The 113263-nt window shown below is 69.8% G+C and carries 106 protein-coding genes, 1 tRNA gene and 1 riboswitch (1 of these 108 running past the window's edge); of the genes, 52 read left to right on the top strand and 55 right to left on the bottom strand.

The features are described from left to right. A protein-coding gene (locus tag H9633_RS02695) for a YihY/virulence factor BrkB family protein (protein WP_071643541.1) crosses the window boundary here: on the top strand, positions 1 to 123 show its end. 969 nt of this gene lie to the left of the window's left edge; the window shows 123 of its 1092 coding nt (coding positions 970-1092); the start codon falls outside the window, past its left edge; its stop codon occupies positions 121 to 123. Positions 124 to 147: 24 nt separating this feature from the next. Here H9633_RS02695 and H9633_RS02690 read toward each other — a convergent pair whose 3' ends face one another. Further along, positions 148 to 963, bottom strand: coding sequence for a class II glutamine amidotransferase (locus H9633_RS02690; RefSeq protein WP_191711998.1), 816 nt, complete (start codon positions 961 to 963; stop codon positions 148 to 150). Positions 964 to 1096: 133 nt separating this feature from the next. Here H9633_RS02690 and H9633_RS02685 point away from each other — a divergent pair, with 133 nt between their 5' ends. Next, positions 1097 to 1606, top strand: coding sequence for a phosphoribosyltransferase (locus H9633_RS02685; RefSeq protein WP_071643505.1), 510 nt, complete (start codon positions 1097 to 1099; stop codon positions 1604 to 1606). 110 nt (positions 1607 to 1716) lie between these two features. Here the strand turns inward: H9633_RS02685 and H9633_RS02680 are convergent, their stop codons facing one another. The 8 genes from H9633_RS02680 to H9633_RS02645 all read right to left on the bottom strand — a co-directional run bounded on the left by H9633_RS02680 (position 1717) and on the right by H9633_RS02645 (position 8351). After that, positions 1717 to 3240 carry an ATP-dependent DNA ligase gene (locus H9633_RS02680; RefSeq protein ID WP_191711997.1) on the bottom strand — a complete coding sequence of 508 codons (1524 nt, stop codon included), beginning with the start codon at positions 3238 to 3240 and terminating at the stop codon, positions 1717 to 1719. Positions 3241 to 3299: 59 nt separating this feature from the next. Further along, entirely contained in the window at positions 3300 to 4070 is a 771-nt protein-coding gene (locus H9633_RS02675; protein ID WP_191711996.1) for an enoyl-CoA hydratase/isomerase family protein, read from the bottom strand. Between the two features lie 24 nt (positions 4071 to 4094). Then, positions 4095 to 5258, bottom strand: a complete 1164-nt coding sequence (gene paaE / locus H9633_RS02670) for a 1,2-phenylacetyl-CoA epoxidase subunit PaaE (RefSeq protein WP_191711995.1) — start codon at positions 5256 to 5258, stop codon at positions 4095 to 4097. 13 nt (positions 5259 to 5271) lie between these two features. Next, entirely contained in the window at positions 5272 to 5769 is a 498-nt protein-coding gene (gene paaD / locus H9633_RS02665) for a 1,2-phenylacetyl-CoA epoxidase subunit PaaD (RefSeq protein WP_071643501.1), read from the bottom strand. Further along, a complete protein-coding gene (gene paaC, locus H9633_RS02660; RefSeq protein ID WP_191711994.1) occupies positions 5763 to 6578 on the bottom strand; it encodes a 1,2-phenylacetyl-CoA epoxidase subunit PaaC in 816 nt (271 codons plus the stop codon). Before paaC ends, paaD begins: the two co-directional genes overlap by 7 nt. Beyond that, entirely contained in the window at positions 6575 to 6865 is a 291-nt protein-coding gene (gene paaB, locus H9633_RS02655; protein ID WP_191711993.1) for a 1,2-phenylacetyl-CoA epoxidase subunit PaaB, read from the bottom strand. The genes paaC and paaB overlap by 4 nt, the downstream gene beginning before the upstream one ends. Further along, positions 6862 to 7857: a 1,2-phenylacetyl-CoA epoxidase subunit PaaA gene (gene paaA, locus H9633_RS02650; protein ID WP_191711992.1), complete on the bottom strand. Its 996-nt coding sequence runs from the start codon at positions 7855 to 7857 to the stop codon at positions 6862 to 6864. Before paaA ends, paaB begins: the two co-directional genes overlap by 4 nt. A gap of 74 nt (positions 7858 to 7931) precedes the next feature. Beyond that, positions 7932 to 8351, bottom strand: a complete 420-nt coding sequence (locus H9633_RS02645; RefSeq protein WP_191711991.1) for a pilus assembly protein CpaE — start codon at positions 8349 to 8351, stop codon at positions 7932 to 7934. 153 nt (positions 8352 to 8504) lie between these two features. On the opposite strand from H9633_RS02645, the gene H9633_RS02640 reads away from it, so the two are divergent. Together H9633_RS02640 and H9633_RS02635 are read left to right on the top strand one after the other, a co-directional pair. Next, the gene (locus H9633_RS02640; protein WP_191711990.1) at positions 8505 to 10607 is read left to right on the top strand and encodes a RecQ family ATP-dependent DNA helicase; all 2103 of its coding nucleotides are present in this window, start codon (positions 8505 to 8507) and stop codon (positions 10605 to 10607) included. Between the two features lie 226 nt (positions 10608 to 10833). Beyond that, positions 10834 to 12282, top strand: a complete 1449-nt coding sequence (locus tag H9633_RS02635; RefSeq protein ID WP_191711989.1) for an HNH endonuclease signature motif containing protein — start codon at positions 10834 to 10836, stop codon at positions 12280 to 12282. Positions 12283 to 12384: 102 nt separating this feature from the next. Here H9633_RS02635 and H9633_RS02630 read toward each other — a convergent pair whose 3' ends face one another. The 3 genes from H9633_RS02630 to H9633_RS02620 all read right to left on the bottom strand — a co-directional run bounded on the left by H9633_RS02630 (position 12385) and on the right by H9633_RS02620 (position 14265). After that, positions 12385 to 12819: a hypothetical protein gene (locus H9633_RS02630; protein WP_191711988.1), complete on the bottom strand. Its 435-nt coding sequence runs from the start codon at positions 12817 to 12819 to the stop codon at positions 12385 to 12387. Between the two features lie 157 nt (positions 12820 to 12976). After that, positions 12977 to 13597 carry a DUF4166 domain-containing protein gene (locus tag H9633_RS02625; RefSeq protein WP_225211033.1) on the bottom strand — a complete coding sequence of 207 codons (621 nt, stop codon included), beginning with the start codon at positions 13595 to 13597 and terminating at the stop codon, positions 12977 to 12979. A gap of 59 nt (positions 13598 to 13656) precedes the next feature. Next, positions 13657 to 14265: an SRPBCC family protein gene (locus H9633_RS02620; RefSeq protein ID WP_191711986.1), complete on the bottom strand. Its 609-nt coding sequence runs from the start codon at positions 14263 to 14265 to the stop codon at positions 13657 to 13659. Positions 14266 to 14812: 547 nt separating this feature from the next. Between H9633_RS02620 and H9633_RS02615 the strand changes: the two genes are divergently transcribed. Next, complete coding sequence (locus H9633_RS02615) at positions 14813 to 15019, top strand: hypothetical protein (protein WP_191711985.1); 207 nt, start codon at positions 14813 to 14815, stop codon at positions 15017 to 15019. Between the two features lie 101 nt (positions 15020 to 15120). Here H9633_RS02615 and H9633_RS02610 read toward each other — a convergent pair whose 3' ends face one another. The 3 genes from H9633_RS02610 to H9633_RS02600 all read right to left on the bottom strand — a co-directional run bounded on the left by H9633_RS02610 (position 15121) and on the right by H9633_RS02600 (position 18005). Beyond that, a complete protein-coding gene (locus H9633_RS02610; protein ID WP_191711984.1) occupies positions 15121 to 15441 on the bottom strand; it encodes a metal-sensitive transcriptional regulator in 321 nt (106 codons plus the stop codon). Between the two features lie 21 nt (positions 15442 to 15462). Continuing rightward, entirely contained in the window at positions 15463 to 17673 is a 2211-nt protein-coding gene (locus tag H9633_RS02605) for a heavy metal translocating P-type ATPase (RefSeq protein WP_225211032.1), read from the bottom strand. Between the two features lie 71 nt (positions 17674 to 17744). Further along, a complete protein-coding gene (locus H9633_RS02600) occupies positions 17745 to 18005 on the bottom strand; it encodes a YHS domain-containing protein (protein WP_191711983.1) in 261 nt (86 codons plus the stop codon). Between the two features lie 169 nt (positions 18006 to 18174). Here H9633_RS02600 and H9633_RS02595 point away from each other — a divergent pair, with 169 nt between their 5' ends. The 9 genes from H9633_RS02595 to H9633_RS02555 all read left to right on the top strand — a co-directional run bounded on the left by H9633_RS02595 (position 18175) and on the right by H9633_RS02555 (position 25714). Then, the gene (locus H9633_RS02595) at positions 18175 to 18618 is read left to right on the top strand and encodes a DUF6153 family protein (protein ID WP_029153946.1); all 444 of its coding nucleotides are present in this window, start codon (positions 18175 to 18177) and stop codon (positions 18616 to 18618) included. Between the two features lie 91 nt (positions 18619 to 18709). Next, positions 18710 to 19318 (top strand): DUF305 domain-containing protein, encoded by a 609-nt coding sequence (locus H9633_RS02590; RefSeq protein WP_191711982.1) that lies wholly within the window; start codon positions 18710 to 18712, stop codon positions 19316 to 19318. A gap of 144 nt (positions 19319 to 19462) precedes the next feature. After that, positions 19463 to 20302, top strand: coding sequence for a F510_1955 family glycosylhydrolase (locus H9633_RS02585; protein WP_071644249.1), 840 nt, complete (start codon positions 19463 to 19465; stop codon positions 20300 to 20302). 597 nt (positions 20303 to 20899) lie between these two features. After that, positions 20900 to 21301 carry a four-helix bundle copper-binding protein gene (locus H9633_RS02580; protein WP_191711981.1) on the top strand — a complete coding sequence of 134 codons (402 nt, stop codon included), beginning with the start codon at positions 20900 to 20902 and terminating at the stop codon, positions 21299 to 21301. Positions 21302 to 21455: 154 nt separating this feature from the next. Then, on the top strand, positions 21456 to 22052 hold the full coding sequence (locus H9633_RS02575; protein ID WP_225211031.1) for a DUF305 domain-containing protein: 597 nt from the start codon (positions 21456 to 21458) through the stop codon (positions 22050 to 22052). Between the two features lie 239 nt (positions 22053 to 22291). Continuing rightward, on the top strand, positions 22292 to 22651 hold the full coding sequence (cmtR, locus tag H9633_RS02570; RefSeq protein ID WP_029153952.1) for a Cd(II)/Pb(II)-sensing metalloregulatory transcriptional regulator CmtR: 360 nt from the start codon (positions 22292 to 22294) through the stop codon (positions 22649 to 22651). Continuing rightward, positions 22648 to 24573 (top strand): heavy metal translocating P-type ATPase, encoded by a 1926-nt coding sequence (locus tag H9633_RS02565; RefSeq protein ID WP_191712910.1) that lies wholly within the window; start codon positions 22648 to 22650, stop codon positions 24571 to 24573. The genes cmtR and H9633_RS02565 overlap by 4 nt, the downstream gene beginning before the upstream one ends. Next, positions 24573 to 25184 carry a cadmium resistance transporter gene (locus H9633_RS02560; RefSeq protein ID WP_191711980.1) on the top strand — a complete coding sequence of 204 codons (612 nt, stop codon included), beginning with the start codon at positions 24573 to 24575 and terminating at the stop codon, positions 25182 to 25184. Before H9633_RS02565 ends, H9633_RS02560 begins: the two co-directional genes overlap by 1 nt. Next, positions 25181 to 25714, top strand: coding sequence for a signal peptidase II (locus H9633_RS02555; protein WP_029153955.1), 534 nt, complete (start codon positions 25181 to 25183; stop codon positions 25712 to 25714). The genes H9633_RS02560 and H9633_RS02555 overlap by 4 nt, the downstream gene beginning before the upstream one ends. Before the next feature lie 228 nt (positions 25715 to 25942). Here H9633_RS02555 and H9633_RS02550 read toward each other — a convergent pair whose 3' ends face one another. From H9633_RS02550 to H9633_RS02530, 5 genes are all read right to left on the bottom strand, one after another. Further along, the gene (locus H9633_RS02550) at positions 25943 to 26254 is read right to left on the bottom strand and encodes a hypothetical protein (RefSeq protein WP_029153956.1); all 312 of its coding nucleotides are present in this window, start codon (positions 26252 to 26254) and stop codon (positions 25943 to 25945) included. 185 nt (positions 26255 to 26439) lie between these two features. Next, a complete protein-coding gene (paaZ, locus tag H9633_RS02545; protein WP_191711979.1) occupies positions 26440 to 28527 on the bottom strand; it encodes a phenylacetic acid degradation bifunctional protein PaaZ in 2088 nt (695 codons plus the stop codon). Then, on the bottom strand, positions 28524 to 29378 hold the full coding sequence (locus tag H9633_RS02540; RefSeq protein ID WP_191711978.1) for a 3-hydroxyacyl-CoA dehydrogenase family protein: 855 nt from the start codon (positions 29376 to 29378) through the stop codon (positions 28524 to 28526). The genes paaZ and H9633_RS02540 overlap by 4 nt, the downstream gene beginning before the upstream one ends. Further along, positions 29375 to 30151, bottom strand: coding sequence for an enoyl-CoA hydratase/isomerase family protein (locus H9633_RS02535; protein ID WP_191711977.1), 777 nt, complete (start codon positions 30149 to 30151; stop codon positions 29375 to 29377). Before H9633_RS02535 ends, H9633_RS02540 begins: the two co-directional genes overlap by 4 nt. After that, a complete protein-coding gene (locus tag H9633_RS02530) occupies positions 30144 to 31334 on the bottom strand; it encodes a thiolase family protein (RefSeq protein ID WP_191711976.1) in 1191 nt (396 codons plus the stop codon). Before H9633_RS02530 ends, H9633_RS02535 begins: the two co-directional genes overlap by 8 nt. 218 nt (positions 31335 to 31552) lie before the next feature. Here H9633_RS02530 and dhaK point away from each other — a divergent pair, with 218 nt between their 5' ends. The 3 genes from dhaK to ptsP are packed head-to-tail and all read left to right on the top strand — an operon-like array spanning position 31553 to position 35768. Next, entirely contained in the window at positions 31553 to 32545 is a 993-nt protein-coding gene (gene dhaK, locus H9633_RS02525; RefSeq protein ID WP_071640470.1) for a dihydroxyacetone kinase subunit DhaK, read from the top strand. 59 nt (positions 32546 to 32604) lie between these two features. After that, entirely contained in the window at positions 32605 to 33252 is a 648-nt protein-coding gene (gene dhaL / locus H9633_RS02520; protein ID WP_191711975.1) for a dihydroxyacetone kinase subunit DhaL, read from the top strand. Next, positions 33249 to 35768, top strand: coding sequence for a phosphoenolpyruvate--protein phosphotransferase (ptsP, locus tag H9633_RS02515; RefSeq protein ID WP_191711974.1), 2520 nt, complete (start codon positions 33249 to 33251; stop codon positions 35766 to 35768). Before dhaL ends, ptsP begins: the two co-directional genes overlap by 4 nt. Before the next feature lie 15 nt (positions 35769 to 35783). Here the strand turns inward: ptsP and H9633_RS02510 are convergent, their stop codons facing one another. Genes H9633_RS02510 through pdhA form a run of 3 tightly spaced genes read right to left on the bottom strand, consistent with a single transcriptional unit; the run spans position 35784 to position 39312 of the window. After that, positions 35784 to 37178, bottom strand: a complete 1395-nt coding sequence (locus H9633_RS02510) for a dihydrolipoamide acetyltransferase family protein (RefSeq protein ID WP_191711973.1) — start codon at positions 37176 to 37178, stop codon at positions 35784 to 35786. Continuing rightward, on the bottom strand, positions 37175 to 38212 hold the full coding sequence (locus H9633_RS02505; protein WP_071644551.1) for an alpha-ketoacid dehydrogenase subunit beta: 1038 nt from the start codon (positions 38210 to 38212) through the stop codon (positions 37175 to 37177). Before H9633_RS02505 ends, H9633_RS02510 begins: the two co-directional genes overlap by 4 nt. Next, positions 38209 to 39312, bottom strand: a complete 1104-nt coding sequence (pdhA, locus tag H9633_RS02500; RefSeq protein ID WP_218161818.1) for a pyruvate dehydrogenase (acetyl-transferring) E1 component subunit alpha — start codon at positions 39310 to 39312, stop codon at positions 38209 to 38211. Before pdhA ends, H9633_RS02505 begins: the two co-directional genes overlap by 4 nt. Before the next feature lie 153 nt (positions 39313 to 39465). Between pdhA and H9633_RS02495 the strand changes: the two genes are divergently transcribed. Continuing rightward, positions 39466 to 39903, top strand: a complete 438-nt coding sequence (locus H9633_RS02495) for an Lrp/AsnC family transcriptional regulator (protein ID WP_191711972.1) — start codon at positions 39466 to 39468, stop codon at positions 39901 to 39903. Between the two features lie 18 nt (positions 39904 to 39921). Here H9633_RS02495 and H9633_RS02490 read toward each other — a convergent pair whose 3' ends face one another. From H9633_RS02490 to H9633_RS02480, 3 genes are read right to left on the bottom strand one after another with little or no spacing between them, the layout of a single operon-like run. Next, the gene (locus H9633_RS02490) at positions 39922 to 40572 is read right to left on the bottom strand and encodes an HAD-IA family hydrolase (protein ID WP_191711971.1); all 651 of its coding nucleotides are present in this window, start codon (positions 40570 to 40572) and stop codon (positions 39922 to 39924) included. Positions 40573 to 40591: 19 nt separating this feature from the next. Then, positions 40592 to 41998 (bottom strand): amidase, encoded by a 1407-nt coding sequence (locus H9633_RS02485; protein WP_191711970.1) that lies wholly within the window; start codon positions 41996 to 41998, stop codon positions 40592 to 40594. A gap of 55 nt (positions 41999 to 42053) precedes the next feature. After that, a complete protein-coding gene (locus tag H9633_RS02480; protein ID WP_191711969.1) occupies positions 42054 to 42809 on the bottom strand; it encodes a sulfite exporter TauE/SafE family protein in 756 nt (251 codons plus the stop codon). Positions 42810 to 43001: 192 nt separating this feature from the next. On the opposite strand from H9633_RS02480, the gene H9633_RS02475 reads away from it, so the two are divergent. Beyond that, positions 43002 to 44450, top strand: a complete 1449-nt coding sequence (locus H9633_RS02475; protein ID WP_191711968.1) for a glyceraldehyde-3-phosphate dehydrogenase — start codon at positions 43002 to 43004, stop codon at positions 44448 to 44450. Positions 44451 to 44468: 18 nt separating this feature from the next. On the opposite strand, the gene H9633_RS02470 is transcribed toward H9633_RS02475, so the two are convergent. Beyond that, complete coding sequence (locus tag H9633_RS02470; protein ID WP_191711967.1) at positions 44469 to 45911, bottom strand: helix-turn-helix domain-containing protein; 1443 nt, start codon at positions 45909 to 45911, stop codon at positions 44469 to 44471. Positions 45912 to 46019: 108 nt separating this feature from the next. Here H9633_RS02470 and H9633_RS02465 point away from each other — a divergent pair, with 108 nt between their 5' ends. Genes H9633_RS02465 through H9633_RS13200 form a run of 3 tightly spaced genes read left to right on the top strand, consistent with a single transcriptional unit; the run spans position 46020 to position 50213 of the window. Further along, positions 46020 to 47891 carry a phosphoenolpyruvate carboxykinase (GTP) gene (locus H9633_RS02465; RefSeq protein ID WP_191711966.1) on the top strand — a complete coding sequence of 624 codons (1872 nt, stop codon included), beginning with the start codon at positions 46020 to 46022 and terminating at the stop codon, positions 47889 to 47891. Between the two features lie 52 nt (positions 47892 to 47943). Further along, entirely contained in the window at positions 47944 to 48792 is an 849-nt protein-coding gene (locus H9633_RS02460) for an alpha/beta fold hydrolase (protein ID WP_191711965.1), read from the top strand. Next, positions 48789 to 50213, top strand: a complete 1425-nt coding sequence (locus H9633_RS13200; protein WP_191711964.1) for a diguanylate cyclase domain-containing protein — start codon at positions 48789 to 48791, stop codon at positions 50211 to 50213. Before H9633_RS02460 ends, H9633_RS13200 begins: the two co-directional genes overlap by 4 nt. 122 nt (positions 50214 to 50335) lie before the next feature. On the opposite strand, the gene H9633_RS02450 is transcribed toward H9633_RS13200, so the two are convergent. Beyond that, complete coding sequence (locus H9633_RS02450; protein WP_191711963.1) at positions 50336 to 52210, bottom strand: ABC transporter ATP-binding protein; 1875 nt, start codon at positions 52208 to 52210, stop codon at positions 50336 to 50338. Positions 52211 to 52316: 106 nt separating this feature from the next. Here H9633_RS02450 and H9633_RS02445 point away from each other — a divergent pair, with 106 nt between their 5' ends. Next, the gene (locus H9633_RS02445) at positions 52317 to 53348 is read left to right on the top strand and encodes a S66 family peptidase (protein ID WP_191711962.1); all 1032 of its coding nucleotides are present in this window, start codon (positions 52317 to 52319) and stop codon (positions 53346 to 53348) included. An 11-nt stretch (positions 53349 to 53359) separates the two neighbouring features. On the opposite strand, the gene H9633_RS02440 is transcribed toward H9633_RS02445, so the two are convergent. The 8 genes from H9633_RS02440 to H9633_RS02405 all read right to left on the bottom strand — a co-directional run bounded on the left by H9633_RS02440 (position 53360) and on the right by H9633_RS02405 (position 60440). Beyond that, a complete protein-coding gene (locus H9633_RS02440; protein ID WP_191711961.1) occupies positions 53360 to 54814 on the bottom strand; it encodes an MFS transporter in 1455 nt (484 codons plus the stop codon). A 58-nt stretch (positions 54815 to 54872) separates the two neighbouring features. Further along, a complete protein-coding gene (locus H9633_RS02435; protein ID WP_191711960.1) occupies positions 54873 to 55229 on the bottom strand; it encodes a Fe-S protein in 357 nt (118 codons plus the stop codon). 31 nt (positions 55230 to 55260) lie between these two features. Further along, positions 55261 to 55737, bottom strand: coding sequence for a 6,7-dimethyl-8-ribityllumazine synthase (ribH, locus tag H9633_RS02430; RefSeq protein WP_191711959.1), 477 nt, complete (start codon positions 55735 to 55737; stop codon positions 55261 to 55263). Further along, entirely contained in the window at positions 55734 to 57002 is a 1269-nt protein-coding gene (locus H9633_RS02425; RefSeq protein WP_071644538.1) for a bifunctional 3,4-dihydroxy-2-butanone-4-phosphate synthase/GTP cyclohydrolase II, read from the bottom strand. Before H9633_RS02425 ends, ribH begins: the two co-directional genes overlap by 4 nt. Further along, positions 56999 to 57637 carry a riboflavin synthase gene (locus H9633_RS02420; RefSeq protein ID WP_071644537.1) on the bottom strand — a complete coding sequence of 213 codons (639 nt, stop codon included), beginning with the start codon at positions 57635 to 57637 and terminating at the stop codon, positions 56999 to 57001. Before H9633_RS02420 ends, H9633_RS02425 begins: the two co-directional genes overlap by 4 nt. After that, on the bottom strand, positions 57637 to 58728 hold the full coding sequence (gene ribD / locus H9633_RS02415) for a bifunctional diaminohydroxyphosphoribosylaminopyrimidine deaminase/5-amino-6-(5-phosphoribosylamino)uracil reductase RibD (RefSeq protein ID WP_191711958.1): 1092 nt from the start codon (positions 58726 to 58728) through the stop codon (positions 57637 to 57639). Before ribD ends, H9633_RS02420 begins: the two co-directional genes overlap by 1 nt. Positions 58729 to 58774: 46 nt before the next feature. Next, a riboswitch (FMN riboswitch) is annotated at positions 58775 to 58917 on the bottom strand. A gap of 56 nt (positions 58918 to 58973) precedes the next feature. Next, positions 58974 to 59837 carry an Fpg/Nei family DNA glycosylase gene (locus H9633_RS02410; protein ID WP_191711957.1) on the bottom strand — a complete coding sequence of 288 codons (864 nt, stop codon included), beginning with the start codon at positions 59835 to 59837 and terminating at the stop codon, positions 58974 to 58976. A 39-nt stretch (positions 59838 to 59876) separates the two neighbouring features. After that, positions 59877 to 60440: a GNAT family N-acetyltransferase gene (locus H9633_RS02405; RefSeq protein WP_191711956.1), complete on the bottom strand. Its 564-nt coding sequence runs from the start codon at positions 60438 to 60440 to the stop codon at positions 59877 to 59879. 82 nt (positions 60441 to 60522) lie between these two features. Between H9633_RS02405 and rarD the strand changes: the two genes are divergently transcribed. The 3 genes from rarD to cydC are packed head-to-tail and all read left to right on the top strand — an operon-like array spanning position 60523 to position 68473. Then, positions 60523 to 61473 (top strand): EamA family transporter RarD, encoded by a 951-nt coding sequence (rarD, locus tag H9633_RS02400; protein WP_191711955.1) that lies wholly within the window; start codon positions 60523 to 60525, stop codon positions 61471 to 61473. 49 nt (positions 61474 to 61522) lie between these two features. Continuing rightward, positions 61523 to 65059, top strand: a complete 3537-nt coding sequence (gene mfd, locus H9633_RS02395) for a transcription-repair coupling factor (protein ID WP_191711954.1) — start codon at positions 61523 to 61525, stop codon at positions 65057 to 65059. 51 nt (positions 65060 to 65110) lie between these two features. Next, positions 65111 to 68473, top strand: a complete 3363-nt coding sequence (gene cydC / locus H9633_RS02390) for a thiol reductant ABC exporter subunit CydC (protein ID WP_318247173.1) — start codon at positions 65111 to 65113, stop codon at positions 68471 to 68473. 14 nt (positions 68474 to 68487) lie between these two features. Here the strand turns inward: cydC and H9633_RS13110 are convergent, their stop codons facing one another. Together H9633_RS13110 and H9633_RS02380 are read right to left on the bottom strand one after the other, a co-directional pair. After that, entirely contained in the window at positions 68488 to 69297 is an 810-nt protein-coding gene (locus H9633_RS13110) for a M56 family metallopeptidase (RefSeq protein ID WP_191711953.1), read from the bottom strand. A gap of 44 nt (positions 69298 to 69341) precedes the next feature. Continuing rightward, positions 69342 to 69698 carry a BlaI/MecI/CopY family transcriptional regulator gene (locus tag H9633_RS02380; protein ID WP_071640522.1) on the bottom strand — a complete coding sequence of 119 codons (357 nt, stop codon included), beginning with the start codon at positions 69696 to 69698 and terminating at the stop codon, positions 69342 to 69344. A 148-nt stretch (positions 69699 to 69846) separates the two neighbouring features. Between H9633_RS02380 and H9633_RS02375 the strand changes: the two genes are divergently transcribed. From H9633_RS02375 to H9633_RS02365, 3 genes are read left to right on the top strand one after another with little or no spacing between them, the layout of a single operon-like run. Then, the gene (locus tag H9633_RS02375) at positions 69847 to 71439 is read left to right on the top strand and encodes a cytochrome ubiquinol oxidase subunit I (protein WP_191711952.1); all 1593 of its coding nucleotides are present in this window, start codon (positions 69847 to 69849) and stop codon (positions 71437 to 71439) included. A gap of 23 nt (positions 71440 to 71462) precedes the next feature. Further along, positions 71463 to 72500, top strand: a complete 1038-nt coding sequence (cydB, locus tag H9633_RS02370) for a cytochrome d ubiquinol oxidase subunit II (RefSeq protein ID WP_191711951.1) — start codon at positions 71463 to 71465, stop codon at positions 72498 to 72500. A 38-nt stretch (positions 72501 to 72538) separates the two neighbouring features. Beyond that, positions 72539 to 73135, top strand: coding sequence for a gamma carbonic anhydrase family protein (locus tag H9633_RS02365; protein ID WP_191711950.1), 597 nt, complete (start codon positions 72539 to 72541; stop codon positions 73133 to 73135). A gap of 115 nt (positions 73136 to 73250) precedes the next feature. Here H9633_RS02365 and gdhA read toward each other — a convergent pair whose 3' ends face one another. Continuing rightward, positions 73251 to 74555: an NADP-specific glutamate dehydrogenase gene (gene gdhA, locus H9633_RS02360; protein ID WP_404802963.1), complete on the bottom strand. Its 1305-nt coding sequence runs from the start codon at positions 74553 to 74555 to the stop codon at positions 73251 to 73253. Positions 74556 to 74747: 192 nt separating this feature from the next. Further along, the gene (locus H9633_RS02355; protein WP_191711948.1) at positions 74748 to 77411 is read right to left on the bottom strand and encodes a phosphoenolpyruvate carboxylase; all 2664 of its coding nucleotides are present in this window, start codon (positions 77409 to 77411) and stop codon (positions 74748 to 74750) included. A 57-nt stretch (positions 77412 to 77468) separates the two neighbouring features. Between H9633_RS02355 and H9633_RS02350 the strand changes: the two genes are divergently transcribed. From H9633_RS02350 to hisS, 3 genes are all read left to right on the top strand, one after another. After that, positions 77469 to 78644, top strand: coding sequence for a Na+/H+ antiporter NhaA (locus tag H9633_RS02350; protein ID WP_191711947.1), 1176 nt, complete (start codon positions 77469 to 77471; stop codon positions 78642 to 78644). 4 nt (positions 78645 to 78648) lie between these two features. After that, positions 78649 to 79308 (top strand): MazG family protein, encoded by a 660-nt coding sequence (locus H9633_RS02345; RefSeq protein WP_191711946.1) that lies wholly within the window; start codon positions 78649 to 78651, stop codon positions 79306 to 79308. A 120-nt stretch (positions 79309 to 79428) separates the two neighbouring features. Further along, on the top strand, positions 79429 to 80691 hold the full coding sequence (gene hisS / locus H9633_RS02340; protein ID WP_225211139.1) for a histidine--tRNA ligase: 1263 nt from the start codon (positions 79429 to 79431) through the stop codon (positions 80689 to 80691). 135 nt (positions 80692 to 80826) lie between these two features. On the opposite strand, the gene H9633_RS02335 is transcribed toward hisS, so the two are convergent. After that, the gene (locus H9633_RS02335) at positions 80827 to 82056 is read right to left on the bottom strand and encodes an APC family permease (RefSeq protein ID WP_191711944.1); all 1230 of its coding nucleotides are present in this window, start codon (positions 82054 to 82056) and stop codon (positions 80827 to 80829) included. Positions 82057 to 82187: 131 nt separating this feature from the next. On the opposite strand from H9633_RS02335, the gene H9633_RS02330 reads away from it, so the two are divergent. The 9 genes from H9633_RS02330 (at position 82188) to H9633_RS02290 (ending at position 90676) form a co-directional block, all read left to right on the top strand. After that, positions 82188 to 82538 (top strand): GntR family transcriptional regulator, encoded by a 351-nt coding sequence (locus H9633_RS02330; protein WP_071644572.1) that lies wholly within the window; start codon positions 82188 to 82190, stop codon positions 82536 to 82538. Next, positions 82535 to 83557, top strand: coding sequence for a DUF1648 domain-containing protein (locus H9633_RS02325; RefSeq protein WP_191711943.1), 1023 nt, complete (start codon positions 82535 to 82537; stop codon positions 83555 to 83557). Before H9633_RS02330 ends, H9633_RS02325 begins: the two co-directional genes overlap by 4 nt. 16 nt (positions 83558 to 83573) lie before the next feature. Next, entirely contained in the window at positions 83574 to 84539 is a 966-nt protein-coding gene (locus H9633_RS02320) for a CPBP family intramembrane glutamic endopeptidase (RefSeq protein ID WP_071644574.1), read from the top strand. A 32-nt stretch (positions 84540 to 84571) separates the two neighbouring features. After that, positions 84572 to 85234: an O-methyltransferase gene (locus H9633_RS02315; RefSeq protein WP_191711942.1), complete on the top strand. Its 663-nt coding sequence runs from the start codon at positions 84572 to 84574 to the stop codon at positions 85232 to 85234. Between the two features lie 97 nt (positions 85235 to 85331). Further along, complete coding sequence (gene eno, locus H9633_RS02310) at positions 85332 to 86612, top strand: phosphopyruvate hydratase (protein WP_071644576.1); 1281 nt, start codon at positions 85332 to 85334, stop codon at positions 86610 to 86612. Between the two features lie 42 nt (positions 86613 to 86654). Further along, positions 86655 to 87176 carry an FtsB family cell division protein gene (locus H9633_RS02305; RefSeq protein WP_191711941.1) on the top strand — a complete coding sequence of 174 codons (522 nt, stop codon included), beginning with the start codon at positions 86655 to 86657 and terminating at the stop codon, positions 87174 to 87176. A gap of 34 nt (positions 87177 to 87210) precedes the next feature. Next, on the top strand, positions 87211 to 87744 hold the full coding sequence (locus H9633_RS02300) for a DUF501 domain-containing protein (protein WP_071644578.1): 534 nt from the start codon (positions 87211 to 87213) through the stop codon (positions 87742 to 87744). Next, positions 87741 to 89111: a S8 family serine peptidase gene (locus H9633_RS02295; RefSeq protein WP_191711940.1), complete on the top strand. Its 1371-nt coding sequence runs from the start codon at positions 87741 to 87743 to the stop codon at positions 89109 to 89111. The genes H9633_RS02300 and H9633_RS02295 overlap by 4 nt, the downstream gene beginning before the upstream one ends. 20 nt (positions 89112 to 89131) lie before the next feature. Further along, positions 89132 to 90676, top strand: coding sequence for an NAD(P)/FAD-dependent oxidoreductase (locus H9633_RS02290; RefSeq protein WP_191711939.1), 1545 nt, complete (start codon positions 89132 to 89134; stop codon positions 90674 to 90676). Positions 90677 to 90729: 53 nt separating this feature from the next. On the opposite strand, the gene H9633_RS02285 is transcribed toward H9633_RS02290, so the two are convergent. Further along, positions 90730 to 90802: transfer RNA gene (locus tag H9633_RS02285), tRNA-Leu, on the bottom strand. 46 nt (positions 90803 to 90848) lie between these two features. Here H9633_RS02285 and H9633_RS02280 point away from each other — a divergent pair. The 3 genes from H9633_RS02280 (at position 90849) to H9633_RS02270 (ending at position 94037) form a co-directional block, all read left to right on the top strand. Further along, complete coding sequence (locus tag H9633_RS02280) at positions 90849 to 92087, top strand: type III PLP-dependent enzyme domain-containing protein (RefSeq protein ID WP_191711938.1); 1239 nt, start codon at positions 90849 to 90851, stop codon at positions 92085 to 92087. Beyond that, on the top strand, positions 92084 to 93397 hold the full coding sequence (locus H9633_RS02275; RefSeq protein ID WP_191711937.1) for a D-arabinono-1,4-lactone oxidase: 1314 nt from the start codon (positions 92084 to 92086) through the stop codon (positions 93395 to 93397). The genes H9633_RS02280 and H9633_RS02275 overlap by 4 nt, the downstream gene beginning before the upstream one ends. Positions 93398 to 93470: 73 nt before the next feature. Next, on the top strand, positions 93471 to 94037 hold the full coding sequence (locus H9633_RS02270; protein WP_071644583.1) for a LemA family protein: 567 nt from the start codon (positions 93471 to 93473) through the stop codon (positions 94035 to 94037). Between the two features lie 42 nt (positions 94038 to 94079). Here H9633_RS02270 and H9633_RS02265 read toward each other — a convergent pair whose 3' ends face one another. After that, the gene (locus tag H9633_RS02265) at positions 94080 to 95342 is read right to left on the bottom strand and encodes a winged helix-turn-helix domain-containing protein (RefSeq protein ID WP_313477631.1); all 1263 of its coding nucleotides are present in this window, start codon (positions 95340 to 95342) and stop codon (positions 94080 to 94082) included. A 69-nt stretch (positions 95343 to 95411) separates the two neighbouring features. On the opposite strand from H9633_RS02265, the gene H9633_RS02260 reads away from it, so the two are divergent. Both H9633_RS02260 and ilvA read left to right on the top strand, forming a co-directional pair. Continuing rightward, positions 95412 to 96611, top strand: coding sequence for an AI-2E family transporter (locus tag H9633_RS02260; protein WP_191711936.1), 1200 nt, complete (start codon positions 95412 to 95414; stop codon positions 96609 to 96611). Continuing rightward, entirely contained in the window at positions 96608 to 97855 is a 1248-nt protein-coding gene (gene ilvA, locus H9633_RS02255) for a threonine ammonia-lyase (protein ID WP_191711935.1), read from the top strand. Before H9633_RS02260 ends, ilvA begins: the two co-directional genes overlap by 4 nt. A gap of 62 nt (positions 97856 to 97917) precedes the next feature. Here the strand turns inward: ilvA and greA are convergent, their stop codons facing one another. Both greA and H9633_RS02245 read right to left on the bottom strand, forming a co-directional pair. After that, entirely contained in the window at positions 97918 to 98406 is a 489-nt protein-coding gene (gene greA / locus H9633_RS02250) for a transcription elongation factor GreA (RefSeq protein ID WP_071644622.1), read from the bottom strand. 122 nt (positions 98407 to 98528) lie between these two features. Then, complete coding sequence (locus tag H9633_RS02245; protein ID WP_191711934.1) at positions 98529 to 98915, bottom strand: DUF4307 domain-containing protein; 387 nt, start codon at positions 98913 to 98915, stop codon at positions 98529 to 98531. Between the two features lie 71 nt (positions 98916 to 98986). Here H9633_RS02245 and H9633_RS02240 point away from each other — a divergent pair, with 71 nt between their 5' ends. Then, a complete protein-coding gene (locus H9633_RS02240; RefSeq protein WP_071644588.1) occupies positions 98987 to 99232 on the top strand; it encodes a hypothetical protein in 246 nt (81 codons plus the stop codon). Between the two features lie 12 nt (positions 99233 to 99244). Here H9633_RS02240 and H9633_RS02235 read toward each other — a convergent pair whose 3' ends face one another. Then, on the bottom strand, positions 99245 to 99718 hold the full coding sequence (locus H9633_RS02235) for an S-ribosylhomocysteine lyase (RefSeq protein WP_191711933.1): 474 nt from the start codon (positions 99716 to 99718) through the stop codon (positions 99245 to 99247). Between the two features lie 43 nt (positions 99719 to 99761). Further along, positions 99762 to 100448, bottom strand: a complete 687-nt coding sequence (trhA, locus tag H9633_RS02230; RefSeq protein ID WP_191712907.1) for a PAQR family membrane homeostasis protein TrhA — start codon at positions 100446 to 100448, stop codon at positions 99762 to 99764. Between the two features lie 141 nt (positions 100449 to 100589). Here trhA and H9633_RS02225 point away from each other — a divergent pair, with 141 nt between their 5' ends. Further along, entirely contained in the window at positions 100590 to 101369 is a 780-nt protein-coding gene (locus tag H9633_RS02225) for an isoprenyl transferase (RefSeq protein WP_071644623.1), read from the top strand. Between the two features lie 229 nt (positions 101370 to 101598). Then, positions 101599 to 102954, top strand: coding sequence for a PhoH family protein (locus H9633_RS02220; protein WP_191711932.1), 1356 nt, complete (start codon positions 101599 to 101601; stop codon positions 102952 to 102954). Between the two features lie 347 nt (positions 102955 to 103301). On the opposite strand, the gene H9633_RS02215 is transcribed toward H9633_RS02220, so the two are convergent. From H9633_RS02215 to xseA, 8 genes are all read right to left on the bottom strand, one after another. Further along, entirely contained in the window at positions 103302 to 103733 is a 432-nt protein-coding gene (locus H9633_RS02215; RefSeq protein WP_191711931.1) for a PKD domain-containing protein, read from the bottom strand. Between the two features lie 380 nt (positions 103734 to 104113). Continuing rightward, positions 104114 to 104665, bottom strand: a complete 552-nt coding sequence (locus H9633_RS02210; protein WP_191711930.1) for a hypothetical protein — start codon at positions 104663 to 104665, stop codon at positions 104114 to 104116. Between the two features lie 55 nt (positions 104666 to 104720). Next, positions 104721 to 105560 (bottom strand): DUF559 domain-containing protein, encoded by an 840-nt coding sequence (locus H9633_RS02205; protein ID WP_191711929.1) that lies wholly within the window; start codon positions 105558 to 105560, stop codon positions 104721 to 104723. Between the two features lie 200 nt (positions 105561 to 105760). Next, positions 105761 to 107155 carry a class II fumarate hydratase gene (locus H9633_RS02200; RefSeq protein WP_191711928.1) on the bottom strand — a complete coding sequence of 465 codons (1395 nt, stop codon included), beginning with the start codon at positions 107153 to 107155 and terminating at the stop codon, positions 105761 to 105763. Next, the gene (locus tag H9633_RS02195; RefSeq protein WP_071644595.1) at positions 107152 to 107826 is read right to left on the bottom strand and encodes a carbonic anhydrase; all 675 of its coding nucleotides are present in this window, start codon (positions 107824 to 107826) and stop codon (positions 107152 to 107154) included. Before H9633_RS02195 ends, H9633_RS02200 begins: the two co-directional genes overlap by 4 nt. After that, positions 107823 to 108464 (bottom strand): DUF4245 family protein, encoded by a 642-nt coding sequence (locus H9633_RS02190; protein WP_191711927.1) that lies wholly within the window; start codon positions 108462 to 108464, stop codon positions 107823 to 107825. The genes H9633_RS02195 and H9633_RS02190 overlap by 4 nt, the downstream gene beginning before the upstream one ends. Further along, entirely contained in the window at positions 108461 to 108691 is a 231-nt protein-coding gene (locus H9633_RS02185; RefSeq protein ID WP_071644597.1) for an exodeoxyribonuclease VII small subunit, read from the bottom strand. The genes H9633_RS02190 and H9633_RS02185 overlap by 4 nt, the downstream gene beginning before the upstream one ends. A gap of 177 nt (positions 108692 to 108868) precedes the next feature. Next, the gene (gene xseA, locus H9633_RS02180) at positions 108869 to 110146 is read right to left on the bottom strand and encodes an exodeoxyribonuclease VII large subunit (protein WP_318247172.1); all 1278 of its coding nucleotides are present in this window, start codon (positions 110144 to 110146) and stop codon (positions 108869 to 108871) included. A 232-nt stretch (positions 110147 to 110378) separates the two neighbouring features. Here xseA and H9633_RS02175 point away from each other — a divergent pair, with 232 nt between their 5' ends. From H9633_RS02175 to H9633_RS02165, 3 genes are read left to right on the top strand one after another with little or no spacing between them, the layout of a single operon-like run. Further along, complete coding sequence (locus tag H9633_RS02175) at positions 110379 to 111422, top strand: 4-hydroxy-3-methylbut-2-enyl diphosphate reductase (RefSeq protein ID WP_404802962.1); 1044 nt, start codon at positions 110379 to 110381, stop codon at positions 111420 to 111422. Then, positions 111419 to 111943: a DUF6264 family protein gene (locus H9633_RS02170; protein WP_191711925.1), complete on the top strand. Its 525-nt coding sequence runs from the start codon at positions 111419 to 111421 to the stop codon at positions 111941 to 111943. The genes H9633_RS02175 and H9633_RS02170 overlap by 4 nt, the downstream gene beginning before the upstream one ends. Before the next feature lie 19 nt (positions 111944 to 111962). Beyond that, positions 111963 to 113213, top strand: coding sequence for a hypothetical protein (locus H9633_RS02165; protein ID WP_191711924.1), 1251 nt, complete (start codon positions 111963 to 111965; stop codon positions 113211 to 113213). Positions 113214 to 113263 lie beyond the last annotated feature (50 nt).

The following is a 113263-nucleotide window of genomic DNA, read 5'->3' as shown; positions in this document are numbered from 1 at the left end:
GAGGAGAGCATCCAGCTGCCGCCGCGCGACGACCGGCAGAGCAAGAAGATGCAGGAGAAGGAGCAGAAGACCATCGAGGAGGGCCGGGAGCTGCGCGAGCAGGCCGACAGGCACCGTCGCTGAGCCGGCCGGGCCGGCCGTCGCTCCTCAGCCGTGCAGGGCGTGAGCGGCGGCCAGCTCGAGGGTCGAGACCGAGCGATCCGCGAGCCGGATGGAGGTGACGGACTCGGACGGCAGGGCGGTCCACCCGGCGCCGGCGACACCCGTCGACCCGACCGCGATCGTGCCGTCGGCGCTCTGGCGCCACCGCAGCGCGAAGTAGTCCTCGTTGTGCTCGCTGGGCAGCACATCGGCCAGCGGGGCGAGGCGGGAGAGATCGTGGTCGGTGAGGATGCTGGTGGCGCTGGCATGCACGACGACGAGCTGCTCTTCATCGAGCACCAGCGCGTTCAGGCTGGCGAGCGGGAACAGCTCTCGCAGCATCGCGGCGACCCGTGTCGTCGCCTCGTGCAGGCCGAGGCCCTCGGCGACCTGCTCGCGGATGAGGGCGAAGTACATCTCGCTGTCGGTGGTGCCGGTGAGCGATGCGACGCTCTCGGGCGAGAGCAGCGACCTCAGCTGCTCGAGCGGCTTGATCGAGCCGTTGTGCGCGAAGGCGATGCCGTCGGCGGTGAAGGGATGCGCGTTGCAGTCGAGCACAGGCAGGCCGGCGGTGGCCCAGCGCAGGTGCACGACGGCCGCACGGCACTCGGCGTGCATCGCCTGCTCGAACGCCGCATCGCCGACGGCGGATCGCGCCGACCGGTGCGCCGCGGGCGGCTGCCCGGGGGCGCCGACGCCCGCCCAGCCCCAGCCGTCGCCGTGCAGGCGCGCCAACGAGAGCAGGCTCTCCATGCCGTCTCGGCCCAGCTCCCGGTGGGCAGTGGAGCGATCGGGCGAGACGAAGGCGAACAGGCGGCACATGGTGGAAAGACCTCGGAAATCGGGATGAGGGATGCGGCGGGCGACGCGATCCCTCCTTCGTTTCTACCTCATCCCGGCTGGACAGGCGCGGAATCCGTTCGCCGGTCCGTCATCGGTGTAACAGAATGGAGCGATGACTGAGGCAGCGATCGAGCGCGAGACGCTCACCTGGGACGGATTCGGCGATGCGACACGCGACCTGGCGCGTCGGATCATCGACAGCGGCTTCGTGCCGGAGGTGGTCGTCGCGATCGCTCGAGGCGGTCTGCTGCCTGCGGGGGCCATCGCGTACGGGCTGGGTGTGAAGAACTGCGGTGCGATCAACATGGAGTTCTACACCGGCATCGGCACCGTGCTCGACGCGCCGGAGGTGCTGCCGCCCGAGCTCGACATGGAGTACCTGAACGGACGGCGCGTGCTGCTCGTCGACGACGTCGCCGACTCGGGGCGCACGCTCGCGCTCGCCGTGCAGCTGCTGAAGGAGAAGGGCGCCGACGTGCGCTCGGTCACCATCTACACGAAGCCGTCGACGATCATCCAGCCGGACTTCGCCTGGAAGGACACCGATCTCTGGATCAACTTCCCGTGGTCGTTCAAGGGCACGGTCGTCGAGGAGGATCAGGGGCTGCCGGCGTCGGCGTGATGCGTTTCGACGCGCTGCGCTTGCTCAACGACCGGGAGTGGATGCTCAGGGGCACGGTCGTCGAGGAGGATCAGGGGCTGCCTGCGTCGGCGTGATGCGTTTCGACGCGGTCAGCCGCGCAGGAGCGACCTGAGCGACTGGATCGTGTCGGCCTCGCCGGCGCTCTTGTCAGGACGGTAGCCCTTGACTCGCGCGAAGCGCAGCGCGATGCCGCCCGGATAGCGGGGTGAGCGCTGCACACCGTCGATCGCGATCTCGACGACGGTCTCGGGCCGCAGGAAGAGCGTGCTCGCCGTGCGTCTGGTCTCGAGCGCGGGAAAGGTCTCGGTCTGCCAGCGCAGCAGCTCGTCGGTGAGCCCCTTGAAGGTCTTGCCGACCATGACGAACCCGCCCGGCTCGCCGAATTCGCCGTCGGGGTCCCGTGCGCCGAGGTGCAGGTTCGACAGCATCCCGGTGCGCCGACCCGAGCCCCATTCGACGCCGAGCACGACGAGGTCGTACGTGAGGACGGGCTTCACCTTCACCCAGGACTTCCCGCGGCGCCCGGCGGTGTAGGTCGATTCGACGGCTTTGACCAGCACGCCCTCGTGTCCGGCGGCGAGGGCATCGCGCGACAGCCGCTCGGCCTCGGCCGGATCGCCGGTGACGACGCCGGGCATCCGCCACTCGCCCGCGACGCGTTCGAGCTCGGCCAGTCGCACGCTGAGGGGCTCGTCGATGAGGTCGCGGCCGTCGACATGCAGGATGTCGAAGAACCACGGACGCAGCGCCAGCTCACGCGCGACGTCGGCGCCGAACCGCGACATCGTCTCCTGGAACGGCCGCGGACCGCCGTCTTCATCGAGCGACAGCGTCTCGCCGTCGAGGATCACATCGTGTGCGGGCAGTGAGCGAACAATGTCGACCAGCTCGGGCACGCGGTGCGTGACGTCGGCGAGACTGCGGGTGTAGACGCCGACCTCATCGCCGCGCCGGTGCACCTGGATGCGCGCCCCGTCGAGCTTGTACTCCACCGACGCCCGCCCGGTGATCTCCAACGCGGCGGTCGGCGTGGCGGCGGTGGAGGCGAGCATCGGCATGACGGGGCGTCCGACGGCCAGCCCGATCGCGTCGAGATCGCTCTCGTCTCCGGTGAGGGCGACGGCGGCCGTCTCGCCGAGGTCGCCCGACAGCATCGCCGCGCGACGCACGGTCGCCACCGGGCGATCCGACGCGCGGGCGATCGCGTCGATCAGCACGCCGCTGAGCGCGCCGGTGCGCAGCTCTCCCATCATCGCCCGCGAGAGCAGATCCCATTCCGCCGCGGTGCACCGCGCGGCCACCCTCTGCAGCACGCTCTGCCGTGCGGCCGTCGAGCCGGTTCCGGAGGTCTCGGCAAGGGCATCCAGCGCCTGATCGACCTCTGCGATCGTCAGGGTCGGCGCGTCCGCGTGCGCGACCTCGAGTCCGGCCAGCCTGCGCCACCCGACGCCGAGCCGGCCCTGGCGGGGTGCGGCGAGCAGCAGCCCGATCAGCGGACGCAGCTCGTCTGCGGGAGCGGCCGCCAGCAGTCGCGCGAGAGCGTCGATCTTGGCCAGGCGGGAGGACGTGGCGGCGACCTCGTCGGTCGCGGCGAGCAGCTCGGAGAGCATCATCCCGGCATCCTCGCACCGGCCGCCGATATGGATGCAGGGGGTTGCGCAGCGAGCCGGACTCAGCGCCCGCGGAACTCGGGCTCGCGCTTCTGCTGGAACGCGGCGAAGCCCTCGCGGTAGTCGTCGGTGTCGCAGAGCGCGGCCTGCGCGGCGTTCTCGATGTCGATCGACTCCCACAGCGCCAGCCGCTCGTCGCGGATGCGGGCGATCAGCCTCTTGCTGGCGAGGAACGCCGCGGTCGCGCCGTGGGCGGCGGCGCGGGCGGCGTCCTCGGCGGCCGTGTGCACCGCCTCGTCGGGGAAGACGCGGGAGAAGAGTCCGGATGCCACGGCCTCGGAGCCCGACATGAGCCGCCCCGTGTAGATGAGGTCGAGGGTCTTGTGCGCGCCGAGCCGCTCGGCGAACAGGGCGTGCCCACCGGAGTCGAGCGTCGCACCCAGCGCGGCGAACGGCGAGCCGATCTTCGCCGACTCGGCGACGTACACGACGTCGGTCGCGATGAGCAGGCCGAGCCCGACACCCAGACACGCACCGTGCGCGACCGCGAACGTGGGCGCGGGGAACTCCGCCATGCGCTTCAGCAGCGGGGTGACGATGCCACCGAGATAGCCGATGACGTCGTCGTCACGCGGGTCCACGGCGGAGATGTCGCGGCCGGCGCAGAACGATCGGCCTTCGGCGCGCAGGACGAGAGCGCGCACGCCGGCGCGTTCGGCCTCGTCGTACGCCGCCCGCAGCTGGTGCAGGGCCTGCTCGCCGAGCGCGTTGAGATGCTCCGGAGCGTTCAGCGTGATCCGGGCGACGTCGTCGGAGATGCGGATGTCGATCATGACGGCTCCTGGGGCGATGGGGGCTCAGACGTCGTAGTCCACGACGAGACGGTCGCTGGTGGGGTGGGACTGGCAGGTCAGCACGTATCCGCGCTCGATCTCGTCGGGTTCGAGAGCGTAGTTCTCGGTCATCGTCACGCTGCCCTCGAGCACCCGCGCCCGGCACGTGCCGCACACCCCTCCCGAGCAGGCGAACGGGGCATCCGGACGCACGCGCAGCGCCGCGTTCAGCACCGACTCGTGTGCGTCGACAGGACTCTCGACGGTCGATGAGACGCCGTCGAGGTTGACCTCGATGCGGTACGACTTCTCACCCGCCCGCACCTCGACCCGGCGCGGTCCGCGTTCGGCGGGGGCATCGCCGGTGGTGAACAGCTCGAACCGCACGTGCTCGTTCGGCACGCCCCGCTCGGCCAGCACCTCACGGCACAGGTCGACGAGCGCGAACGGCCCGCAGAGGAACCACTCGTCGACCGTCGACGGCAGGATGAGCGAATCGAGGATGGTGCGCAGCTTCTGCTCGTCGATGCGGCCCGAGAGCACCGGGGCGGTGCGCTGCTCACGGGAGAGCACGTGATGCAGCACGAGGCGGGTGGGGTAGCGGTCTTTGAGGTCGGCGAGGTCCTCGAGGAACATCACGTCGCTGGTCGACCGGTTCGTGTACAGCAGCGTGAAGCGCGTGCTGTCGGATGCCGCGAGCAGGGTGCGCGCGAGCGCCATCATCGGCGTGATGCCCGACCCTGCCGCGATGCCGACGACGTGCGCGCCGTCGAGATGCTCGAGCCCTGATGTGAACGTGCCCTGCGGGCTCATCACATCGATCCGGAATCCGGGGGTCAGCTCGGTCTGCGCCCAGGTGGAGAACAGCCCGCCCTCGTCGCGCTTGACCGCGACGCTGAGGCTGGTCGCGCCGTCGCGCACCGGTGCCGGCGGACGGCACAGCGAGTACGAGCGGCGCACCTCGGTGCCGTCCAGCTGCACGCGCAGCGCGACGTACTGCCCGGGCAGGTAGGCGTAGTCGTCGGCGAGATCGGCCGGCACGGCGAAGGTCACCTCGACCGCGTCATCGGTGAGCCGGCGCACGTCCGAGACGGTGAGGGTGCGGAACCGGGCGCGGTGGCGGTCACCCGCCCGGTGCGGGGCGCTCTCGTCGTCGACCGTGGCAGCGGGCATCCGGAACAGCGGCATCAGATCGCCTCCATCAGATCACCTTGAAGTGGTCGAAGGGCTCGAGGCACGCGCGGCACTCGAACAGCGCCTTGCACGACGTCGAGCCGAAGCGCGACACCTCGCGGGTGTCGAGGGAGCCGCACCGGGGGCACTTCACCGCAAGGGTCACGCGGATGGGACCCTCGCGATGGGCCGCGCGGCCGGACGGCGGGGCGATGCCGTACTCGACGAGCTTGCGCCTGCCGTCCTCGCTCATCCAATCGCTCGTCCAGGCGGGGGAGAGCACGAGACGCACCTCGACGTCGGCGAACCCGTCGGCGGTCAGCGCGAGGATGATGTCGTCGCGAATGGCGTCCATCGCCGGGCATCCGGAGTAGGTGGGGGTGATGTCGACCACGACGCGCTCGCCGTCGACCCGCACGTCGCGCAGCACCCCGAGGTCGGCGATGCTGAGCACAGGGATCTCGGGGTCGGCGACGGCGGCCGCGAGGGCGCGGGCGCGGCCGGTGCGTTCGGTGGTGGTCACCATGTCGCCCCCGGATGCCGTCGGGCGAGCACCTGCATCTCGGCGAGCAGGTGACCGAACGGGGTGGCGTGCGAGCCGTGGCGGCCGCCCGCGCGGGATGCCTTCGCGTCGGGCCTCACGAGCTCGGCCTCGGCGAAGACCGTGTCGATCACAGCGTCGAAGCCGGGGTGCAGGGTCGAGGGGCGCGCGGCGACGCCGTCGAGCCGGTCGATCAGCGGCTCGTCGCGGAACAGCTCGTCGACGTACGGCCACACATCCGCCAGCGCCCGGATCATCTTCTCGCGTGAGAGCACGGTGCCGCCGGCCAGGCGCAGCACCCACTGCACGGCGTGGTCGCGGTGGTAGTCGACCTCTTTCAGCGACTTCGCGGCGATCGCGGCGAAGGTCTCGTCGGTCGATCCGCGCAGCGCCGAATACAGCTCGTACATGTACGTCGACGCGACCAGCTGGCGTGCGATGGTCTGCGCGAAATCGCCGTTCGGCTGCTGCACGATCCACGCGCAGCGGAACTCCGGCTCGTCGCGGAAGTACGCCAGGTCGTCTTCGGTGCGTCCGTCCCACGATCCGGCGTAGCGCAGCAGCGAGCGCGCGTGGCCGAGCAGGTCGAGGGCGATGTTGCCGAGCGCGACGTCCTCCTCGAGCTCGGGGGCGCGCGAGATCCACGCGCCGAGCTGCTGCGAGAGGATCAGCGCGTCATCGCCCAGCCACAGGGCGTACTCGGCGATATCCGCCGAAGCGGCGCGAGTGTCGCCGCCGGCGAGTTCGGATGCCAGGTGCAGCTCCGCGACGGAGACATGGACGTCGTCGGTCACAGGTGCGGCACCCCCTCGGACGCCGTGTAGTACACGGCGTGCCGGTAGTTCTTGCCCTCGGAGGTCTCGAAGTAAGCGTCTTTGGCGTCCGGGTCGCTGGTGGTGATGGCATCCGCCGGAACCACCCAGATCGACACTCCCTCACCGCGGCGCGTGTAGAGGTCGCGGGCATTGCGGACGGCCATCTCGGCATCCGGAGCCACGAGCGATCCGACGTGCACGTGGCTGAGTCCCCGGTTGGCGCGCACGAACACCTCCCACAGGGGCCAGGCGGTCTGCTCGGTCATGATGCCATCCCGCTTCCGGTGGCCGAGCGAGCGGAGCGAGACGAAACCCGGGCGTACTCCGCCGCAGCCTCACGCACCCACGCGCCCTCCTCGTGCGCCGTCCGGCGACGTTCGAGGCGCTCGGCGTTGCACGGGCCGTTGCCCTTCAGCACCTCGAAGAACTCGTCCCAGTCGATCTCGCCCATGTCGTACTGCTGGGTCTCGTCGTTCCACTTCAGGTCGGGATCGGGCAGGGTGATCCCGAGGATCTCGGCCTGCGGCACGAGCATCCCGACGAAGCGCTGGCGCAGGTCGTCGTTCGAGAAGCGCTTGATCTTCCACTTCATCGACTGGGCGGAGTTCGGCGACTGGTCGTCGGGCGGGCCGAACATGGCCAGGCTCGGCCAGTACCACCGGTTCACGGCATCCTGCGCCATCTCGCGCTGCTCGTCAGTGCCCTGCATCAGCGTGAGCAGGATCTCGAAGCCCTGCCGCTGGTGGAACGACTCCTCTTTGCAGATCCGCACCATCGCCCGCGCGTACGGGCCGTACGAGGCGCGGCACAGCGGCACCTGGTTGACGATGGCGGCGCCGTCGACGAGCCACCCGATCGCTCCCATGTCGGCCCAGGTGGGGGTGGGGTAGTTGAAGATCGACGAGTACTTCGCCTTACCGTCGATGAGCTGGCGCATCATCTCCTCGCGCGTGGTGCCGAGGGTCTGCGCGGCGGAGTAGAGGTAGAGCCCGTGGCCGGCCTCGTCCTGCACCTTCGCCATCAGGATGGCCTTGCGCTTCAGGCTGGGTGCGCGGGTGATCCAGTTGCCCTCGGGCTGCATCCCGATGATCTCGGAGTGCGCGTGCTGCGAGATCTGCCGGATCAGGGTCTTGCGGTACGCGTCGGGCATCCAGTCGCGCGGCTCGATGCGCTGCTCGTTCGCCACGAGCTCGTCGAAGCTGTGCTCCTCGTCTGAGGGTGCGTCGTGCACGAGGGAGAGGTCTGCGGGGCTGGTCATCGTCGACTCCATCGGTTTACTGACCGTTCGTTTGGTAATTCTCGCACGCAGGAGTCGGGCGGGCAAGACGGGTGTCAGCGCGCGCGGCGCAGCAGGGCGAGCAGGGCTCGACCGTAGGCCTCGGCGGGTTCGGGATGCTCGAAGCGCATCCGCTCCCCAGTGATCTCGATCTCGACGACGAACGCGTCGGGCAGGCGCTGCAGCGTGCGGAAGGTGCCGCGCAGCAGCTCGCGCAGCTGGTCCTCGCGGGGAAGCCAGACGGCCTCCGACAGCTGCACGGAGTCGAGCGCCCACTCGGTGGTGCCATTGAAGGCCAGATCGGTGCCCGACGGGGTCGCGCGCGCCTCGATCGTCATCTCGCTGACGGTGAAGATGTCGGCCTCGGCCTCCAGCTCGATCTCATCGGGCAGATCGAGGGCGAAGCGATCGCCGCTGGCCGGATGCCAGATGAGACCCGTCTCGCGCAGGGCGACTGCCAGTTCGCGGCTGATCATGCCTCTACGGTAGGCGACCGCGGCGCGAGCGAGGCTGGTGTCGGCGGGTCTCGGCGCGTCTCGGCAGTGTTGGCGGGACCGCGGTGGTGTCGGTGGGGAGGGCACGTGTCGGTGGGGCGGCTCGTGTCGGTGGGGTGCGGCAGAGTGGAGGACATGACCTCTTCGACCTCGACCGAGATCCGCGATGCCGCGCTCGCCGCGCTGCGGGAGCTGGTCGGGCGCGCCGACGCGATCTTCCACGACGGGCAGTACGAGGCGATCGAGGCGCTGGTCGCCGGGCGCCGCCGTGCGCTGGTCGTGCAGCGCACCGGCTGGGGCAAATCAGCGGTGTACTTCGTCGCGACGCTGCTGCTGCGCAGGCAGGGGGCTGGCCCGACAGTGCTCGTCTCGCCGCTGCTAGCCCTCATGCGCGATCAGATCGCCGCTGCCGAGCGTGCCGGTGTGCGCGCCGTCGCGATCAACTCGACCAACGCGCACGAGTGGGCAGACGTCATCGGGCGACTCGACCGCGACGAGGTCGACGTGCTGCTCGTCTCACCGGAGCGGCTGAACAACCCGGCGTTCCGAGAGAACCAGCTGCCGGCGCTGATCCGTCGGATCGGGATGCTCGTCGTCGATGAGGCGCACTGCATCAGCGACTGGGGGCACGACTTCCGTCCCGACTATCGCCGATTGCGCGAGCTGATCGCCGAGATGCCAGCCGGGGTGCCGGTGCTCGCTACCACCGCGACCGCGAACAGCCGGGTGGTCGCGGATGTGGCGGAGCAGCTCGGCGGCGCGGACAGTGGCGTTCTGACCATCCGCGGGCCGCTGGCCCGGGCATCCCTCCGCCTCGGCGTGCTGCAGCTGCCTGGCTCGGCGCAGCGGCTGGCCTGGCTGCTCAGCCATCTGAACGATCTTCCCGGCTCGGGCATCATCTACGCGCTCACGGTGTCGGCGGCGGTCGACACCGCCCGGCTGCTGCGCGAGCAGGGCCACGAGGTGCGTGCGTACACGGGCCAGACGGATGCCGACGAGCGCGAGGAATCGGAGGGGATGCTCAAGCGCAACGAGGTCAAGGCGCTCGTCGCGACCAGCGCCCTGGGCATGGGGTTCGACAAGCCCGACCTCGGCTTCGTCGTGCACCTCGGCGCCCCGTCGTCACCGGTCGCGTACTACCAGCAGGTCGGCCGCGCCGGCCGCGCCAGCGACAGCGCAGACGTGCTGCTGCTGCCGGGGGTGGAGGATCGCGACATCTGGCACTACTTCGCCACCGCGTCGATGCCCGACCGCGAGCGCGCCGAGCGGGTCATCGCGGCGCTGGGGGATCAGCCGCTCTCGACGCCGGCGCTCGAGGCGATCGTCGACATCCGCCGCACGCCGCTCGAGCTGCTGCTGAAAGTGCTCGACGTCGACGGTGCGGTGCGTCGCGTGCAGGGCGGCTGGGTCGCCACCGGTCAGCCGTGGGTGTACGACGCCGAGCGCTACGAGCGCATCGCCGCCGAACGTCGGGCCGAGCAGCAGCACATGCTCGACTATCAGCAGACCGACGGATGCCGCATGGAGTTCCTGCAGCGCTCGCTCGACGACGCCACAGCAGCGCCCTGCGGTCGCTGCGACAACTGCGCGGGGCCGTGGTTTCCGACCGAGATCGGGTCGGATGCGGGAGCTGCCGCATCCGGAGCCCTCGATCGCGTCGGAGTGCCGATCGAGCCGCGCAAGCAGTGGCCCACCGGCGGCGACCGTGTCGGCGTGCCGGTGAAGGGGCGCATTCCCGCCGGCGAGCAGGCGGGGGAAGGGCGCGCCTTGGCGAGACTCACCGACCTCGGCTGGGGAGTAACGCTGCGGCAGATCTTCGCCGCCGGAGCCGCGGATGTCGAGGTGACCCCTCAGATTCTCGACGCGTGCGTACGGGTGCTGGCGGGGTGGGGCTGGGAGCGGCGACCTGTGGCCGTCGTCGCGATGCCGTCGCGATCGAAGCCGCGGCTCGTCGACTCACTGGCCAGGGGGATCGCCGACATCGGACGGCTGCCGTACATCGGAGTTCTCGACGTCGCGAACGGCGGGCCGAGCGGCGAGCCGGGCGGCAACAGCGTGTTCCGTCTCGCCGGTCTCTGGGAGCGCTTCAGCGCCGACGGCCTCGCCGTGCCCGACGGGCCGGTGCTGCTCGTCGACGACCAGGCCGACAGCCGCTGGACGCTCACGGTCGCGGCCCGTGAGCTGCGCCGGGCCGGTGCGAGCGAGGTGCTGCCGTTCGTGCTGGCGCTGCGCGGCTGAGCCCGCGGTGGTCCGCTGTCATGGACGAGCCGCGCGACGTCTTTCCGGGCGACCGGCGCTTTCGGGTGCGACGGGCCGTATGAGACAGCCCGCTCAGCGCGACGTCTCGTGTGCGAAAGCTCGTCTCAGGGAGTCTCCTCAGCTTCCGGAAAACTTTCTCGGAAAGTTTAACTGATCTGGGGAAAACGACGGGGTGAATGTCGGTGGCCCTCGTCAGAATGGAGGTATGAACAGCCCCGCCGATGCACTCGCCCAGGTCGCCGCAGACCTGCGCGATCTGCTGTCGGTCGACGCGCTTGCGGGACTGTCGGATGCGGAGCGCGCGGAAGCGCTCGCGGGCCTCGGGGAGATATCGCGGCTGGCTGATGCGGGCATCGTCGAGACGGTGGCGACTGCCGACACCGAATTCGGCCATCGATTCGGATGCCGGGGCATGAACGAGATGCTCCGTCGGGCGGTGCTGGTCGACGCGCCGTCCGCGGCGCGGATCATCCGGGCGGCGGAGGCGGTGCAGCGTGAGACGAATCTGGTGTCGGGGGAGCGGATGCCGGCCCGCTGGCCCGCTATGCGCGAGGCGCTGCTCGACGGTGCCGTCGGCGTCGCCGGTCTGCTGGCGTCTGTCGCGCCGCTGGAGAGCGGGCGGGATCGAATCACTGTCGAGCAGCGGATGTGGGCCGACGCCAACCTCGCGGCGTTCGCCCGCGGTGACGACCTCCCCGGCGACCACGACGATGCCGATCACGATGATCGCGGGCAGGCGCCGCGAGCATCGGCGGACGAGCTGAAGCAGTTCGCGTCCGCCCTCGCCATCGCCCTCGACCCTGACGGCGCCGAGCCGTCAGACCAGCGCGCGCAGGCGCGCCGAGGGTTCACGATCGGCCGGGTGCGCGACGGTCTCCACCCCGTGCGGGGAGGCCTCACCCCTGAGCTGGCTGCGCAGTTCCAGCTCATTGACGACGCCTACAACAACCCGAAGGTCGGCGGTGCTCCAGACACCGGGGTCCGCTTCACCTTCGACGACGACCCCTCCAGCGACGACGAGTTCAACACCGACCCCCGCAACGTGATCGATCCGCGCACCTCTGCGCAGAAGCGACACGACGCGCTCGCCGCCGCTCTCGGCATCGCCGCCCGACACAGCGAGATGCCTTCGCTCGGCGGTGCAGCCCCGACTCTGGTCGTGCACGTCGACGCCGCAGATCTGGCGGCAGGCACCGGCTGGGCAACCCTGCCCGGATCCGAGACCGCTGTTCCGCTGCACGTCGCGACCCACACCGCCTGCACCGGAGCCGTGCAGCGCGTGCTGTTCGACGAAGGCCGCATCGTGGGGATCACGACCACCGACCGCGTGTTCACCGTTCACCAGCGCCGGGCGATCGTCGCCAGAGATCAGGAATGCCTGATTCCCGGATGCCATGTCCCGGCGACCTGGTGCGAGATCCACCACGTGGTCGAGCACGCCCGGGGTGGCCCGACGCACACCGACAATGGCGTGCCGCTCTGCTGGTGGCATCACCGATCGCTCGGCCAGTCGGGCTGGGAGATCCGCATGAACGGCGGTCTCCCGCAGATCCGCGGACCGGCCTGGTGGGACGCCGAGCAGAAGTGGCGCACGCCGAGACTGTCCACCCTTCATGCGCGTCGCCGCCGCCGCGACGGCGTGCTGCGGATATGAGCCGACGTCAGTCCCGGTCGGAAGCGCTGCTGGCGGCGGTCGACTTCTCGACCGCCGCCAGGATGAACGATTCTTTGCCCGCGTTGTAGTCCGCCCGCCCTGTCACGGTGGCGGCTGCCCTTCCACCGTCCACCACGCGACAGCCACAAGACAGAGACCGTCGTCGGCGTCGCGGTAGAACACGTCGCCCGGGTATTCGACGCCCGGGGCCACGCGGTCTTCGGGCAGCGACAGGTTGATGCTCCACTGCGGATCGAGAGCTGCGAACTGTTCCCAGTACTCGGAGGCGAACCTTTCGGGTTCCTCAGCGGAGAGTCCTTCCCAGTCCGCGGGATCTCGGAGTTCGGGATCTGCTTCGTTGCACACGAAGCCCTTGGCGTCGCCCTCTGCGGCTGCTTCTATCAGCTGCTCTGTGGTCGAGATCGTGGCCGCCCCATCCTGTCCCCAGATGAGGCTGTCCATTCCCGCACACCCTGAGAGCGCGATCACCGAGGCAGTCCCGAGTGCGGCCGAAACAGTTCTCGTCGTTCGTCCCATGGGCTCAGAGTACCGATCTGGTATGCGGCGGCTGTCTTCGAAGCGCCCGCTCGTTCATCGCTCGGCGATCACGGCGCTGCAGCGATCGGCTTGAATCCGTTCACTTCGTAGGTCAATGTCATACCGCCGAATCCGTGACGACCGGCGTCTGAATGCGTCAGAGCCGACGCTCGTGTCGTCGTGGCTTCAGTCGGTCCGGGGCATCGGTCGCGGGCGGGAACTCGCACGTGAACCAGCCGTCGTAGCCGAAGAGGAAGCCGAAGATTCGGTTTCGCACCTCGAGCGAGATGTGGAAGGCGCCCTCAGCCTCGTCGTAGCGCTCGTGGAGTTCCGCGCGACCCGAGAACAGCATCGGGAACCGGAACGCGATGGGCCCCTCGTAGAAGCGCTGCTCATCCGATCGTAGAACGAGGCCACCGTTCTCGTCGACTTCGAGGTGCAGATCGACGGCGAGGTGCTGATGCGTGCCGAGGTAATCCACGATCGTCGTGCGGTCAGGGTCGAGCACCATCGTCGCGTCGAACCGCGCCGGCCGTCGTCGCGCGCGATACTCGCGAACGAACGTCACTGTCTCTCGACCGTACGGGTCGAGGTACGGGTAGTTCTCGATGACGAACGGCACGTTCGTGCCGGTGTCTGCGACGAGGATGTGACGCAGCCGACCGATCAGCAGAAACGGAACCGTCCACCATGGGCCTCTACGGATGCGGCTCATGGTCCCGCGTCCGACGCATCCGTAGCCGTTCGCCACCGAGACCCCGAATCGTCGCTGCATCATGGGATGCAGGCGTGCGAATGCTTCGTCTCCGAGCGCTGCCCGAAACATCGGGGTACCGTTCACGAGACGCTCACCCTCTGCAGCGTCTGCGGAGCATCAGCCATCGCGCCGTCACGTGGTGGGACGGTGCGACACCGCGAGGCGCGGGGTCTGTCCGAACGCCAGAACCGCACGACTGACAGCAGAGGCCACCGATTCGGTTCTTCGCCGCGCTCGGCCCAGATGCGCAGCCGGTCGAAGCTCCATGCGGTCATCCAGAGGATCACCGGCCGCATCACCAGATCGGCGAATCTGCCCCAGCCGGCCTGATAGTCGTATCCGGTGATGAATCGCACGCCCTCCGCCGTCGGCACGTAGCGCCAATACCCGCGACCGCAGCGCAACGGCGATAGGCGGTCGTCGGTCGAGAACGCGAGCGCTGACGTGCGGATGCCATCGCGGCGGGTCTTCTCTCCGAGGGAGATGCCCTCGCCCCGGATCACGTGCAGTGGCAGGGCCCGTTCGTACCGGAACCGCGACCGGCCCGCCGAATCGGAGCCGGTCGGCTCGATCCTGCTGAAGCGCAGGTCCCATCGCGGGTGGAGGTCGGGATCCTGCGTCAGCGCCCAGATCGTCTCAATATCGGCTCGGATGAGCACCTCGACATACAACGCCTGCGACCGACGCATACTCGACCCCCGACTGCTGTTCGCCGACACTCTGACACTCGACGCTACACGGGACGTCAGTCGAGGTCGGGCCGGATGCCGCGGAACTCCATGTGTTTGCACCTTCGGGCGAGTTCACGGCGCTCTACGACGACATCATCGAGCTCCTTGAAACAAAATATGGGCAAAGCACATGGGGGGTCACTCGCAGGACGACGTGACCGAGGACGCCGAGTACCGCGACACACTCGATCGGTTGCGCCAAGAGGCAGAGATCGCGAGGCGCTTTTTTGAGACCTCCGCCGCCTGGGCGGGCGTGGTTCGCGTCTCTTGAGCGGCCGCCGCAAACGATCGTTTTCGGCTATCTCGCTCCCGAAGCCGGGATTCGGTTTCCAGAAACGTGCGCCGCAACGAGCTTTCGGCAGGCGTATTCGGCGAGAGCCGGGGGGATTCGACCCTCGGCGTTAGCGGCCTGTCGCCTCATCGAGGCCGTCGGTCAGGTCGCTGAGCTGGGTGAGCTCGAGTAGTGGTTTCGCGGTGCCTGGACGCATGCGAGTACTCGAATGCCGTGGTCATCATCCTGGTCGCCAGTGACGCGGACGAGCCCGTATGGATTGGCGGTGCCAACGACGACGAGACGACGGCGGATATCGTCACGTGGTTCAGTGACGACACGAACCCTGTACGTCGGCCGGCGCTCGTCGACATCCGGCAGTTCTCGCCGACCCGACTAAACCGGCACGAGCTGGAAGAAGAGGTCGAGTGGGGGCGGTGACGCGTCGCATGCAGGCCGACACAGCCGGCGCGAGTACATGCGCACGAGGAATCGAACTGCTTGCGCTTCACCGGTCCGGGCACTTTCGAATCTGCCGCGACTCAGCGAACGAGGCGGGCGATCGCCTGAGACGCTTCCCGCACCTTCTCTTCGGCGATGTCGCTGCCGGCGCGAGCTGCATCTGCTACACAGTGGCGCAGGTGGTCTTCGAGGAGCCCGACGGCAACGCTCTGCAAGGCGCTGGTCAGTGCGGAGATCTGAGTGAGGATGTCAATGCAGTACTTCTCGTCCTCGACCATGCGGTGGATGCCGCGTGATTGTCCTTCGATGCGCTTGAGGCGAGCAAGGTAGCGGGCTTTGTCCGTGATGTACCCGTGCTCTGTCTGGTTGCAGGATGTTGTAGCGACGGTGGTATCAGTCATCTGGATCTCCGGCGGTTGTGGTCAGCGGTTCTGGATGACGCGGGTTGTGGTGTCGGGGCGGAGGTCGAGTCGGCGCAGCAGTTGAGCGTTGAGAGCGACGACGATGGTGGATAGTGACATGAGGATCGCTCCGACCGACATCGGGAGCACGAATCCGATGGGGGCGAGGACGCCGGCGGCGAGGGGGACGGAGATGATGTTGTATCCGGCAGCCCACCAGAGATTCTGCTTCATCTTCCGGTACGAAGCCCGTGACAGTTCGATCACGGAGAGTACCGAGCGGGGGTCGTCGCTTGCGAGGATGACACCAGCCGACGCGATCGCGACATCTGTGCCCGCACCGATCGCCAGCCCAACGTCGGCCTGCGCGAGGGCAGGAGCGTCGTTGACGCCGTCGCCGACCATTGCGACCTTAAGGCCCTCGTTCTGGAGTTGTTGGACCTTGGCGGCCTTGTCCTCCGGGCGTACTCCGGCGAAGACGCGGTCGATGCCGAGATCTTGCGCGACAGCCCGAGCCACGGCATCCGCATCGCCGGTGATCATCACGACCTGCACGCCGAGCGCGTGGAGGGCGTCGACGGCTTCCCGGGACTCCGAACGCACCTCGTCGGCGAGCTTCAGGGCTCCGACGACGCGGCCGTCCTGGATGACGTGCAGGATGATCGCGCCATCCGTCCGCCACTGATCGGCGACCGGGAGCTCGTCGGCGTTCTCCTCGGTGAGCAGGTGCGGTCCACCGACTCGGATGATCTTCCCGTCGACGGTCGCTGTGACGCCCACAGCGGGCGAGGAAGTGAAGTCGCCGTTGCGCGGGATGGTGAGCTGCTTGTCGGCGGCTGCGCGCACGATGGCCTTCGCGAGCGGGTGCTCACTATCAGTTTCTGCGGCGGCGGCCAGTGCGAGGATCTGGTCGGGGTCGGTGCCGTCGACGACGGAAATCTCGGAGACGACGGGCTCGCCCTTGGTGAGGGTGCCGGTCTTGTCGAACAGGACCGTGTCGATGGTGCGCATGCTTTCGAGCGCGAGCCGGTCTTTGACGAGAACGCCGCCCCGGGCGGCGCGTTCGGTGGCGATGGAGACGACCAGCGGGATGGCCAGGCCCAGCGCGTGCGGGCAGGCGATGACGAGGACGGTGATGGTGCGGATGACAGCCGCGTCAGGCAAGCCGACCAACGTCCAGACGATCGCGGTGATCGCCGCAGCACCCAGGGCGAACCAGAACAGCCATCCGGCGGCGGTGTCCGCGAGCCGCTGTGCGCGGGACGAGGAGCTTTGCGCTTGGGTGACGAGACGTTGGATGCCGGCGAGGGTCGTGTCGTCGCCGGTCGCGGTGATCTCGACGCGAAGCCCGGAATCGGTGGCAACGGTGCCGGCTGTGACGTGGTCGCCGCTGCCGCGTTCCACGGTGCGGGACTCGCCCGTGACCATGGACTCGTCCATCGAGGCCCGTCCGTCGACGATGCGCCCGTCGGCGGGGACGCTGCCACCCGGCCGTACGATGACGACGTCGCCGACGACGAGATCGGTCGGTGAGACCGTGACGACCTGGTCATTCTCGACGCGCTCTGCCTCATCGGGGAGAAGAGCGGCGAGTGAGTCCAGGGCGGAAGTCGTCTGGGCGAGGGAGCGCATCTCGATCCAGTGCCCGAGAAGCATGATGACGATGAGGAGGGCGAGCTCCCACCAGAAGTCGAGTTCGTGATGGAGCACGCCGAGCGTCGCGCCCCAGGAGGCGGCGAACGCGACGGTGATCGCGAGGCCAATGAGCAGCATCATGCCGGGCTTGCGAGCGCGGAGCTCGCTGACTGCACCGACGAGGAACGGCTTTCCACCCCACGCGTACATGACAGTGCCCAGCACCGGGGATACCCAGGACAGACCCGGAATATCGGGGAGGGTGTAGCCGAGGATCATCGAGAACATGCCCGACAACGCGACCGTGGGGACGGCGAGGACGAGCATGATCCAGAACAGGCGACGGAACTGCCCGACGTGGTCGCCATGGCCTGCATGACCGCCGTGTCCAGCGTGGGTGTTGTGACCGGAGGGCGCGTTGTCGCTTCCGTGGTCTCTGTGACTGTGCGCGGCCGCGTCTGACTGCGGTGCATGCGCCATTGCTTGATGTCCCGCGTGCGCATCGTGGTCAGTTTCGGTCGTCACTGCGGGGGTCGACGCCGCGTGGTCGTGGTGGGCGTGGGTGTGCTCCGCGCCGTCGTTACGCGAGTGGCTCATGGGCCTATCCTCCTCGGAATTGAGAACCGTGGGGCTGACTTGTCTGGCGTGCCCCGCACCGTGAAACGGTGTCAGGCACCAGCGGTGGCGTACTTAGCCGGGTCGGCGTCGAACGCGGGCCCGCATCCAGCGCAGCAGAAGTAGTACCGGGTGCCGTCGTAATCGCGGTACAGGCCAGCAGCTTCTGCATCCGCCTTGATGACGGTGCTGCCTACCATCACAGGACATTCGGCGAGATCTTCCGCGGGCGGGGTGAGGAGATCCTTGCGTCCTTCGGCGTCGACGGAACCGTGGCTGTTGCGGCTGCAGCAGGATCCAGTGGAGTCTGACATGTTTTGTTCCTCTTTCTCTCAAACACCGGAGTGCGGCGTCGGTATGCCTAACGATATACCCCCTGGGGGTATTCCGCACTAGGATATACATGGCGGCGCTGAAGGATCAGGGCGGGCGGCCGCATAGATCGTGGTGTTAGCATCCTGCACGGAATGGAGGAGGCCGAGTATGCACGTCGCAGTTCGTGGCGCACGTCCGCAGTTGTCGTTGCGCGCGTTGTTGATGCTCGGCGGGGCCACGCTGATGGTTATCGTCGGCTTGCTGGCGATGCACACCTTCACCTCCGAACCTGCGGGACACGGATCCGTCGGACTCACCCACTCCGCAGCCGGGGAGGAGCACGCCACCGTAGCGGCGTCAACCGTCGCGAGCGAGTCCACCGCGTGTGAGGGTGCGTGTCATGTGAACACCGGACATGGGCAGGGTCACAACGAGATGCTGATTGCGTGCGTGCTGGCGTTGCTTGCCGGTCTGCTTCTCCTCCTCCCTCCGATATTGATTCAGCGTCACCGGCTGCCCCCTCACCGTGCTGTAAGCCTGGTGAGGTGGGAAGCGATCGGGATCCTTCCCCGGGCACCCTCGCTGACGTTCCTTTCGATAAGTCGCACCTGAGTAGTCGCCGCCGACCCTGATGGGTCGGATTCCTGGCGCCGTCTGGCGCCATCATTTGCGAACCCTCACACGACGTATCGAAGGAACAACCATGAATAAGAAGATTCCCGTTGCTGTCAGTACGGGTGTACTGACCCTTGCACTGGTTCTCACCGGCTGCGCTGACAACAGCACGGCACCGTCCAGCGAATCCACCTCCCCGTCTCAGTCGTCGTCGACTTCGGCAGCGAACGAGGCTGACGAGATGTTCGTCACGATGATGATCCCTCATCACGAGCAGGCGATCGAGATGGCCGACATGCTGCTAGCTAAAGACGGTGCCGACGCACGCGTGGTGGAACTTGCCGAGCAGATCAAGGCGGCGCAGGGCCCCGAGATCGACAAGATGCTCGGATGGCTCGAAGACTGGGGTGTGGAGTACGACCCCGACTCCATGGGAGGCATGGATCACGGTTCGATGGGCGGTGACGACAGCATGATGTCCGAAGAGGACATGACCATGTTGGGGAGCGCGGATGCTGTCGAGGCGAACAGCCTGTTCCTGGAGCAGATGATCGTGCACCACGAAGGTGCCGTCGACATGGCGCAGACGGCGCTTGATGATGCGCAGAACCCGGACGTCCTCGAGCTCGCGCAACAGGTGATCGACGACCAGACGGCGGAGATCGCCACGATGCAGGAACTCCTCGGCCAGCTGTAGGAATCCTCCGGGCGGGCCGGTATCCGATCGTCCCGCCCGGACCTGTCATCCGTGCTGCCCCATTGCGGCAGCAGTCAGACGTCGGCGTGCTCTTGTTGCGCGTCGTGAAGCCAGGCCCGCTTGAGGCCACTAACGGAAACCATCATGAAACGCTCACTCCTTCTCGCAACCGTCACTGTGACCGTCCTGGCGGCTGTCGCCACCGGATGCACCGCGACACCGCTCGGCAACCCGGACTCAGCTCCCCGCATCGACCACATCCACGGCATCGCCCAAGATCCCCGGGGCGATGATCTGCTGGTGGCCACGCACAACGGAATCTTCACTCTCACACCAGATGGGGATATCTCCGGCCCGATCGGCGGTCACGCCTTCGACGCCATGGGATTCACGGTCTCGGGAGACGCGCTGTTCGCCTCCGGGCATCCCGGCGAAAAGACCCCGGCCGAACTCGGATCGCCCAACCTCGGCATCATCCGCAGCGACGACTACGGGAACACTTGGTCGCCTATTGCTCTCAACGGAACCACCGACTTCCACATCCTCACCGCGGCCCCGGACGGCACCCTCTACGGCGTCCCCTCTAGCCAAGTGAACCTGCTCACCAGCACAGACGAGGGAAACAACTGGACGGAGCGTGCGTCCCTCGGCGCCGCTGATCTCGCGGTCACCGAATCCGGTTTGTACGCTGCAGCCGAAGAAGGCGTTCTCTTCAGCAGCGACGGCGGTAACACATTCACTCCAGTCGACGGAACACCTGTGCTCTACGCGCTGGATGCTCGCACCGATGGCACTCTTCTCGGCGCAGGCACCGATGGCGTCCTGTGGACAGAGGATGAAAATGGAACCTGGCATCAGCTCGAATCCCTCCAAGGCGCCGTTCAAGCCCTCACGGTCATCGACGACCGCGTCATCCTCGTCGATGACCGGGGCATCGTTGAAGTCTCACCGGACAGCACCACTGTGCTGAGTCCCGCCCAATAACGCGGGCGCAAAGACCTGTGCCCAAGGATTCCTCGTGAAAGCGCCCAAGAACCCCTTTCGGAACCTCGTGTTGTTCGTCATCGTGGCGACGGTCGCCGTTGCTCTCCTCGCCGCTGCTAGTTTTCTCGCCATTGGAGCGATCTTCTGATGACCCCCACCGGCTCCAGATCCCCCTTCGACTCGATGCACCATCTGACGGCCGTGCACTCGTCCTCACCCGGCGCGCCTTCGCCTCGCAGTCCCGCGGAGCGGACGCATCGAAGGCTCGTGCGTCTTGGATATATGCTCTTGATCTGCGGTCCAGCCCTCGCGCTCGCGCATCTGATCAGTGATGCCCAATCGACCGACGTCGCTTGGTGGACGTACACGATCGCCAGCTTTGACATCGCCGTAATCATGGTCATTGTCGCCCTGGCTCTGATCCTTCGAGCTCCACCCAGTCACGCTGCAGAAACGGAATAATCGTCACCGCACAGTAATCGCTGCGACGATGATCTGCCGCTGAACTACCATGCCCTCCCGGGGGTATTCAACGGGGTCCTCGGGAGCGAGGTGCGGTCGTAGTTTGAAGACTCCACAATGACGAGAGGAGCCACTATGACTGTCGCGGCGGAAATGCTCCGCACCTACCCGAAGGACCTTGGGCAGGCTGACCGGAAGGTGCTGGTGGAGTGTATCGAGGCGTGCGTTGAGTGCGCGCAATCATGCACCGCATGCGCCGACGCGTGCCTGAGCGAGGAAATGGTTGCCGAGCTGACGAAGTGCATCCGCACGAACCTGGACTGCGCCGACCTCTGCGAAACCACCGGACGCATCCTGTCCAGGCACCCCGGGTACGACGCCAACCTCACCCGCGCAACCCTCGAAGCGTGCCGCACGGCATGCGCGAGCTGCGCCGACGAGTGCGAGAAGCACACGATGCACGAACACTGCACGGTGTGTGCTGCGGCCTGCCGGCGATGCGAAGATGCCTGCGCCGCGCTCCTCGCAACCCTCTGAATAGCCACCTCGACGGCGTCGTGCAGTTCTTCGCTACCCGCATCAATCCAGTGATGCCCGTTGACCAAGCCGAAGCAGACTAGCGAGCGCTCTTACCCCACACGTCGTCATCAATCGCGCTACCGCAACGAACCGAGACGAACAGGTGAGGCATATGTCGAAGGACACGCACGAAACAAATGGACGACAAGCAGGGGCGAAAAAACACGGATCGCTGACGATGTACTTGCGATTCGCGGCGATGATTCTCACCGGCATGGTCGTGATGTATTGGACGATGTTCGCTGGAGTGTGGGAATGGGGGCACATACGCTTCAGCGAAAGCCGCGTCTTCATGGCGCTCACTATGGGCGGCGCCATGGGGCTGGTCATGCTGGCCTGGATGCTCAACATGTACAAGCACAGGAAAGCGAACATTGCGGTCATCATCGTCAGCGTTCTCCTCCTCGGAGGAGGCATCGCCCTCGACCGCAGCCAGATCACCGTCGACGACACCGCGTACATGCGCGCAATGATTCCGCATCACTCGCTCGCGATCACCCGATCCGAGCGAGCACAGCTGCAGGATGTCCGCGTCTGCGAACTTGCGGTTGAAATCAGCGAAGCGCAGCGCCGGGAGATCCTCGAAATGGACTGGCTCATCGCCGACATCGAAAGCAACGGCCTCGCGCTGACGGCCGAGGACGCGCAAGACCGACCCGTTCCAGACTTCGAACGGGCAGCCGACCGCCAGTGCTCGGACGACGGATGACGATTGGTAGCGATAATCGATCGATCATGGCTTGTGCTCCGAGAGCCTGCCGGAAACGATCGTTTGCGGCGCGGCGAGTGAAGGCACACCAGATCGAATGCCAGAAATGTGCGCCGTAAACGGGTTTCGGTAGGCGTATTCGGTGGGGGTGGGCCGGATGTACTTACACCCACGCCCCAGAGATGTGGCCTGGGGTGAAGCCGTTCCGATAGGTCATCAATCACTGTATAGTTCAGTGTGTGCTGACTATTTCCTCACGCCTCGATGTCATGAACCGGCTCGGCCGGGCCATGGCCGATCCCACGCGTTCCCGAATCCTAATGTCTCTGCTCGGTGGACCGAGCTACCCGGCTGTGCTCTCTCGTGAGCTGGAGCTGACGCGTTCGAACGTGTCGAACCATCTCACCTGCCTGCGTGACTGCGGGATTGTCGTTGCCGAGCCGGAGGGTCGCCAGACCCGTTACGAGATCGCCGACCCGCATCTTGCGGCTGCGCTCGTCGCGCTCGTGGACGTGACGCTGGCGGTCGATGAGCACGCGCCGTGCGTGGACTCTGCGTGCACGGTGGCTGGCTGCTGTGGGACGGGGGCGGACGCGTGAGCGCGGCGTGTGGCTGCGAGCACGAGCCTGCCCAGCCTGCCACTGCGGCGGAGGATGAGACCGAAGAGGTGGAGCGGCCCTGGTGGAGGGACCGTGGGGTCATGGTGCCGGTCTTCTCCGGTGTCGCATTCCTGGCCGGTCTGATCCTTGAATGGTCCGGCCTCGAGATCCCGGCGCTGGTGTTGTTCTGGGCCGGTCTGCTCCTGGGCGCGTCGACGTTCACGCCCGGCGCGATCCGGAAACTGTTCAAGGGCAAGCTCGGTATCGGGCTGCTGATGACGATCAGCGCGATCGGTGCGGTCATCCTCGGCTACGTGGAGGAGGCTGCAGCTCTGGCGTTCTTGTACTCGATTGCTGAGGCGCTCGAGGACAAGGCGATGGACCGTGCCCGGGGCGGGCTGAGGGCGCTGCTGAAGCTCGTGCCGGAGACAGCGACCGTGCTGCAGGGCGGTGTCTCTGCGCAGGTGCCGGCGAGAGAGTTGACGGTCGGCCAGGTCATGGTGGTCCGCCCGGGTGAGCGGATCGCGACCGACGGGATCGTTCGTTCTGGTCGCTCCAGCCTGGACACCTCGGCGATCACCGGGGAGTCGATCCCGGTCGAGGTCGAGCCCGGCGATGCGGTGTCGGCCGGTGCGATCAACAGCGCCGGCGTGCTGGAGGTCGAGGCGACTGCTGCGGGCACCGATAACTCGCTCACGACGATCGTGGAGCTGGTGGAGAAGGCGCAGACCGAGAAGGGCGAGCGTGCGCGTCTCGCGGACAGGATCGCCCGCCCGCTCGTACCCGGCGTTCTGATCCTCGCAGCGCTCGTTGCGATCATCGGGTCGCTGCTGGGCGATCCAGAGGTGTGGATCACCCGCGCGCTTGTCGTGCTGGTCGCCGCTTCTCCGTGTGCGCTGGCGATCTCGGTGCCGCTGACGGTCGTCGCCGCGATCGGCGCAGCAAGCAAGTTCGGCGTGATCATCAAGTCCGGCGCCGTTTTCGAGCGCTTCGGCACGGTCCGCCACGTCGCGGTCGACAAGACCGGCACCCTCACCCGCAACGAACCTGCGGTCACCGCGGTGCTCACTGCGAACGGCGTGACCGAGACGCAGGCGCTGGCCTGGGCGGCCGCACTGGAGCAGCACAGCACGCATCCCCTTGCCTCTGCGATCACCGCCGCGGCCCCGGGCACACCGGCAGCTGCAGATGTGACCGAGCAGGCCGGGCACGGCATCGACGGCACTGTCGGCGGATCGAGAATCACCGTCGGCAGTCCTCGCTGGCTGGACGCGGGCGACCTCGGGAAGCAGGTCGCGGAGTTGGAGGAGCAGGGCATGACCGTCGTGATCGTCCACCGCGACGGAACCCCCGTCGCCGCTATCGGCGTCCGCGACGAACTGCGCCCTGAAGTCCCCGAGGTAGTCCGGACGCTCACCAACCAAGGCGTCGGCGTGACGATGCTCACCGGAGACAACGCCCGCACCGCTCGTGCACTGGCCGCGCAGGCCGGGATCAGCGACGTGCGCGCGGAACTGCGTCCCGAGGATAAGGCAACCGCGATCGGCGAGCTGTCAAAGGCGGGGCCGGTCGCGATGATCGGCGACGGAATCAACGACGCACCGGCCCTCGCTGGCGCAGACATCGGTATCGCGATGGGCGCCACCGGCTCCGACGCGGCAATCGAATCCGCCGACGTGGCCTTCACCGGCCATGATCTGCGCCTCATCTCGCGAGCGTTCGATCACGCCCGCCGCGGTCGACGGATCATCAACCAGAACATCATCCTGTCGCTGCTGATCATCACTGCACTGCTCCCGCTCGCGCTCTTCGGCGTCCTGGGGCTCGCGGCCGTCGTCCTGGTCCACGAGGTCGCGGAGGTCATCGTGATCCTCAACGGTCTGCGCGCCGCACGCACCCGCACGCCACGACTGGAAAGCTGATGCTCGCAACTATCGGTTCAGCGATCGGCCTGTTCGCGGCAACCAACAACGACGACATTGTCGTGCTCACCGTGCTGTTCCTGGCTTCCAGTCGAGGGAAGCCCCGGCCGTGGCAGATCGTCGCGGGCCAGTATCTCGGGTTCATCACCCTCGTCGTGATCAGCGTGATCGCCGCTCTCGGTCTCACCATCGTTCCGGACGAATGGGTCGGTTTCCTGGGTCTGATCCCGCTCGGCATCGGCATCTGGACGCTCATTCGCGGCCTGCGCCGTAACGGCGATGACGATGATGATGATGACTCCAAGATCACCGCGGTCGGACTATGGGGCGTCGCAGGGATCACGATCGCCAACGGGGCCGACAACATCTCCCTCTACACGCCGATCTTTCGCACCAGCGCCCCCAGCGACGTCGCGATCATGATCGTCGTGTTCCTGATCCTCGTCGCGGTCTGGTGCGCGGCCGGTCGGCTGATCGGTACCAACAAGGCTGTTACCGAGGGGCTGGAGCGCGTCGAGCACTGGCTCGTACCGGCCGTGTTCATCGGCCTTGGCCTGTTCATCCTGATCGAATCTGGGGTCATGGTCCGTCTGATCGAGGTGCTTGCATGACCTCCTCCCAGTCAGAGGCTCATCCGCCCGCTGCGCGCAAGCTGTCGTCGGCGCGGCGGCGGCAGCTCACTGGTGGAGCGCTCTTGATCGCCGTGGTCGTCGTGCTGATTGATCAGGGAACGAAGGTGTGGGCCGAAGCGACCCTCACCGAGCGTGAGCGCATCCCGCTGATCGGTGACCTGCTGGGTTTGCAGCTCGCCTATAACCCCGGAGCGGCATTCTCCTTCGGGGAAGGCTTCACCTGGGTGTTCGCGCTGCTCGCTGTCGCCGCCACGGTCACAGGGATTGTGTTCGCGTTCCGAGTGCAACGCGTGGGATGGGCGATCGTCATCGGCGCGCTCGGCGGCGCTGCCGCCTCACACGCAGGCGACCGCCTTTTCCGCGACCCCGGATTCGCCCGGGGTCACGTCGTGGACTTCCTCGCCTACGGAAACTGGTTCATCGGCAACATCGCCGACATCGTAATCTTCGCCGCAGCGATCACCGGAGCAGTTTTCATGATCCGCGCCGGGGATGAGAGCACCGAGTGAGATCCGTTGTGCGGTGGTGGGACACCCATCAACTCGCCCTCTACATCGGCGCGATCGCCGTGGGCAGCCGTTGAGTGAGTTCACGCTTAGGCAGGCGGGCGGTCGCGATGTAGGCGCAGAGCCACCCACCAGCCGCATCGTCGACAGATGAAAGCGCGATCGTCTCCGAGTGCGTGCAGCTTCTTGCGTGGCAGATGTCGCCCGCAGCACGTGCACGCAACGTCCTCGTCAGTCGCCATGAGCGGAGAGCGCCTCTCGAATCTGTTCAACCGTTGGCATCCCGGCCAGCCCAGCAGGGGTGCTGTAAATACGGCAGGCGAGGTCATTGCTTCGCCCCGACCCCGGAAAGAGATCGTTACCATCCAGGGTGATCGTGGGGGAGCCCGCGAACGAGACTGCGCCCGCGTCCTCCTCCGTCCGGATGAGTCGGTAGTGAACCTCCGATTCGTCGTGGCCTGTTTCTCGTAGCGCCTCAGAAACACGACGGCCAGCCTCAACCCAGCTGGGGCAACCGGCGATATAAAGCAGCTCAATCTCCACGACTCAATCATCCTCGACTTCGCTGTTGATGTCGTGCCCGGGCTACCACCGAAAACGATCGTTTACGGCAGCCGCGTCAACCTCGACCGCAAGGTGCACGACACGCCGGAAACCTGCCCGCCGAAACCCCCTGCCGAAACTTATATCGCCAAAACCTCGGCCGCAGCGTTTTCGGCAGGGGCTGTTCAGGCGGCGACCGGATCCTTGCTGACGAGGGTCAGCACGTCGTACGTCGCGACGATCTCTTGGCGCTGATTGCGGATCACCGCATCCCAGCGAACCTCGCCGTACTCGTCGGTCTCGCGCGGGGTGATCTGCTTGGCCGTCAGCTCGACCCGGATGCTGTCACCCGGCGACACCGGGGTGATGAACCGCAGGTTCTCGAGCCCGTAGTTCGCCAGCACGGGACCCGGCTCGGGATCGACGAACAGCCCTGCCGCCCATGACACGAGCAGGTATCCGTGCGCGACGCGGCCGGGGAAGAACGGGTTGGCGGCCGCGGACTCCTCGTCCATGTGCGCGTAGAACGTGTCGCCGGTGAAGTGCGCGAAGGTCTCGATGTCGTCGAGCGTGACCTCTCGGGCACCCGATGCGATCTGGTCGCCGATCCGCAGCTCGGCGAGCGACTTGCGGAACGGATGCCGATCGCCGGCGCTGGTGGCCGCACCCGCGTGCCACACGCCCGTCAGGGCGGTGAGCATTTCTGGCGACCCCTGCACGGCCGTGCGCTGCATGTGATGCAGCACCGCGCGGATGCCGCCCAGCTCCTCGCTGCCGCCGGCGCGACCGGGACCACCGTGCACGAGGCCGGGGAGGGGAGAGCCGTGCCCGGTCGACGACCGGGCGTCGTCACGGTCGAGCAGCAGCATCCGGCCGTTGAACGGCGCGATGCGCGTGGCGAGCTCGACCGCCTGCGCGATGTCGTGCGTCGCGATGCTCGTCACCAGCGAGCCGCCGCCCCGGGCGACGAGGTCCGCGGCCTCGGCGGTCGTGGCGTAGGTGAGCAGCGACGACACCGGACCGAACGCCTCGACGTCGTGCACCGCCTCGGCGCTGGCATCGTCGAAGCGCAGCAGCAGAGGCGCGACGAACGCACCGTCCGGCGCGGGGCCGGTCGACCCGTCAGCCTGTCGCACGGAGGGAGCGTCGGCCGAGCCGACGACGACCCGGCCGCCGGCATCCTGCAGCTTCCGCACCTGGCGCAGCACCTCGTCGCGCTGCGCGACCGACGCGAGCGGCCCCATCGTCACGCCCTCCGCGCGCGGGTCGCCGAGCACCGTCTTCTCCGCGATCCGCGTCCGCACGGCCTCGATCACATCGTCCGCTGCCGCCGCGGGGACGATCGCGCGGCGGATCGCCGTGCACTTCTGACCGGCCTTGCTCGTCATCTCCGCGACGAGCTGGCGTACGTAGGCGTCGAACTCCGGGGTGCCGGCCACGGCATCCGTGCCGAGCACCGACGCGTTGATCGAGTCGGTCTCGGCGGTGAAGCGCACCCCACCGGTCTGCACGGCCGGGTGCCGCCGCAGCGCCTCGGCGGTCGACGCGCTGCCGGTGAACCCGACCAGGTCGCCGAGTCGCAGGTGGTCGAACAGGTCGGGCACGCTGCCGCTCACCAGCTGCAGCGAACCCGCCGGGAGCAGCCCCGACTCGACGAGGATGCGCACCATCGCCTCGGTGAGATACCCCGTCGGTGTGGCGGGCTTCACGACGGTCGGCATGCCGGCGAGGAACGCGGGAGCGAGCTTCTCGAGCGACCCCCACACCGGGAAGTTGAACGCGTTGATCTGCACGGCGACCCCGGGGAGCGTCGTGTAGACGTGCCGGCCGAGGAAGCTGCCGTCCTTCGAGAGCGGCTCGACCGGCCCATCGACATACACGCGACTGTTCGGCAGCTCGCGGCGGCCCTTGCCCGAGTACGAGAACAGCACCCCGATGCCGCCGTCGATGTCGACCCATGAGTCGCCCTTCGTCGCTCCGGTGCGCGCCGAGATCGCGTACAGCTCGTCCTTGCGCTCGGTCAGCGCCAGGGCGAACTGCTTGAGCAGCAGCGCCCGCTGGTGGAAGGTCAACTCGGCCAGGCTCGCGTGGCCCGTGGTGCGGGCGTACTCGAGGGCGCCGGTGAGATCGAGGCCCTCGGTTGAGACCCGGGTGATGATCTCGCCGGTGGAGGCGTCTCGAACGTCTGTGCCCTTCGGCAGGCTCAGGGACCCAAGAGGGGCGGCGGGCGTCCACCACTCACCCTGAACGTAGCTCGGCAGGAAATCGGTCATCTCTCCTCGTTCCACACGTAGAACCCCTCGCCGCTCTTGCGGCCCAGCTTTCCGGCATCCACCATCTGCCGCAGCAGCCGCGGCGGCTCGAAACGCGGTCCGAGCTGGCGAGCCAGCTCCTTGGCGATGCCGAGGCGCACGTCGAGGCCGACGACGTCGGTGGTGCGCAGCGGACCCATCGGATGCCGGTAGCCCAGTTCCATGGCCGCGTCGATGTCGGCGGCGTCGCCGACGCCCTCCTCGAGCATCCGAATCGCCTCCAACCCCAGCAGCACGCCGAGCCGACTCGATGCGAAACCGGGCGAGTCGCGGATCACGACCGGGGTCTTGCGCAGCGTGGCCACCCACTCGCGGGCGGAGTCGACGACCGCGCGACCCGTGCGCGACCCGACGACGAGCTCGACCAGCGTCGACGCCGGAACGGGGTTGAAGAAGTGCAGTCCGAGGAACCGCTCGGGCCGGGTGAGCGATGCCGCGAGGTCGTCGATCGAGATCGACGACGTGTTCGTGGCGAGCACCGCGTCGTGCGCGACGATCTGCTCGATGTGCGCGAGGGCCTGTGCCTTCAGCGTGCGATCCTCCGGCACGGCCTCGATCACGAGGCCGGCGCTCTCGAACACGGCGGGGTCGACGTGCACGGCGAACGACTCGATCACCGGCCGCGGCTCGGCGAGGTCGCCGCGGAGAGTGGACTTCTCGATGCTCGCCAGCACGCGCGTGCGCGCGGCCTCGGCGGAGTCCTGATCGCGTTCTACGAGACGCACCCGCGCTCCCGCCATGAGGAATGCGTGCGCGATTCCGGCGCCCATGCGTCCACCGCCCAGCACGCCCACGATCCCGGGAACGCTCATCGGCTCTCCTCCTCCTGCTGCGTCGATCGATCGGATCGCTGCGACCGGCGCTCGAGGAACGCCGTCATGCGCCGGCGCTTCTCGTCGCTGTCGAACAGCTCGGCCTGCAGCTCGAGCTCGATCGCCGGATGCTGGTCGGCGGGCGCGAGCAGCGCACGCTTGGTGAGCTCGGTGGCCCGTGCGCCGTTCGCGCAGATGCGGTCGGCGATGGCGTGCGCAGCGCCGAGCAGCTCGTCGGGCTCGTGCAGCGACGACAGCAGACCCCACGCGAGGGCTTCCTGTGCGTCGATGATCCTGCCGGTGAGCAGCAGCTCGCTGGCACGGGCGTGGCCGATGATCTCGGGCAGCCGCCACGTGGCGCCGGCCGCGGCGATGATGCCGAGTCCGGTCTCGGGGTTGCCGACGCGCACCCGCGGTGTGCCGATGCGGATGTCTGCGGCGTAGGCGAGCTCGGCGCCGCCACCCAGCGCATAGCCGTCGACCGCGGCGATCACCGGCATCGGCAGCTCGTGGATGCGTCGGAACACGGTCGAGTTGATGCCGCGCCGCGCGTCGTCCGCGGTGCGATCGCGCAGCTGACGGATGTCGGCTCCCGACGCGAAGACGCCGTCGGCGCCGGTGATGATCAGCACCCTCGGCTCGTTCTCGAGGTCGGTGCACACGGCATGCAGCTCGTCGACCATGGTCTGGTCGATCGCGTTGCGCACGGCGGGGCGGGCGAGCGTCACGACCGTCCGGTCGCCCCGCGTCTCGATCCGCAGCGCGTCAGCCATCGATGCGCTCCACGATCATCGCCGTGCCCTGCCCCACGCCGACGCACATCGTCGCCAGGCCGTACCGAGCACCGTCGCGCTCCATCCGGCCCAGCAGCGTGACCAGCAGACGCGAGCCGCTGGAGCCGAGCGGATGCCCGAGGGCGATCGCCCCGCCGTCGGCGTTGACGATCTCGGGGTCGACGCCGAGGCGTCGGATGCACGCCAGCGACTGCGACGCGAACGCCTCGTTCAGCTCGACCGCGCCGAGATCAGCGACGGTGAGCCCCGCCTTCTGCAGCGCCTTCTCAGTGGCGGACACGGGGCCGAGACCCATGATCTCCGGCGCCAGCGCGGCGGTGGCGGATGCCACGATGCGCGCCCGCGGGCGCAGTCCGTGCCGGGCGACGGCATCCGCCCCCGCCACGACGATCGCCGAGGCGCCGTCGTTGAGCGAGCTCGCGTTGCCTGCAGTGACCACCTCGCCGCCCGCGACGACCGGACGCAGCGCGGCCAGCGCCTCGAGCGACGTCTCGCGGCGCGGTCCCTCGTCCGTGTCGACGAGCCCGCGGGTCGACTCGACCGCGACGATCTCCGGCGACAGCCTCCCGGCGTCGATGGCCGCGAGGGCTCGCTGATGGCTGAGCAGGGCGAAGGCGTCGGCATCCGCTCTGCTGATCCCCTCGACGCGCGCGACCTCCTCTGCCGTCTCGGGCATCGAGAACGTCGCCTTGTCACGAGCTAGCAGGCGGGGATTCGGGAACCGCCACCCGATCGACGTGTCATACGCGTCGCCGGGCTTCGCCCATGCGCGAGCGGGCTTGGCCTGCACCCACGGCGCGCGGGTCATCGATTCGACGCCGCCGGCGACCATCAGGTCGGCGTCGCCGGCGCGGATCGCCTGCGAAGCCAGGGCGATCGCCGTCATCCCCGACGCGCACAGGCGGTTGACCGTGAACCCCGGGATGCTGTCCGGCAGTCCTGCCAGCAGCACCGCCATTCGGGCGACGTTGCGGTTGTCCTCACCGGCCTGGTTCGCGGCTCCCAGGATGACCTCGTCGATGGCATCCGCCGGCACTCCCGCCCGGGAGACCGCCTCGGCGACGACCAGCGCGGCGAGGTCGTCGGGACGGACGCCGGCGAGGGCGCCGCCGTACCGGCCGACCGGCGTGCGCACGCCGTCGACGAGATAGGCCTCGGACATCGTCATCCTCTCGAGCGCGGTCACCGGATCCATTACAGACCGATCGTTCAGGAATACGATTCCAGATCGCTCCCGGTATGGCAACCGCCACGCCCGCAGGCGGCGGAACCGCGGCTGCGCGATCGACCTTGACAACGCGAGGGGCTCCGAGCAGATTCGACCATGACGGAGGATGTTCCCGAGCGGGCGACGCCCGTGAGATCGAAGGAGATCGCAGCATGAAGAAGCTCATCAACAAGCCCGAGGACGTGCTCGTCGAATCGCTGCGGGGAGTCGCCGCCGCGCATCCCGAGCTCTCGGTCGATCTCGACACGCACGTGATCACCCGCGCGACGCCGAAGGAGCAGGGCAAGGTCGCCGTCGTCTCCGGCGGCGGGTCGGGCCACGAGCCGCTGCACGGCGGCTTCGTCGGGGTCGGGATGCTGGACGCAGCCGTCGCCGGAGAGATCTTCACCTCGCCGACCCCCGACCGTGTGCAGGCCGCCACGAAGGCCGTCGACCGTGGTGCGGGTGTGCTGCACATCGTGAAGAACTACACCGGTGACGTGCTCAACTTCGAGATGGCGGCGGAGCTCGCCGAGATGGACGGCATCGAGGTCGGCACCGTGGTGGTCGACGACGACGTCGCCGTGCAGGACTCGCTCTACACGGCCGGACGCCGCGGCGTCGGCCTGACCGTGCTGCTGGAGAAGATCGTCGGCGCAGCCGCCGAGGAGGGGCAGGACCTCGCCGCGGTCGTCGCGCTCGCCGAGAAGGTGAACGCACAGGGGCGCTCGATGGGCATGGCGCTCACCAGCTGCACGGTCCCGGCGGCGGGCAAGCCCACGTTCGACCTCCCGGACGACCAGATGGAGATCGGCATCGGCATCCACGGCGAACCGGGCCGGCACCGCGAGCCGCTGGCCCCGGCATCCGATATCGCCCGGCAGCTCGTCGAGCCGATCCTCGCCGACCTCGATCTCACCGGCCCCGCGATCGTCATGCTCAACGGCATGGGCGCGACCCCGCAGATCGAGCTGTACCTGATGTACGCGGAGGTCGCCGCCCTGCTCGAGAAAGCGGGCGTGCAGATCGCCCGCAACCTCGTCGGCAACTACATCACCTCGCTCGACATGGCCGGCTGCTCGGTGACCGTGCTGAAGGCCGACGACGAGATCCTGCGCCTGTGGGATGCCCCCGTCATCACCCCCGGCCTGCGCTGGGGCGCCTGACCCGCGCCGTCCGCCTGACTCCGCCGACACCAAACCGCCTTCGCCACTCAGGAGCACGCATGACCTCGACCATCGACACCGCCGCCCTGCACGACTGGATCTCGCGCTTCGCCGTCGCGATGAACGACAACCGCGAGTGGCTCACCGAACTCGACTCGGCCATCGGCGACGCCGACCACGGCGCCAACATGGCCCGTGGCATGGCCGCCGTCGTCGACAAGCTCGATGCGGGTGCACCGGAGACGATCGACGAACTGCTCAAAGGCGTCGGGATGACGCTCGTCAGCTCGGTGGGCGGCGCGAGCGGCCCGCTGTACGGCACGTTCTTCCTGCGCATGGGAATGACCGCGGGCGCCGTGCCGACTCTCGACGCCGCATCGCTCGCGACCGCGCTGCGCGCCGGACTCGACGGCGTCGTCGCTCGGGGCAAGGCCGAGGCCGGCGACAAGACCATGTACGACGCGATGGCGCCTGCCGTCGACGCCCTCGACTCGACCCTCGCCGCGGGGGCGGGTCTGGCGGCAGCGCTGGTCGCCGCGGCGGATGCCGCCGCCGCCGGACGCGACGCCACACGTCCGCTCGTCGCCCGAAAGGGACGCGCGAGCTACCTCGGCGAACGCAGCGCCGGTCACCTCGACCCGGGGGCGGCGTCGACGGCGATCCTGTTCGAGACCCTCGCCGCGGCGGCGCAGGACGCAGCCGGATGATCGGCGTCGTCGCCGTGTCGCACAGCGCTCGGCTGGGTGAGGCCGCCCTCGAGCTCGCGCTGCAGATGGTGCACGGCGGCGGCGCGCAGGTGCGGGTGGCCGCCGGCGCAGGGGCAGACGCCGACGGGACGCCGATTCTCGGCACGGATGCCGTCTCCGTCGCCTCCGCGATCGACGACCTGGCCACGGAGTGCGATGGCGTGCTCGTGCTCATGGATCTCGGCTCAGCGGTGATGAGCGCCGAGCTCGCTCTCGAGCTGCGCACCAGCGACGTGCCCGTGCGACTGGCGCCGGCGCCGTTCGTCGAGGGACTGCTGGCAGCGGTGATCGCGGCCGCCGCCGGCGGGTCGCTCGGCGTGGTGGCCACCGAGGCCGCGGCGGCGCTGGACGCGAAGACCGGTCAGCTGCAGGGGGATGCACCGGTCGATACTGCCTCGGTCGAGACGGCGACCGCCGTGCCTAGCTCGGCCGTGCCTGCCTCGGCCGCGCCTGCCTCGGCCGCGCCTGCGTCGTCACCGCCGGAGGAACCCCGCATCACGAGGCGGGTGCGCGTGCGCAACCCGCTCGGCATCCACGCCCGCCCCGCCGCACTCATCGCCGAGGCGTCCGCCGGGGCGGACGTGCGCCTGCGCCGACTGCCCGGCGGGCCCGAGGCATCCGCGGCGAGCCTGAGCCGTCTGCTCGTGCTCGGCGCGCGTCGAGGCGACGAGATCGAGCTCTCGGCGCCGGATGGCGATGAGCAGGCGCTCGCCGCCATCGCCGCGCTCTTCGACGACGGGTTCGGTGAGGGCGTCGACGACGCTCCCACGAGCGCGCATTCCGGTCCGCCCGCCGCCGCACCCGCCGCCGTGCCCGCGGTCGCACCGGGGACGCTGCTGCGCGGGCGCGGCGTGAGCGCGGGTGTCGCCGCGGCCTTCGCGCTCACTCTCGCTCCGCCGGTGCTCGAGCCGGACGCCGCGACGGTGATCGCCGAGGACGAGCGGGAGGCCGAGGCGTCCCGCATCCGTCAGGCGTGCGTCGCGGTCGCAGCCGATCTGCGCTCCCGCGCGGCCGCGTCATCGGGCGAGGCCCGCGGCATCCTGGAGGCGTCTGCGCTGCTGGCATCCGACCCCGACGTCGTCGCCGAGGCGTCGGCGCTGACCCGCGATGCCGGCCGCAGCGCCGCCCGGGCGATCTGGGAGGTCGCGGCTGCTCACCTGCAGGCGCTGGAGTCTCTCGGCGGGCGCACGGCGGAGCGCGCGGCCGATGTGCGCGACGTGCGCGACCGCGTCGTCGCCGAGATCCTCGGCCTCGCCGTTCCCGGCGTGCCGCAGGTCACGGAGCCGTTCGTGCTCGTCGCGCACGACCTGTCGCCCGCCGACACCGCGGCGCTGCAGGGCGGGCGCTGCGCGGCGATCGTGACGGAACAGGGCGGCCCCACCTCGCACACCGCGATCATCGCCCGCTCTCTGGGCCTGCCCGCCGTCGTCGGGGCGCGCGGCGCGACCGGCATCGCGGCCGGCACCCTCGTGCTCGTCGACGGCGATCGCGGCACCGTCGAGCTCGAGCCGACCCGGGAGCGCATCGCTGCCGCGACGCACGCCGCGACCGTCACGCCGTTCGACGGGAGAGGACGGCTGGCCGACGGGTCGTCGCTTCCGCTGCTCGCCAACGTCGGCCACGCGACCGATGCCCGAACCGCAGCCGCCGCCGGCGCGGAGGGCGTGGGTCTGTTCCGCACCGAGTTCTGCTTTCTCGACCGCACCGACGCACCCACCGTCGCCGAGCAGGTCGCGGCGTATCGCGGGGTGCTGGCGGCCTTCCCCGGGCGCAAGGTCGTGGTGCGCACGCTCGATGCGGGCAGCGACAAGCCGCTGCCGTTCGCGAACGCCGATCACGAGCAGAACCCGGCGCTCGGGGTCCGCGGACTCCGCATCGCCCGACGCAACCCTCAGCTGCTCGACGATCAGCTGCGCGCGCTGGCCGAGGCGGCGTCGGCCGAGTCCGCGCACGTCGAGGTGATGGCGCCCATGATCGCCACCGTCGAGGAGGCACGCGAGTTCGCCGCCGCTGCCAGGGCCGCCGGTCTCGAACGGGTGGGCGTGATGATCGAGACCCCGTCGGCGGCGATCCTCGCGGCAGAGATGTTCGAGGTGGTCGACTTCGTCAGCCTCGGCACCAACGACCTCACCCAGTACACCCTGGCGGCCGATCGCCTCCTGGGCGAGCTGGGCGACCTCACCGACCCGTGGCAGCCGGCCGTGCTGCGGCTGATCGCCGCCGTCGGCTCAGCCGGTCGAGCGGCGAACCGTGCGGTCGGCGTGTGCGGCGAGGCCGGGGGAGACCCGGCGCTCGCGCCCGTGCTCGTGGGGCTCGGCGCCACCAGCCTGTCGATGACACCGCGCTCGCTCGGCCGGGTGGCGGCGGCTCTCGGGGCCCTGACCCCACAGCAGTGCCGCGCCGCCGCGGAGGCCGCGCTCGCCGCAGCCACGGCGGCGGAGGCCAGAGCGGCGGCAGCCGTCGCGATCGCGCGCTGACGGCACGCCTACGGCTCAGAGGCTGCCGAACGCCCGCAGCGGGTGCTCGATCAGCTCCACCACACGGCGCAGGAACCCGGCTGCATAGCCGCCGTCGCAGACCCGGTGGTCGAAGACGAGCGAGAGCTGCGTGATGCGCCGCGCGACGATCTGACCCTCGACGACCCAAGGCCGCTCGATCATGCGACCGACGCCCAGGATCGCGACCTCAGGGTGGTTGATGATCGCGGCCGACCCGTCGACGCCCAGGCTCCCGTAGTTGTTGATGGTGAAGGTCGACCCGCGCAGTCGCTCGGCCGGCATCCGGCCCGATCGTGCCGTGGCTGCGAGCTCGCGCAGCTGCGCCTCGAGCTCCGCGACGGTCAGCTCGTGCGCCCGGCTGATGACCGGCACCATCAGGCCGCGCTCGGTGTCGGCGGCTACGCCGAGGTTCACGCCGTCGAACGAGATGACCTCGGAAGCGTCGTCGCTGAGACGCGACGCCAGCAGCGGAAAGTCCGCGAGGGCCATCAGCGTGAACCGCGCGACGAGCGCGGTGAGCGACGGGGCTCGTTGCCCCTCGGGTGCCATGCGCGAGCGCGCCCGCCACAGCTCGGTGGCGTCGACGTCGACCCAGACGGTGGCCTCGGGGATCTCGGCGCGACTGCGGCTCAACGTCGCGCTGATCGCTCTGCGCATCGGCGACAGCCGCTCGCGCGAGGCGACGGCGAGTCCTTCGACCGTGTCTGCGGCGCTGCCGGATTTCTGCGGCGACGTTCCGGATGCCTGCTCCTGCTGCCCCTCGAGGGCGTTCGCGGCCCGCAGCACATCGGCACGCGTGACAGCACCGTCTGCTCCCGTCGCCTCGAGCTGTCGCACGTCGACGCCGAGATCCCGTGCGAGCCGGCGAATGATCGGCGAGCGCACCGCGACGATGCGTTGAGGCGGGGCGGGCTGAGGAGTGGGCTGAGACGGTACGGGCTGAGAGGTGGCCTGAGGCGGTGCGGGCTGAGGAGAAGCGGGCGGCACCGCCGCGCCGGATGCTCGTGCGCGGCGACGGCCGGACGAGGCGCGCTCGGTGGTGCCGTAGCCGATCAGCACGTTGCCGGAACCTGCACGCTCTTCGGCGCGATACGCTTCCTTCTCGGCATCCGGAACCGTCTCCGCCGCGTCGGTCCCGTGCTGATCAGCGACTTCCAGCACGGGCGCGCCCACCGCGATCACGTCTCCCGGCACGCCGTGCAGAGCCGTGACCTCGCCGGCGAACGGCGAGGGCAGCTCGACGATGCTCTTCGCCGTCTCGACCTCGGCGATGGCCTGGTCGGTGGCGATCGTGTCGCCGACCGCCACCAGCCACTGCACGAGACCCGCCTCGGTGAGTCCCTCGCCGAGATCCGGCAGGCGGAAGACCCGTGCTGTCGCGGTTGTCATCGCGTCGTCTCCTCATCGTCGGGGTAGAGCGAGTCGATGGCATCCAGCACGCGATCGGCGTCGGGCAGATACCAGTGCTCGAGCTTCGGCGGCGCGTACGGGGTGTCGAAGCCGGTCACCCGGCGCACCGGCGCTTCGAGGTGCTCGAAGCACCGCTCGAAGACGCGAGCCTGGATCTCGCTCGCGACACTCGCGTAGCCGGGCGCCTCGGCGACGACGACCGCGCGTCCGGTCGCGCGCACGGCTGCGGTCACCGTCGTGTCGTCGAACGGCGACAGCGAGCGCACGTCGATGACCTGAACGCTGCGTCCTTCCTCGGCGGCGATCTCGGCCGCCTCGAGGGCAACCGGAACCATCGCCGCGTAGGCGATGAGGGTGACGTCGGTGCCATCCCGCACGATCTGGGCGGTGCCGAGCTCGGCGGTGATCGAGGTGTCGACCTCGCCCTTCGACCAGTAGAGCTTCTTCGGCTCGAGGAAGATCACCGGATCGGGCGAGGCGATCGCGGCGCGCAGCAGCGAATAGGCGTCCTGCGGGGTCGACGGCGACACGACCGTGAGACCGGGCGTGTGCGCGTAGTAGGCCTCGGACGAATCGCAGTGATGCTCCACGCCCCCGATGCCGCCGCCGAACGGGATGCGGATGACCAGCGGCATCCGCATCGACCCGCGCGTGCGGTTGCCGAACTTCGCGACCTGGCTGACGATCTGCTCGAACGCCGGCAGCGCGAACGCGTCGAACTGCATCTCGACGACCGGCCGCATGCCGTTCATGGCCATGCCGACCGCGGTGCCGACGATGCCGGCCTCGGCGAGCGGGGTGTCGAAGCAGCGGTCCTCGCCGAAGCGCTCTGCGAGGCCGTCGGTGATGCGGAAGACGCCACCGAGGGCGCCGACGTCCTCGCCGTAGACGACGACCGCGGGATCCTCCTGGATCGCGTCGGCGAGGGCGCGGTTGAGGGCGGCGGCCATGGTCATCGTGCCGACGACATGAGGAGTGGCCTGATCGGGGCGGAGGTCGGATGCGATGCTCATGGCTGTGCTCCCGCCTGCGTCAGAGCATCCCGTGCGATCTCGCCCTGCAGCATCCGCCACTGCTCCTCCAGCTGCGATGACCGCTCGGCCGTGACGAAGCGGAACAGATCCTCGGGGTCGAGGTCGGCGTCGGCGTTGAGGGCGGCACGCAGCTGGGCGGCGATGCGCTCGGCGCCCGCCGCGATGCGCTGCTCGTCATCGTCGGAGAGGGCATCCTGCGCGACGAGGTGCGCGCGAAGCCGGGTCAGCGGGTCGCGCTCGATCCACGCCTGCACCTCGTCTCGCTCGCGGTAGCGGGTGTCGTCGTCCGCGTTGGTGTGCGCCTGCATCCGGTAGGTGTGCGCCTCGACGAGCGACGGTCCGCCGCCGCTGCGAGCCCGATCCACCGCCTCGCCGAGAACGGCGAGCACGGCGGCGACGTCGTTGCCGTCGACGCGTTCACCGGGCATCCCGTACCCGATCGCCTTGTGCGCGAGAGACGGAGCGGCGCTCTGGCGCGACAGCGGCACCGAGATCGCGAACTCGTTGTTCTGCACGAAGAACACCACGGGCGCGTGGAACACGGCGGCGAAGTTCATCGCCTCGTGGAAGTCGCCCTCGCTCGTCGCGCCGTCGCCGCACAGCGCCAGCACCACGGTGCTCTCGCCGCGGTGCCGCGCGGCCTGCGCGAAGCCGACGGCGTGCAGCAGCTGCGTCGCCAGCGGTGTCGCCTGCGGGGCGACGTGATGCTCGGCGGGATCGTATCCGCTGTGCCAGTCGCCGGCCAGCAGCACCATCGCGTCGGCGGGTGAGACTCCGCGCCCGATGATCGCGACGGCATCGCGGTAGGTGGGAAAGAGCCAGTCGGGCTCGTCGAGCACGAGCGCCGCGGCGACCTGGCACGCCTCCTGACCGTGCGAGGACGGGTACACCGCCAGTCGGCCCTGCCGCACCAGCGCGCTGGCCTGGTCGTTGATGCGTCTGCCCTCGACGAGGGCGCGGTACGCGTCGCGCAGCCGGTCGATGTCGGGTGCGGTGTAGTGCGCGTCGTCGACCCCGTCGCCGCGCGGGTCGATCAGGCGCACGGGGGTCTCGCGGGGGAGCAGGTCGTCTCGCATCATCCGGTTCGCCTTCCTTGCCGAACGTGGTGACACCAGGATGCCCGCGACCCCCCAGGCGTCCAACCGATCATCCCTATTGCTGGACGATCGTTCGCCGGATGCGGATTCCGGTGACAGACTGTCAGCATCCACTGACGGAACGGACGGTGCTCGATGGCCGAGCTCGATGCCACAGATCATGCGATCCTCGCCGAACTGCGACGCGACGCGCGCGCGTCGATGACGCACATCGCCGAACGCGTGCACATCTCCCGGGCGGGTGCGCACGCGCGCATCAAGCGGCTCACCGAGCAGGGCGTGATCGCCGGCTACACGGTGCGCACCGACCCCGTGCAGCTCGGCCATCACGCATCCGCCTACGTCATGCTCGCGATCGAGCAGGCCAGCTGGCAGGAGGTGCAGACGCGGCTGCGTGCGATCCCCGAGGTGGAGCACATGGCGCTCGTCGGCGGCGATTTCGACGTGATCCTGCTCGTGCGCGCCAGCGACGCCCGCGACCTGCGTCGCGTGGTGCTGGAGGACATCCAGGCGATCCCGTCGATCCGCTCGACTCGCACGACCCTGATCTTCGAGGACTTCACGCGGGAGTGAGCGCTGCGGTGACGAGCGTCAGTCGATCGTCAGGACGAAGCCCTGCGCTGTGTCGACCACCGCGACCTGGGTGAGATCGGCCACGGAGTGGTGCGCGCCGTGAGCCGCGGCGTGTGAGCCGACGCCGATCACCCGCATGCCTGCGGCGAGGCCCGCCTGCACCCCGGCCTCGGAGTCCTCGAAGACGACGCAGTCGGCCGGGTCGACCCCCAGCTGCGCGGCCGCGGCCAGGAACCCCTCGGGGTGCGGCTTCGAATCGGTCACGCGCTCGGCGGTGATCGCGAGCGCGGGCACGGTGAGCCCGGCGGCCTGCATCCTGGCCGTCATCAGCGGCACGTTCGCCGAGGTGACGATCGCGTGCGGCAGCCCGCTCAATGCGGCGAGGAACGCCGCGGCACCGGCGATCTCGACCACGCCGTCGACATCGCCGCTCTCTCGGGCGAGCATCTCCTGATTCTCGACCAGGTTGATGGCGTGATCCCGCTCGGGGAGCATGATCGCCATGCTCTGGTGACCCTGCCTGCCGTGCACGGTCTGCAGCACGACCGACGGATCCAGTCCGTGCGGCTGGGCCCACTCCAGCCACAGCCGCTCGACGACCGCTGTCGAGTCGACGAGAGTGCCGTCCATGTCGAGCAGGACGGCGCGGGCGTGCAGGGTCGTGGTCATGTGCCCAGCGTAGGCCGAGTCATCGGCTCCAGATCGCGGGTTTCGGCATGGGACCTGCCCGATGCTCCAGTGCGGCTGCGAGCGAGACGATCGTCGCCTCACCGCCGGGCCGGCCGATCAGCTGCACGCTGACCGGGTGCCCCGACGCGTCCGTGATGACCGGGACGACGATCGCGGGAAGACCCGCCACGTTGACGAAGCTGCTGTACGGCGCGTAACGGACCTGCTGCGAGAATCCGCGCACCGGGTCATCGCGATCGAACCAGCCGACCCGCTGCGGCGGCAGCGCCAGTGCGGGGGTGAGCACGGCGTCGAACGGATCGAACGCCGCGATCGTCTCCTGCTCGAAGACGGATGCCGCAGCCAGCGCCTGCAGCAACTCTGATCCGGTCAGACGTCGGCCCTCGCGCACCAGCCAGGCCGTGATCGGCTCGACGAGCTCCAGCTCGGCGTCGGTGAGCGCCATCCGAGCGGCGCTGGTGCGCCAGAGGGTGGTGAACATCTCCGCGTAGCCGCGGGGTCGCCACCGGAATCCGTCGACGCCGTGTCCGGCATCCGAGAGCAGCGTCGCGGCGATGTCGACAGCGCGAGCGGCGTCGGCATCGAGGCGGATGTCGTCGGCGTCGTCCCACGGGGAGACCGTGGTCACCCCGATCCGGGCGGGAGGTGACGGCGTCGTCGCGGCGGAGAGGAACGGCCCGGACGCCGGGGCGCGCGTCGCGAACCGATGGGGCCGTCCGGCGCACTGCACGTCGAGCAGCAGCGCGGCGTCCGCCACCGAACGGGCGATGGGACCGGCGACCGGAAGACCTCCGGGACTGTCGAGGCCGGACGCGAACGGCACGCGCCCGCGGGAGGGCTTGATCCCGACGACGCCGACCGTGGCCGCCGGAATGCGGATCGAGCCGCCGCCGTCGGAGCCCGGGGCGAGCGGGAGCAGGCCAGCGGCGACCGCGGCCGCGGCTCCGCCGCTGGACCCGCCCGCGCCGTTCGCCGGGTTCCACGGATCGCGGGTGGGCGGACCGATCTGCGTCTCGGTGTACCCGGTCAACCCGAACTCGGGCGTGCTGGTCTTGCCGAGGCTGATGCCGCCGGCCTCGTCGAGCACAGCCGCCTGATCCGCGGTCGTCGTCGGGACGTGATCGCGGTGAAGTCGCGACCCGGAGCGCATCGGAACGCCGGCCCGCGCGACGAGATCTTTATCGGCGAACGGCAGGCCCCAGAGCGCGCCGGTCGGCTGCGTCCCCGTCAGGGCGGCAGCCCGTGCGTCGGCGGCCTCGGCGGTCACCTCGACGAACGCGCCGACCCGATCATCGAGCCGCGCGATGCGGGCGAGGTAGTGGGCGACCAGCTCGGGCGGCGAGAGAGTCCCGCTGCGCAGGCCGGCCAGCTGCTCGACGGCACTCAGATCATGCAGCTCGGTCATGACCCGAGCCTAGGCCGACCGCGCTGGCGCAGCCGCGACGAGCACCGCGCCGCCGTCATCCGATCAGCAGGAAGACGGCCAGGACGCCGATGACGATGATGAGAGTGCGCAGCAGCCAGGCCGGCAGACGTCGGCCGATCATGGCCCCCAGACCTGAGCCGGCCAGGGAGCCGATGGCGATGGTGATCACCGCCGCCGGGTTCAGCGGAGCGGCGAACAGGAAGATCACCGTCGCCACGCCCCCGGCGACCGTCTGCAGCACGTTCTTCATCGCGTTGACGCGCTGCAGGTCCTCACCCGTCGTGAGCTCGAGGATGCCGACGATCAGCACGCCCTGCGCCGCACCGAAGTACCCGCCGTAGACGCCGGTGCCGAAGATCAGCGGCAGCCGCAGCCAGCGCGGCCACAGACCGCCCGATCGGGGTCCGCGGGAGCGGCGGTTCATCAGCGGCTGCACGGCGACCAGTGCGCAGCCGATGACGATCAGCACCGGCGCGACGAGGCGGAACACCTCAGCCGGCAGTGCAAGCAGCGCCAGTGCGCCGAGCACGGCGCCGATGAGCGTGAGCACGATCAACGGCACGAGCGAACGCCACTGGCCGCGCAGCTCGCGGCGGTAGCCGACGACCCCGCCGACGTTGCCGATCGCCAGCCCGACGGTGTTCGCCATGTTCGCGGGAACCGGCGGCATCCCCAGCGCGAGAAGCGTGGGGAACACGATCAGGCTGCCCGAGCCGACGACGGTGTTGATCACACCCGCTCCGAGAGCCGCGAGGGCGAGAAGGCCGAGGTCGAGGGGAGAGAAGGTCATGATCATCGGTGCAGCTCAGTTCGCGTGTTAAGAATCCGGTTTCATGGCTCGGAGACAGTCTGTCGGATTCTGCACACCGGAATCGTCCTCTCGCATCGCATGCCGCGCTCTAGCCTGGTCGAGGCGGAACCGCCCCCTCACTCACCGCAGCGCCCGACCCCGGTGGCGCTCGAGCATCACGCAAGGACGCACATGGACGATGTCGTGACACACCGCGACGACTGGAAGGTCAAGGAAGAGCTGGCAGAGCGGATGATCCCGCTCATCGGCGGACTCAACAGGGAGCGCGACGTCGTGACCTCGCTGCACGGGCATCGTCTGCTCGGACTGTCGACGACGGGCATCCTCGAGGTGCACCAGCGCGTCGCTCAGCTCGGTCACCGCGAGATCGCCCTCACCGACACGCTCGCCGTGCTCGAGGCGCTGCGCGAGCTCGCCCCCGGCGCGTCATCGCTGGACGTGGCGCGCCTGATCGAAGGGCACGCCGAGAGCGGAGGAGACCTCGACGAGTACCTGCGCAGCACGCTCGCGCCGGCCCTCGGCGCCGAGCTCTCCGAGCCGGTCGACGTGGTGCTCTACGGGTTCGGCCGCATCGGCAGGCTGCTGGCCCGCATCATCATCGCGCACACCGGCGGCGGCAGCGGGCTGCGACTGCGGGCGATCGTGGTGCGTCGTGGCTCCGACAACGACATCGTCAAGCGCGCCTCGCTTCTGCTGCGCGACTCGGTGCACGGCCGCTTCGCCGGCACGGTCACGGTCGACGAGGAGAACTCGCAGATCATCGCCAACGGCAACCGCATCCAGGTCATCTACTCCGACGACCCCGCCACCGTCGACTACACCGCGTACGGCATCCACGACGCGATCATCGTCGACAACACCGGCCGCTGGCGCGACGAGGAGGGGCTCAGCCGTCATCTGCAGGCGACCGGCGCCGCCCGTGTGCTGCTCACCGCCCCCGGAAAGGGCGAGCTGAAGAACATCGTGCACGGCATCAACGACTCCACCATCGAGGCCGGCGACCGCATCCTGTCCGCCGCCTCCTGCACGACCAATGCGATCACGCCGATGCTGGCGGCGATCGACGAGGCGTACGGCATCGTGCGCGGCCACGTCGAGACCGTGCACTCGTTCACCAACGACCAGAACCTCATCGACAACTTCCACAAGGGCGACCGCCGCGGGCGCTCGGCGGTGCTGAACATGGTCATCACCGAGACCGGCGCAGCCAAGGCCGTCTCCCGCGCCCTGCCGCAGCTCGCCGGCAAGCTCACCGGCTCTGCCATCCGCGTGCCCACCCCCGACGTGTCGCTCGCGGTGCTGCACCTGACCCTCGAGAACCCGGCCACGAAGGACGAGCTCAACGACTACCTGCGTCGTGCGTCGCTGCACTCGAAGCTGCGTCAGCAGATCGACTACGTCGAGAGCCCCGAGGTCGTCTCCACCGACTTCGTCGGCTCGCACCGGGCAGGCATCGTCGACGGACTCGCGACGATCGCGAATGACCGCGACGTCGTGCTCTACGTCTGGTACGACAACGAGTACGGGTACTCGTGCCAGGTCGTGCGCGTGCTCGAGGTGATGGCGGGAACGCATCCGGTCGTGCTGCCTGCACGTCGCGAGGTGACCCTGCACGCCTGATCTCGAGCAGATCTCACATCACTCGCCGGCGTGCCGGTCGAGGAACGAGTACACCTCGCTGTCGTCGACGCCGGGGAATGCGCCGCGCGGCAGCGGGCGGAACATGTGCGTGTGCACACGGGCGCTCGGCCACGCGCGACCCTCCCAGCGCTGCGAGACGGTCGGCGCCGCCCGGCGGCAGCACGACTCGTCGGGGCAGGTCGACTTCGCTCGGTGCTGTGTCTCGCGCCCGCGCCACCAGCGCGCGTCGTCGAACGGCACGCCGACGGTGACCGAGAACCCGCCGTCGGTCGACGAGCCGGTCTGGGTGGCGCACCAGAACGTGCCGGCCGGGGTGTCGGTGTACTGGTAGTGCTCGGTGGTGCGGTTGCGCTGCTCGAACGCCGCGCGCGCGCCGAACCGGCGGCAGGCCGGCTGTCCCTCTACGGCGCCGGTCACGTCCATCGGCAGCGGCAGGTCGTCGTTCTCGTAGACCCGGGTGATCGCGCCGTTCTCGTCCACCCGCAGGAAGTGCAGGCGCATGTCGAGATGGTGGGTCATCAGGTTGGTCATGCGCATCCCGGCCGCCTCGTGCGTGACACCGAACGCGTCACGGAAGTCCTCGACGGCGAGGTTGCGATCCTTCTTCGCCTGCTGCAGGAATGCGACGCCTGCGGTCTCGGGGATCAGGCAGCACGCGGCGAAGTAGTTGATCTCCAGTCGCTGCTGCAGGAAGTCGGCGTAGTCGGTCGGGGGAGTGTGCCCCAGGATGCGGTGCGCCATCGCCTGCAGCGCCATCGAGCGCAGGCCGTGCCCGCCGGGGATCGACGCCGGCGGCAGGTAGATCCGACCGTTCTCGAGGTCGGTGATCGAGCGGGTGGAGTGGGGAAGGTCGTCGGCGTAGATGAGCTCGAAGCCGAGCTTCGCCGCCATCAGGGTCACAGTGCGGTGCGTGAGCGCTCCGGACACGTGACCGGCCGCCTTGAGGTGCTTCTCGGCGAGCGCCTCGATGTCGGGAAGGTAGTTGTCGCGCGCGCGCATCGTGAGACGCATCTCCGTGTTCGCGCGACGCGCCTCCTCCGGCGTGGCGATCGCCTCGGTCTCGCGGCGGTGCAGCTCGCGATGCAGGCCCAGGATCGCCTCGATGGTCTCGTCGGTCATCGTCTTCGACACGCGCACCCCGGCGATGCCCAGCTGGCGGAAGATCGGGCTGGACTGCGCGCGTTCGAGCTCGATCTCGAGCGCCGCACGACGGTTCGGCGGCTCTCCCGAGATGAGATCGGCGACGTCGGTGCCGCACGCCTCGGCGATGGCCTGCAGCAGGGACAGCTTCGGCTCGCGCTTGCCGTTCTCGATGAGGCTCAGCTGGGACCCGGCGATGCCGACCTTCGCGCCCAGGTCGTCGAGGGTGAGATTCCGGGCCGCGCGGTGGTGTCGGATGCGGTGTCCGAGGGTGCTGAGTTCGAGTCCGCTGGTCGCCATTCCTTGAGCATATCCGAAAAAAGCAACGTTCTTTCAACGTCGGTCGGCGTCAAGCACGGCAAAACCTGCCGGAGGATGGGCATACCGCACCAGCTTGAAGGAGCTCCCATGGCACTCGCCGACACGTTCACGACCCGCATCGACGCCGTCGCACCTGCGCGGGGCACCGGTGACGTGCCCGCGTACGACACCCCGGCGATGGCAGAGCTGCGCGCGTGGGTCGACGGCATCGCCGCGCTCACCCAGCCGGCGCGGGTGCACTGGGTCGACGGATCCCGTGCCGAGAACGATGCCCTGCTGCGCGGGCTCGTCGGCGAGGGCAAGCTGATCAAGCTCAACCCCGAATGGCGGCCCGGATCGTACCTGGCGCGCTCGCACCCGAGCGACGTGGCGCGGACCGAGGGGCGCACGTTCATCGCCTCGGAGCGCGAGCGCGACGCCGGCCCCACGAACAACTGGGCTGATCCCACGGCCATGCGCGAGACCCTCGACGGGCTGTTCCAGGGGTCGATGCGCGGTCGTACGATGTACGTCGTCCCGTTCTCGATGGGCCCGGTGGGCGGTCCGCTCTCGCACATCGGGGTGCAGGTCACCGACAGCGCCTACGCGGTGGCATCCATCGGCATCATGACCCGCGTCGGCGACGCGGTCACCCGCCAGATCGCCGAGGGCGCCCCGTGGGTCAAGACGGTCCATTCGGTCGGCGCCCCGCTCGAGCCTGGCCAGGCCGACGTGCCGTGGCCGTGCAACGACGAGAAGTACGTCGTGCACTTCCCCGAGACGCTCGAGGTCTACTCCTACGGCTCGGGTTACGGCGGCAACGCGATCCTCGCGAAGAAGTGCTTCGCCCTGCGCATCGCCTCGGTCATCGCGCGCGATGAGGGCTGGCTCGCCGAGCACATGCTGCTCATCCGCGTGACCGACCCGAAGGGCAGGGCGCACCACATCGCCGCAGCCTTCCCGTCGGCCTGCGGCAAGACCAACCTCGCCATGCTGCGTCCGACCATCCCTGGATGGTCGGTCGAGACGCTCGGAGACGACATCGTCTGGATCCGACCCGGCGAAGACGGCCGGATGTACGCCATGAACCCCGAAGCCGGGTTCTTCGGCGTCGCTCCCGGAACGGGGGAGTCCACCAACGTCACCGCGGTCGAGACGCTCTGGGGCAACACCATCTTCACCAACGTCGCCCTGCGGCCCGACGGAGACGTGTGGTGGGAGGGGCTCACCGACACCCCGCCCGCACGACTCACCGACTGGCAGGGCAGGCCGTGGACTCCCGACTCGGACGAGCCGGCCGCGCACCCGAACTCGCGCTTCACGGTGTCGGCGGCCCAGTGCCCGCAGATCGCCGACGACTGGGAGAACCCCGAGGGCGTGCCCCTCGACGTGATCCTCTTCGGTGGTCGCCGCGCGAGCAACGTGCCGCTGGTCGTCGAGGCGACCGACTGGAGCCACGGGGTCTTCATCGGCTCGACCATCTCGTCGGAGCGCACCGCCGCCGCCGAGGGCACCCTCGGCGAGCTGCGCCGCGACCCGTTCGCGATGCTGCCGTTCTGCGGGTACAACATGGGCGACTACTTCGCGCACTGGCTCAAGGTGGGCCGTTCGCTGCGCTTCGATCGTGCACCGCGCATCTTCCAGGTGAACTGGTTCCGTCGCGGTGATGACGGCCGCTTCCTGTGGCCGGGCTTCGGCGACAACTCGCGCGTGATCGACTGGATCATCCGTCGCATCTCCGGTGAGGTCGTGGCCGTCGACAGCCCGATCGGTCGCCTGCCGCGACGTGAGGATCTCAACCTCGACGGATTGGAGATCGCCGAGGCCGACCTCGACGAGCTCTTCGACGTCGACATCGACGCGTGGCTCGCGGAGGCGGACTCCACCGAGGAGTTCTACGCCATGTTCGGCGACGCGCTGCCGGCGGCCCTGCGCAGCGAACTGGAGGCGCTGCGGTACCGGCTCGACGCCGCTCGGTGACGGGTCGCTCGACTTCTTCGGTAGTCTCGGGCGTGAGCCCCGAGGAGGCCACGTGACGCAAGCCAGCGCCCGCACTGCAGAGCACGCACCCGCCGCGGATCGCGCGCACGACGACGTCCTCCGGCGCAACGCCGTGACGATCCTCGGCAGGGAGGCCGGTCCGGTCATGGTGTTCGGGCACGGGTACGGCACCGATCAGACCACCTGGCGAGCGGCTGCCGACCGTTTCGTCGACGACCACCGTGTCGTGCTGTTCGACTATGTGGGATCGGGGCGATCCGACCTCTCGGCCTACGACCAGCGGCGATACGACTCGCTCGACGGGTATGCCGACGACCTCATCGAGGTGATCGAGGCGGTGGATGCCCGTGACGTGGTGTTCGTCGGGCATTCCGTCAGCGGCATGATCGGCGCGCTCGCGTCCATCCGCCGGCCCGACCTGTTCTCGCAGCTGATCATGCTCTGCCCCTCGCCGCGCTACGTGAACGACGGCGACTACATCGGGGGCTTCGACCGTCAGGATGTGCTCGATCTGCTCGCCGCCATCGAGGCGAACCAGCCCGGGTGGGCGGCGTCGCTGGCGCCCGCCGTCACCGCGCGCGAAGACCTGCCCCAGGTGACAGACCGGGTGCGGGATCTGTTCGCCACCACCGCCCACGAGGTCGCGACCCACTTCGCCCGCGTCGTCTTCTTCAGCGATGTGCGTCACCGGCTGGGCGACATCCCCGTGCCGACGACCGTGCTGCAGTCGGTCGGCGACATCATCTGCCCGCCGCACATCGGCGCGTACGTGCAGGCGCGCATCCCGTCGTGCGATCTGGTGCAGCTGGACTCCGCCGGACACTTCGTGCATCTGACCGATCACGAGCTCGTGGCGGACCAGATCAGACACGCGCTGTGAGCGACGCCACGGCGGAATCGCTGGACCTGCTCGAGCACACGCCGGTCGCCGTGTTCACACTGGGCGTGGACGGCACCATCCTGGCCCACAACGCCGGGATGCAGGTGTGGCTGGGCGAGGGCGGCCCGGATGGCGGCGACGGCCTGCGCGGACGCAACATCGTGGAGTGGCTGACCGCCGCATCGCGCATGCTGTACGAGACGCAGGTGATTCCGCGTCTCCTGGAGCGGGGGCGGCTGCGCGAGGTCATGCTCGAGATCCGCGACGGCGCCGGCGAGCGTCGAGCGGCGCTCGTGAACGCCGAGCTGCGGCACGTCGACGGCAGGTCCGTCGCCTACGTCGCCGCCGTCGAGACGACGGCGCGCGCCGCGTTCGAGAAGGAGCTCGTGGCGGCACGGCGCGAGACCGAGCTCGCGCATCGCAGGCTGGTGCTGCTGCAGGATGCCACGAGCGCGCTCGCCGTCGCGAACGGACTGGACGACCTGGGCGAGACCCTCGTGAGTGCGGCGAGCCGGGCGATGTCCACAGCGTGGACGGCGGTTCGCCTCGTGCACACCTCAGGGCAGGCGGGCGCCGAGGTGCGTCGATGGGGCGATCACCCACCGGGAGTGCTGCTCGACGCGCGGCCTGCGGCTTCCGCGCAGCAGCTCGTGTGCCGGGACGTCGAGCAGATCGCGCTGGCGGCCCCGCAGGACGCGGCTGCGCTGCAGGCGTCCGGCATCGAGGCGCTGGTGACGACGCCGATCGTCCGCACGATGGGCGAGCGAACGGTCGTGCTCGGCGAGATCCACTGCTGGTTCCGGCGGGCACGCTCCCTCGAGGCGGACGAGCTCGAATCGCTGCGTGCGCTGGCGGCTCAGGCCGAACGGGTGGTCGATCACCTGCGGCTGCGCGACCAGCTGCAGCATCACGCTCTGCACGACAGCCTCACCGGGCTGCCGAACCGGGTCCTCTTCGAGCAGAGGCTGCAGCGCATCCTCGAGCGCACCGAGCATGACGGCGTCCCGTGCGCGGTGCTCTTCCTCGACCTCGACGGCTTCAAGGGCATCAACGATCGTCTCGGGCACGGAGTGGGCGACGAGGTGCTGCGCATCGTCGCCGATCGTTTGCGGCGCGTGTGCCGCGTGGGCGACACGGTCGCCAGGCTCGGCGGGGACGAGTTCCTCATCACCGCGTCCGGCATGGACGACGCCGAGACGACGAGGTTCGCCGAGCGGGTACGCAGCGTCGTGCGCGAGCCGCTCGACGGTCCAGCGGCGGGTTCGCCGCTGTCGGCCAGCGTGGGCGCGGTGCACTGGCGCGCGGACGTCGGCCGCGTCCCTCCCTCCGCTGAGGACGTCGTCGCCGCGGCGGATGCGGCGATGTACCGTGCGAAGCGCGCGGGTAAGGACGGCGTGCAGGTCGACGTCCTCGGCGGCTGAGCCGGATCGGTCGGGCCCTTCGGACCAGTCGGCGTCGTCGCCGCGTGCACACCGCCCGACGGGTGCGACTCGCCGGCCGCCGCTGACCCGTCCGACAGCCCGGATGCCGGTCGGCCCCCCGGTCAGACCAGCAGCTGGTGCCGTGCGAGGTCGCGGTACAGCGGCGTGGACTCGATGAGCTCGGCGTGCGTGCCCTGCCCGACCACCACGCCGTTCTGCAGCACCACGATCAGGTCGCTGTCGACCACGGTCGACAGCCGGTGCGCGATCACCAGCAGTGTGCGGTCGGCGGCGGCCGCGTCGATGGCCTCGCGCATGCGCTGCTCGTTGACGCCGTCGAGCGACGAGGTCGACTCGTCGAGCAGCAGGATCGGCGCCTCGGTCAGCAGAGCGCGCGCGATGGCGAGGCGCTGACGCTCACCGCCCGAGAGCATCACGCCGTCCTCGCCGACCGGGGCATCCAGCCCCAGCGGGCTGCGCTCGAGCACGTCGCCGAGGTTGACCGAGCGCAGCACGCGCTCGCAGTCGGCGTCCGAGGCATCCGGTGCCGCGAGACGCAGGTTCTCGCCCAGCGTGCCGGCGAGCGTCGGCGCGTCCTGCTCGACGTAGCCGAACTGGGCGCGCAGCTGCTCACGCGGGTACGTGCGCACGTCGTGTCCGGCGAGGCGGATCGACCCACCGGTCGGGTCGTAGAAGCGCTCGATGAGCGAGAGGATGGTGCTCTTGCCGGCGCCGCTCGGCCCGACCAGCGCCACGCGCGCGCCGCGCGGCACGGCGAACGAGACCCCCTTCAGCACATCCCGGTCGATCGGGATGCCGTCGGACGCGCGCTCGAGGTGCGCGTCGGCGAGCAGGAACTGAGCCTCCTTGGCGGCCGCCTCCCGGGCGGCGATGACGGCATCAGGGTAGCGAAAGCGCACGTCGCGGAACTCGATCGCGGGGGCGCCGACCACGGGCGCGGCTGCCGCCACGGCATCCGGTTCGTCGTCCTGCGTCTCGGTCGGCAGATCGAGCACCTCCTGGATGCGTCCGAGGGCGCCCAGCGCCTGGTTCACCGAGGTGATCGCGCCGAAGGCCTGGCCCAGCGGCATCACGAGCATGAACAGGAACATGATGAAGGTGACCAGAGACGCGATCGTGAGAGCGCCCGACGCCACGCGGAACCCGCCCACCCCGAGCACCACCAGCAGCGAGAGCTGCAGGGCCACACCGGCGACGGGCACGACCATCGACGAGATCTTCGCGATGCGCACACCGAGGCCGTACGCCTCACCGGCGAGGTCCTCCACGGCCGCCGTCTCGCGCTCGGTGGCGCCGGACGCACGCACGGTGCGGATCGAGGAGATGCCCCGCTCGACTCCGGATGCCAGTTCGCCGACCTTCTCCTGCTGCGCGGCCGACGCGCTGCGGATGCGCCCCGAGAGCAGCACGACCACGACCACCGACACGCCGATCACGACGACGATGAGCAGCAGCAGCAGCGGGTCGATGATGAGCATCGCGATGAGCGCGCCGACGAACAGGATCGCGCCGCCGACGGCATCCGCGAGTCCCTGCGTGAGCACGGCGTAGAGCAGCGTCGTGTCGGTGCCGACGCGCGAGACGAGGTCTCCGGTGCGGCGCGCGTCGAACTCGCTGATCGGCAGATGCAGGATGCGTGCGATGAGCTTGCGGCGGCTGGAGTACACGACCGCCGTGCCGGTGCGCTGCAGCAGGTAGTGCTGATAGCCCGAGATGACGGACGCCGCGATCACAAAGCCGATCAGCAGCCAGACCAGCGCCCCCAGCGTCTGCCCCTGCTGCACGCGCGCGATGAGCTGTCCGACGAGCAGCGGCTGGGCGAGCGATGCGGCCGCGCCGACGATGCTGAGCACCGCGACGACGACGAGCACCTTCTTGTGCTCGAACAGGAAGGGGAGCAGCTGGCGGAACGTCGCGCGCGGGCCTTCGGGCTGCGCGCCGCGCCCGCGTCGGCGTGACGGCGCCGTGCGAGTCATGGGACCTCATTCGTGAGGAGTCGTGGGTGAGTGCTTCTATTGTCGACCGAACTCCTTATGCGCGGCCTGTTTCGCCGCCCGCGCGCGCCGCGGGCAGGATGGAGGCATGCTGCATGTTCCGAAGGCTCGCCCCGGCGACCGCATCGCCGTCCTCTCGCCCGCTTTCGCCGCGCCCGCGGTCGGGCCCGAGGTGCACGAGCAGGCGATGCGACGTCTGCGCGAGCTGACCGGACTCGTCCCCGTCGAGTACTCGACCACGAGGCAGCTCGATGCGAGTCCCCGAGCGCGCGCCGCCGACATGAACTCGGCGCTCGCCGATCCCGGCATCCGTGCGATCATCGCCACCATCGGCGGCAGCGATCAGATCCTCGTGACGCCGCACCTCGACCCGGCGCTCGCCGCTGCCGACCCAAAGCCCTTCCTCGGGTACAGCGACAACACCAACATCCTGAACTGGCTGTGGCGGCGCGGCGTCGCCGGCTTCTACGGCGGCTCCACCCAGGTGCATCTGGGGGCGGGGCCCGCGGTCGATGACGTGCACCTGCGCGCGCTGCGCGCCGCACTGCTCGACGGCGGCGAGGTGGAGATCACCGAGCCGGGGGAGTCGGAGGACATCGGGCGGCACTGGGACGACCCGGCTGCCCTGACCGAGTACGGTGACCGCGAGCCGACCGAGCCGTGGACGTGGGCCGGACCCGGGAAGAGCGTGACAGGCCGCACGTGGGGCGGCTGCCTCGAGGTGGTGAACCAGCTCGCGCTCGCCGACCGGATGCCGTCGAACGACGAGCTCGCCGGCACGATTCTGATTCTCGAGACCAGCGAGCGGCTCACGCCGGCGCATCATGTCGCCGAGCAGCTGCGCGCCTACGGCGAGCGGGGACTGCTGGCCGCCGTCGCCGGGGTGCTGTTCGCGCGACCCGCCGTGAGCTCGTTCGAGGTGATGCCCACCGCGACCGAGAGATCGGCGCTGCGTGCCGCTCAGCGCGATGTCGTGCTCGAGACGCTCGACCGGTACAACCCGGATGCCGTGGTCTGCGTCGGCGTGCCCTTCGGGCACACGCGTCCGCAGTGGATCCTGCCCTACGGGGGTGAGATGACGCTCGACGGTCGGAACCGCGCGGTGACCGCGCGGTTCTGACCCACCCGCGCTCAGCGCTGGGCGGCGACGCCCAGGTCGGCCTCGAAGTCGTGGTCCTTCGTCTCGGGCGACAGCCACAGGGCGATGAACGTCAGCACGGCCATGGCAGATAGGTACACGCCCACCAGCCAGGGCGAGCCGTCGCCGATGCGCCACAGCTCGACGGCGATCAGCGGAGCGACTGCGGCGCCGAGGATCGACGACACGTTGTACGCGATCGCCGAGCCGGAGTACCGCACGTTCGTGGGGAACAGCTCGGGCAGCAGGGCGCCCATCGGGCCGAAGGTGGCGCCCATCAGCAGGAAGCCGAGGATGAGGAAGCCCTGCACGACAGCCATCGTCAGCGCCGGGTCGTCCTGAGGCATGAGGAACAGGTTGAAGGTGAGGCCGAAGACGATGATCGCGCCGGTCACCCACAGCAGCAGTCGGCGTCGCCCGAACCGGTCGGCCCAGGGGCCGGAGAGCAGGGTGAAAATGCCGAAGAACACCACACCCACGATCTGCATGATCACGAACTGCGTGTAGCCGAAGCCGAGCCCGGGGTAGAACTGCGCCGCGAACGCTGACGCGTCGAAGGGCTTGCCGGACGCGTCAGCGGCCTGCTGTGCGGCGGCCGACGCCACCTCGAGCGAGCCGGCCTTGGTGCCGTAGGCGAGCGTGAAGTTCGTCATCAGGTAGAACAGCACGTAGGTAGCGAGCATGATGAACGTGCCGAGGATGAGCTGCTTCCAGTGGTGACGGAACACCGTCGCGAGCGGCAGCTTGCGGATGCGGCCGGTATCGGCCGCCCGCGTGAACGTCTCGGACTCGACGAGCTTGAGACGCACCCACAGGCCGATGATCACCATCACTGCCGAGAACAGGAACGGCACCCGCCAGCCCCAGCTGAGGAACGCCTCGGACTTCAGGGTCGCGTCGGTCTCGTGGGGGAGCAGCGCGTTGATCGCGAGGAAGATGCCGTTCGCGATGATGAAGCCCAGCGGTGCGCCGAGCTGCGGGAACGACCCGTACCAGGCGCGCTTGCCGGCAGGAGCGTTCTCGGTGGCCACCAGCGCGGCGCCCGACCACTCGCCGCCGAGCGCGAAGCCCTGAGCGAGACGGAGGATGAGCAGCAACAGGGCGGCCCACCAGTTGATCTGCTGGAACGTGGGCAGCAGGCCGATGAGGAAGGTCGCGATGCCCATCGTGAGCAGCGAGGCGACCAGGGTCGCCTTGCGACCGAACTTGTCGCCGAAGTGGCCGAAGATCATCGCGCCGATCGGACGCGCGACCATCGCCGCACCGAACACACCGAACGAGGCGAGCAGCGACGTGGTGTCGTTGCCCGTCGGGAAGAACAGCACGGGGAAGACGAGCACCGCCGCGGTCGCGTAGACGTAGAAGTCGTAGAACTCGATCGTCGTGCCCACGAGACTGGCCAGGATGACCCGCGAGCGCGGGTTGGCCGGGGCGATGGTCGTCGTCATATGCTGCTCCTCCGGTGGCTGGACCTCGAGGAGTCTATTGGCCCGGCGGGCCGGAGGCTCACCAGATGACGGCGATGCCCGCGTTCACCAGGGTGAGCAGGCCGATGCCCCAGAACAGCGCCGTGGGCACCTGACCGCTCTTGCGCTGTCGGGCCTGGCCGATGCCGAGGAAGGCGCCGATGATCAGCAGGATGACGAGCTTGGTGCCGATCTTGGCGTAGTTCATCTCGACGCCGTCGGGCAGGCCCCACGGCGCGGCGAGAGCCAGGCCGGCGACGGCGGCGATCGTGACGCCGATGTGCATCAGCTTGACGATCTCGCGCTTGCCGCCGAAGGCCTGCACGGCCCACGCTCCGAAGAGCACCGCGAAGCCGACGAGGTGAACGAACAGAACGATGTGGCGCAGGGTCTCCATGACCCCAGGCTAGCCGGTCTGCCCGCGGCGGTCAGACGCGCAGCGCGCGGACGACCAGCGCGGTGCGCAGCGCCGCGTCCGCGGCCTCGGCGCCCTTGTCCTCCTTCGAGCCCGAAAGGCCCGCACGGTCGAGACCCTGCTGCTCGTCGTCGAGGGTGAGCACGCCGAAGCCGACCGGCTTGCCGGCATCCAGGGCGACCCTGCTGAGCCCGTCGGTCGTCGCCGAGGACACGTACTCGAAGTGCGGCGTGCCACCGCGGATGATCACGCCGAGCGCGACCACGGCATCCGCCCCGCCGGCGAAAGCCGCCTGAGCGGCGACGGCCAGCTCGAACGACCCGGGCACGCGCACCAGCGTGTGCGCGGCACCCGCCTCGTCGAGCACGCGCTGCGCGCCGGCGATGAGGCCGTTCGAGATCGTCTCGTGCCAGGTTCCCGCGATCACGACGACGCGCAGACCGCTGCCGTCGACCGGGGTGTCCGGGGTGGGGGCTCCTGCGCCGCTCATGCGTCGTCCTTTCCGAGGGCGTGGGCGAGCTCGTCCGCGCCGATGATGTGACCCATGCGATCGCGCTTGGTCTCGAGGTACTGGTGGTTGTTGGGGCCGACGCCGACGATCAGCGGCACCTGCTCGATCACGTCGAGCCCGAGGGCCTGCAGCTTCTCGACCTTGTCGGTGTTGTTGGTGAGCAGGCGCACCTTCGAGATGCCGAGATCGGTGAGGATGCCGGCGGCCGCGGCGTATTCGCGCGCGTCGGCGGGCAGACCGAGGGCGAGGTTGGCATCGACCGTGTCGAGGCCCTCCTCCTGCAGCGCGTATGCGCGCAGCTTGTTGATCAGCCCGATGCCGCGCCCCTCGTGGCCGCGCATGTAGATGACCACGCCGCCCTCCTCGTCGATGCGGTCGAGAGCCGCCTGCAGCTGCGGGCCGCACTCGCACTTCTGAGACGCGAACGCCTCGCCGGTGAGGCACTCGGAGTGCACGCGCACCAGCGCCGTCTCGCCGGGCGTGCCCGAGACGACCGCGATGTGGTCGGTGCCGCTGATGCGGTCCTTGTACGCGAGGAAGCGGAAGGTGCCGTGGTCTGTCGGCACGTTGGCGTCGGCGCGCAGGCTGACCCGGCGGCCGGATCTGCGCGCGAGGCAGTCGGCCTCGTCGCGCGGGTCGACCTCGTTCAGATGAGCGATGAGCTGCTCGATGGTGATCACCGGCACCCCCTCACGCGCGCCGAGCTCGAGCAGCGCCGGCAGGCGCATCATGCTGCCGTCGTCGGCCACCACCTCGGCGATCGCTCCGACCGGCTGCAGGCCCGCGAGCCGCATCAGCTCGACCGCCGCCTCGGTGTGACCGCCGCGTTCGCGCACGCCGCCGTCGACGGCGCGCAGCGGCAGGATGTGGCCAGGACGGATCAGGCTGGTCGGGGTCGACGCCGGGTTCGCCAGCACGTTCAGGGTCAGCGCCCGGTCGTGCGCGCTGATGCCCGTCGTGACGCCCTCGGCCGCGTCGACACTCACCGTGTACGCCGTCGTGCGGGCGTCTTCGTTCGTCTCGACCATGGGGGGCAGGTTCAGCTGGTCGGCGAGGTCGGCCGGCAGCGGGGCGCAGATGAGGCCAGACGTCCAGCGCACCATCCAGGCCATCGTCTCGGCCGTCGCGAGTTCGGCGGAGATGATGATGTCACCCTCGTTCTCGCGGTTCTCGTCGTCGGCGACGATGATCGGCTTGCCGGCGCGCAGCGCGTCGAGGGCGTCGGAGAGAGGGGAAAGGCTCATCGCGAGCCTCCTTCCGGGGCGGAGCGGAACGCGAGCAGGCGCTCGACATGACGGGCGAGGATGTCGGTCTCGAGGTTGACGATGTCGCCGGGCTCGAGCGTGCCGAGGATGGTGGCGTCGAGCGTCTCGGGGATCAGCGAGACCTCGAACCAGTGCTCGTCCTGCACGACTGCGCCCGGCGCGCTCACGGCACTCACCGTGAGCGAGGTGCCCGCGACACTGATCGAGCCCTTGTCGACCACGAGCGGGGCGAGCTCGGCGGGCAGGCTGATGCGCAGCACGCGCCACTGGGCACCGGGCCTGACCTCGAGCACGGTGCCGACGCCGTCGACGTGGCCCTGCACGATGTGGCCGCCCAGGCGCGCGCCGACCGGCATCGCCTTCTCGATGTTCACCCGGGTGCCGACCTGCACGGCGCCCAGAGCCGACACGTCGAGGGTCTGCTTCATGACGTCGGCGTCGAAGGTCGTCTCGGTCGAGCCGACGACGGTGAGGCACACACCGCTGACGGCGATGGACTCGCCGTGCACGGCATCCGCCGCGGCCTTCGGCGCGTGCACGGTGAGCCGCCATCCGTCGCCCGATGCCGAGATCGCGGCGATCTCGCCGATCTCCTCGATGATTCCGGTGAACATCAGCTTCCTTCCTGTCCCGCGACGGGGGCCGTGGCGGGGTGTGCGGTGGCGACCAGGGCGTCCTCTCCCGCGACGGGGGCCGTGGCGGGGTGTGCGATGGCGAGCAAATCGGCGCCGAGGGGCAGCCACTGCTCCACCCGCAGGTGCAGCGCGTCGCCGATCGAGGCGACGCCGATGTCGGTGAGTGCGAGCCGTTCGCCGCCGAGCAGCATCGGCGCGATGTAGGCCAGCACGGTGTCGGCGACGCCGGCGGCGATGAACGCGCTCGCCAGCGTCGGTCCGCCCTCGACGAAGACGCGCTGCACACCGCGGTCGCGCAGATCGGCGAGCACGGCCGACAGGTCTCTCGTGTCGTAGAACAGCGGGGCGTTCGGGTGCCGGTGCACGGCGGCGTCGGCGGGGGTGGCGCGCGAGCCGATCACCACAGGAACCGGCTGGTGCGGGTACAGGGCGTCACCGTCGCGGGCGGTGAGTGCGGGGTCGTCGGCGAGCACTGTTCCGGTGCCCGCCACGATCGCGTCGGCCCGGGCTCGGCGACGGTGCACGTCGGCGCGGGCGTCGGGGCCGGTGATCCACTGGCTGGTGCCGTCGGATGCCGCGGCCCTGCCGTCCAGGCTCTGCGCCCACTTCACGGTGACGTGCGGGCGACCCAGCCGCTGCACGGTCAGCCAATCGGCGATGAGCCGGCGAGAGGCATCCGCCTGCTCACCCGCGACCACCTCGACACCCGCTGCGCGCAGTCGGTCCGCGCCGCCGCTGGAGACGTCTCCCGGATCGCCCGTGGCGTAGACGACGCGGCTGACGCCCGCATCGATCAGCGCCTGCGCGCACGGGCCGGTGCGTCCGGTGTGGTTGCACGGCTCGAGCGTGACGACGGCGGTCGCACCGGATGCCTCTCCCGGGGCGAGCTTCGAGAGCGCGTCGACCTCGGCGTGCGGGGTGCCCGCGCCGCGGTGCCAGCCCTCGGCCAGCACGGTGCCTGCGGGGGAGAGGATGACGGCGCCCACCTGCGGGTTCAGTCCCCGCGGCCCGTTCGCCGCGAGCGCGAGGGCGCGATGCATGGCGTCGCGCTCAGCCTCGGTCACAGCCATCGGTCATCCTTCTCTGGGTTCCCGGGGTCTGCAGCGCACGCGTACGCCACGTGCTGCCTCTCTTCCGGACTAGCGAGCGGATGCTCGCATCACCGTCGGTTCCGGATTTCCACCGGATCGGCGCCTGTCGCCAGGCGTTCGCGGACTGTCACCGCCGGTTCGGATTCACACCGACCCCGGAGCACGTTGATGCTCAGAGTCTAGTCAACGTGCCCCCGGATGATTCATTCCCCGTCTTGCCGCCGTCATTTCAGCAGCCGGGAGAGCCGGCGGTCGGCGAGCACCTTGCCGCCCGTCTGGCAGGTGGGGCAGTACTCCAGCGACCGGTCGGCGAAGAACACGCTGCGCACCGTGTCGCCGCACACCGGACACGCCTCACCCCGACGGGCGTGCACCTGCATGCCTCGCCGCTTCGCGTCCTTCAGGTCCGCCGGCGGCTTGCCCGCGGCCTCGTCGATCGCCTCGCGAAGCGTGCCCTGCATCGCGTCGTACAGCCGGTCGACGTCGGCGTCGTCGAGGTTCGCGGCGGGCGCGTAGGGCGACATCTTCGCCGCATGCAGGATCTCGTCGCTGTACGCGTTGCCGATGCCGGCGATGAGGCCCTGGTCGCGGAGGAGCCCCTTGATCTGGGTGCGGCGACCGGCGAGAAGCGCGGCGAACGCCTCGCGTGTGAAGGCGGGGTCGAGCGGGTCGGGGCCGAGGCGGGCGATGCCGGGCACATCGCCCGGGTGACGAGCGACGTAGACCGCGAGTGACTTCTTCGTGCCCGCCTCAGTGAGGTCGAACCCGCTGCCGTCGTCGAGCGCCACGCGCACCGCGATCGGGCTGCGACCCGGCTTGATGAGGGTGGTCGGCAGCTCGTCGTACCAGCGCAGCCACCCGGCCTTCGCGAGGTGGAAGATGAGGTGGAGCTCGTCGCCGAGCGCCAGGTCGATGAACTTGCCGTGCCGCGCGACGGCGGTGATCCGGGCATCCTGCAGGGCGGTGACCGGCGGGTCGAACGTCTTCAGCGCGGCGATCGCCGCCACGCTGACGCGCGTGACCGTGCGTCCCACCGCTCGCGCGGCGAGGAAGTCGACCAGTCCCTGCACCTCCGGCATCTCGGGCATGCCGTCATCCTGTCACGCGCGAGGCCGGCCGAGGGCGGTTCACAGTACCGGCCACTCGACCGGTACGCGGTCGTCGGAGGCGAGCAGCCCCGCGATCCAGCCGTCATCGCGGCCGCGCGGGTTGCTGAGCCCCTGGCGCAGCGTTCCCTCGTAGCGGAAGCCGAGCGCCCGCGCGGTGCGGGCCGACGGCAGATTCCCCACGACGGCGCGCCAGGTGATCCGCACGAGCCCGAGGTCGTCGAACGCATAGTCGATCACGGCTCGCGCCGCCTCGGTCATGATGCCCTGCCCGCGGAAGTCGGCGACTCCCCAGAAACCCAGTTCGGCCTCGCCGCCGCGCGAGGGAGCGGTGATCCGATGCAGCCCGATCATGCCCGCGAGCACGCCGCCCTTGCGAATCGCCCACACCGTCTCGACGCCGTCCGCCCACCATCCGGCGACGAGGTCGACGAAGTCCGCCGCATGCTGTGGCGTGTAGGGACTCGGCACGGTCGTCCAGCGCGGCACCTCGGGATCCTGACAGGCCGCGCTGATCGCATCGATGTCGGCGCCGGTCGGGATGCTGAGCACGAGTCGCTCGGTGTGCAGGGAGACGGGGTCCATCCCGCCACGGTATCCGCAGCCCGCCGGCGGATATCCTGGAGGTCGGTGCGCGGCGGTCGGCGGTGCCCAGAAGGAGGCGGTCGTGGCGGTGCAGCACACCTCGCCTCGCGGCGTGCTCGCGTCGGTGCTCGCATCCGTGCTGTTCGGGGTGATCTTCTTCCTCGCGGGCGTGCTGAGCTCATCCGCCGAGGTGGTGTTCGCGTGGCGCATCCTCGTGACCTTCGCCTGCTACGCGCTCGCCCTGGCGCACCCGCTCGCCCGTGAGCAGCTGCGCGTACTCGGCCGGCGACTGCGCGCACGGTGGTGGATGCCGCTGCTCCTGGTCGGCCTCGCCGCCATCATCGGCTTCCAGCTCTGGCTCTTCATGTGGGCGCCCATGCACGGGCACGCCCTGGACACCTCCCTCGGCTACCTGCTGCTGCCGATCTGCCTCGTCCTCGGCGGTCGCTTCCTCCTGGGGGCGCCGGTGAGCCGGATGCAGTGGCTCGTCGTCTCTCTCGCCGCCGTCGCCGTTGCGGTGAAGGTCGCGGCCACCCCGCAGCTGTCGTGGGTGACGCTGGCGATCTGCCTGCCGTACACCGTCTACTTCGTGGTGCGGCAGCGCTTCGGACTCGACGGCCCGATCGTCTTCGGCGCCGAATCGCTGCTGATGGTGCCGCTCGCGGTGATCTTCCTCGTCACCGCCGCACCCGGCGTCATCTCCGGTGCCGAGCTCTCGGGTCTCGTGGGCATCGGGCTGGCCAGCGCGGCGGCCATGTCGCTCTATCTCGCGGCGGCGACCCTGCTGCCGCTGCCCGTGTTCGGTCTGCTCAGCTACGTCGAGCCCGTGCTGCTCGTCTGCGTCGCGCTGCTGCTTGGCGAGCGGATGCAGGGCGCGGACGCGCTCGTCTACCTCATCCTCGCCGTGGCCCTCGCGGTGCTGGCGGTGGAGGGCTTCCGCGGCTCGAGGCGCAGCCGCCGAGGGCGCCGTGATCTGCCGCTGCCGAGTGATCCGGGTGCGCCGGGGGTCGGCGAGCCCGATGCGATGCGCTGAGCAAGCGGGAGCGGGCCGACGTGTCGACGGTCACGACTAGAATCGTCCGGTGACTGTTCCGGGGATTCTACGCGCCTTGGAAGAGGCGAACCTGTACCGTGACGCCCTCACCTGGGCGCAGACCGATGCCGAGATCTCGGCGGTCGACGGGCTCGACGTCCCGATCATCGCGGGGCTGCTGCGCAAGCGCGTGTCGGCCGGCAGGCCGGCATCCGCCCTCGTCATCGCGCCCACCGGCCGTCGCGCGGAATCGGTCGCCGCGGCGCTCGCCGCGTATCTGGAGGACGCCGAGATCCTCACCTTCCCCGCGTGGGAGACCCTGCCGCACGAGCGGCTGAGCCCGAGCCCCGACACGGTCGGCAAGCGTCTCGACGCGCTGCGTCGCATCGTGACCTGGACAGGCGAGAGGCCGCTCGTCGTGGTCGCCTCGGTGCGCGCCGCCCTGCAGCCGCTCGCTTCGAATCTGGGCGACGCGGCACCGGTCGAGCTGCGGGTCGGCGGGCGGGGGATCGAGCTCGATGACGCGGTCGAGCAGCTGATCGAGCGCGCCTACTCGCGCGTCGACATGGTCTCGCGCCGGGGCGAGTTCGCGGTGCGCGGTGGCATCCTCGACGTCTTCCCGCCGACGGCCGATCACCCGCTGCGGGTGGAGTTCTTCGGTGACGAGGTCGACCAGATCCGCGCCTTCTCGGTCGCCGACCAGCGCTCCCTGCCCGGCGAGGTGGCATCGGTGTCGCTCGCCGCGAGCCGTGAGCTGCTGCTCACCGCCGAGGTGCGTGAGCGCGCCGGCGAGCTGGTGGGCCGCTTCCCGGCAATGTCGGCGATGCTCGAGAAGATGTCGCAGGGCATCCCCGTCGAGGGCATGGAGTCGCTGCTGCCTGTCGTCGCAGGTCCGCTGATGACGCTGGCCGAGTACCTTCCGGAGGGCTCGGCCACGGCCGTCGTCGATCCGGAGCGCGCCAGTTCGCGCGCGCACAACCTCGGCGAGACGAACCGCGAGTTCCTCGAGGCGGCGTGGAGCGCGGCGACCTCGGGCGCCTCGGCTCCGATCGACCTCGGGGCGGGTGACTTCCTCAGCCTGGCGCGCATGCGCGAGATCGTGCACGAGCGCGACGGCGTGTGGTGGCGGGTCACGCCGTTCGCCGTCGACGACGACGCGGCCGAGAACCTCGACGCCTCGATCATCCCGTCGTTCCACGGAAACGTCGACGGTGCGATCGCGTTCGTCGAGGCGCGGCTCGCCGAGGGCTGGCGCGTCGTCGTCATCGCGGCGGGCCAGGGGCTGGTCGAGCGGGCGCGCGACGTGCTCAGCGACCGCGGCCTCGCCGCGCGCATCGTCGACCGTCTGGTCGACGAGCCCGAGGCCGGTGTGGCGACGCTGGTCGCGGGATCGGTCGAATCGGGTTTCCAGGTGCCGGATGCCCGGATCGCCGTGCTCACCGACAACGAGTTCTACGGCCGCACCATCGGCGGCGACCAGCGGACGGTGAAGAAGCTCGCGTCGCGCCGCCGCAACGTCGTCGACCCCCTGCAGCTGAAGCCGGGCGACTTCGTCGTGCACTCCACGCACGGCATCGGCCGCTTCGTCGAGATGACCAAGCGCGAGGTGTCGTCGGGCGGACGCAACGCCGTGAAGACGACGCGCGAGTACCTCGTGCTGGAGTACGCGCCCTCGAAGCGCGGGTACCCGGGCGACAAGCTCTTCGTGCCCACCGACCAGCTCGACATGCTCTCGAAATACGTCGGCGGTGAGGCGCCCACCCTGTCGAAGATGGGCGGCAGCGACTGGGCGGCGGCCAAGGGCAAGGCGCGCCGGGCGGTGCGCGACATCGCCGTCGAGCTGGTCAAGCTGTACTCGGCGCGGATGAGCTCGAAGGGGCACGCCTTCGGCCCCGACACGCCCTGGCAGCGAGAGCTGGAGGAGGCGTTCCCGTTCGCCGAGACCCACGACCAGCTGCAGACGATCGAAGAGATCAAAGCCGACATGGAGCGGCCCATCCCGATGGACCGCCTGCTCTCGGGTGACGTCGGCTTCGGCAAGACCGAGGTCGCGGTTCGCGCCGCCTTCAAGGCCATCCAGGAGGGCAAGCAGGTCGCGATGCTCGTGCCGACCACCCTGCTCGTCAAGCAGCACTTCGAGACCTTCACCGAGCGGTTCGCCGGCTTCCCGGTGCAGGTGCGACCGCTTTCGCGGTTCCAGAGCGACAAGGAGGCGCGGCTCACGCTGCAGGGTCTGCTCGACGGGTCGGTCGACATGGTCATCGGCACGCACCGCATCCTCACCGAGCAGGTGCTCTTCAAGGACCTCGGTTTGATGATCATCGACGAGGAGCAGCGCTTCGGCGTCGAGCACAAGGACGCGCTGAAGAAGTTGAAGACGAACGTCGACATCCTCGCCATGAGCGCCACGCCCATCCCGCGCACCCTCGAGATGGCGGTCACCGGCATCCGGGAGATGTCGACGCTGCAGACGCCGCCGGAGGACAGGCATCCGATCCTCTCGTTCGTCGGCCCGCGCAGCGACAAGCAGATCGCCGCGGCGATCCGCCGCGAGATCCTGCGCGAGGGGCAGGTGTTCTTCGTGCACAACCGCGTGCAGTCGATCCAGCGCGTCGCGTCGGAGCTCGCCGAGCTCGTGCCGGAGGCGCGGATCGCGGTGGCGCACGGCAGGATGGGCGAGCATCAGCTCGAGCAGGTCGTCGACGACTTCTGGGAGCGCAAGTACGACGTGCTCGTCTCGACCACCATCATCGAGACCGGTCTCGACATCTCCAACGCCAACACGATCATCATCGACCGGGCCGACAAGTACGGCCTGTCGCAGCTGCACCAGCTGCGCGGACGCGTGGGCCGCGGGCGCGAGCGCGCGTACGCGTACTTCCTGTACGACGACACGAAGCCGCTGAGCGAGACCGCAGCCGACCGTCTGCAGACCATCGCGGTGAACAACGACCTGGGCTCGGGTATGCAGGTGGCGCTGAAGGACCTCGAGCTGCGCGGTGCGGGCAACCTGCTCGGCGCCGAGCAAGCCGGCCACATCGCCGGGGTCGGGTTCGACCTGTACCTGCGGATGATCGGCGAGGCGGTGGCGACCTTCCGCGGCGAGGACACGAACTCCGAGGTCGAGCTGCGTCTCGAGCTGCCCGTGGATGCCCGCATCCCCGAGTACTACATCGACAGCGAGCGGCTGCGGCTGGAGGCCTATCAGAAGCTGTCGTCGGCGGCCACGGTGTCGGCCGCTGACGACGCGATCGACCTCGTGGTCGAGGAGCTCGTCGACCGGTACGGTGCGTTCCCCGACGAGGTCACCACGCTGGTGAAGGTGGCGCGTCTGCGCCGGCGCGCCGCGCGAGCCGGGCTGTCGGATGTCGTGGCGATGGGATCGAACCTGCGCATCGCGCCGGCCCGCTTCGAGGACTCGATGAAGGTGCGCCTGCAGCGGCTGTACCCGAAGGCGAAGCTCGTCGGCGGAGGAGAAGCGCTGGTCGTGCCGATGCCCACGGACTCCGATCTCATCGAGTGGGTCGGCAACCTCTTCACCGCGATGTTCCCCGAGCCGGCGAAGGCGGAGCCGGCGGTCGTCTGATCCGCTGGCGGCGCGACAGACCCGCACTTCTACGCACAGTAGAATTACGGGGTGAGCGCTGACCGAGATCCCTGGGTGCTGGAGGCGTCGCGCCCCAAGACGCCGTCGCGCCGGCCCGACCTGTCCTTGGTGCCGAAGCGGGCACTGTACGTGCTCGGGCTGCTCGCCGCCGCACGCGCACTCGGGCTCGTGCTCATCGCCGAGGCCGTGGCGCGTGGGATCGCCGGCCTCGCGGCATCCGGGCTGACACCCGACGCCACCCGCGCCATCCTCATCCTGGGCGTGACGGGAGCGCTGCTGCGGGCCGGGGCGGAATGGGCGACATCCGTCGTCTCCCGCCGCGTCGCAACCCACGTCAAGCGCGACCTGCGCAGCCGCCTGTGGGGTCGCATCGTCGAGGGCGACCGCGCCGGCGGCGGCACCGCCGTGCTCGCCGCGGACGGTCTCGACGACCTCGACGACTACTTCATCCAGTCGCTGCCCGCCCTGATCGGCGCGGCGGTCGTGCCCGTGCTGGTGGGCGTGCGGATCCTCGGTGCCGACTGGCTCAGCGCGCTCATCATCGTGATCACCGTGCCGCTGGTGCCGCTGTTCATGATCCTGATCGGCCGGCACACGCAGCAGCGCACCGACGCCGCGCTCACGGCACTCACCCGTCTCGCTGATCACCTCACCGAGCTCGCCCGCGGTCTGCCCGTGCTCGTCGGGCTGGGCCGCGTCGACGAGCAGACGCGTGCTCTCGACGGCATCCAGCGTCGCTATCGCCGGCACACCGAGGAGACGCTGCGCTGGGCGTTCCTGTCGGCGCTCGCCCTCGAGCTCATCGCCACGATCTCGGTGGCGGTGGTGGCCGTGTTCCTCGGCCTGCGTCTGCTCAACGGCACGATGGGGCTGGAGCCGGCGCTCATCGCGCTGATCCTCGCGCCGGAGTGCTTCACCGCCCTGCGCGACGTCGGCACGGCCTTCCACGCGTCGCAGGACGGACTGTCCGCTCTCGAGCGCGCGAAGGCGATGCTCGGAGCGCCGGCGCGGCACGACGTGCGCGTCGACCCGTCGGGCCGGACGCGCGTCGATGCGCTGACGGTCACGTACCCGGGCCGGCAGACACCCGCCCTGCGCGAGGTGACGGCAGAGATCTCGGGGATCACGGCGGTGACCGGACCGAGCGGCGCAGGCAAGTCGACCCTGCTCGGCGCGCTGGCCGGGGTGCTGCCCGCCGATGCGGAGATCTCGGGGGCGGTGCGCGGGGTCGATCCGGATGCTGTGGCCTGGGCGCCTCAGGCACCGCGCGCCTTCGCCGCCACGCCGCGCGACGAACTGGCGCTGTACGGAGCGGGGCCGGAGGCGCTCGACGAGCTGGGCCTCGGGCGGCTCGCTGACGCGGCGGTCGCCGAGCTCAGCCCGGGGGAGCAGCGCCGGCTGGCCGTCGCGCGCGCCCTCGCCCGGGTGGATGCCGGCGCGCGTCTTCTCGTTCTCGACGAGCCCACCGCGCACCTCGACCCCGTCGCGGCCGACCTCGTGCGCGCCGCGGTGCGACGTCGCGCCGGGCGCTGCACGATCGTGCTCGCCAGTCACGAGCCCGACACCCTGGCCCTCGCCGACCGGTTCGTCCCGGTAGGCGACTCGGTGCACGACGCGGCTGCCGACCGGGTCGATGGCGAACCTCAGGAGGACTCGGGATCCGACGGACGGACCGAGACCGGGCATCCGTCGGCGTCGTCGTCCCCCCTCACAGTGCCGCCGGCAGCGGGTCGGCGCAGCCTCACCCTCGCCTCCCTGCTTCGCCCGCACGCCTGGCTGTGGGCGGCGTCGATGGCGCTCTCCGCGCTCGCCGCCGGACTCGCGGTCGCGCTCACCGCCGTCTCGGGCTGGCTGATCGTGCGCGCCAGCGTCGAGGAGTTCATCATGTACCTCCTCGTCGCGATCGTCGGCGTGCGCGCGTTCGGCATCGGGCGTGCTGTCGGACGCTACGCCGACCGACTCGTCACCCACCGTGCGACCTTCCTCGTGGTGGATGCGCTGCGCCTGCGACTGTGGCGGGCCATCGCCGCTCGAGGTGCCGGCTCACGGCGTCTGCTCGAGGGCGGCGCCCCGCTCGACTACCTCGTCACGCTCGCCGACGACCTGCGCGACCAGCTGCCGCGCGTCGTGCCGCCGCTCGGCGCGGGCGTGCTCGTGGTCGCAGGCACCGTCGTCACGGCGGCGTTCGTCACCCCGCACCTCACCGTGCTGGTCGCCGCGGTGCTCATCGCCGCCGTCGTCATCGCGTCGGTGCTCGCCGTCGTCAGCGAGCGCGGCGCCGCCGCTGATCGCGTCGCCGCCCGGTCGGCCATCGTGCGCTCGACCGCCGTCCTCGCCTCCGCCGCCGACGACCTGCGCGGCAACGCGGTCGCGCCCGTCGCACTGCGCCGGCTCGACGCGCACGCGCGGCAGCTCGCCTCGGCGGAGCGCCGCGCCGCGTGGTCGGCGGGACTGGGCACGGCCGTCGTGACCATCGCCACCACGATGCTCGCCGTGCTCGTTCCGGTGCTCTCTCCCGACCTGCCGGCCGAGTCCGCGTCGGTCGTCGCACTGCTCTCGCTGGCCCTGCTCGAGCCGCTCGCCGCCCTCGTCGCCGCGATGCATCGCCTGCCGGCGCTGCAGACGCTGCTGCGTCGTCTCGATGTCGTGCTGCGGCCGGCGCCGAGCCCGGCGTGGGGGACGACGACACCGGATGCCGTCACACACCTCGCGCTCGAAGCGGTGACGGTCTCGTATCCCGGCGCTGCCGCCCCGGCGGTGTCGGACGTGACCGCCGAGGTGGATCGCGGCCGGTGGCTCGTGCTCGACGGGCCGTCGGGATCCGGCAAGTCCACGCTGCTCTCGGCGATGATGGGCGCGCTGCCGGTGGCATCCGGAGAGATCACCGCCGACCGGCTGCCGATCACGACCTTCGACGAGCGGGCGTGGCGCAGCCGGGTCGCGTGGTGCCCGCAGGATGCCTACGTCTTCGACTCCACGCTGCGCGGCAACCTGCTGCTGGCACGCGATCGCGACGACGCACCCGACGACGATGCGCTGCGCGGTGTGCTCGCGCACGCGGGTCTCGCCGACCTGCTGGGTGCGCTCGGCGGCGACCTCGAGGCCCGGGTCGGCCCCGGAGGCTCGGCACTGTCGGGAGGCGAGCGTCAGCGGCTCGCCGTGGCGCGGGCCCTGCTCACTCGTGCCGAGGTCATCCTGCTCGACGAGCCGACCGCCCACCTCGATCGGCCGACCGCCGCGGCGATGATGGGCGACGTCCGCGATGCCACCGCCGAGCGCATCGTCGTTCTCGTCTCGCACCGCACAGCGGATCGGCGTGACGGCGACGCGGTCGTGCGGCTCGGCGCGCGTGCCGCCTCCGCTCATCTGATGCGGGCGAACACGCGGAGGTAGGGGGCGCTCCCGCGTCAGCCGGCGAGCCGCCGGAACCGGTCGCTCACCCGCATCGACCCGGACACCGGCTGATCGGCGCCGGGCACGCCGCTCGCACCGACCTGCAGGATCGCCCTGGCGAGCACCTCGTCGCGCACCTCCCGGCGCGCGTGATCGTCGGCGAGCATCTCCACGAGCGCTGCGACCTCGACTTCCGCACGCGCCGCGATCGGGAACCACGGCAGTGCCGACCGCCAGGCGCGGAACGCGAGCAGCAGCAGATCGTGCCGCTGCTCGACGTGCGCGCGCTCGTGCGCGATCACCGCGGCCAGCTCATCCGGATCGAGGCGATCGAGCAGTCCCTGGGAGAGCACGGTGACCGACCTCGGCCCGTTCGGCAGGCAGTAGGCCATCGGGACCGCATCGTCGATCACCCGCGTGCGCGCGCGGGTCGGATGCGGAGAGGTCAGCATCTCGAGAAGTGCGAGATGGCGGCGGCGCTGCTTCGTCACCTGCACGATCGTCGCGCCGAGGTGGGTGAGCAGGTAGATGGTGAACAGGGCGGCGGGGATCGGCGCGAGCCATGGATGCCCGGGCAGCGCCGCGTGACCGGCGAGAGCCAGCGCCGCGATCATCGAGAACCCGCCGGCCAGGCCGATCGCCTGCCACAGCAGCAGTGCCATCACGGGCGCGCGCATCGGCCATGACGCGCGTGACAGGGCCACCGGCACCGGCCAGGCGAGCCCGACCGCGAACAGTCCCAGCACGACCGCGCCGAAGATGACGACGCCGTGCGGGATCACCAGCGCCCCGCTCTGCGCCGTGTCGGCCGCGACCGTCAGCATGGCTCGTCGATCAGCATGGCTCGTCGTTCCGCACGGTGCCTCGGTCAGCCCGAGCGGCCGAGCAGCTGGCGCAGCACGGCGGCATCCTCGGGGGAGACCCCGCCGACGAACCGCTCGAGCACAGCGGTGCGGTCACCGGCGTCGCCGAGCACGGAGTGCATGAGCTCTGCGACATGATCCGCGCGGGAGGCGACGGCGGTGTAGCGGTGCGGGCGAGCCGAGCGGTCGGAGGCGACGAAGCCCTTCTTCTCCAGGCGCGACAGCACGGTCAGCAGAGTGGTCACGGCCAGCGACCGCCCCGCTGCCTCGAGCTGGTGCTGGACGTCGTAGGCGCTCAGCGCCGCGTCGGCTTCCCAGATGGCATCCATCACGGCTCGTTCGAGCTCTCCGAGCGTTCCCATCAGCGCATCCCTCCTCCGTCGGATTATCTCCGGCTCTTCGATTCTACTCCCTGTCGAATTTGTTCTATCGTGTGTCGAAGAAGTTCTACGAGACGTAGAATAGTCGTGGCGGGATCGACCGCCGCCCCTTCGCGAACGGAGAAACCGCGTGGACGTTCTCGACATCGCCCGCTGGCAGTTCGGCATCACGACCGTCTATCACTTCCTGATGGTGCCGCTGACTCTCGGTCTCGGCATGATGGTCGCGATCATGCAGACCCGCTGGGTGCGCACGGGAGACGAGAAGTTCCTGCGCATGACGAAGTTCTGGGGCAAGGTCTACCTGATCAACTTCATCGTCGGCGTCGCCACCGGCCTCGTGCAGGAGTTCCAGTTCGGCATGGCGTGGAGCGAGTACTCCCGCTTCGTCGGCGACGTGTTCGGTGCACCCCTGGCGATGGAGGGGCTGCTCGCCTTCTTCGTGGAGTCCACCTTCCTCGGCATCTGGATCTTCGGCTGGGGACGACTCCGCAAGGGCCTGCACCTCGCGGCGCTGTGGTGCGCGGTGATCGGATCGTGGATCTCGGCGTTCTTCATCATCGTCGCCAACTCGTGGATGCAGCACCCGGTCGGCGTCGAGATGGGCGCCGACGGTCGCCCCGTGATGACCGACGTGTGGGCCGTGCTCACCAACAACACCGCGCTCGCCGCCTACACCCACACGATCTTCGGGGCCCTGGTGGTGGCGGGCATGTTCCTGCTCGGCATCTCCTGGTACCACCTGTGGCGGCGCCGCCACGACGGCATCGACTCGGTCGACGCGACCGGTCGCGTGATCGTCGGACAGGCGGATGCCGTACCAGGACGCGACAAGAAGGACCACGGCGTCTGGATCTGGTCGCTGCGCTTCGGCGCGATCGTGGCCATCGCCGGGTTCCTCGGCACCGTGGCATCCGGCGACATCCAGGGCAAGCTGATGTACGAGCAGCAGCCGATGAAGATGGCGGCGGCGGAGGCCGCCTGCCACACCGGCTCCTCGTTCTCGGTGCTCTCCCTCGGCGACCCGGGGTCGACGGACTGCGCCGACGTGATCACCCTCATCGAGATCCCCGGCGTGCTGGGCTTCCTGGGCACCGGCGAGTGGGGTGCGGACATGCCCGGCATCAACGATCTCGAACCGCAGTACGTCGACCAGTACGGCAAGACGATCCCCGATGACGCGCTCTACGGCGACATGGCCGGCACCGACGTGCAGTACGTGCCGGTGATGTGGGTCACCTACTGGGGCTTCCGGCTGATGATCGGCCTCGGCGGGGTCGTCGCCTTCGGCGGCGTCGTCGCGCTGTGGCTGACCCGCAAGGGCACCGTGCCGCGCTCGCCGTGGATCATGCGCCTCGCGCTGCTCGGCATCGTCGCACCGTTCGCGGCCAACATCGCCGGCTGGATCTTCACCGAGCTCGGCCGCCAGCCCTTCGTCGTGGCGCCCAACCCCGACGCGACCGGCATCGACGGTGTGTTCATGTTCACCGCCGCGGCCGTCTCACCCGGCGTGACGGCAGGCGAGCTGCTGTTCTCGGTCATCACCCTCAGCGCCGTGTACGGCGTGATGCTCGTGATCGAGCTCTACCTGATGGTGAAGTACGTCCGCGGCGGCGTGGCCGCCTCGATGCCCGAACTCGCCGCACCCGGGCATCCGGATGACGGCGACGGCACCCGACCCGATCCCGACCGACGCGACGACGTGCTCGCCTTCGCATACTGACCGGCCCGAGAGGAACTGAGGAAATGGAACCGCTTCCCGTCGTCTGGTTCGTGGCGATCGCCGTGCTGTGGATCGGCTACCTGCTGCTGGAGGGCTTCGACCTCGGTGTGGGCATGCACATGGTGTTCTCCACCCGATCCGAGCGCGACCGTCGCGTGATGCTGAACACCATCGGTCCCGTCTGGGACGGCAATGAGGTGTGGCTGATCACCGCGGGGGCGGCGATGTTCGCCGCGTTCCCCGCCTGGTACGCCTCACTGTTCTCCACGCTGTACGTGCCGCTGACGATCACCCTGGTCGGTCTCATCGTGCGAGCCGTCGGCATCGAGTACCGCGGCAAGGTGCACACCGAGCGCTGGCGCACCCTGTGGACCTGGATGATCGGGCTCGGCTCTCTCATCGTCGCGTTCTGCATCGGGGCGGCGCTGGCACTGACCTCGACGGGTCTGCCCATCGACGCGAACGGCGACCGCGTCGGCGGACCGTTCGTCTGGCTGACGGTTCCCGCCGTGCTCGGCGGTCTCGCCGTGGTCGGCTTCGCGCTGCTGCACTCGGCGACCTTCCTCGGTCTCAAGGCCGACGGTCCGGTGCGCGAGCGGGCCGGACGCTTCGCCGCCCGCTGGGCGCCGCTGTGCATCGCCCCCGCGGCCGTGTGGGCGATCTGGGTGCAGGTGGCGCACGGCGGCAACGTGTTCGCCTGGACGCTCATCGTGTTCGCGGTGCTCGCCGCCGCCTTCGGCTGGCGGGCGGCGCGGGCGCGCCACGAGGGTCGCGCGTTCATCGGCTTCGCCGGGTTCGGGCTGTTCGGCGCCGCGGCCATCTTCGCCGGGATGTTCCCGCTGCTGCTGCCCTCGACGGTGGATGCCGCGTTCGACCTCACTGTCTGGAACGCCGCCAACGGGCCGTACACGCTCGGCGTGATGACGGTCGTTGCCGCCGTGTCGCTGCCGGTGATCCTGCTCTACCAGGCGTGGAGCTACTGGATCTTCCGCAAGCGGGTGACCCCCGGCATGATCCCCGAGGTGCACATCGTGCTGCCGGCGGTGCTGCGCGCCCGCTGAGGCAGCGCGGCGCCGACGCGCAGGGCTAGTCTGGCCGCATGATGTACGAGCACCTCGGGGCTCGGCCCCGCATCCACGACTCCGCCGTCGTGGCGCCGACCGCAGTGATCTCGGGAGACGTCGAGATCGGACCGAACTGCCAGGTGCTGCACGGCGCCGTGATCACCGCCGAGGGCGGGCCGATCACCCTCGGCGAGCATGTCATCGTGATGGAGAACGCGCTCATCCGCGCCACGGCGGCCGACGCCGTGCACATCGGCGATCACACCCTCGTGGGCACGCTGGCGAGCATCGCGGGTGCGACCGTCGGTGAGGAGGTGTTCCTGGCATCCGGCGCCCGCGTCTTCAACGGCTCGCTCATCGGGCCGCGCTGCGAGGTGCGGGTGAACGCGATCGTCCAGCGCCGCGCGGTGCTGCCGGAGGGCAGCGTCGTTCCGATCGGCTGGGTCGCGGTCGGCGACCCCGTGCAGCTGTTCTCGCCCGACCAGGCCGATGAGATCGCCGCCGCGATGCCCGCGCTCGACTTTCCCGGCCACGTGTTCGGCGTCGACCGCGACACCCCCGACCTGATGGTGCAGCTCACCGAGCGCTACGCGAGCTCGCTCGCCCGCCACGCCACCGACCGCCGCCTCTGAGCTCGGCGCCCCGCCCCGAACGCGAGAAACCACTTCCTGCGTGAGAAACGCGCTCTGGCGTGGTTTCTCGTGCAGGAAGTAGTTTCTCCGCGGATGACCGCGACGTGGCGTCGGGTCAGATGACGCCCTGCGCGAGCATCGCGTCGGCGACGCGCTCGAAGCCCGCGATGTTCGCGCCCGCGACGTAGTCGCCCGGGGTGCCGTAGCGCTCGGCCGCGCGGAACGACGCGTCGTGGATGTCGGCCATGATGTCGCGCAGCTTCTGCTCGCTGTTCGCGAAGTTCCAGCGCTGACGCGACGCGTTCTGGCTCATCTCGAGCGCGGAGGTCGCGACGCCACCGGCGTTCGCCGCCTTGCCGGGTGCGAAGAGCACCTCGGAGTCCTGGAACGCGCCGACGGCCTCGGGGGTCGACGGCATGTTCGCGCCCTCGGCGACCGCGCGCACGCCGTTGGCGATGAGCATGCGGGCGGAGTCCTCGTTCAGCTCGTTCTGCGTGGCCGAGGGCACGGCGATGTCGACCGGGGTCTCCCACACGTTGCCGCCTTCGACGAAGCGCGCACCGGGGCGGCGGTTCGCGTACTCGACGATGCGGGCGCGCTCGACCTCCTTGATCTGGCGCAGCAGGGCGAGGTCGATGCCGGCGTCGTCGACGATGTAGCCGGAGGAGTCGGATGCGGTGATGGCGCGTGCACCGAGCTGGGTGGCCTTCTCGATCGCGTAGATCGCGACGTTGCCCGAGCCCGAGACCGCGACGCGCTTGCCCTCGAGGCTCTCGCCGTGCACCGCGAGCATCTCCTGCACGAAGAACACCGCGCCGTAGCCGGTCGCCTCGGTGCGCACCTGCGCGCCGCCCCAGCCGATGCCCTTGCCGGTGAGGATGCCAGACTCGTGACGGTTCGTCATCTTGCGGTACATGCCGAACAGGTAGCCGATCTCGCGGCCGCCCACGCCGATGTCGCCCGCAGGCACGTCGGTGTGCTCGCCGATGTGGCGGAACAGCTCGCTCATGAACGACTGGCAGAAGCGCATCACCTCGGCCTCGCTCTTGCCGTGCGGGTCGAAGTTCGAGCCTCCCTTGCCGCCGCCGATGCCCTGTCCGGTGAGCGCGTTCTTGAAGATCTGCTCGAAGCCGAGGAACTTGATGATCGAGATGTTCACCGAGGGGTGGAAGCGCAGACCGCCCTTGTACGGGCCGAGCGCGGAGTTGTACTGCACGCGGTAGCCGCGGTTGACCTGCAGCTTGCCCGCGTCGTCGATCCATGGCACCCGGAAGATCACCTGGCGCTCGGGCTCGACGAGGCGCTCGAGCACGCCCTGATCGAGGTACTTCGGGTGCCGCTCGAGCACCGGGCCGATCGAGTGCAGCACCTCGTGCACCGCCTGGTGGAACTCCGGCTCATTCGGGTTGAGGCTGCGCACCGCGTCGAAGACGGGCTGTGCGGCATCGCTGAGCGGATGGAAGTCGGCAGTGTTCTCTGTCACGCGGGAAGCTTTCTGGTGGGGGATGGAGGAGTGCGATCGTGTCGCGTGATGCTTCGCCGGATCAGGCTGGAGCCTTCACTTTAGCTGGCAGGTCGTGCCCTCTCCGACGAGAAGTCGCAGGGGATGCTATCACCCGGTGTTCTGCAGACCAGCCGCGACTCCGCTGACCGAAAGCAGCAGCAGACGCTGCAGATCGGGGTCGGTCTCGCCCTGGATGTCGGAGCGCAGGGCGCGCAGCGCCCGAAGCTGAAGCAGCGACAGGGCGTCGACGTAGGGCGTGCGCAGCTGCACCGCGCGCTGCAGCACGGGCTTGTTGCCGAGCAGCTGCTCGCCGCCGGTGAGACGGATCACCCAGTCGCGGGTGAGGGCGAGCTCGTCGAGCACGATCTTCGCGAGGTCGTCGCGGTCGCCGAGCGAGAGGTACTCGCGGGCGATGCGCTCATCGGTCTTCGCCAGGCTCATCGCGACGTTGTCGACCATGGTGCGCAGCAGCGGCCAGTCGCGGTACGCCTCGCTCAGTCGAGCCTCGTCGCCGACGGCATCCAGCGCCGTCCCCAGGCCGAACCAGCCGGCGAGGTTGATCCGCGCCTGCGTCCAGGCGAACACCCACGGGATCGCCCTGAGGTCCTCGAGCGACTCGACCGACAGGCCGCGACGTGCCGGACGCGAGCCGAGGGCGAGCAGCCCGATCTCCTCCATCGGCGTGACGGTCGCGAACCACGGCGCGAACCCGTCGGCGGCGACGAGCGAGAAGAACCGCTCGCGCGACGCGGTGTCCATCGTCTGGGCGACGTCGGCGAACCGCTCGGCGGCGCCGCTGGTGCGCTGCTCGACGGAGGGGGAGGACGCGAGCAGCGTCGCCGCGGCCACCTGATCGATGTGGCGCATCGCGATCGCCGGCTCGCCGTAGCGGGCGAAGATGACCTCACCCTGCTCGGTGAGCTTGAAGCGGCCGTCGACGGAGTGCGGCGGCTGCGCGAGGATCGCGGAGTTGGCAGGTCCCCCGCCGCGGCCGAGCGCCCCGCCGCGACCGTGGAACAGGGTGAGCCGGATGCCCGACTCCTTCGCCCACAGGGCGATCTGCCGCTGCGCCTCGTAGAGGGCGAGGTTCGCGGCCACCGGGCCGACGTCCTTCGACGAGTCGGAGTAGCCGAGCATGACCTCGAGCCGGTCCCCGGTGGCGTCGAGGCGGGCGCGGAACTCGGGGAACCGCACCACCTCGGCGAGGATGGCGGGGGCGGCCTGCAGATCGGCGAAGGTCTCGAACAGCGGGACGACGTCCAGCACCGGCGCGTCGTCGCCCAGGGCGTACGCCGCGAGGCGGTGCACGTTTGCGAGGTCCTGCGCGGACTGCGTGAACGAGACGACGTAGCGTCCGGCGGCCCGCAGTCCGTAGCGCCGCTGGATGTCGGCGACCGCGCGGAACACATCGAGCACCTCCTCGGTCTGCGCGCTGAGCTCGCCGCCGGCGTCCAGCTCCTCGAGAGCCTGCCGGTGCACCTTCGAGTGCTGCCGCACCTCGAGCTCGGTGAGGTGGAACCCGTACGTCTCCACCTGCCAGATCACGTGCTGCATGCCGCCGAACGCGTGGCGGCGCGCCCCGGCATCCGCCAGTGACGACTGCACCGCCCGCAGGTCGGCGAGCAGCTCCTCGGGGGCGCTGTAGGCGCCGTCCTGCTCGGTGCGGGTCGCGTGCACGCGGTGCACGAGTGCGAGCATCACGCGCCGGTGCGGCTCGGACGGCGAGCGGGTCGCGATCTCGTCCGCGAGCTCCGGATGCCCGTCGGCGAAGCGCTGCCAGATCGCGCTGACCTCGTCGCTCGGCGGGGTGTCGGCGGCGTCGAGGGTAAGCGAGCGGCCGATGCGGTCGAGTGCCCGCTCGAGCCCGCGCAGCACGTGCTCGGACGCGATCTGCGCGGCCTCCCTCGTGACGGCGGCGGTGACGAACGGGTTGCCGTCGCGGTCACCGCCGACCCACGAGCCGACGCGCACGAACGCGGGGACGACGGGCGCGCTCGCGCCGGACTCGTCGCCGCGCAGCGCGTCGTCGATGCGGCGGTACACGTGCGGCACGGTGCTGAAGAGCGTCTCGTCGAACACCCCCATCACGGTGCGGACCTCGTCGGTCGGGGTGGGCTTCTGCGCACGCAGCGGAGCGGTGCGCCACAGCGTGTCGATCTCCTCGAGCATCCTGCGGCGCGCGCGCCGCTCGTCGGCGCCGCCCTCGCTCGCGGCATCGTGCTCGGTGAGCAGCTCGGAGAGGCGGCGGATGCTGCCCGACACCGCACGGCGGCGTGCCTCGGTGGGGTGGGCGGTGAACACCGGGTGGAAGCGCAGCTCGGCGAGGCGTTCGCGAGCGGCATCCTCCCCGACCTCCTTCGTCAGCTGGGCGAAGGCGGTCGCGACGGTGTCGGTCGCGCCCTCGCGGGGCTGACCGGAGCGCTCGCGCAGGATGCGCACGCGCTGGTGCTCCTCGGCGAGGTTGACGAGGTGGAAGTAGCAGGTGAAGGCCCGGGCGACCTCGTCGGCGCGCTCGATCGTGAACGAGTCCGCGATCTCGGCGGCCCGCGTGAACGCGGCCCCGTCGTCGTCGACATCGGATGCCTGGATGGTCGCCAGTCGCAGCCGCTCCACATCCTCGAAGAGACCGGCGCTGCCCGACTCGCGCAGCACCTGCCCGAGCAGACCGCCGAGCATCCGGACATCCGCGCGCATCGCGTCGGGAATGCCGTGGGAGGCCTCGAATCGGGTGATGACGCGGATGGCTTCGGTGTTCGTGGGCTCGAGCGACATGCTTCGAGGGTAAACCGCTCGAACGGGGCCTCCGTCCCCTGTGACAGAGTGGAGGGGATGCGAATCTCGGACAATCCCCTTCGTGGCCAGCAGTTCCCGGCAGCGCTTCTTCTCGCCGCCGCGGCGCTCGGCCTGCTGCTGGCGAACCTCGCGACGCACGACGGGATCGCCGACGTGCTGCATGCGCATATCGCCATCCCCGGCACGGGACTCGATCTCTCGATCGAGGAGTGGGTGGCAGACGGGCTGCTCGCGATCTTCTTCCTCGTCGTCGCGATCGAGCTGCGGCACGAGCTCACCCACGGCGAGCTGGACTCGCCGCGCAAGGCGGTGCAGCCGGCGATCGCCGCGACCGGCGGCGTGATCGTGCCGATCGCCGTCTACCTGCTGATCGCCGGACCCGCGACCGGCGAGGGCACAGCCGTCGGCTGGCCCATCCCGACCGCCACCGACATCGCGTTCGCCCTCGGCGTGCTCGCCATGTTCGGCAAGGGGCTGCCCTCGGCGGTGCGTGTCTTCCTGCTCGCCCTCGCCATCCTCGACGACATCATCGGCATCATCTTCATCGCCGTGCTGTTCGCGCACGACGTGAACTGGGCGATGTTCACCCTCGCGGTCGCGTCTGTCGTGGTGTTCGCCGTGCTCAGCCGGGTGGTCGCCAAGAACGGCTCATCGGGGGTCGCCGTGCTGATGGGGGTCGTCGGCGTGCTCGCCTGGGGCTTCATGGCGCTCTCCGGGATCCACGCGACGATCGCCGGAGTGATGCTGGGCCTGGCGATGTCGCCCGTGCCCTCCGAGAAGACCCGTCACGCGCTCGAGCCGACGGTGAACGGCGTGATCCTGCCGATCTTCGCGTTCGTCGCCGCGTTCGTCGTCATCCCGCCGGTGTCGCCCGCCGAGCTGTCGCCGGCGTTCTGGGGCATCCTCATCGCGCTGCCGGTCGGGAAGATCATCGGCATCGGGATCTTCGGGTGGCTGAGCATGCAGCTGCGCCCGAAGGGAACCGAGCCGGCGCTGCGCCTGCCCGACATCCTCGCCGCCGGCACCCTCGGCGGCATCGGGTTCACGGTGTCGCTGCTGCTCGCGAACCTCGCCTTCGCCGACGACAACGGGATCCGCGACCAGGCGATCCTCGGTGTGCTCGGCGGCTCGCTGATCGCCCTGGTGCTCTCCGCCATCGTCGTCACCGCGCGGGCGCGCTCGTACCGCCGGCTCGCGGCGGCGGTGGAGTGAGCCGATGACAGATCCGCTGAGCGAGCCCGATGCGCTGCGTGCCGCCGCCGAGACGATGCGGCAGGTGCGCGAGCGATGCGTCTGGTCGCAGCGGATCACCCACCGCGACCTCGTGCCCTATCTCATCGAGGAGGCGCACGAGCTGATCGACGCCGTGGAGCGCGACGATCGCATCGAGATGCGCGAAGAGCTCGGCGACCTGCTCTGGCAGGTGCTGTTCCACGCGGCGATCACCGCGCAGAGCCCGTCCGACCCGTTCGACATCGACGACGTGGCGCGCGGGCTGACCGAGAAGATGGTGCGACGGCATCCGCACGTCTTCGGCGATGCCGTCGCGACCACGCCCGACGAGGTGCTCGTGCACTGGAACGCGGCCAAGGCGGCCGAGAAGCGCGAGCGGCGCAGCGTGCTCGACGGCGTGCCGGCGGGCATGCCCGCGCTGGCCCGAGCGCACAAGCTGCTCGGACGGGCCTCGTCGGTCGTAGAGCCAGCCGAAGGAGCGTCCGCGCAGGTCGGGCAGCCGGCATCCGAAGCCGAGCTGGGTGACGCCCTGCTCGCCCTCGTCGCCGCAGCGCGAGAGCAGGGATGGGACGCCGAGCGCGCGCTGCGCGAGCGCCTCCGCCTGCTCGAATCCGAGGTGCGCGCCGCCGAGCAGGCGGGCTGACCGTTCGAATCGCTCATCTTGCCGCCGCGACGCCCGGATCGGCGCAAGTAGAGCGATTCGAAGAGCCCGTCGGTGACCTGGGAAGATGGATGCGTGGCAACTGTGAACCCTCCGCGCGGCATGCGCGACTTCCTCCCCGCAGAAAAGGCTCGTCGAGAGCGTGTGCTCGCCGTCATCCGCGAGCGCTACCGTGCGCACGGCTTCGACGAGATCGAGACCCCGGTGGTCGAGGAGCACGGGCGCCTGCACGCCGGCATCGGCGGCGACAACGAGAAGCTGTCGTACAGCATCCTGCGCCGCGGACTCGACGCCGACGGCATCCGGGCTGCGGCTGACGACCCGGCCGCGCTCAGCGACCTGGGCCTGCGCTACGACCTCACGGTCCCGCTCGCTCGCTTCTACGCGACGAACCGCGGGCAGCTGCCGACGGTGTTCCGTGCGATCCAGATCGGGCCGGTGTGGCGCGCCGAGCGGCCGCAGAAGGGCCGCTACCGCCAGTTCGTGCAGTGCGACATCGACATCATGGGCGACGAGAGCTCCCGGGCGGAGGCGGAGCTGATCGTCGCGTCCCTCGACACGATCGACGCGCTGGGCCTGCAGGGCGGCACGGTGCGGGTCAACGACCGTCGCGCGCTGGACTGGATGCTCGACAGCTTCGGCTTCACCGAGGACGAGCGCCCCGGCGTGCTGATCACGATCGACAAGCTCGACAAGATCGGCCCCGACGGCGTCGCGGGGGAGCTGCGCGAGCGTGGAGTCACGGCCACGGCCGTCGACGCGTTCGAGGCGTTCCTGAAGCGCCCGCAGACGCGCGAATACACCCCCTACGGCGAGCGGCAGATCCGCAAGGCGCTCCCCGAGAGCGCTCCCGACGAGATCGTCGCGCACCTCGCCTCGCTCGGCGAGGCGGTCGTCGCCGCACGCCCGGATGCCGGGGCGCCCCCTCTCGTGTACGACCCGTTCCTCGTGCGCGGCATGGGCTACTACACGGGAACGATCTTCGAGCTCGCGCACCCCTCCGTGAGCTACTCGCTCGGCGGCGGCGGGCGCTACGACGGCATGATCGGCCGGTTCCTCGGCCAGCAGGTCCCCGCTGTGGGCTTCTCGATCGGCTTCGAGCGCATCGTCGACCTGGTCGCCGAGCAGGAGGTCGATCAGGCCCAGGCCGTCGTGCTCGTGCACGACGCCGACGTGCCGGTCGCGCAGCTGCTGGCGCACAAGTCCGCGCTGCTGAGCGCGGGTGTCGCTCGCGTGCGCCTCGAACGCCGCGCGAAGAACATGAAGGCGCTGCTCGAGCGCTCGGCTGCCGACGGCTACACCGGCTTCGCCTCGGTGCGGTCCGGCGACGAGCCGGGCTCCGCCGAGATCAAGCCGCTGGCCTGATCCGCCCACGCCGAGGAGGGCGAACACACGAGCGCAGGTCGATGTCACGGCATCCGACCTGCGCTCGGCTGCTCGCCTGCACCCGCGCGCCCCGCGCCCGATGCACCCGCGCGCGCCCGCATCGGCGCGCACAGCTCAGCGCACGACGAGTCTCAGCCGCAGCATCCGGTACCCGATGCCGGCCAGCACGACCCCGGTGCCGATCAGCGAGGCGAGTGCGGGCAGCGTCGAGACCAGCACCAGGCATCCGATCGCGCCGATCACCTGCAGCGCCTTCGGGTAGCGGCGCACGTCGGCTCCCTGGCGCAGCGCCGCGGCGTTCGCGATCAGGTAGTACAGCAGCACGCCGAACGACGAGAAGCCGATCGCTCCGCGCAGGTCGGCCACCAGCACGATCCCGATCACGATCAGTGCCACGGCGACCTCGGCGCGCTGCGGCACCTGCCACCGCTCGTCGACGACGGCGAGGAACCGCGGCAGATCCGCCTCGCGTGCCATGGCCAGCGTGGTGCGTCCGATGCCGGTGATGAGGGCGAGCAGCGCGCCCAGAGACGCCGTCGCGGCCGCGATGCGCACGACCGGACCCGCCCAGCTCCAGCCGGCGGCCTCGGCGACGTCGGCGAGCGGATGCGCGCTGCCGACGGCATCCGCCCCCAGCGTCAGCATCACCGCGACCGCCACCAGCACGTAGACGACGACCGCGCCGCCGAGGGCGAGCACGATCGCGCGGGGGATCGTGCGGACGGGGTCGATCACCTCCTCGCCCATGGTCGCGATGCGCGCGTATCCGGCGAAGGCGAAGAAGAGCAGGCCCGCCCCCTGCAGCACGCCGTACGCGGTCGCGTCGGGCAGGGGAGCGGGAGAGGCCTGCGGTGCGGCGGCGAGTCCGGATGCCGCGACCGCGGCCAGCCCGAGCAGCGAGAGGACCACGAGGATGCGTGTCAGCAGCGCGGTGCGGGTGACGCCGAAGCAGTTGACGGTGGCGAGGGCGGCGACCGCGAGCACGGCGACGGGCGTCCGCCAGCTCTCCGGGGCGGCGTAGGCGGCGAAGGTCATCGCCATGGCCGCACAGCTCGCGATCTTGCCGATCACGAAGCACCACCCCGCGATGAAGCCCGACCACGGGCCGATCTCGGCCCGCGCGTACGCGTACGTGCCGCCGGCGACGGGGTGCACCGCCGCGAGCTGCGCCGAGGAGGTGGCGTTGCAGAACGCGACGAGGGCGGCGATCGCCAGCGCGATCAGGATGCCGGAGCCGGCGACTCCGAGGGCCGGTGACCAGACGGCGAACACCCCGGCGCCGATCATCGAACCGAGTCCGATCGCGACGGCGTCGACGAGGGTGAGGCGGCGGGCGAGCGGCATCCGCCCATGCTCCCACCCCGGGGTGAACGGGGAGTGACGTGACGCGCTCCCCGATGATCGATCGCGGCCCGGAAGTTCTACTTGCCCTAGTTGATCTAGTGTGAGTAGAATAATGCGAAAGGGAGGTGCATATGCTCATCCGAGTCGACCCCGACAGCCCTCGCCCGCTGTTCGAGCAGATCGCCGCATCGGTGCGCGGGGAGGTGCTCGCCGGGCGCCTGGGCCCCGGTGACCGGCTGCCCGCCGCGCGCGACCTGGCCGATGCGATCGAGGTGAATGTGCACACGGCGCTTCGCGCCTACCAGGAACTGCGCGACGAGGGCCTCGTCGAGCTGCGCCGGGGGCGGGGTGCGATGATCTCCGCCTCGGCCGCGCCGCTCGCCGAACTCGCCGGCGAGATCACGGCGCTCGTGCGCCGCGGCGCCGATCTCGGTGTCGCCCCTGCCACCCTCGCCGCACTCATCAAGGAGATGGAATCATGACCACACCCGGCACGCAGATCGACGCCGCCGCCGACGTGCGGCGAGCCCGACGGGCTCTCACCGTCGTCGGCCTCGTCATCCCGGCCGTCTTCACCGCGGTCGCGGTCGCGCTGATCGCCGTCTGGATGCCCGAGCTGCCCGACCCCGCGGCGACCCACTGGGGAGCCGGCGGCGTCGACGGGTACGGACCGCCCGTGACCTACCTCTGGCTCGCCATCGGCATCGGACTCGGCCTTCCGCTGCTGTTGGTGACGGTCACGCTCACCATGGCGCGACAGCAGTGGGGTGTGACAGCACGGTTCCTGGGAGCGCTCGCGCTCGCGCTCTCGGGCTTCAGCGCCGTGACGACGACCGGGTCGACGTGGATGCAGCGTGGCCTGTCCGACGCCGCCGATGCGACCGACGTGCTGCCCGTGCTCGTCGGCGCGTTCTGCGCTCTGCTCATCCTCTCCGCCGCGGGCTGGGTGCTGCAGCCCGACGTCGAGGCGACCGGGCCCGTGACGCTGAAGACCACGCGTCTGCCGTCGATCTCTGCGGGGGAGCGGGTGGTCTGGATGGGCACGGCGAGGATGGCGCGCGGCGGCCTCCTGATCGTCGGGTTCGCCTGCGTCGTCCTGATCGGGGTGACCGCGGTGATGCTGCTGCAGGCGCCCGGGAGCGCGTGGATACCGCTGCTCGTGCTGGCCGTGGTCGGTCTCGCCCTCGCGGCGACGGCATCGTTCCGCGTGCGCGTCGGCGCGGACGGGCTGCACGTGCGCTCCCAGCTGGGATTCCCGCGGCTGCACGTGCCGCTCGACGAGATCACCGGCGTGCGCGCGATCGAATGCCACCCCTTCGCCGAGTTCGGCGGCACGGGCTGGCGGGTCGGTCTCGACGGCCGCACCGGTATCGTGCTGCGCACCGGACCCGCGATCGAGGTCGACCGCCGAGGCGCGGGCGCGGTCGTGATCACCGTCGACGGTGCCGAGACGGCCGCGGCGACCCTGCAGGCGCACCTCGAGCGCCGAGCAGAGGCCTGAGCGGAGGAGCATCGAGATGACGGATCAGCCGACCGACCGGATGCCCGAGGTGGGCCGCACGGCCATCGTCGCGTTCATCGTGCTCGCGCTCGGACTGGCGTGGGCTGTGGCACTGCCGCTGTGGCTGGGCGGCGGCCTCGCGTCGCCGCTCGCCGGGCTGCTGCTGCCGCTGATGATGTACACGCCCGCGGCCGCGGTGCTCGGGGTGCTGCTCGTGCTCCGGCCCGTGCCACGCGGCCGGCGACTCCGCCTCCTCGGCATGTGGCCGCTGCGCCCGGCGAGACGCGTGGTGGGCATGAGCATCATCGCGCTGTTCGGCACCATCGGGGTGGTGGCGCTCTCCCTCGCCGTCGCCGTCGTCTGCGGCTGGATCACGCTCGATCTCGTGACGTTCTCGGGATTCGCGGAGGTGCTGCAATCAGGTCCCGCCGGAGCGGCCGCACTTCCGCCCGTCGGCCTGCTCGTCATCGCGCAGCTGCTGGCGATGCCCGTCGCCGCGGCCACCGTGAACGCCGTCGCCGCGTTCGGCGAGGAGATCGGCTGGCGCGGGTTCCTCCTTCCGGCCCTGCGTCGGTACGGCACCTGGCCCGCCCTGCTCATCAGCGGCGCCGTGTGGGGGATCTGGCACGCGCCGATCATCCTGCTCGGGTACAACTTCGCGCGCACCGACATCACCGGAGTGCTGCTGATGACCACCGGATGCCTGGCATGGGGAGTGCTGCTGGGCTGGCTGCGTCTGCGGTCCGGGTCGGTGTGGCCGCCCGTCTTCGCGCACGGCGCCCTCAACGCGGCAGCCGGCCTGCCCACCCTGCTGTTCGCTGCCGGCACCCGTCCCGATCCGGCGCTCGCGTCCGTGCTGGGCGCGTCGGGGTGGATCGCATGCGCTCTGGTGGCCGTCGTGCTGCTGGTCACGGGTCAGTTCCGCCGGCAGCCGGCTCTCGCGACACCGCCCTCCGGGCCGGCCGCCGCGTCGCGCCCTTGACCTCGGCGCGCACGGCGACTTGGCTGGGGGGCATGGTCGAATCCACCCCGCACGCCTGGCGCGCCGCCGACGAGTACCTCTCCGACCTGCTCGTCGGGCGCGACCCCGCCCTGGAGCGCGCTCTGTCTGCGCAGCAGGCGGCGGGCATGCCCGACATCGAGGTCGCACCGGTCGCGGGCAAGCTGCTGAATCTGCTGGTGCGGATGAGCGGCGCACGGCGCGTGCTCGAGGTCGGCACGCTCGGCGGGTACTCGACCATCTGGATGGCCCGGGCCGTGGGCGACCAGGGTCGGGTGGTCACGATCGAAGCCGAACACGTCAACGCCGCGGTCGCGCGCGCCAGCATCGACGCCGCCGGTGTCGGCGATCGCGTCGACATCCGCGTGGGGCGTGGCGAGGACGTGCTGCCCACGCTCGTCGGCGGCTTCGATCTCGTGTTCATCGACGCCGACAAGGAATCCAACACGCTCTACCTCGACTGGGCGGCGCGACTCGGGCATCCGGGCACCGTCGTCATCCTCGACAACATCGGCCGCGACGGCGAGATCGTCGACGCCGAGACCGCCGACTCGAAGGTCATCGGCACGCAGCAGGCGCTCCGGATGCTGGCCGAGGACCCCCGCTTCGACGCGACCGCGCTGCAGACCGTGGGCGTCAAGGGATGGGACGGCGTGGCGCTCGCGCTGATCGTCTGACATCCGCCCGAGGGGCGAGGACGGGCACGGCTAGACTGAAGCGCGGATCGACGTCGCTCCACCACCACCCTTCCCTCCCTTTCGAAGGAGCACTTCTGTGGCACTGATCGAGGCTGTAGGCGCACGCGAGATTCTCGACTCGCGCGGAAACCCGACCGTCGAGGTGGAGGTGCTCCTCGATGACGGTGTCGTCCAGCGCGCCGCCGTCCCCTCCGGCGCATCCACCGGAGCGTTCGAGGCGTACGAGCTGCGCGACGGAGACAAGGGCCGCTACGGCGGAAAGGGCGTCCTGAAGGCCGTCGAGGCCGTCATCGACGAGCTCGGCCCCGCCATCGAGGGCGTCGAGGCGAGCGAGCAGCGCATCGTCGACGAGATCCTGAACCAGGTCGACGGCACCGACAACAAGAAGCGCGTCGGCGCCAACGCCATCCTCGGCGTCAGCCTGGCCGTGGCCAAGGCCGCCGCCGACTCGGCCGACCTGCCGCTGTTCCGCTACCTGGGCGGCCCCAACGCGCACCTGCTGCCCGTCCCGCTGTTCAACGTCATCAACGGCGGCGAGCACGCCGACAACGGCATCGACATGCAGGAGTTCTTCCTCGCACCGATCGGCGCCGACACCTACTCCGAGTCGCTGCGCTGGGGCGTCGAGACCTACCACGTGCTGCGCAGCGAGCTGAAGGCTGCCGGCTACGCCACCGGTCTCGGCGACGAGGGCGGCTTCGCCCCCGACCTGCCCAGCAACCGCGAGGGCCTCGAGTTCCTCATCAAGGCGATCGAGAAGGCCGGCTTCACCCCCGGCAAGGACATCGCGCTCGGCCTCGACGTCGCCGCGACGGAGTTCTTCAACGACGGCGTCTACCGCCTCGACAACAAGGACTGGACCGGCCCCGAGCTGATCGAGTACTACCAGGGCCTCGTCGCGGACTTCCCGATCGTCACGATCGAGGATGCCCTCGCCGAAGACGACTGGGACAACTGGAAGCTGCTCACCGAGGCCCTCGGCAGCAAGGTGCAGCTGGTCGGCGACGACCTGTTCGTCACGAACCCCGAGCGCCTCGGCGACGGCATCAAGCGCGGTGTCGCCAACTCGCTGCTCGTGAAGGTCAACCAGATCGGCACCCTGACCGAGACCTTCGACGCGGTCAGCCTCGCGCAGCGCTCGGGCTACACGGCCATGCTCTCGCACCGTTCGGGCGAGACCGAGGACACCACGATCGCCGATCTGGCCGTCGCGACCAACGCGGGTCAGATCAAGACCGGTGCGCCCGCACGCAGCGAGCGCGTCGCGAAGTACAATCAGCTTCTGCGCATCGAAGAGGATCTGGGCGACGCCGCGGTCTTCGCGGGTGCGTCGGCCTTCCCGCGCTTCCAGGCGTGAGCCGGAGCGCGCGCTGATCTGAACGGACGAAGGAGGAGGAGCATGGCCAGACGACCCGCTCCTCCTCCTTCGGCGTCCGTGCCCGCGTCGTCACCCTCCTCGCGCGCGTCCGGCGGACGCACGGTCGATGTGAGGGAGTGGGCGAGCGGCATCCGCCTGTCGGGTTTCGCCGTGATCATGCTCTCGCTGGTCGTGCTCGGCACCTGGGTGCTCGTGCCGACCATCGGCACCTACCTCGGCCAGAAGCAGAAGATCGCCGCGCTCGAGCACTCGGTGCAGGTGACCGAGGAGCAGATCGCCGATCTCGAGCGCGAGCGCGATCGATGGGACGACCCGGCGTACATCACCACCCAGGCGCGTGAGCGGCTGTACTACGTCAAGCCCGGCGAGGTCGTCTACCTCGTCGACGACGATCTGGATCCCGCCGACCTGCCGCCCGAGCAGCAGGAGGTCAGCGCCCAGCTCGAGGAGCGCCCGGCCGACTGGATGCCGCAGCTGCTGCGCGGGCTGACCTCCGCAGGGCTCGCGAAGACGGCCGTCGAGGCGCCGACTCCGCAGGGCTGAGGTCTGTCACAGTGACCTCCCGTACCCTGGTGGGGTGACGACACCTCCCTTCCCGACGCCCACCGCTGCAGAGATCGATGTGGTCTCGAGTCAGCTGGGCCGTGCCGCCCGCGGCGTCATCGGCATCGCCGCGCGCTGCGTCTGCGGCAACCCGACCGTGGTGGCCACGGCGCCCCGTCTCGACGACGGAACGCCCTTCCCGACGTTCTACTACCTGACGCACCCCGCGGCGACCGCCGCGATGTCAACCCTCGAGGCGACGCAGGTGATGCCCGAGCTGGCTCGGATGCTCGAGGAGGACGACGACGTCGCCGCAGCCTACGGCCGCGCGCACGAGGCGTACCTCGCCGACCGCGCGCAGTTCGGCGAGGTGCCCGAGATCGACGGCATCTCGGCCGGGGGGATGCCGACGCGCGTGAAGTGTCTGCACGCTCTCGCCGGGCACGCTCTGGCCGCGGGGCCGGGTGTGAACCCGGTGGGGGATGCCGCGCTGGAGCGCTCCTCCTGGTCGCCCGAGCGATGCGCGTGCGTCGACCCCGGCGCCGCGTTGGCGGACCGCGCGTCATGACGGCCGCTCGGATGCTGCGTGGCGTCGCTGTGACAGCGGCGATCGCGGCATCCGCGGTGTTCGCGGCCGTGCCCGCACCCGCCTCCGCCGCCTCGGCGACGTCGACGTCGACGTTGCAGGCGCCCACGGAGACGGCGACGCCCGCCGCGCCACCGATCCCCGACGACCCGAACGACCCCGCCCGGGCGATGGAGTACTGGCTCGACGGTGCTGGGATCCGGCAGGCCTGGAACGTGACCAGGGGCAAGGGCGTGAAGATCGCGGTCATCGACACCGGCATCGGCAAGCCGCCGGTGATCTTCGACGGCGCGGTGGCCGACGGCACCGACGTGTCCGGCGTCGGCAGTGCGGACGGGCGCACCCCGGTCGGCGTGCGCGATCCCAACCACGGCTCGTGGGTCGCCTCCCTCGCCGCCGGACGCGGGAACCCCGACGGCACCGGGATGATCGGCGTCGCACCGGAGGCACAGCTGCTGTCGGTCTCGCTCGGCTTCCCCGGCTCCGCGTCGACGAAGCCGTTCGTCGACCAGGTGGTCGAGGCCATGAAGTGGGCCGTCGACCACGACGCCGACGTCATCAACCTCTCCTTCACCACCAACACCCTCGACTGGGATCGCAGCTGGGACGAGGCGTTCCTGTACGCGTTCGAGCACGACGTCGTGGTGATCGTCGCCGCCGGCAACCGCGGCAGCGGCACCTCGATGATCGGCGCGCCTGCCACGATTCCGGGTGTGCTGACCGTCGGCGGCGTCGACCAGACCGGGGTCGCCAGCCGCGGCGCATCCACCCAGGGCATCACGATCGGCATCTCGGCGCCGAGCGAGTCGCTGCTGGGCGTCTCGGCCGACGGCACCCTGCGGTCGTGGGACGGCACGAGCGGGGCCGCCCCGATCGTCGCGGGTGCTGCCGCGCTGGTGCGCGCAGCGCATCCCGATCTGGATGCGGCCAACGTCATCAACCGCCTGATCAGGACCGCGCAGCCCGTGCCCGACATGGCGCGCACCCCCGACCCGCTCTACGGCTACGGTCTGCTCGATGCCGAGGCCGCGGTCACGGCATCCATTCCCCGCGTCTCGAGCAATCCGATGGGCGACCTGAAGGAGTGGATCCGGGTCTACCGCCGTGCCGATGCTCCCGAGCAGCCGGTGCCAGAGCAGCCCGCGACCCCGGTCGCCGTGCCGCCGCTCCCGCCGGTCGAACGGTCCGTCGAGGCCGCGTCGCCGCTGCTCCCGACCGAGGAGTCGCTGCGATACGGTACCCTGCCGCTGTTGGCCCTCACGGTGCCTGGTATCCTGGTAGCGCTTGGCGTCACCGCAGCTGCCCGGCGCATCCGATCGGAGCGCGGTAGACGCACTCCCACACCCTGACGACGAGGAGTTGTCCCCCTGTGCCTCAGAACAGCACTGCACCCCGCATTCTGATTGTCGGTGGAGGGTACGCCGGTTTCTACACCGCCTGGAAGCTCGAAAAGCACCTTCGCAAGGGCGAGGCGGACGTGACGATGGTGGACCCGCTGCCGTACATGACGTACCAGCCGTTCCTGCCCGAGGTCGCAGCCGGATCGATCGAGCCGCGTCACGCGGTCGTCACGCACCGTCGTCACCTCAAGACGACCAACGTGATCACCGCCAAGGTGACGGGCATCGACCACGCCAACAAGGTCGCCACGATCACCCCACCGGTCGGCGAGCCGTACGAGTTCGCGTACGACCAGATCGTCGTCACCGCCGGTGCCGTGTCGCGCACCTTCCCGATCCCGGGGATCGCCGACAACGCGATCGGCCTCAAGACCATCGAGGAGGCCGTCGCCGTGCGCGACCGCCTGCTGTCGAACTTCGACAAGGCCGCGGCCATCCCGGCCGGCCCCGAGCGCGACCGCCTGCTGACCGTCGTCGTCGTCGGCGGCGGCTTCGCCGGCATCGAGGCGTTCGCCGAGCTGCGCTCGTTCGCGTCGTCGCTGATCTCGAAGTACCCGCAGCTGTCGTTCGACGACACGCACTTCCACCTCATCGAGGCGATGGGTCGCATCATGCCCGAGGTCTCACTCGAGACCAGCAAGTGGGTCATGAAGGACCTCGGCAAGCGCGGCGCGTTCATCCACCTCGACACCCAGGTGACCAGCGCCGTCGACGGCAACGTCGAGCTGTCGACGGGTGAGGTCATCCCCACCGACCTGATCGTGTGGACCGCCGGCGTCATGGCCAACCCGACCGTCGTGCGCGGCGGCGACCTGCCGACCGAGCAGCGCGGCCGCATCTCGGCGCAGGCCGACCTGCGCGTCGTCGACGCCGACGGCAACCCCGTCGAGGGCGCGTGGGCGGCCGGCGACGTCGCCGCCGTTCCCGACAAGACCGGTGGCCTTCCCGACGGCACCTGCGTGCCCAACGCGCAGCACGCCGTGCGTCAGGCCAAGCTGCTGGCGAAGAACCTCGTCGCCGTGTTGCGTGGCGAGGGCACGAAGGACTACTTCCACAAGAACCTGGGCGCGGTGGCGGGCCTCGGCCTCTACAATGGCGTCTTCCAGTCCGGCAAGATCGCGCTCAAGGGCTTCATCGCGTGGGTGGCGCACCGTGGCTACCACGGCCTCGCCATGCCGACGTGGGAGCGCAAGTGGCGCGTGCTCTGGGGCTGGTGGAACAACCTGTGGCTGGGACGCGACTTCGCGAACCTCGCCGCCGTGCAGCACCCGCGTGCAGCGTTCGAGGAGTTCGCGGCGCGGCCGCGCCCCGCGGTCGCAGAGGCCGCCGCACCCGCCGCGCAGAAGAACGCGGCGAAGTCGGATGCCGGCAAGCCCGCTCCGGTGAACGATGCAGGTGAGAGCGCGGAGAAGAAGCCGGCCGCGAAGGCCGACGCTGCGAAGCCCGCTGCCAAGAAGCCCGCTGCCAAGAAGCCGGCCGCGAAGAAGCCCGAAAGCGTCGAGACCACGGTCTGACGCGTAAGTCTCAAGGGTCCGTCCGAGCGACAGCTCGGGCGGACCCTTCTTCGTGCCCCCACTGGGATTCGAACCCAGACTGAAGCGTGTTTAAGACGCCTGCCTCTGCCATTGGGCTATGGGGGCCTGCATTCACCCTATCGACGCGTCACCCGAGTCGTAGGGTGGGGGAGTGCTCGATCTCACCGCAGGCCACGGCCCGGCATCCGATTCCGATGCGCCCTGGCATTCCCCCGACCGCTTCTGGTCAGCGCTGACCGACGCGACCGCGCATCTCCCCGCCCCCGTGGCGGTGATCGAACGCGAGGCGCTCCGACACAACGCGATGGACCTGCTGGTGCGCGCCGGGGGCCTCCCGATCCGGGTCGCGACGAAGTCCGTGCGGGTGCGAGCCGTTCTCGATGCTGTGCTCGAGATCCCCGGCTACCGCGGACTCCTCGCTTTCACCCTCGCGGAGGCGCTCTGGCTGGCCGAGCGCTACGACGACATCGTGCTCGGCTATCCGACGGTCGACCGCGCCGGACTGGCCCGCCTGCTCGCGGACGAGCGCGCGGCGTCACGCATCACCCTGATGGTCGACGACTCCGCCCATCTCGACGTGATCGATTCTGTGGCGGGTCCCACCTCGCGCCCCGAGGTGCGGGTCGCGATCGACGTCGACGCGTCGCTGCGCTCCTCATCCCTCGGTCATGTCGGCGTGCGCCGGTCTCCGCTGCACTCGGCGGCGCAGGTCGCCGCCTTCGCCCGTGAGATCGTGCGCCGCCCCGGCTTCCGGCTCGTCGGCCTGCAGATGTACGAGGCGCAGATCGCAGGGCAGGGGGATGCCGCGGGGCCCGACGCCCCGGTGATCCGCATGGTGCAGGCGCGTTCGCGCGACGAGCTGCGCCGGCGCCGCGCCGAGATCGCCGACGCGATGACCCAGATCGCTCCGCTCGAGTTCCTGAACGGGGGTGGGACGGGGTCGCTGGAGTTCACCGGAAGCGATGAGTCGCTGACCGAGGCGACCGCGGGCAGCGGCCTGCTCGCCGGTCACCTCTTCGACGGGTATCGCTCGTTCCAGCCCGCGCCGGCGGCATCCTTCGCCCTCGACGTGGTCCGCAAGCCGACACAGGCCATCGCGACCGTTCTGGGCGGGGGCTGGATCGCGTCGGGTCCTGCCGTGACATCGCGTCAGCCGCTGCCGGTGTGGCCGGCAGGACTGCGCACGCTCGGCCGAGAGGGCGCGGGGGAGGTGCAGACGCCGCTGCGCGGAGCTGCCGCCGAGGATCTGCGTGTCGGCGATCGGGTCTGGTTCCGGCACGCGAAGAGCGGCGAGCCGGCCGAGCGGATCGATCGGTATCATCTCGTCTCGGACGGCACCGTGGTGGGCGAGCTGCCGACGTATCGCGGCGAAGGGAAGGCGTTCCTATGACCCGACCGGGCGGAACGTGGCAGAACTGGGGTCGCACCGCGCAGGTGCGACCCGTGCGCGTCGAGCGTCCCCGCTCGCCCGAGGGCGTGCAGCGGTCGGTGGTGGCGGCAGCCTCCCAGGGGCTCACCGTCAAGGCCGTCGGCGCCGGGCACAGCTTCACCGGGATCGCGGCGGCCCCCGGTGTGCTCCTCGAGCTCGATGATCTGCAGGGGCTGGTCTCGGCCGACCCGCAGACGGGCCGCGTGAGCCTGCTCGCGGGCACGCGCCTGCATCGCATCCCCGCGCTGCTGAAACCGCACGGATTGGCCATGCAGAACCTCGGCGACATCGACCGGCAGTCGATCAGCGGCGCGATCTCGACCGGCACGCACGGCACCGGCGCCCGCTTCGGCGGTATCGGCACCCAGGTGCGCGGACTCACGCTGGTCACCGCGGCCGGCGAGTTCCTGCGCATCGACGAGGAGCACAACAGCGACCTGCTCGCGGGCGCCGTGGTGGGTCTCGGAGCCCTCGGGATCGTCGTCGAGGTCACGCTGCAGTGCGTGCCGGCGTTCGTGATGCACGCACAGGACGTTCCGCTGCCCCTCGACGAGACGCTCGCATCGCTGGGCGAGCGGGTGGCGGATGCCGATCACTTCGAGTTCTACTGGCATCCGCACACCGACGTCGCACTGACGAAGACGCAGACGCGCCTGCCGGAATCGGCACCGCGGCGTCCCCTTCCGCCCGTGCAGCGCTGGCTCGACGAGAGAGTGCTGGCGAACGGCGTGTTCGGCGCGTTCTGCGCGGTGAGCCGAGTGGTGCCGGCCGTGATCCCGCCGTTCAACCGGCTCGCGGCGAAGGTGACCGGCGATGCCGACTACGCGGATCGATCGCACCGGGTCTTCGTGCACCACCGTGGCGTGCGCTTTCGCGAGATGGAGTACGCCCTGCCGGCCGCGAACGTCGGTTCGGCGTTCGACGAGCTGCGCCGGCTCATCACCGCCCGCGGGTGGCGCATCGAGTTCCCCGTCGAGGTGCGTTTCGCCGCGGCCGACGACCTGTGGCTGTCGACCGCATCCGGCCGCGACAGCGCATACATCGCCGTGCACCGCTACTGGCGGGTCGATCCGCGCGAGTACTTCGACGCCGTCGAGCAGATCATGCTCGACCACGGCGGTCGCCCGCACTGGGGCAAGCTGCACAGCCTGAGCGCCGCGCAGCTGCGTGACCGCTACCCGAGGTTCGACGACTTCGTCGCCCTGCGCGACCGCCTCGATCCCGACCGGCTGTTCGGCAACCGGCACCTCGAGCGGATCCTCGGGGCCTGAGCCCGGCCTGTCATCCAGCCGACGCGCAGTGATCCGCGCATAGGATGGATCTCGGTTCAAGAGGGGGCTGTGCATGGAATGGCTGTGGCCGGTACTTATCGTCGTCGGGGTGCTGCTGCTCGTCGGCATCTACCTGTGGTCGACGTACAACTCGCTGGTGCAGCTCAAGGTGCGCGTCGACGAGGCCTGGAGTGGAATCGCCGTGCAGCTCAAGCGCCGCGCCGATCTCATCCCCAACCTGATCGAGACCGTGCGCGGCTACGCCGCCCATGAGAAAGAGGTCTTCGAGGGCGTGACCAGGGCGCGAGCCGAGACGCTCGCCGCGTCCGGACCCGCCGAGGCCGGTGTGGCCGAGGGCCACCTGCAGCAGGCGCTGCGCAGCCTGTTCGCGGTCGCCGAGGCGTATCCGCAGCTTCAGGCCAGCCAGAACTACCTGCAGCTGCAGCACTCACTCGTCGACACCGAAGACAAGGTGCAGGCCGCCCGCCGCTTCTACAACGGCGGCGTGCGCGAGCTGAACACCAAGATCAAGGTGTTCCCCAACAATCTCTTCGCCCGTGGCCTCGGCTTCACCGAACGGGAGTTCTTCGAGGTCAACGACGACGGCGCGATCTCCGAACCGCCGCGCGTGCAGTTCTGACGCCATCACCACCGAACGCCCCGTCACACGCCGGGGCGTTCGTCATTCCCGCGGATGCACGTGTCGTTCGACCGACGTCTCGGCGCCGTGCAGGGCGTGCGCCAGGTCGTTCGCGGCATCGCCCCAGCCCGACACGCTGATCCGCTCGAGACCCTGCCACAGGGCCGCGCGCACCAGCTCCTCGGCCACCCGCTCGGCATCCGCCCTGGGCCGCGCGTGCTGCTCCCACCACGCCGACTGCACGCGCAGGGTCGACGCGAGCCGGTCGGCCTTCAGATCCACCCGTCCGACGACGCTGTCGCCGACGAGCATCGGGAGGGAGTAGTAGCCGTAGCGGCGCCGATCCGCGGGAACGTAGATCTCGATGCGGTAGTCGAAGTCGAACACGCGCAGCGCCCGATCCCGAAACCACACCACGGGGTCGAACGGGGTCAGCAGTGCTGACCGATCGATGCGGCGGGGCAGCACCGCGTCTCGATGCCGCCACGCGGGGATCGCCCTGCCCCCGCGCTCCCAGCCGCGTACCGACACCGGCTCCAGCTCGCCCGCGTCGACCAGGTCGGCCACCGCCGCCCGCACCCCCGCCTGATCGCGCAGGCGGTGGTAGTCGTTCAGATCGGCGATCGTCGCGACGCCGTAGGATCGCGCCGCCCGCCGCACCAGTTCGCGCACGGCCGCGTCACGCGGGACGATCACCTCGCGGATCGAGTCGGGAATGATCTGCGACGCCAGACCGTAGCGCCGCTCGAACCCGATGCGGCCGGCGATCGCGACCTCTCCGCAGCGCCAGAGGTGCTCGAGCGCGATCTTCGCCTCGTCCCAGTCCCACCATGAGCCGCGCTCGCGGGGTGCGTCGTCACGCAGATCCGCCGGGCGAAGCGGGCCGCGGGCACGCAGCTCGTCGCGCACCCAGTCGAGGGTGCGGGCGTGCACCCGCCCCCATCCGCCCGGTCGCTCCGCTCGCTCGCGCCATTCCTGCATGCGGAAGCGCCACAGGGCCCAGTCCTCGACCGGCATGAACGTGGCCTCGTGAGCGAGATACTCCACGTAGCGGGTCGTGCGCGAGATGACGGTGCGATCCAGCAGCGCGGGGTCGTACGAGCCCAGCCGGGAGAACATCGGCATGTAGTGCGAACGTGCGAACACGTTGACCGAGTCGATCTGCAGCACGCCGAGCCGCGTCATCGTCCGGTGCAGGTGGTGGGCGCTCACGGCATCCGGTCGACGCCGGGAGAATCCCTGCGCCGCGAGCGTCATCCGCCGCGCCTCGGCGGCGCTGAGGGTGGTCGAGGAGGCAGCCGTCACTGCGCCAGAGTAGCCGCAGGCGCCGACATCGGGTGCGAGGGCGTTTCGCACCGTACGTAGAATTACACAATGAGCGACGACCCCAGGCCGAGGTTCCGCAATCCCTTCCGATATCAGCCGCCCGTGCTCGACCGCACGGTGACCACCACGGCTGACGACGCCGTGCCGGCCCCCCTCCGCGTCACCGCGGCCTACGCCTGGCGCCTGCTGGTCATCGCCGGCCTGATCGCACTGTTCATCTGGCTGGTGATGCTGCTCAAGCTCCTGGTCATCCCCCTCCTGGTCGGCATCCTGATCACCGCGCTGCTGTGGCCGGCTTTCCAGCTCATGCTGCGCGCCCGCTTCCCGCGCTGGCTGGCGATCGCGGTGACCGTTCTGGGGGCGCTGGGTGTGGTCACAGGGCTGTTCTGGCTGGTGATCTGGCAGGTGCGCACTCAGCTTCCCGACGTGCAGGCCAAGACGACGGATGCCATCCAGCAGGTGCGCACGTTCCTGCTCGACGGTCCGCTGCATCTCACGGAAGCGCAGATCGACGGCTACATCCAGCAGGGGATGGGCCTGCTGAACGAGCAGGCCGATCTGCTGCTGAACGGCGCGCTCGCCGTCACCGGAACAGCCGCGCACATCGTCACCGGCGCGCTGCTGTCGCTGTTCATCCTCATCTGCCTGCTCGCCGACGGCGCGGGTATCTGGCGGTGGACGCTCAAGCTGTTCCCGCGAATGGCACGCCCTGCGGCCGATGCGGCGGCCCGCAACGGATGGGCGACGGTGGTCGACTACGCGCGCACGCAGATGTTCGTCGCCGCCATCGACGCGGTGGGCATCGGCGTCGGTGCCGCGCTTCTGGGGGTGCCCATGCCCATCCCCGTCGCCGTGCTCGTCTTCCTCGGGTCGTTCGTGCCCATCGTGGGCGCCGTGGTCACCGGAGCAGTGGCGGTGTTCCTCGCTCTGGTGTACAACGGCCCGGTGATCGGAATGCTCATGCTCGGCGTGGTGCTGCTGGTGCAGCAGCTCGAGGGTCACATCCTGCAGCCGATCCTGATGGGCTCGGCCGTCAAGGTGCACCCCCTGGCGGTGGTGCTCGTGGTGGCGGGTGGAGCGATGATCGCGGGCATCCCGGGAGCGCTGTTCGCGGTTCCGCTGGCCGCATTCGTCAACGTCGCGGCCGTCACCATCGGCTCGGGCGCGTGGCGCACCGGGCGTGAACCCGCGCCCGAAGATCTCATCTGGAGCACAGTGCCGCGCGAGCGGCAGAGGAGGAATCGATGACCCTGGTCCCCGGCGTCGCCGCCATCCCGAGCCTTGAGGAGTTCACCGCGGCGGCGGAGAGCCTCTCCGGAGTGATCTCCCGCACCCCGACCGAGCTGTCGCGGGCGCTCGGCGAGACCCTCGGCTCACCCGTGATGCTCAAGATGGAGAACCTGCAGCGAACCGGGTCGTTCAAGATCCGCGGAGCGACCTACCGTCTGTCGCGTCTGACGGAGGAGGAGCGCTCCAGGGGGGTGGTGGCCGCCTCGGCGGGCAACCACGCGCAGGGCGTGGCACTCGCCGCTCAGATGCTGGGCATCCCCGCGACGATCTTCATGCCGCTCGGCGTGCCGGTGCCCAAGCTGCTCGCCACCCGGGGCTACGGCGCCGAGGTCGTGCTCGAGGGCGAGACGGTGGCCACCTCGCTGCGCCTCGCGGCGGAGTTCGCCGAGCGCACCGGCGCCGTGCTCATCCACCCTTTCGACCACCGCGACATCGTCGTGGGCCAGGGCACGCTCGGTCTCGAAGTGATCCAGGACGTCCCTGACGTCGACACGGTGATCATGGGCATCGGCGGCGGCGGGCTGATCGCCGGTGTCGCCGCTGCGGTCAAGGCCGCCGCCGCCGCGACCGGTCGCACCGTGCGCGTGATCGGCGTGCAGGCCGAGAACGCCGCGGCGGTGCCACCGTCGCTCGAGGCCGGCAGCCCCGTCGAGATCCAGACGCATCCGACGATCGCCGACGGCATCCTCGTCGCGCGACCGGGGGACGTGCCGTTCGAGATCATCCGCGAGCTCGTCGACGAGGTGGTCACGGTCAGCGAGGACGACATCGCCCGTGCCCTCCTCGTGCTCCTCGAGCACGCCAAGGTCGTCGTCGAGCCCGCCGGCGCCGTCGGCGTGGCCGCCATCCTCGCAGGCAAGGTGCGCGACACGGGCGTGACCGTGCCGATCCTCTCGGGCGGCAACATCGATCCGATGCTGCTGCAGCGGGTCGTGGCGCACGGTCTGGCGGCATCCGGTCGATACGCGACCGTGCGCGTACCGCTTCCCGACCGGCCCGGTCAGCTGGCGAAGGTGTCGGATCTGCTCGCTCAGGCCGGGGCCAACGTCATGGAGGTGCTGCACACCCGTCACGGACACGGTCTGCAGATCAGCGACATGATCCTGCAGCTGTCGATCGAGACCCGCGGACCCGAGCACACCGAGCTCGCGCTCGAGACGCTGCGGCGAGCGGGCTTCGCCCCCGTTGTCGTCCCGGACTGAGCCGCGAAGACGCAGAACGGCGGGACGCCCTGGAGCGTCCCGCCGTTCTGCGTGTGCGCAGATCAGCCGGTGTAGGTCTCGACTCCGGTGATCTCGACGGTGATCGAGCGGCCGTTGGGCGCTTCGTAGCTGGACTTCTCGCCGACCTTGAGGCCGATGATGGCCTGGCCGAGCGGGCTCGCCTCGCTGTACACGTCAAGCTCGCCGCCGGCGGCGATCTCGCGGCTGCCGAGGAGGAAGACCTCCTCATCGCCCGCGACGATCGCCGTGACGACCGTGCCGGGCTCGACGATGCCGCGGCTGGTGGGCGCCTCGCCGACCTTCGCCGTCTTCAGCAGCTGCTGCAGGGTGCGGATGCGCGCCTCCTGCTTGCCCTGTTCGTCCTTCGCGGCGTGATATCCGCCGTTCTCCTTGAGGTCGCCCTCTTCGCGGGCCGCTTCGATGCGGGCGGCGATCTCCTCACGGCCGACCGTCGAGAGGTGCTCGAGCTCTTCGACGAGCCGGTCGTAGGCCTCCTGCGTGAGGAAAGGTACCTGAGCGTCTGTGGACACAGCCTGCTCCTTCGCTGCGGGCCCCTTCAGGGGCTTTCGGGGATGTCGGGCCGTCCGGCGACCCGTGGGATATGCAAGACGCCCCGGCGTCGGCCGGGGCGTCGATCATCTTTCGGATGATTCTAGGCGACCCAGCAGGCCTTCACCAAACCGGTGGTCGCCTCGGCGACGGTCGGGATGCTGATGGCGACGCCCTTCGTGTGATGCTCGCCGCCGGGGATCTCGATCATCTTCCAGCCGACCACGCCGAACTCCTCGTCGAGCGCCTCCACCGCGCACGCGACGTCCGCGCCCTGCGTTGCGGTGAACTGGAAACGCAGGTCGACGCTGTGCGCGTCGACCACGGTGAAGCCCAGATCGTCGGCATCCACCGCGTTCATCTGCTGCGCGACGATCGTCCAGCCCAGGGCGACGACGGCGGCCACGGCGGCCGCGCCGAAGACGATCCAGGGGAGGCGTCGCCGGGGCGTGCGACCGTATCGCTCATCGAGCTCGCGTGCGGTGGTCACGTCTCTCCCGGGGGTGGACGGCGGATAGGCTGGACTTCCAGGTTATTCGACCTGCGAGGAGAAGGCGGACCATGATCCTGTTCGGTGAGACAACCCCGATGCCGACGCCGTCGATGACGGTCGACCCGAACTCGGTGACCCCCGGCTTCGCGGGCTTCGCGATCATCGTGATCATCGTCGCGGCCGTGGTGCTGCTGATCTGGGACATGAACCGCCGCATCCGCAAGGTCCGCTACCGCGAAGAGGTGCGCGCAGAGCTGGATGCCGAAGAGGCGGCGCTGCGTGAGCAGGCCGACGGCGACGAGAGCAGCCGCTGAGGTCGGCTCGACTCACACGCCGACGCGCTCGAACGCGTCGAGGCTGATGCCCTGATCCAGGATGGTCTTCGACCACTCCTTCGCGCTGTGCAGACTGTGGTCGCGGTAGTTGCCGCACTCCACGGCCGAGACGCCGGGTACGTCGCTCCACTCGGCGGTGTTCGCGATGAACTCGAGGCCTCCGCGCACCGCCGCGACGACGTCGGCGACCGCGGGGTCGCCCCAGAAGATCGCGTGGAAGCCGGTGCGGCACCCGAACGGCGAGATGTCGATCAGCCCGTCGATGCGGTCGCGGACGACGCTGGCGAGCAGATGCTCGATGGTGTGCAGACCCGCCGTCGGGATCTCACCCTCGTTCGGCTGCACAAACCGCACGTCGAAGTTCGAGATCGCGTCGCCCTTCGGTCCGTGCTCGACGCTGATGAGGCGCACGTACGGTGCGCTGACGGCGGTGTGGTCCAGGGTGAAGCTCTCTACTTCGGCCATTGTCGCTCCTCTGCTCTGACGCGGAATTCGAGCGTATCCCGCGTCAGCCGCCGAAGCCCAGCGAGGGCGAGAGCGGGTCGAGCGAGATGAGCAGGCACGCGGTCCAGTGGCAGAGGAAGGCGAGCACGGTGCAGACGTGGAAGATCTCGTGGAATCCGAAGCGCCCCGGCCAGGGATTGGGCTTCTTCATCGCGTAGACGATCGCTCCCACCGTGTACAGCAGGCCGCCGACGCAGACGAGCACCATCATGGCCACGTTGGCCTGCAGCAGGTCGCCCATGTACATCACCGCGGCCCAGCCCAGTGCGAGGTACAGGGCGACGTACAGCCATCGAGGCGCGTTGATCCAGAACACGCGGAACAGGATGCCGAGCACCGTCCCGCTCCACACCACGATCAGCAGCACCAGGCCCTTCTGCGGCGGCAGAGCGAGAACGGCCAGGGGCGTGTACGTGCCCGCGATCAGCAGCAGGATGTTGGCGTGATCGATGCGCTTGAGAACAGCCTTCGTCGTGGGACCCCAATCGAACCGGTGGTAGAGGGCCGAATTGCCGAAGAGGAGCATCGACGTGACCATGAAGACCGCCGCGGCCCACTTGGCAGGCGCCCCCTGGGCGACGGTGATGAGCACGGCGCCGGCGACGATCGCGACAGGGAAGGTGCCGGCGTGGATCCAGCCTCGCCAGGTGGGTCTGACCTCGGCCGCGGCATCGACGGCCGCCGCCTCCATCAGGGGCAGCTCGGGTACATCTGCGTCATCTGAGGGGCGGGTGCTCACCCGCTCACTCTACGTACGCGGGCATGCCGTCGGCGGTACATGTTCCGAGTGCTGCGGCGGGGCCGGGACCGGTGGCGGTAGCGTAGGCACGTGATTGCACGTGAGAGCTCGGGGCGGGGACCTCTCTATCGGCTCTACGCGAGGCGCCTGAGACGGCGCATCGATGTCGCGAAGGCTCCGCACCACGTCGCCATGATGATCGACGGCAACCGTCGGTGGGCCCGGCAGCTCGGCTTCGACAGCGCGGCCGCCGGCCACCGCGCCGGGGCCGCCAAGATGCGCGAATTCCTCGGATGGTGCGACGACCTCGGGATCGGCGTCGTGTCGCTCTACCTGCTCTCGGCAGACAACCTGCTCAAGCGGGATTCGAAGGAGATCCGCGATCTCATCGAGATCATCGCCGAGCTCGCCGACTCTCTCGCCGAGCATGGCGAATGGCGGGTGCAGCACGTCGGACGCGCCGACATCCTGACGCCCGAGCTGTCGCGGGTGCTGGCGGAGGCGCAGGAGCGCACCAGCGGGCACACCGGGCTGCACGTCAACCTCGCGGTCGGCTACGGGGGACGCAACGAGATCGTCGATGCGGTGCGCAGCATCATCGGCAAGCACGACGCCTCGGGCGGCACCCTCGAGGATCTGGCCGAGCAGCTGACCCCCGAGATGATCGGCGAGCACCTGTACACCGGTGGCCAGCCCGACCCGGATCTGGTCATCCGCACGAGCGGCGAGCAGAGGCTGAGCGACTTCCTGCTGTGGCAGAGCGCGCACAGCGAGTTCTACTTCGTCGAGGCGCTCGGGCCCGACCTGCGCGAGGTCGACTTCCTGCGGGCCATCCGCGATTTCGCCGACCGCGACCGTCGATTCGGACGATGAGCGGGGCGAGGCTCGACAAGCTGGTCGCCGCGCTCGCTGCATTCGGCCGCGCGCCGTTCACCGTCTCTTAGCCGACACGCCATACGCCGTTGCTGTCGCGGAGTCGGCCGCGGAAGTACGTTCATGGCATCGGACACCGTGTCCGGTCGGGTCGGCCTCAAGGATCGCGACTCGTGACCCTGGTCGACTCTCTGCAGAGCCGGGAGCACATCCCGAGTGGGAGTGGATCGTGACCACACGTACAGCACAGCAGCAGTCCACGTCAGCAGCCCGAGCCGTGTCACACGATGACACGGCTCTTCGCACGTATGTGCTCGACACCTCGGTGCTGTTGAGCGATCCGCAGGCTCTGTTCCGTTTCGCGGAGCACTCGATCGTCCTCCCCGTCGTCGTGATCAGCGAGCTGGAGGGCAAGCGTCACGATCCCGAGCTCGGCTACTTCGCCCGACGCGCGCTGCGTCACCTCGACGAGCTGCGCGTCGAGCACGGTCGCCTGGACTTCCCGATCGAGGTGGGCGACGGCGGCACTCTGCGTGTCGAGCTGGGCAATGTGGACATGTCGGTGCTGCCCGCGGGCATCCGGCTCAGCGACAACGACAGTCGCATCCTCGCGACCGCCGCGCAGCTCGCCGCCGACGGGCAGGACGTCACGATCGTGTCGAAAGACCTGCCGATGCGCGTGAAGGCCGCATCCCTCGGGCTGGCGGCGGAGGAGTATCTCGCCGAGCAGGCGGTGGATGCCGGATGGACGGGCATCACGACCCTCGACCTCTCGGGCGACGAGATGAGCGACCTGTACGAGAGCGAGGTCGGCCTCAGCGAACAGGTGCGGGGGATGCCCGTGAACACCGGCCTGATCATCCACTCCGAACGAGGTTCGGCGCTGGGTCGTGTCGTGGCCGAGGGCGAGTACCGGCTGGTGCGAGGCGACCGCGAGGTGTTCGGAATGCACGGCCGCTCGGCCGAGCAGCGGATCGCGATCGACCTGCTGCTCGACCCCGAGGTCGGCATCGTGTCGCTGGGTGGGCGCGCCGGCACCGGAAAGTCGGCGCTGGCGCTGTGCGCGGGGCTCGAGGCCGTGCTCGAGCGGCAGCAGCAGAAGAAGATCATCGTGTTCCGCCCGCTGTTCGCCGTCGGCGGGCAGGAGCTCGGGTATCTGCCCGGGGACCAGGGCGAGAAGATGGGCCCGTGGGGTCAGGCGGTGTTCGACACCCTCGGGTCGGTGGTCTCGGGCAACGTGCTGGAGGAGGTCGTGGCGCGCGGGATGCTGGAGGTGCTGCCGCTCACGCACATCCGCGGGCGATCGCTGCACGACGCGTTCGTCATCGTCGACGAGGCGCAGTCTCTGGAGCGCAACGTGCTGCTGACCGTGCTGAGCCGGATCGGCCAGAACTCCCGGGTCATCCTCACACACGACGTCGGACAGCGCGACAACCTGCGCGTCGGCCGGTACGACGGCATCGCGAGCGTGATCGAGACGCTGAAGGGGCACGACCTGTTCGGGCACGTCACGCTGCAGCGCTCGGAGCGTTCGGCCATCGCGGCCCTCGTGACCGAGCTGCTGGAGGGTGGCGAGCTGAGCTGACGGGGTCGCCCGCTCGCCGGCGCATTCGTGTCGGGCCGTGACGTCGCGGAGCCTTGACGTTCACGGGGCCGACACTCCAGATGACGGACGTTTCGCGGGAATCCGTCCGACATCTGGAGTGTCGGCCCCCGCTTCGTATCGTGTTCAGCGGGTCTGCGGCGGACGGGACGGGGGTCGGATGCCCGGGCGGGCCCGCGCACGGCAGGATCCTGGGCCCAGGCGTTCGGCGGCGACTGCGCTCAGCGCCGCGCACTCTCCGCGTCGCACGCGCTTGTCGCCGCGAAGGGGGAACGGTGAGGTGCGCCGAGCGCAGTCCGAGAGGTGAACGCGGCTGAGGGGATGTCGGATCAGCAGCCGGGGGCTGAGGGCTGCTCCGTGCAGGTGCGAGCGACGAGGGCGGTGTGCGCTTCGAAGATGCGGATCTGCTGCGTCGGACCCGGGATGTCGAGCTGCCCCTCGATCTGGAACCATCCGACACCCAGATCTATCTCCGCCGTGTACGCGATGTCGACGGTCGCGTCGTACGTGCCACGTTCTGCGTACGTGTGGCTGGTATCGGTCGGGGTGAATTGGGCCTGCCCGAGGCTCTCCCAGCTCGCGCCGGGGGAGGGGGCAGTACGTGACTCCCCGTCACCGTAATGGAAGGTGTACGACACCGGTGTGAAGCGCACGTCGATGGGGAACCCGAACAGCTGGCCGGAACGGACGTGCGTCTCAGCCTGGGTGACGAAGTTCGTCGGAAGCCCCGCGACTCCGAGGTTGTCCGGTTCACCGAGCACGGTGCCCTTGGCGGGCGAGAAGCTGGCGAGGTCCGTGATCGTGATGGGCGGAAGACCCGGTGACTCTTCGCCCTCTTCGGGTGGCGTTTCATCGCCGGCGGATCGGGCCTCCCAGCATCCCCGGTACGAGTCCCAATCTACGAGGCACTCTTCGAATGGCGTGGGTTGCCGAGGGATATTTCCGATCGTGGCATTGGAACGGCCCGGTGAGTTGCTCTCCGGTGTCCGCTCACCGGACTGGCCCCTCGAAGTTTTCGACCCAGAAACCTCGACGACACTGCCGTTTGTCGAGGAGCTACAACCGGTAGCAGCGATACCGCACGACGGTGGTGAAGACGTGCTTAGGGGAACGAGAGTGGCAACGACAAGAAGCGCGGTCATTAGGTCGGGCATGGCGCTTCATCTCCAGCGGTTCGGGCCACTCTGAGCTCGCCCGTCGTGTGGATCGCGAAGTCGACGACCAGAGATTGGACGTCCGCGCGAGAAGGCGGAACGATCGAGGCGCCTTGCTCGTCCAGTAGGTCAGTAGCGGAGACGTCAACACACACATGCATGGTGACAGCGCCAGATGCCAAGTTCGCTTGTAATGGTTCCACGCCGGTCACCACTGACGATCCCGTCATAGTGACGCCCTGAGCCTGGAGTTGCGTCAGACTTTCTCGAATGGCGGCATAGGCAGCGTCGGCAGTGAGGGCGTATACGGCTTCAAAGGTGCTCTCATCTGACAAGTCGAGCTCATTTTGAGCGTCGATGAACGCCCGATACGTTTCCTCGGCGGCGGCGAACGCCTCCTCATCCGTGGCGAAGGCGGCGGTCTTCGTGGGTGTGGGAGTGGGATCCGCTTCCGGGGTGCACGCCGACAGCATCCCGACGAGCAGACCGGCAGCCGCGAGGGCCGAGCCCGTGCGCACAAGGGTGGTCGTCATCGTCACCGCACCACGGTAACCCGGATCGGCAAGACCCCGTCGGAGTTATCCACAGCGGACGTCACGCCCGCTGAGCCGTGCGCTTCAGGGCTGCGATGATGGAGCGCTGCACCGTCGCCCAGTCGTGCATGATCTGGGCGTAGTCGAAGTGCAGCGTCTCGTATCCGAGGGCGGATGCCGCGGCATCCCGAACCAGATCCCTGTGCCGCATGGTGGTGCCGTCATGGTTCTCCTTGCCGTCCGCCTCGATGATGAGGCGTCCGTCGACGACGAAGTCGACGCGTCCGACACCGGCGATCACCACCTGACAATCCAGCGCGATCCCCAGCAGATGCAGCCGCAGCCGCAGCAGCGATTCGAGGCCGCTGTCGGCGTCCGAACGGGCGAAGTCGACGAGCCACCGTGCATGCGTCGGCAGCGCCTCGCGGACGCGTGCGCGTGCGGATCGGGTGAGCTTCCGCTGCGCCAGCGCCGACTCGAGCGAGGCGAAGAACGACTCCTCACCCTCGCAGCGGTAGAGATGTACAAGGGCGGTCTCGACGTCGACGACGCCGAAGCGCACCCGCCCGCTGCGGAAGTAGTGGCTGACGCACTGGCATCCGGAATGAGGGTAGACGCGTCCACGGCGGCCGACCCAGACATGCGGTGCTGCGTCCGTCGACATCACCCACACGCCCAGGTTCCGCAGGGCCGCGGCACATGTGAGCGCGCCTCCGTGCCGTGCGGCGTCGCGTTCATCGGCCGCTGCTGCGGGTGTCGCGAAGACGCCCGGGCGCAACCGCTCGATCCGTCCGCCGCGCACCGCCTTGCTGAGCTGCATGCGTGTGACGCCGTAGTCCTGAAGCTGAGTGCCCTGCGCGAGCCCACCGAGGCGGGTGAGCAGATCAAGAGGATCGAACATGCCCCCAGCATCCGGGACGCGACGTTCATGCCTGGCCGCGTTCACCGGGGATTGTGGACAACCTGCCTCATCCTGCGGGATGGGGATGGATGCAAAACGGGGGCCGACACTCCAGGTGACGGACGGATCATGGCGAAACGTCCGACATCTGGAGTGTCGGCCCCCGGAATGTAACGCGGAAGACCGGACGACCGAAGGCCTCAGCCCGGGTGGGTCATCGACAGGAGGTCGAGCTTCGCATCGAGCTCCTCCTCCGAGATCTCCCCGCGCTCGACGTAGCCGAGGTCGATCACGGCGTCGCGCACCGTGATGCCCTTCGCGACCGAGTGCTTGGCGATCTTCGCGGCGGCCTCGTAACCGATGACCTTGTTCAACGGCGTGACGATCGACGGGCTCATGCCGGCGAACGCGGCGGCGCGCTCGACGTTGGCCTCGAGGCCGTCGACGGTCTTGTCGGCCAGCACGCGCACGGCGTTCGAGAGCAGACGGATCGACTCCAGCAGCGCGGTGCCCATCACGGGGATGGCGACGTTCAGCTCGAACGAGCCCGACGCGCCGGCCCAGGCGACGGTCGCGTCGTTGCCGATCACGCGCGCGCACACCATGAGCACGGCCTCGGGCACGACCGGGTTGACCTTGCCGGGCATGATCGACGATCCCGGCTGCAGGTCGGGGATGTGCAGCTCGCCGAGACCGGTGTTCGGGCCCGAGCCCATCCAGCGCAGGTCGTTGTTGATCTTGGTCAGCGACACGGCGATGGTGCGCAGAGCGCCCGACGTCTCGACGAGCCCGTCACGGTTGGCCTGAGCCTCGAAGTGGTCCTTCGCCTCGGTGATCGGAAGCTCGGTCTCGGCCGCGAGCAGCTCGATGACCTTCTGCGGGAAGCCGGTCGGAGTGTTGATGCCGGTGCCCACAGCGGTGCCGCCGAGGGGCACCTCCGCCACGCGGGGGAGGGCCGACTGCACGCGCTCGATGCCCAGCCGGATCTGGCGCGCGTAGCCGCCGAACTCCTGGCCGAGCGTGACCGGGGTCGCGTCCATGAGGTGGGTGCGGCCGGACTTGACGACGTCCTTCCACAGCTCCGCCTTCGCCTCGAGGGCGACGGCGAGGTGGTCGAGCGACGGGATGAGGGTGTCGATGAGCGCCTGGGTGACCGCGATGTGCACCGACGTCGGGAAGACGTCGTTCGACGACTGCGACGCGTTGACGTGGTCGTTCGGGTGCACGGCCGAGCCGAGGATTCCGGATGCCAGGTTCGCCAGCACCTCGTTCATGTTCATGTTCGACGAGGTGCCAGAACCGGTCTGGTAGGTGTCGACCGGGAACTCGCCGTCGTGCTTGCCGGAGGCCACCTCGTCGGCCGCCTGAGCGATCGCGTCCGCGATCGCTGCGTCGAGCGTGCCGAGCTCCTTGTTCGCGAGGGCGGCAGCCTTCTTGATGCGGGCCAGTGCGGCGATCTGAGTGGATTCGAGTCCCTTGCCCGAGATCGGGAAGTTCTCGACGGCGCGCTGAGTCTGGGCGCTGTACAGGGCCTTGGCGGGAACGCGCACCTCGCCCATGGTGTCGTGTTCGATGCGGTACTCGATGTCGGTCATGCCGATACCTCCTCAGAAGCGGGGATGTGCCCCTCGGTGTCGATGCCCACAGTGACGACGGGCACCGCAGTGCCCTCTGCGAGGCGGTAGTTGGCGCCAACGATGCCCAGTCGGCCCGCGGCGACCGCGTTGCTGATCATCTCGGACGAGTGCAGCAGATCGGCGACGGTGTTGCGCAGGTGCTCGCGGCCGACCAGCTCGGCGTCGATGTCGGCGGTCGTCGTGCCGCCGGTCTCGGCGAGCACCTTGCGCGCTGCCGGGACGATCGGTGCGATCAGCTTCCAGATTCCGGCCGGAAGCGGGGGCGAGTCGATGGCGGTGCCGTCGATGGCCGCACGCACCGCGCCGCACGAGTCGTGGGCGAGCACGACGATCAGCGGCACGTTGAGAATGCCCACGGCGTACTCGAGGCTGGCGACGATCGACTCGCCGATCACCTGTCCCGCGTTGCGGACGACGAACAGGTCGCCCAGACCCTTGTCGAAGATGATCTCGGCGGCGAGGCGCGAATCCGAGCATCCGAACAGCGTCGCGATCGGCGCCTGACCGTCGGCCAGCTCGTGACGCTTGGAGACGTCCTGGTGCGGGTGCGCCGGCGTGCCGGCGACGAATCGCCTGTTGCCATCGAGCATCTCCCGCCATGCCTCAGCGGGTGTGAGCGTTGCGGTCATTCGGCCTCCTCAAGGTCGTCGATCTGTGCGGACAGGGTCTCTGCCAGCTCGGCGGTCGCCTCGGGCGACTGCGAGCCGTAAAGCAGGATGTAGTCGGGGCCGGCCTGGGTCCCGATGGCGTACGAGATGTTGGCGGTGCCCCGACCGCGCAGGTCGAACTCGTCCCACTCGCGCCCATCGATCGTCGTGGTGCCGTTCGGAGCCATGCCGTCGAGCACCTGCGGGGCCCAGCCGACGTCGGCGCCGAAGGCCTGTGCCACACGGACGAATCCGCGCTCGTCGTCGGCAGCCGGGGCGAGGGTGATCGTCCACACCCGGGTGCTGCCGCCCGAGAGGGCGGCCTCGTTGACCCGCCAGTACTCGTCGGGCTCGACGACGAGGGCGGCGCGCTGCATCGACGTCTCGACGTCTGCGGCGATCGCGGCGACGTCGATCGCGGGGCGATCGGGAACCTGGCCGCGCGGCACGCCGAGAACGACGACGGCGACCACGCCGACCGTCACGATGAGTGCGGCGATGAGGTTGCGGAACGTCTGACTCGACCGGTAGACCCGGCTCGACTCCGCCTTGCGGTCAGCGGTCTCCTGGGCGGTCTCGGGTCGACCGAGACCTGCGACGACGCGCGGTTCGCGGCTCATTCGCCTGCTCCGCCGGATGCCGCGTCCCGAGCCGCATCGAGACGGCGCTTCGCGCCGAGCAGCCATTCCTCGCAGCGTGCCGCCAGCGCCTCGCCGCGCTCCCAGAGCGCGAGCGAGTGCTCGAGCGTGGGGGAACCCTGTTCGAGCTCCGCGACCACGCGCACGAGCTCGTCGCGTGCGGCCTCGAACGACAGGTCTTCGACGGGGGAGTCGCTGGGGGCAGTCACGCCCCCATCCTACCGGCGTGTCGGACGCCCCGATCCGCCGCAGCGTGCCGCGGGGAGCGGTCTGCGCGAACAGGCCGGGGGCCGACACGCCAGATGTCGGACGCATTCGCGGGGACCGTCCGACAGGTGGAGTGTCGGCCCCCGGAGCGCAGGGGCAGCAGAGCAGTGTGCTGCTGTTCAGCGGTCTTCGGGTATCCGCCCCTCCGACACGGCGCGGATGGATCCGCGATCCACCGTCACCGTCATCGCCGTGCCCGCCGGCGCGTCGACCGCATCGCTGAGGATGCGTCCGTCGTCGAGGTGCGCGATGGCGTAGCCGCGCGCGAGTGTGGCGGCGGGGGAGAGGGCGCGCAGCGAGGCGCGCAGCTCGGAGGTGGATCGGTGCGCGGCATCCAGCCCTCTGGTGACGGTGTCGCGACCTCGGGATACCAGCAGCCACACCTCCTGGGCCCGCTCGTCGATGATCGGATCGGGGGAGCGCAGCACCGGGCGCGAGCGCAGCTGCTCGAGCTGAGCGATGTCGTGGGAGACGCGCTGCATCAGCCGCGTCGTCGCCCGCGCCCGCAGCTGCGCGACGATCGCGCGCTGCTCGCCGACATCCGGAACGACCCGCTTCGCGGCATCCGTCGGGGTCGAGGCGCGCAGATCGGCGACGTCGTCGAGCAGGGGATGGTCGTTCTCGTGCCCGATCGCGCTGACGACCGGCGTGGATGCGGCTGCGACGGCACGCACGAGCCGCTCGTCGCTGAAGCCGAGCAGGGTCTGCGGGTCGCCGCCGCCGCGGGCGATGATGATCACGTCGACGTCGGGATCGGCATCCAGCCGCTGCAGCGCCGCGAGCACCTCGGGAACGCACCGGTCGCCCTGGACGGCGACGTGCTCGGTGCGGAAGCGCACCTGCGGCCAGCGCAGCTCGGCGTTGCGATGCACGTCCTTCTCGGCATCCGAGCGCTCGCCGGTGATCAGTCCGATGCAATGCGGCAGGAACGGCAGGCTCTTCTTGCGCGACGAGTCGAACAGACCCTCCTGCCGCAGCTGCACGCGCAGCTTCTCGAGCCGCTCGAGCTGATCGCCGAGGCCCACATGCTTCATCGCCGAGACGATGAAGCTGAAGTCGCCGCCCTTGACGAAGTAGTCGGCTTTGACGGCAGCGACGACGTGATCGCCGACGGCGAGGTCGGCGGGGATGCGCGGGCGCACGCTCGACCAGACGCGAACCGAGATCTGCGCGTCTGAGCGGGTGTCCTTCAGGCGCGCGAAGACGTTGCCGCCGCGCACGTTCCATGAGGTGATCTCGCCCTCGACCCAGACGGTGTTCCAGCGGGCGATGAAGTCGCGGATGGTGCCGTTCAGGCGCGCGACCGATGTCGGTGCCGCGGGCGTCGAGTCGCGCGGGGCGACCGAGTCGGCGGGAGGCGGCTCGCCGGGGACGGCGGTGGCTTCGAAGACGGTCACCCCGCCATTCTTCCGGATGCCGCCGACACGGCGTCCGCGGCCGGGACGGGCGATGCATTCCGGGGGCCGACACTCCAGATGTCGGACGGTTCCCGTGAATCGGTCCGACATCTGGAGTGTCGGCCCCCCATGCGACACGGCCCGCCGGGCCGCCCGCTCCCGGCCCGCGAACAGGTGGCATCGGTAGACTGACGGAGTGAGCTCAACCACTGTCTCGCTGCCTCTGCCGCACATCCCGACCCGCCATCGCGCCGTCGAGCGTGCGCGCCTCGAGAACCGTCCGGTCGACGGCGAGAAGCGCGTGCTGCTGGCCGCTCCTCGCGGCTACTGCGCGGGTGTCGACCGCGCCGTCGTGGCCGTCGAGAAGGCGCTCGAGCGCTACGGCGCCCCGGTGTACGTGCGCAAGCAGATCGTGCACAACATCCATGTCGTCACCGAACTCGAGCAGAAGGGCGCGATCTTCGTCGAGGAGGTCGACGAGGTTCCCGAGGGTGCTCACGTCGTCTTCAGTGCGCACGGCGTCTCGCCGGCGGTGGTGCAGGGCGCCGCCGATCGCGGGCTGCACGCGATCGACGCGACCTGCCCGCTGGTCACCAAGGTGCACCGCGAGGCGGTGCGCTTCGCCCGAGACGACTTCGAGATCCTGCTGATCGGTCACGACGGTCACGAAGAGGTCGAGGGCACCGCGGGCCACGCACCCGAGCGCGTGACCGTCGTCAATTCGCCCGCCGAGGCCGACACGGTCGTCGTGCGAGACCCCAGCAGGGTCGTCTGGCTGTCGCAGACCACGCTCTCCGTCGACGAGACGATGGAGACCGTCAACCGGCTGCGCACCCGCTTCCCCGAGCTGCAGAACCCGCCCTCCGACGACATCTGCTACGCCACCCAGAACCGTCAGGTGGCCATCAAGAAGGTCGCGAAGGATGCGGATCTCGTCATTGTCGTCGGATCGGCGAACTCCTCGAACAGCGTGCGCCTGGTCGAGGTCGCGCTGGAGTACGGAGCGAAGGCCGCGTACCGCGTCGACTACGCCGACGAGGTCAGGCAGGAATGGCTCGACGGTGTGCGCACCGTCGGCGTGACCAGCGGCGCCTCGGTGCCCGAGGTGCTCGTGCGCGAGGTGCTCGACGCACTCGACGAGGCGGGCTACACCGACATCGAAGAGGTGCGCACGGCGGAGGAGGACCTCATGTTCTCGCTGCCCAAGGAGCTGCGCCAGGACAACTCGGGCAAGCGCGACGAGCGTGCCCTGGGCGGCCGGGTCTCGCGCACATGAGCATCGAGCGGCCGCAGTACGGCGAGTACGCGTCTCCGGAAGAGCAGCGTGCGCGCGCAGGACTGCCTCCGCTGGGCGCCGATCCCGTGGCATCCGCTCCCGAGCCCGCGCCGACGGCCGCACGACCCACGGCCCCGAGCGCTCCCGCTCGCCCGATGGGTCGTCTGGTCACCCTCGTGCTGCTGGGGTTCGGCCTGGTGAACGTGCTCTCGTCGATCCCACAGTTCGTGAACATGGCATCGACTCTGAACGACTCGATGCAGATGATCGGCATCGACGGCGAATTCACCAACTATGCGGCCGCGCGAACCTGGGGCGTCGTCGCCGTGGTCGTTCTGCTCGTCGGATACGCGGTGACCGCGTGGCTGTCGTTGCGTCAGCTGAAGCGCGGCAGGTCGGCGTGGTGGATCCCGCTGGTCGGCTTCGTCATCACGATGTCGCTCGTGTCGGGGTGCATCTCGGTGGTGATGTTCAGCGATCCGGCCTTCACGACAGGACTGCTGACACCTCCCGTCGAGTGACGACGGGTAGCCTCGAGGGGTGTCAGCAGATCAGATCGCGTTCCACGTCAACTACGCCTCGGTCGATTCCTCGGAAGGCGTCGACCCGACCCCGATCGCGGCGGAGCTGCTGCGAAAGGAGCGGGTGCTCGCGGCATCCCGAGTCTTCGACGGCGACCAAGCCGTCTTCCTGATCCCGGTGACCGAGAGCGGGCACGTCGTCGCTCTCGACGACGACGACCGCCTGCGTTTCGACCTGAGCGCCCTCGACCTGCAGCGGCTGTTCCAGACCGCCGCGCTCACGCTGCATCTCGGCCTGACCGACGACGCACTCGAAGAGGTCGATCAGGAGCTCGACGAGCAGTACGGCGCAGCGTTCGAGCAGCTCGACGACCCGGCCGCCGCGTCTGAAGACCTCGCCGGGTTCGGGATGCTCGATGCCGACGACGACGACATCGACTTCGAACTGGCGCCGGTGCGAGTGGCGGAGTTCTCCCGGCGCGGGCCGTGGGGCGCGCGCATCACCGCGCAGGTGACGGGCGTCGACGTCGACTATCTCGAGGACGAGACCTGGTCTCTTTACCGCTACGCGACCGACCAGCCGCACATGGCGCTGTCAGGAGGCCGCGCGGACGAGCCGATCATCGAGCTGAACCTTCCACAGCACGGCGACGCCTGGGTGGAGGTCACGGCCGGTGGGCGCACGGGCATGTTCTGGCCGAACATCGAGCGGCTCACGCGGCCGGTGCTCGACATCGACGCGATCGGGGTGCCCGAGAGCGCGGATGTCTACCGTCGCATGCTGCTCGAGGCCGACGGCACGACCGAGGAGCTGCAGGGGCTGAATCTGGGCGACGCAGTCGATGTCGCGGCGGCGACGCGCGCATGCGCGCCGGAGGCGCTGGGCGGCACGCAGGGCGAGCTGGATCGCGTGCGTGCGTTCGTCGCCGCGTTCGGTGTGCCGGACGCGCTCATCACCGCCGGAGTCGCCGAGCAGACGACCGGGCGCCGCTTCACGCCGCGCGGCTGGCCGCGCACAGTGGCCGACCTCGCCATCGCGGGGATCGGCGAGGTCACCGCCCTCACCCGACGCGAGCGGCCGCTGCCGCGCGCCGCGCGGTTCGTGCGCGAGCGCCCGACCATCGGAGCCGCGATCAGCGCGGCCGAGCTCGCCGCCGGAATCGCCGCGAGCAGGGCCCGATCTCCGCTGCTGCGTGGGCTCGGCGTGCTGCTGATCGTCGACGCGATCATCGACATGGTGATCTGGGCGCGCCGCGTGCTCAAGCGCTGAGCCCGTTCCCGCCCCCGCGCGGCGCTCGGTCGCGCGCGGGGGGGAACGGG

This window comes from Microbacterium commune (assembly GCF_014836945.1).
GTDB lineage: Bacteria > Actinomycetota > Actinomycetes > Actinomycetales > Microbacteriaceae > Microbacterium > Microbacterium commune.
The sequence above is the reverse complement of the archived record's forward strand: the minus strand, read 5'-3'. Positions and strand labels throughout refer to the sequence as shown.

What these genes read in the sequence shown, in the direction of transcription:
- H9633_RS02690 (WP_191711998.1), bottom strand. Translation starts at nt 963, where the DNA reads ATGTGCCGCCTGTTCGCCTTCGTCTCGCCCGATCGCTCCACTGCCCAC.
- H9633_RS02685 (WP_071643505.1), top strand. Translation starts at nt 1,097, where the DNA reads ATGACTGAGGCAGCGATCGAGCGCGAGACGCTCACCTGGGACGGATTC.
- H9633_RS02680 (WP_191711997.1), bottom strand. Translation starts at nt 3,240, where the DNA reads ATGATGCTCTCCGAGCTGCTCGCCGCGACCGACGAGGTCGCCGCCACG.
- H9633_RS02675 (WP_191711996.1), bottom strand. Translation starts at nt 4,070, where the DNA reads ATGATCGACATCCGCATCTCCGACGACGTCGCCCGGATCACGCTGAAC.
- paaE (WP_191711995.1), bottom strand. Translation starts at nt 5,258, where the DNA reads ATGCCGCTGTTCCGGATGCCCGCTGCCACGGTCGACGACGAGAGCGCC.
- paaD (WP_071643501.1), bottom strand. Translation starts at nt 5,769, where the DNA reads ATGGTGACCACCACCGAACGCACCGGCCGCGCCCGCGCCCTCGCGGCC.
- paaB (WP_191711993.1), bottom strand. Translation starts at nt 6,865, where the DNA reads ATGACCGAGCAGACCGCCTGGCCCCTGTGGGAGGTGTTCGTGCGCGCC.
- paaA (WP_191711992.1), bottom strand. Translation starts at nt 7,857, where the DNA reads ATGACCAGCCCCGCAGACCTCTCCCTCGTGCACGACGCACCCTCAGAC.
- H9633_RS02645 (WP_191711991.1), bottom strand. Translation starts at nt 8,351, where the DNA reads ATGATCAGCCGCGAACTGGCAGTCGCCCTGCGCGAGACGGGTCTCATC.
- H9633_RS02640 (WP_191711990.1), top strand. Translation starts at nt 8,505, where the DNA reads ATGACCTCTTCGACCTCGACCGAGATCCGCGATGCCGCGCTCGCCGCG.
- H9633_RS02635 (WP_191711989.1), top strand. Translation starts at nt 10,834, where the DNA reads ATGAACAGCCCCGCCGATGCACTCGCCCAGGTCGCCGCAGACCTGCGC.
- H9633_RS02630 (WP_191711988.1), bottom strand. Translation starts at nt 12,819, where the DNA reads ATGGGACGAACGACGAGAACTGTTTCGGCCGCACTCGGGACTGCCTCG.
- H9633_RS02625 (WP_225211033.1), bottom strand. Translation starts at nt 13,597, where the DNA reads ATGATGCAGCGACGATTCGGGGTCTCGGTGGCGAACGGCTACGGATGC.
- H9633_RS02620 (WP_191711986.1), bottom strand. Translation starts at nt 14,265, where the DNA reads ATGCGTCGGTCGCAGGCGTTGTATGTCGAGGTGCTCATCCGAGCCGAT.
- H9633_RS02610 (WP_191711984.1), bottom strand. Translation starts at nt 15,441, where the DNA reads ATGACTGATACCACCGTCGCTACAACATCCTGCAACCAGACAGAGCAC.
- H9633_RS02605 (WP_225211032.1), bottom strand. Translation starts at nt 17,673, where the DNA reads ATGAGCCACTCGCGTAACGACGGCGCGGAGCACACCCACGCCCACCAC.
- H9633_RS02600 (WP_191711983.1), bottom strand. Translation starts at nt 18,005, where the DNA reads ATGTCAGACTCCACTGGATCCTGCTGCAGCCGCAACAGCCACGGTTCC.
- H9633_RS02595 (WP_029153946.1), top strand. Translation starts at nt 18,175, where the DNA reads ATGCACGTCGCAGTTCGTGGCGCACGTCCGCAGTTGTCGTTGCGCGCG.
- H9633_RS02590 (WP_191711982.1), top strand. Translation starts at nt 18,710, where the DNA reads ATGAATAAGAAGATTCCCGTTGCTGTCAGTACGGGTGTACTGACCCTT.
- H9633_RS02585 (WP_071644249.1), top strand. Translation starts at nt 19,463, where the DNA reads ATGAAACGCTCACTCCTTCTCGCAACCGTCACTGTGACCGTCCTGGCG.
- H9633_RS02580 (WP_191711981.1), top strand. Translation starts at nt 20,900, where the DNA reads ATGACTGTCGCGGCGGAAATGCTCCGCACCTACCCGAAGGACCTTGGG.
- H9633_RS02575 (WP_225211031.1), top strand. Translation starts at nt 21,456, where the DNA reads ATGTCGAAGGACACGCACGAAACAAATGGACGACAAGCAGGGGCGAAA.
- H9633_RS02560 (WP_191711980.1), top strand. Translation starts at nt 24,573, where the DNA reads ATGCTCGCAACTATCGGTTCAGCGATCGGCCTGTTCGCGGCAACCAAC.
- H9633_RS02555 (WP_029153955.1), top strand. Translation starts at nt 25,181, where the DNA reads ATGACCTCCTCCCAGTCAGAGGCTCATCCGCCCGCTGCGCGCAAGCTG.
- paaZ (WP_191711979.1), bottom strand. Translation starts at nt 28,527, where the DNA reads ATGACCGATTTCCTGCCGAGCTACGTTCAGGGTGAGTGGTGGACGCCC.
- H9633_RS02540 (WP_191711978.1), bottom strand. Translation starts at nt 29,378, where the DNA reads ATGAGCGTTCCCGGGATCGTGGGCGTGCTGGGCGGTGGACGCATGGGC.
- H9633_RS02535 (WP_191711977.1), bottom strand. Translation starts at nt 30,151, where the DNA reads ATGGCTGACGCGCTGCGGATCGAGACGCGGGGCGACCGGACGGTCGTG.
- H9633_RS02530 (WP_191711976.1), bottom strand. Translation starts at nt 31,334, where the DNA reads ATGTCCGAGGCCTATCTCGTCGACGGCGTGCGCACGCCGGTCGGCCGG.
- dhaK (WP_071640470.1), top strand. Translation starts at nt 31,553, where the DNA reads ATGAAGAAGCTCATCAACAAGCCCGAGGACGTGCTCGTCGAATCGCTG.
- dhaL (WP_191711975.1), top strand. Translation starts at nt 32,605, where the DNA reads ATGACCTCGACCATCGACACCGCCGCCCTGCACGACTGGATCTCGCGC.
- ptsP (WP_191711974.1), top strand. Translation starts at nt 33,249, where the DNA reads ATGATCGGCGTCGTCGCCGTGTCGCACAGCGCTCGGCTGGGTGAGGCC.
- H9633_RS02510 (WP_191711973.1), bottom strand. Translation starts at nt 37,178, where the DNA reads ATGACAACCGCGACAGCACGGGTCTTCCGCCTGCCGGATCTCGGCGAG.
- H9633_RS02505 (WP_071644551.1), bottom strand. Translation starts at nt 38,212, where the DNA reads ATGAGCATCGCATCCGACCTCCGCCCCGATCAGGCCACTCCTCATGTC.
- pdhA (WP_218161818.1), bottom strand. Translation starts at nt 39,312, where the DNA reads ATGATGCGAGACGACCTGCTCCCCCGCGAGACCCCCGTGCGCCTGATC.
- H9633_RS02495 (WP_191711972.1), top strand. Translation starts at nt 39,466, where the DNA reads ATGGCCGAGCTCGATGCCACAGATCATGCGATCCTCGCCGAACTGCGA.
- H9633_RS02490 (WP_191711971.1), bottom strand. Translation starts at nt 40,572, where the DNA reads ATGACCACGACCCTGCACGCCCGCGCCGTCCTGCTCGACATGGACGGC.
- H9633_RS02485 (WP_191711970.1), bottom strand. Translation starts at nt 41,998, where the DNA reads ATGACCGAGCTGCATGATCTGAGTGCCGTCGAGCAGCTGGCCGGCCTG.
- H9633_RS02480 (WP_191711969.1), bottom strand. Translation starts at nt 42,809, where the DNA reads ATGACCTTCTCTCCCCTCGACCTCGGCCTTCTCGCCCTCGCGGCTCTC.
- H9633_RS02475 (WP_191711968.1), top strand. Translation starts at nt 43,002, where the DNA reads ATGGACGATGTCGTGACACACCGCGACGACTGGAAGGTCAAGGAAGAG.
- H9633_RS02470 (WP_191711967.1), bottom strand. Translation starts at nt 45,911, where the DNA reads ATGGCGACCAGCGGACTCGAACTCAGCACCCTCGGACACCGCATCCGA.
- H9633_RS02465 (WP_191711966.1), top strand. Translation starts at nt 46,020, where the DNA reads ATGGCACTCGCCGACACGTTCACGACCCGCATCGACGCCGTCGCACCT.
- H9633_RS02450 (WP_191711963.1), bottom strand. Translation starts at nt 52,210, where the DNA reads ATGACTCGCACGGCGCCGTCACGCCGACGCGGGCGCGGCGCGCAGCCC.
- H9633_RS02445 (WP_191711962.1), top strand. Translation starts at nt 52,317, where the DNA reads ATGCTGCATGTTCCGAAGGCTCGCCCCGGCGACCGCATCGCCGTCCTC.
- H9633_RS02440 (WP_191711961.1), bottom strand. Translation starts at nt 54,814, where the DNA reads ATGACGACGACCATCGCCCCGGCCAACCCGCGCTCGCGGGTCATCCTG.
- H9633_RS02435 (WP_191711960.1), bottom strand. Translation starts at nt 55,229, where the DNA reads ATGGAGACCCTGCGCCACATCGTTCTGTTCGTTCACCTCGTCGGCTTC.
- ribH (WP_191711959.1), bottom strand. Translation starts at nt 55,737, where the DNA reads ATGAGCGGCGCAGGAGCCCCCACCCCGGACACCCCGGTCGACGGCAGC.
- H9633_RS02425 (WP_071644538.1), bottom strand. Translation starts at nt 57,002, where the DNA reads ATGAGCCTTTCCCCTCTCTCCGACGCCCTCGACGCGCTGCGCGCCGGC.
- H9633_RS02420 (WP_071644537.1), bottom strand. Translation starts at nt 57,637, where the DNA reads ATGTTCACCGGAATCATCGAGGAGATCGGCGAGATCGCCGCGATCTCG.
- ribD (WP_191711958.1), bottom strand. Translation starts at nt 58,728, where the DNA reads ATGGCTGTGACCGAGGCTGAGCGCGACGCCATGCATCGCGCCCTCGCG.
- H9633_RS02410 (WP_191711957.1), bottom strand. Translation starts at nt 59,837, where the DNA reads ATGCCCGAGATGCCGGAGGTGCAGGGACTGGTCGACTTCCTCGCCGCG.
- H9633_RS02405 (WP_191711956.1), bottom strand. Translation starts at nt 60,440, where the DNA reads ATGGACCCCGTCTCCCTGCACACCGAGCGACTCGTGCTCAGCATCCCG.
- H9633_RS13110 (WP_191711953.1), bottom strand. Translation starts at nt 69,297, where the DNA reads ATGCTGACGGTCGCGGCCGACACGGCGCAGAGCGGGGCGCTGGTGATC.
- H9633_RS02380 (WP_071640522.1), bottom strand. Translation starts at nt 69,698, where the DNA reads ATGGGAACGCTCGGAGAGCTCGAACGAGCCGTGATGGATGCCATCTGG.
- cydB (WP_191711951.1), top strand. Translation starts at nt 71,463, where the DNA reads ATGGAACCGCTTCCCGTCGTCTGGTTCGTGGCGATCGCCGTGCTGTGG.
- H9633_RS02365 (WP_191711950.1), top strand. Translation starts at nt 72,539, where the DNA reads ATGATGTACGAGCACCTCGGGGCTCGGCCCCGCATCCACGACTCCGCC.
- H9633_RS02355 (WP_191711948.1), bottom strand. Translation starts at nt 77,411, where the DNA reads ATGTCGCTCGAGCCCACGAACACCGAAGCCATCCGCGTCATCACCCGA.
- H9633_RS02350 (WP_191711947.1), top strand. Translation starts at nt 77,469, where the DNA reads ATGCGAATCTCGGACAATCCCCTTCGTGGCCAGCAGTTCCCGGCAGCG.
- H9633_RS02345 (WP_191711946.1), top strand. Translation starts at nt 78,649, where the DNA reads ATGACAGATCCGCTGAGCGAGCCCGATGCGCTGCGTGCCGCCGCCGAG.
- hisS (WP_225211139.1), top strand. Translation starts at nt 79,429, where the DNA reads ATGCGCGACTTCCTCCCCGCAGAAAAGGCTCGTCGAGAGCGTGTGCTC.
- H9633_RS02335 (WP_191711944.1), bottom strand. Translation starts at nt 82,056, where the DNA reads ATGCCGCTCGCCCGCCGCCTCACCCTCGTCGACGCCGTCGCGATCGGA.
- H9633_RS02330 (WP_071644572.1), top strand. Translation starts at nt 82,188, where the DNA reads ATGCTCATCCGAGTCGACCCCGACAGCCCTCGCCCGCTGTTCGAGCAG.
- H9633_RS02325 (WP_191711943.1), top strand. Translation starts at nt 82,535, where the DNA reads ATGACCACACCCGGCACGCAGATCGACGCCGCCGCCGACGTGCGGCGA.
- H9633_RS02320 (WP_071644574.1), top strand. Translation starts at nt 83,574, where the DNA reads ATGACGGATCAGCCGACCGACCGGATGCCCGAGGTGGGCCGCACGGCC.
- H9633_RS02315 (WP_191711942.1), top strand. Translation starts at nt 84,572, where the DNA reads ATGGTCGAATCCACCCCGCACGCCTGGCGCGCCGCCGACGAGTACCTC.
- H9633_RS02305 (WP_191711941.1), top strand. Translation starts at nt 86,655, where the DNA reads ATGGCCAGACGACCCGCTCCTCCTCCTTCGGCGTCCGTGCCCGCGTCG.
- H9633_RS02295 (WP_191711940.1), top strand. Translation starts at nt 87,741, where the DNA reads ATGACGGCCGCTCGGATGCTGCGTGGCGTCGCTGTGACAGCGGCGATC.
- H9633_RS02275 (WP_191711937.1), top strand. Translation starts at nt 92,084, where the DNA reads ATGACCCGACCGGGCGGAACGTGGCAGAACTGGGGTCGCACCGCGCAG.
- H9633_RS02270 (WP_071644583.1), top strand. Translation starts at nt 93,471, where the DNA reads ATGGAATGGCTGTGGCCGGTACTTATCGTCGTCGGGGTGCTGCTGCTC.
- H9633_RS02260 (WP_191711936.1), top strand. Translation starts at nt 95,412, where the DNA reads ATGAGCGACGACCCCAGGCCGAGGTTCCGCAATCCCTTCCGATATCAG.
- ilvA (WP_191711935.1), top strand. Translation starts at nt 96,608, where the DNA reads ATGACCCTGGTCCCCGGCGTCGCCGCCATCCCGAGCCTTGAGGAGTTC.
- H9633_RS02240 (WP_071644588.1), top strand. Translation starts at nt 98,987, where the DNA reads ATGATCCTGTTCGGTGAGACAACCCCGATGCCGACGCCGTCGATGACG.
- H9633_RS02235 (WP_191711933.1), bottom strand. Translation starts at nt 99,718, where the DNA reads ATGGCCGAAGTAGAGAGCTTCACCCTGGACCACACCGCCGTCAGCGCA.
- trhA (WP_191712907.1), bottom strand. Translation starts at nt 100,448, where the DNA reads ATGGAGGCGGCGGCCGTCGATGCCGCGGCCGAGGTCAGACCCACCTGG.
- H9633_RS02205 (WP_191711929.1), bottom strand. Translation starts at nt 105,560, where the DNA reads ATGTTCGATCCTCTTGATCTGCTCACCCGCCTCGGTGGGCTCGCGCAG.
- H9633_RS02200 (WP_191711928.1), bottom strand. Translation starts at nt 107,155, where the DNA reads ATGACCGACATCGAGTACCGCATCGAACACGACACCATGGGCGAGGTG.
- H9633_RS02195 (WP_071644595.1), bottom strand. Translation starts at nt 107,826, where the DNA reads ATGACCGCAACGCTCACACCCGCTGAGGCATGGCGGGAGATGCTCGAT.
- H9633_RS02190 (WP_191711927.1), bottom strand. Translation starts at nt 108,464, where the DNA reads ATGAGCCGCGAACCGCGCGTCGTCGCAGGTCTCGGTCGACCCGAGACC.
- H9633_RS02170 (WP_191711925.1), top strand. Translation starts at nt 111,419, where the DNA reads ATGAGCATCGAGCGGCCGCAGTACGGCGAGTACGCGTCTCCGGAAGAG.